Source organism: Helicobacter sp. TUL (assembly GCF_002287135.1).
Taxonomy (GTDB): Bacteria; Campylobacterota; Campylobacteria; order Campylobacterales; family Helicobacteraceae; genus Helicobacter_F.
In genome coordinates, this window is record NZ_NESU01000001.1 from 56,573 (window position 1) to 171,915 (window position 115,343).

The 115,343-nt window shown below is 38.5% G+C and carries 107 protein-coding genes and 1 pseudogene (2 of these 108 running past the window's edge); 46 read left to right on the forward strand and 62 right to left on the reverse strand.

Translation table 11 applies throughout. The features are described from left to right. The 10 genes from B9T66_RS00340 to der form a co-directional block, all read right to left on the reverse strand. Positions 1–190, reverse strand: the 5' end (the start) of a protein-coding gene (locus B9T66_RS00340; protein WP_095627005.1) for an SPOR domain-containing protein. It extends 773 nt beyond the left edge of the window; the window shows 190 of its 963 coding nt (coding positions 1–190); the start codon lies at positions 188–190; its stop codon lies off the left edge, out of view. Between the two features lie 26 nt (positions 191–216). Beyond that, entirely contained in the window at positions 217–759 is a 543-nt protein-coding gene (locus B9T66_RS00345) for a DUF1882 domain-containing protein (RefSeq protein ID WP_095627006.1), read from the reverse strand. A 36-nt stretch (positions 760–795) separates the two neighbouring features. Further along, entirely contained in the window at positions 796–2,043 is a 1,248-nt protein-coding gene (locus B9T66_RS00350; RefSeq protein WP_095627007.1) for a serine hydroxymethyltransferase, read from the reverse strand. A 9-nt stretch (positions 2,044–2,052) separates the two neighbouring features. Continuing rightward, positions 2,053–3,573: a lysine--tRNA ligase gene (gene lysS, locus B9T66_RS00355; RefSeq protein ID WP_095627008.1), complete on the reverse strand. Its 1,521-nt coding sequence runs from the start codon at positions 3,571–3,573 to the stop codon at positions 2,053–2,055. A gap of 71 nt (positions 3,574–3,644) precedes the next feature. Then, positions 3,645–4,238, reverse strand: a complete 594-nt coding sequence (locus tag B9T66_RS00360) for a CvpA family protein (RefSeq protein WP_095627009.1) — start codon at positions 4,236–4,238, stop codon at positions 3,645–3,647. 86 nt (positions 4,239–4,324) lie between these two features. Further along, on the reverse strand, positions 4,325–4,570 hold the full coding sequence (locus B9T66_RS00365) for an RNA recognition motif domain-containing protein (RefSeq protein WP_219350210.1): 246 nt from the start codon (positions 4,568–4,570) through the stop codon (positions 4,325–4,327). A 134-nt stretch (positions 4,571–4,704) separates the two neighbouring features. Then, positions 4,705–5,952, reverse strand: coding sequence for an ABC transporter permease (locus B9T66_RS00370; RefSeq protein WP_095627011.1), 1,248 nt, complete (start codon positions 5,950–5,952; stop codon positions 4,705–4,707). Continuing rightward, the gene (secA, locus tag B9T66_RS00375; RefSeq protein ID WP_095627012.1) at positions 5,952–8,501 is read right to left on the reverse strand and encodes a preprotein translocase subunit SecA; all 2,550 of its coding nucleotides are present in this window, start codon (positions 8,499–8,501) and stop codon (positions 5,952–5,954) included. Before secA ends, B9T66_RS00370 begins: the two co-directional genes overlap by 1 nt. 65 nt (positions 8,502–8,566) lie before the next feature. Next, a complete protein-coding gene (locus tag B9T66_RS00380; protein WP_095627013.1) occupies positions 8,567–9,496 on the reverse strand; it encodes a ribose-phosphate pyrophosphokinase in 930 nt (309 codons plus the stop codon). 47 nt (positions 9,497–9,543) lie between these two features. Then, entirely contained in the window at positions 9,544–10,995 is a 1,452-nt protein-coding gene (gene der / locus B9T66_RS00385; protein ID WP_095627014.1) for a ribosome biogenesis GTPase Der, read from the reverse strand. Between the two features lie 76 nt (positions 10,996–11,071). On the opposite strand from der, the gene B9T66_RS00390 reads away from it, so the two are divergent. Continuing rightward, positions 11,072–11,632: a hypothetical protein gene (locus tag B9T66_RS00390; protein WP_095627015.1), complete on the forward strand. Its 561-nt coding sequence runs from the start codon at positions 11,072–11,074 to the stop codon at positions 11,630–11,632. Positions 11,633–11,686: 54 nt separating this feature from the next. Here B9T66_RS00390 and flgE read toward each other — a convergent pair whose 3' ends face one another. Continuing rightward, positions 11,687–13,840, reverse strand: coding sequence for a flagellar hook protein FlgE (gene flgE, locus B9T66_RS00395; RefSeq protein ID WP_095627016.1), 2,154 nt, complete (start codon positions 13,838–13,840; stop codon positions 11,687–11,689). A 179-nt stretch (positions 13,841–14,019) separates the two neighbouring features. Between flgE and pyrH the strand changes: the two genes are divergently transcribed. From pyrH to guaB, 3 genes are all read left to right on the forward strand, one after another. After that, positions 14,020–14,730, forward strand: a complete 711-nt coding sequence (pyrH, locus tag B9T66_RS00400; protein ID WP_095627017.1) for a UMP kinase — start codon at positions 14,020–14,022, stop codon at positions 14,728–14,730. A 78-nt stretch (positions 14,731–14,808) separates the two neighbouring features. Continuing rightward, entirely contained in the window at positions 14,809–16,167 is a 1,359-nt protein-coding gene (gene gatA, locus B9T66_RS00405; RefSeq protein WP_095627018.1) for an Asp-tRNA(Asn)/Glu-tRNA(Gln) amidotransferase subunit GatA, read from the forward strand. 15 nt (positions 16,168–16,182) lie between these two features. Then, positions 16,183–17,628 carry an IMP dehydrogenase gene (guaB, locus tag B9T66_RS00410; RefSeq protein ID WP_095627019.1) on the forward strand — a complete coding sequence of 482 codons (1,446 nt, stop codon included), beginning with the start codon at positions 16,183–16,185 and terminating at the stop codon, positions 17,626–17,628. Between the two features lie 55 nt (positions 17,629–17,683). On the opposite strand, the gene B9T66_RS00415 is transcribed toward guaB, so the two are convergent. Beyond that, entirely contained in the window at positions 17,684–18,487 is an 804-nt protein-coding gene (locus B9T66_RS00415) for an aldo/keto reductase (RefSeq protein ID WP_095627020.1), read from the reverse strand. A gap of 151 nt (positions 18,488–18,638) precedes the next feature. Between B9T66_RS00415 and B9T66_RS00420 the strand changes: the two genes are divergently transcribed. Genes B9T66_RS00420 through B9T66_RS00430 form a run of 4 tightly spaced genes read left to right on the forward strand, consistent with a single transcriptional unit; the run spans position 18,639 to position 21,157 of the window. Beyond that, a complete protein-coding gene (locus B9T66_RS00420; protein ID WP_095627021.1) occupies positions 18,639–19,013 on the forward strand; it encodes a transcriptional initiation protein Tat in 375 nt (124 codons plus the stop codon). Next, positions 19,010–20,170 (forward strand): FAD-binding oxidoreductase, encoded by a 1,161-nt coding sequence (locus B9T66_RS00425; RefSeq protein WP_257874548.1) that lies wholly within the window; start codon positions 19,010–19,012, stop codon positions 20,168–20,170. The genes B9T66_RS00420 and B9T66_RS00425 overlap by 4 nt, the downstream gene beginning before the upstream one ends. Continuing rightward, a complete protein-coding gene (locus tag B9T66_RS09065) occupies positions 20,118–20,678 on the forward strand; it encodes a hypothetical protein (protein ID WP_257874549.1) in 561 nt (186 codons plus the stop codon). Before B9T66_RS00425 ends, B9T66_RS09065 begins: the two co-directional genes overlap by 53 nt. Continuing rightward, a complete protein-coding gene (locus B9T66_RS00430) occupies positions 20,675–21,157 on the forward strand; it encodes a c-type cytochrome (protein ID WP_095627022.1) in 483 nt (160 codons plus the stop codon). The genes B9T66_RS09065 and B9T66_RS00430 overlap by 4 nt, the downstream gene beginning before the upstream one ends. A 268-nt stretch (positions 21,158–21,425) precedes the next feature. Here B9T66_RS00430 and B9T66_RS00435 read toward each other — a convergent pair whose 3' ends face one another. The 5 genes from B9T66_RS00435 to B9T66_RS00455 all read right to left on the reverse strand — a co-directional run bounded on the left by B9T66_RS00435 (position 21,426) and on the right by B9T66_RS00455 (position 27,093). After that, positions 21,426–22,286: an HDOD domain-containing protein gene (locus tag B9T66_RS00435; protein ID WP_095627023.1), complete on the reverse strand. Its 861-nt coding sequence runs from the start codon at positions 22,284–22,286 to the stop codon at positions 21,426–21,428. Positions 22,287–22,445: 159 nt separating this feature from the next. Beyond that, positions 22,446–23,600 (reverse strand): ABC transporter permease, encoded by a 1,155-nt coding sequence (locus B9T66_RS00440; RefSeq protein WP_095627024.1) that lies wholly within the window; start codon positions 23,598–23,600, stop codon positions 22,446–22,448. Then, the gene (locus tag B9T66_RS00445; RefSeq protein WP_095627025.1) at positions 23,597–24,685 is read right to left on the reverse strand and encodes an ABC transporter permease; all 1,089 of its coding nucleotides are present in this window, start codon (positions 24,683–24,685) and stop codon (positions 23,597–23,599) included. The genes B9T66_RS00440 and B9T66_RS00445 overlap by 4 nt, the downstream gene beginning before the upstream one ends. Continuing rightward, complete coding sequence (locus B9T66_RS00450; protein ID WP_095627026.1) at positions 24,685–25,680, reverse strand: HlyD family secretion protein; 996 nt, start codon at positions 25,678–25,680, stop codon at positions 24,685–24,687. The genes B9T66_RS00445 and B9T66_RS00450 overlap by 1 nt, the downstream gene beginning before the upstream one ends. A 9-nt stretch (positions 25,681–25,689) precedes the next feature. Further along, positions 25,690–27,093 (reverse strand): TolC family protein, encoded by a 1,404-nt coding sequence (locus B9T66_RS00455; RefSeq protein WP_095627027.1) that lies wholly within the window; start codon positions 27,091–27,093, stop codon positions 25,690–25,692. Positions 27,094–27,212: 119 nt separating this feature from the next. On the opposite strand from B9T66_RS00455, the gene selA reads away from it, so the two are divergent. The 3 genes from selA to B9T66_RS00470 are packed head-to-tail and all read left to right on the forward strand — an operon-like array spanning position 27,213 to position 31,644. Then, positions 27,213–28,694 carry an L-seryl-tRNA(Sec) selenium transferase gene (gene selA / locus B9T66_RS00460; protein ID WP_095627028.1) on the forward strand — a complete coding sequence of 494 codons (1,482 nt, stop codon included), beginning with the start codon at positions 27,213–27,215 and terminating at the stop codon, positions 28,692–28,694. 9 nt (positions 28,695–28,703) lie between these two features. Beyond that, positions 28,704–30,584, forward strand: coding sequence for a selenocysteine-specific translation elongation factor (gene selB, locus B9T66_RS00465; protein ID WP_257874550.1), 1,881 nt, complete (start codon positions 28,704–28,706; stop codon positions 30,582–30,584). Between the two features lie 13 nt (positions 30,585–30,597). Further along, on the forward strand, positions 30,598–31,644 hold the full coding sequence (locus B9T66_RS00470; protein ID WP_095627029.1) for a hypothetical protein: 1,047 nt from the start codon (positions 30,598–30,600) through the stop codon (positions 31,642–31,644). Positions 31,645–31,649: 5 nt separating this feature from the next. Here B9T66_RS00470 and B9T66_RS00475 read toward each other — a convergent pair whose 3' ends face one another. From B9T66_RS00475 to metK, 7 genes are all read right to left on the reverse strand, one after another. Then, positions 31,650–32,459: a MetQ/NlpA family ABC transporter substrate-binding protein gene (locus B9T66_RS00475; RefSeq protein WP_095627030.1), complete on the reverse strand. Its 810-nt coding sequence runs from the start codon at positions 32,457–32,459 to the stop codon at positions 31,650–31,652. A 20-nt stretch (positions 32,460–32,479) separates the two neighbouring features. Next, entirely contained in the window at positions 32,480–33,283 is an 804-nt protein-coding gene (locus B9T66_RS00480; protein ID WP_095627031.1) for a MetQ/NlpA family ABC transporter substrate-binding protein, read from the reverse strand. 20 nt (positions 33,284–33,303) lie between these two features. Continuing rightward, positions 33,304–34,014, reverse strand: coding sequence for a methionine ABC transporter permease (locus B9T66_RS00485; protein ID WP_095627032.1), 711 nt, complete (start codon positions 34,012–34,014; stop codon positions 33,304–33,306). A gap of 8 nt (positions 34,015–34,022) precedes the next feature. Next, a complete protein-coding gene (locus B9T66_RS00490; RefSeq protein ID WP_180763301.1) occupies positions 34,023–35,039 on the reverse strand; it encodes a methionine ABC transporter ATP-binding protein in 1,017 nt (338 codons plus the stop codon). Between the two features lie 204 nt (positions 35,040–35,243). After that, positions 35,244–36,005: a TSUP family transporter gene (locus B9T66_RS00495; protein ID WP_095627033.1), complete on the reverse strand. Its 762-nt coding sequence runs from the start codon at positions 36,003–36,005 to the stop codon at positions 35,244–35,246. A 78-nt stretch (positions 36,006–36,083) separates the two neighbouring features. Continuing rightward, complete coding sequence (gene gltS, locus B9T66_RS00500) at positions 36,084–37,319, reverse strand: sodium/glutamate symporter (protein WP_180763302.1); 1,236 nt, start codon at positions 37,317–37,319, stop codon at positions 36,084–36,086. 781 nt (positions 37,320–38,100) lie between these two features. Continuing rightward, entirely contained in the window at positions 38,101–39,261 is a 1,161-nt protein-coding gene (gene metK, locus B9T66_RS00505) for a methionine adenosyltransferase (protein WP_095627034.1), read from the reverse strand. A gap of 232 nt (positions 39,262–39,493) precedes the next feature. Here metK and B9T66_RS00510 point away from each other — a divergent pair, with 232 nt between their 5' ends. Next, positions 39,494–41,425 carry a TonB-dependent receptor plug domain-containing protein gene (locus B9T66_RS00510; protein WP_095627035.1) on the forward strand — a complete coding sequence of 644 codons (1,932 nt, stop codon included), beginning with the start codon at positions 39,494–39,496 and terminating at the stop codon, positions 41,423–41,425. A 25-nt stretch (positions 41,426–41,450) separates the two neighbouring features. On the opposite strand, the gene trpB is transcribed toward B9T66_RS00510, so the two are convergent. Beyond that, the gene (trpB, locus tag B9T66_RS00515; RefSeq protein WP_095627036.1) at positions 41,451–42,653 is read right to left on the reverse strand and encodes a tryptophan synthase subunit beta; all 1,203 of its coding nucleotides are present in this window, start codon (positions 42,651–42,653) and stop codon (positions 41,451–41,453) included. A 179-nt stretch (positions 42,654–42,832) separates the two neighbouring features. Between trpB and B9T66_RS00520 the strand changes: the two genes are divergently transcribed. After that, positions 42,833–43,429, forward strand: coding sequence for a peroxiredoxin (locus B9T66_RS00520; protein WP_095627037.1), 597 nt, complete (start codon positions 42,833–42,835; stop codon positions 43,427–43,429). 156 nt (positions 43,430–43,585) lie between these two features. Then, positions 43,586–44,266, forward strand: coding sequence for an acid response regulator transcription factor ArsR (gene arsR / locus B9T66_RS00525; protein WP_095627038.1), 681 nt, complete (start codon positions 43,586–43,588; stop codon positions 44,264–44,266). A 16-nt stretch (positions 44,267–44,282) separates the two neighbouring features. On the opposite strand, the gene B9T66_RS00530 is transcribed toward arsR, so the two are convergent. From B9T66_RS00530 to tatB, 7 genes are read right to left on the reverse strand one after another with little or no spacing between them, the layout of a single operon-like run. Continuing rightward, positions 44,283–49,457: an autotransporter outer membrane beta-barrel domain-containing protein gene (locus B9T66_RS00530; protein ID WP_095627039.1), complete on the reverse strand. Its 5,175-nt coding sequence runs from the start codon at positions 49,455–49,457 to the stop codon at positions 44,283–44,285. Positions 49,458–49,514: 57 nt separating this feature from the next. Continuing rightward, positions 49,515–49,898 (reverse strand): hypothetical protein, encoded by a 384-nt coding sequence (locus tag B9T66_RS00535; RefSeq protein WP_095627040.1) that lies wholly within the window; start codon positions 49,896–49,898, stop codon positions 49,515–49,517. Further along, complete coding sequence (locus B9T66_RS00540; RefSeq protein WP_095627041.1) at positions 49,892–50,119, reverse strand: PP0621 family protein; 228 nt, start codon at positions 50,117–50,119, stop codon at positions 49,892–49,894. Before B9T66_RS00540 ends, B9T66_RS00535 begins: the two co-directional genes overlap by 7 nt. A gap of 3 nt (positions 50,120–50,122) precedes the next feature. Beyond that, positions 50,123–50,710 (reverse strand): 16S rRNA (guanine(527)-N(7))-methyltransferase RsmG, encoded by a 588-nt coding sequence (gene rsmG / locus B9T66_RS00545; protein ID WP_095627042.1) that lies wholly within the window; start codon positions 50,708–50,710, stop codon positions 50,123–50,125. 12 nt (positions 50,711–50,722) lie between these two features. After that, on the reverse strand, positions 50,723–51,796 hold the full coding sequence (gene queA / locus B9T66_RS00550; RefSeq protein ID WP_095627043.1) for a tRNA preQ1(34) S-adenosylmethionine ribosyltransferase-isomerase QueA: 1,074 nt from the start codon (positions 51,794–51,796) through the stop codon (positions 50,723–50,725). 5 nt (positions 51,797–51,801) lie between these two features. Beyond that, positions 51,802–52,587, reverse strand: coding sequence for a twin-arginine translocase subunit TatC (tatC, locus tag B9T66_RS00555; protein WP_095627044.1), 786 nt, complete (start codon positions 52,585–52,587; stop codon positions 51,802–51,804). 4 nt (positions 52,588–52,591) lie between these two features. Then, entirely contained in the window at positions 52,592–53,107 is a 516-nt protein-coding gene (tatB, locus tag B9T66_RS09310; protein ID WP_095627045.1) for a Sec-independent protein translocase protein TatB, read from the reverse strand. A gap of 139 nt (positions 53,108–53,246) precedes the next feature. On the opposite strand from tatB, the gene serS reads away from it, so the two are divergent. Together serS and B9T66_RS00570 are read left to right on the forward strand one after the other, a co-directional pair. Continuing rightward, positions 53,247–54,527: a serine--tRNA ligase gene (gene serS, locus B9T66_RS00565; RefSeq protein ID WP_095627046.1), complete on the forward strand. Its 1,281-nt coding sequence runs from the start codon at positions 53,247–53,249 to the stop codon at positions 54,525–54,527. 8 nt (positions 54,528–54,535) lie between these two features. After that, positions 54,536–56,962 carry a tetratricopeptide repeat protein gene (locus B9T66_RS00570; RefSeq protein WP_257874551.1) on the forward strand — a complete coding sequence of 809 codons (2,427 nt, stop codon included), beginning with the start codon at positions 54,536–54,538 and terminating at the stop codon, positions 56,960–56,962. On the opposite strand, the gene B9T66_RS00575 is transcribed toward B9T66_RS00570, so the two are convergent. Beyond that, positions 56,959–58,911, reverse strand: coding sequence for an Lnb N-terminal periplasmic domain-containing protein (locus B9T66_RS00575; protein WP_095627047.1), 1,953 nt, complete (start codon positions 58,909–58,911; stop codon positions 56,959–56,961). The two genes, B9T66_RS00570 and B9T66_RS00575, sit on opposite strands and share 4 nt — an antisense overlap. A gap of 115 nt (positions 58,912–59,026) precedes the next feature. Here B9T66_RS00575 and B9T66_RS00580 point away from each other — a divergent pair, with 115 nt between their 5' ends. Beyond that, positions 59,027–59,419, forward strand: a complete 393-nt coding sequence (locus tag B9T66_RS00580; protein ID WP_257874552.1) for an NAD(P)H-dependent oxidoreductase — start codon at positions 59,027–59,029, stop codon at positions 59,417–59,419. Positions 59,420–59,564: 145 nt separating this feature from the next. On the opposite strand, the gene B9T66_RS00585 is transcribed toward B9T66_RS00580, so the two are convergent. Further along, the gene (locus B9T66_RS00585) at positions 59,565–60,329 is read right to left on the reverse strand and encodes a pseudouridine synthase (RefSeq protein WP_095627048.1); all 765 of its coding nucleotides are present in this window, start codon (positions 60,327–60,329) and stop codon (positions 59,565–59,567) included. A 122-nt stretch (positions 60,330–60,451) separates the two neighbouring features. Here B9T66_RS00585 and B9T66_RS00590 point away from each other — a divergent pair, with 122 nt between their 5' ends. Further along, positions 60,452–60,664, forward strand: a complete 213-nt coding sequence (locus B9T66_RS00590) for a hypothetical protein (protein ID WP_095627049.1) — start codon at positions 60,452–60,454, stop codon at positions 60,662–60,664. Here B9T66_RS00590 and htpG read toward each other — a convergent pair. Further along, positions 60,639–62,507, reverse strand: coding sequence for a molecular chaperone HtpG (gene htpG, locus B9T66_RS00595; RefSeq protein WP_095627050.1), 1,869 nt, complete (start codon positions 62,505–62,507; stop codon positions 60,639–60,641). The genes B9T66_RS00590 and htpG overlap by 26 nt on opposite strands. A 114-nt stretch (positions 62,508–62,621) precedes the next feature. Next, positions 62,622–62,825, reverse strand: coding sequence for a hypothetical protein (locus B9T66_RS00600; protein ID WP_095627051.1), 204 nt, complete (start codon positions 62,823–62,825; stop codon positions 62,622–62,624). Positions 62,826–62,964: 139 nt separating this feature from the next. On the opposite strand from B9T66_RS00600, the gene B9T66_RS00605 reads away from it, so the two are divergent. Genes B9T66_RS00605 through B9T66_RS00615 form a run of 3 tightly spaced genes read left to right on the forward strand, consistent with a single transcriptional unit; the run spans position 62,965 to position 65,016 of the window. Then, positions 62,965–63,195, forward strand: a complete 231-nt coding sequence (locus tag B9T66_RS00605; RefSeq protein ID WP_244914790.1) for a helix-turn-helix domain-containing protein — start codon at positions 62,965–62,967, stop codon at positions 63,193–63,195. Between the two features lie 47 nt (positions 63,196–63,242). Next, a complete protein-coding gene (locus B9T66_RS00610) occupies positions 63,243–64,181 on the forward strand; it encodes an AAA family ATPase (RefSeq protein WP_095627052.1) in 939 nt (312 codons plus the stop codon). A gap of 19 nt (positions 64,182–64,200) precedes the next feature. After that, on the forward strand, positions 64,201–65,016 hold the full coding sequence (locus B9T66_RS00615; RefSeq protein ID WP_095627053.1) for a DUF58 domain-containing protein: 816 nt from the start codon (positions 64,201–64,203) through the stop codon (positions 65,014–65,016). 6 nt (positions 65,017–65,022) lie between these two features. On the opposite strand, the gene B9T66_RS00620 is transcribed toward B9T66_RS00615, so the two are convergent. The 9 genes from B9T66_RS00620 to B9T66_RS00660 all read right to left on the reverse strand — a co-directional run bounded on the left by B9T66_RS00620 (position 65,023) and on the right by B9T66_RS00660 (position 74,867). Beyond that, a complete protein-coding gene (locus tag B9T66_RS00620) occupies positions 65,023–66,351 on the reverse strand; it encodes a peptidase U32 family protein (RefSeq protein WP_095627054.1) in 1,329 nt (442 codons plus the stop codon). An 8-nt stretch (positions 66,352–66,359) separates the two neighbouring features. After that, the gene (locus tag B9T66_RS00625; protein WP_095627055.1) at positions 66,360–67,046 is read right to left on the reverse strand and encodes a chemotaxis protein; all 687 of its coding nucleotides are present in this window, start codon (positions 67,044–67,046) and stop codon (positions 66,360–66,362) included. Positions 67,047–67,418: 372 nt separating this feature from the next. Then, on the reverse strand, positions 67,419–67,694 hold the full coding sequence (locus tag B9T66_RS00630; RefSeq protein WP_095627056.1) for a DUF362 domain-containing protein: 276 nt from the start codon (positions 67,692–67,694) through the stop codon (positions 67,419–67,421). Between the two features lie 104 nt (positions 67,695–67,798). Beyond that, the gene (locus B9T66_RS00635; protein ID WP_095627057.1) at positions 67,799–68,299 is read right to left on the reverse strand and encodes a chemotaxis protein CheW; all 501 of its coding nucleotides are present in this window, start codon (positions 68,297–68,299) and stop codon (positions 67,799–67,801) included. Positions 68,300–68,303: 4 nt separating this feature from the next. Next, entirely contained in the window at positions 68,304–70,694 is a 2,391-nt protein-coding gene (locus B9T66_RS00640) for a chemotaxis protein CheW (RefSeq protein WP_095627058.1), read from the reverse strand. A 56-nt stretch (positions 70,695–70,750) separates the two neighbouring features. After that, positions 70,751–71,695, reverse strand: coding sequence for a chemotaxis protein CheV (locus B9T66_RS00645; protein ID WP_095627059.1), 945 nt, complete (start codon positions 71,693–71,695; stop codon positions 70,751–70,753). 16 nt (positions 71,696–71,711) lie between these two features. Continuing rightward, positions 71,712–72,455 (reverse strand): metallophosphoesterase, encoded by a 744-nt coding sequence (locus B9T66_RS00650; RefSeq protein WP_095627060.1) that lies wholly within the window; start codon positions 72,453–72,455, stop codon positions 71,712–71,714. A 1-nt stretch (position 72,456) separates the two neighbouring features. Beyond that, positions 72,457–73,482, reverse strand: a complete 1,026-nt coding sequence (argC, locus tag B9T66_RS00655) for an N-acetyl-gamma-glutamyl-phosphate reductase (protein WP_095627061.1) — start codon at positions 73,480–73,482, stop codon at positions 72,457–72,459. Continuing rightward, positions 73,479–74,867 carry a M20/M25/M40 family metallo-hydrolase gene (locus B9T66_RS00660; RefSeq protein ID WP_095627062.1) on the reverse strand — a complete coding sequence of 463 codons (1,389 nt, stop codon included), beginning with the start codon at positions 74,865–74,867 and terminating at the stop codon, positions 73,479–73,481. Before B9T66_RS00660 ends, argC begins: the two co-directional genes overlap by 4 nt. Positions 74,868–74,975: 108 nt before the next feature. Between B9T66_RS00660 and B9T66_RS00665 the strand changes: the two genes are divergently transcribed. The 12 genes from B9T66_RS00665 (at position 74,976) to B9T66_RS00720 (ending at position 89,304) form a co-directional block, all read left to right on the forward strand. Continuing rightward, positions 74,976–76,403 carry a mannose-1-phosphate guanylyltransferase/mannose-6-phosphate isomerase gene (locus B9T66_RS00665; RefSeq protein WP_095627063.1) on the forward strand — a complete coding sequence of 476 codons (1,428 nt, stop codon included), beginning with the start codon at positions 74,976–74,978 and terminating at the stop codon, positions 76,401–76,403. A gap of 71 nt (positions 76,404–76,474) precedes the next feature. Continuing rightward, complete coding sequence (locus B9T66_RS00670) at positions 76,475–78,700, forward strand: heavy metal translocating P-type ATPase (RefSeq protein ID WP_095627064.1); 2,226 nt, start codon at positions 76,475–76,477, stop codon at positions 78,698–78,700. Between the two features lie 25 nt (positions 78,701–78,725). Continuing rightward, on the forward strand, positions 78,726–78,923 hold the full coding sequence (locus B9T66_RS00675) for a copper ion binding protein (protein WP_095627065.1): 198 nt from the start codon (positions 78,726–78,728) through the stop codon (positions 78,921–78,923). Continuing rightward, entirely contained in the window at positions 78,924–80,642 is a 1,719-nt protein-coding gene (locus tag B9T66_RS00680) for an ABC transporter ATP-binding protein (protein ID WP_095627066.1), read from the forward strand. Positions 80,643–80,736: 94 nt separating this feature from the next. Next, complete coding sequence (locus tag B9T66_RS00685; protein ID WP_095627067.1) at positions 80,737–81,498, forward strand: fumarate reductase cytochrome b subunit; 762 nt, start codon at positions 80,737–80,739, stop codon at positions 81,496–81,498. An 11-nt stretch (positions 81,499–81,509) separates the two neighbouring features. Beyond that, on the forward strand, positions 81,510–83,492 hold the full coding sequence (locus tag B9T66_RS00690) for a fumarate reductase flavoprotein subunit (protein ID WP_095627068.1): 1,983 nt from the start codon (positions 81,510–81,512) through the stop codon (positions 83,490–83,492). After that, positions 83,492–84,223, forward strand: a complete 732-nt coding sequence (locus B9T66_RS00695) for a fumarate reductase iron-sulfur subunit (protein ID WP_095627069.1) — start codon at positions 83,492–83,494, stop codon at positions 84,221–84,223. Before B9T66_RS00690 ends, B9T66_RS00695 begins: the two co-directional genes overlap by 1 nt. A gap of 107 nt (positions 84,224–84,330) precedes the next feature. Then, the gene (locus B9T66_RS00700; RefSeq protein ID WP_180763293.1) at positions 84,331–85,485 is read left to right on the forward strand and encodes a sugar-transfer associated ATP-grasp domain-containing protein; all 1,155 of its coding nucleotides are present in this window, start codon (positions 84,331–84,333) and stop codon (positions 85,483–85,485) included. 65 nt (positions 85,486–85,550) lie between these two features. Continuing rightward, entirely contained in the window at positions 85,551–86,726 is a 1,176-nt protein-coding gene (gene hisC, locus B9T66_RS00705) for a histidinol-phosphate transaminase (RefSeq protein WP_095627071.1), read from the forward strand. A 172-nt stretch (positions 86,727–86,898) separates the two neighbouring features. After that, the gene (locus B9T66_RS00710; RefSeq protein ID WP_095627072.1) at positions 86,899–88,068 is read left to right on the forward strand and encodes a pyridoxal phosphate-dependent aminotransferase; all 1,170 of its coding nucleotides are present in this window, start codon (positions 86,899–86,901) and stop codon (positions 88,066–88,068) included. Between the two features lie 83 nt (positions 88,069–88,151). Beyond that, a complete protein-coding gene (locus tag B9T66_RS00715) occupies positions 88,152–88,802 on the forward strand; it encodes an HAD-IB family hydrolase (protein ID WP_095627073.1) in 651 nt (216 codons plus the stop codon). A 64-nt stretch (positions 88,803–88,866) separates the two neighbouring features. Beyond that, positions 88,867–89,304 (forward strand): ATP-grasp fold amidoligase family protein, encoded by a 438-nt coding sequence (locus tag B9T66_RS00720; RefSeq protein ID WP_257874554.1) that lies wholly within the window; start codon positions 88,867–88,869, stop codon positions 89,302–89,304. 207 nt (positions 89,305–89,511) lie between these two features. Here B9T66_RS00720 and B9T66_RS09075 read toward each other — a convergent pair whose 3' ends face one another. The 6 genes from B9T66_RS09075 to B9T66_RS00755 form a co-directional block, all read right to left on the reverse strand. Continuing rightward, complete coding sequence (locus B9T66_RS09075; protein ID WP_257874555.1) at positions 89,512–90,699, reverse strand: ATP-grasp fold amidoligase family protein; 1,188 nt, start codon at positions 90,697–90,699, stop codon at positions 89,512–89,514. 64 nt (positions 90,700–90,763) lie between these two features. Further along, the gene (locus B9T66_RS00735) at positions 90,764–92,110 is read right to left on the reverse strand and encodes an RNA polymerase factor sigma-54 (RefSeq protein WP_095627075.1); all 1,347 of its coding nucleotides are present in this window, start codon (positions 92,108–92,110) and stop codon (positions 90,764–90,766) included. Then, positions 92,107–92,829, reverse strand: coding sequence for an LPS export ABC transporter ATP-binding protein (lptB, locus tag B9T66_RS00740; RefSeq protein WP_095627076.1), 723 nt, complete (start codon positions 92,827–92,829; stop codon positions 92,107–92,109). Before lptB ends, B9T66_RS00735 begins: the two co-directional genes overlap by 4 nt. Continuing rightward, complete coding sequence (gene tsaE / locus B9T66_RS00745) at positions 92,801–93,238, reverse strand: tRNA (adenosine(37)-N6)-threonylcarbamoyltransferase complex ATPase subunit type 1 TsaE (protein WP_180763295.1); 438 nt, start codon at positions 93,236–93,238, stop codon at positions 92,801–92,803. Before tsaE ends, lptB begins: the two co-directional genes overlap by 29 nt. Positions 93,239–93,260: 22 nt before the next feature. Further along, positions 93,261–94,904 (reverse strand): DNA polymerase III subunit gamma/tau, encoded by a 1,644-nt coding sequence (locus B9T66_RS00750; protein WP_095627078.1) that lies wholly within the window; start codon positions 94,902–94,904, stop codon positions 93,261–93,263. Between the two features lie 18 nt (positions 94,905–94,922). Then, positions 94,923–95,576, reverse strand: coding sequence for a trimeric intracellular cation channel family protein (locus tag B9T66_RS00755; RefSeq protein ID WP_095627079.1), 654 nt, complete (start codon positions 95,574–95,576; stop codon positions 94,923–94,925). A gap of 138 nt (positions 95,577–95,714) precedes the next feature. On the opposite strand from B9T66_RS00755, the gene flgG reads away from it, so the two are divergent. Next, positions 95,715–96,503, forward strand: a complete 789-nt coding sequence (flgG, locus tag B9T66_RS00760; RefSeq protein WP_095627139.1) for a flagellar basal-body rod protein FlgG — start codon at positions 95,715–95,717, stop codon at positions 96,501–96,503. A 154-nt stretch (positions 96,504–96,657) separates the two neighbouring features. Here flgG and B9T66_RS00765 read toward each other — a convergent pair. From B9T66_RS00765 to B9T66_RS00780, 4 genes and pseudogenes are all read right to left on the reverse strand, one after another. After that, positions 96,658–97,091, reverse strand: a pseudogene (locus tag B9T66_RS00765) (globin domain-containing protein). 91 nt (positions 97,092–97,182) lie between these two features. Then, positions 97,183–97,623 (reverse strand): thioesterase, encoded by a 441-nt coding sequence (locus B9T66_RS00770; RefSeq protein ID WP_095627080.1) that lies wholly within the window; start codon positions 97,621–97,623, stop codon positions 97,183–97,185. A 10-nt stretch (positions 97,624–97,633) separates the two neighbouring features. Then, positions 97,634–98,584 (reverse strand): tRNA 5-methoxyuridine(34)/uridine 5-oxyacetic acid(34) synthase CmoB, encoded by a 951-nt coding sequence (cmoB, locus tag B9T66_RS00775; protein WP_095627081.1) that lies wholly within the window; start codon positions 98,582–98,584, stop codon positions 97,634–97,636. Further along, positions 98,581–99,627, reverse strand: a complete 1,047-nt coding sequence (locus tag B9T66_RS00780; protein WP_095627082.1) for a hypothetical protein — start codon at positions 99,625–99,627, stop codon at positions 98,581–98,583. Before B9T66_RS00780 ends, cmoB begins: the two co-directional genes overlap by 4 nt. Before the next feature lie 201 nt (positions 99,628–99,828). Here B9T66_RS00780 and rnc point away from each other — a divergent pair, with 201 nt between their 5' ends. Genes rnc through B9T66_RS00820 form a run of 8 tightly spaced genes read left to right on the forward strand, consistent with a single transcriptional unit; the run spans position 99,829 to position 107,353 of the window. Next, positions 99,829–100,518 (forward strand): ribonuclease III, encoded by a 690-nt coding sequence (gene rnc / locus B9T66_RS00785; RefSeq protein WP_095627083.1) that lies wholly within the window; start codon positions 99,829–99,831, stop codon positions 100,516–100,518. After that, complete coding sequence (gene aroC / locus B9T66_RS00790) at positions 100,515–101,609, forward strand: chorismate synthase (RefSeq protein WP_095627084.1); 1,095 nt, start codon at positions 100,515–100,517, stop codon at positions 101,607–101,609. Before rnc ends, aroC begins: the two co-directional genes overlap by 4 nt. A gap of 11 nt (positions 101,610–101,620) precedes the next feature. Beyond that, the gene (gltX, locus tag B9T66_RS00795; protein ID WP_095627085.1) at positions 101,621–103,033 is read left to right on the forward strand and encodes a glutamate--tRNA ligase; all 1,413 of its coding nucleotides are present in this window, start codon (positions 101,621–101,623) and stop codon (positions 103,031–103,033) included. Next, a complete protein-coding gene (rbfA, locus tag B9T66_RS00800; RefSeq protein WP_257874556.1) occupies positions 102,991–103,404 on the forward strand; it encodes a 30S ribosome-binding factor RbfA in 414 nt (137 codons plus the stop codon). The genes gltX and rbfA overlap by 43 nt, the downstream gene beginning before the upstream one ends. Further along, complete coding sequence (rimP, locus tag B9T66_RS00805; RefSeq protein WP_095627087.1) at positions 103,397–103,855, forward strand: ribosome maturation factor RimP; 459 nt, start codon at positions 103,397–103,399, stop codon at positions 103,853–103,855. The genes rbfA and rimP overlap by 8 nt, the downstream gene beginning before the upstream one ends. Next, positions 103,809–104,924, forward strand: a complete 1,116-nt coding sequence (gene ribD / locus B9T66_RS00810) for a bifunctional diaminohydroxyphosphoribosylaminopyrimidine deaminase/5-amino-6-(5-phosphoribosylamino)uracil reductase RibD (RefSeq protein ID WP_143429078.1) — start codon at positions 103,809–103,811, stop codon at positions 104,922–104,924. Before rimP ends, ribD begins: the two co-directional genes overlap by 47 nt. Beyond that, positions 104,906–105,646, forward strand: a complete 741-nt coding sequence (locus tag B9T66_RS00815; protein WP_095627089.1) for a tRNA1(Val) (adenine(37)-N6)-methyltransferase — start codon at positions 104,906–104,908, stop codon at positions 105,644–105,646. Before ribD ends, B9T66_RS00815 begins: the two co-directional genes overlap by 19 nt. 15 nt (positions 105,647–105,661) lie before the next feature. Further along, positions 105,662–107,353 (forward strand): cation:proton antiporter, encoded by a 1,692-nt coding sequence (locus B9T66_RS00820; protein WP_095627090.1) that lies wholly within the window; start codon positions 105,662–105,664, stop codon positions 107,351–107,353. Positions 107,354–107,431: 78 nt separating this feature from the next. On the opposite strand, the gene motB is transcribed toward B9T66_RS00820, so the two are convergent. Genes motB through B9T66_RS00840 form a run of 4 tightly spaced genes read right to left on the reverse strand, consistent with a single transcriptional unit; the run spans position 107,432 to position 110,400 of the window. Next, positions 107,432–108,184 carry a flagellar motor protein MotB gene (gene motB, locus B9T66_RS00825; RefSeq protein ID WP_095627091.1) on the reverse strand — a complete coding sequence of 251 codons (753 nt, stop codon included), beginning with the start codon at positions 108,182–108,184 and terminating at the stop codon, positions 107,432–107,434. An 8-nt stretch (positions 108,185–108,192) separates the two neighbouring features. Further along, positions 108,193–108,963 (reverse strand): flagellar motor stator protein MotA, encoded by a 771-nt coding sequence (gene motA / locus B9T66_RS00830; protein ID WP_095627092.1) that lies wholly within the window; start codon positions 108,961–108,963, stop codon positions 108,193–108,195. Between the two features lie 58 nt (positions 108,964–109,021). Continuing rightward, the gene (locus B9T66_RS00835) at positions 109,022–109,786 is read right to left on the reverse strand and encodes a HesA/MoeB/ThiF family protein (RefSeq protein WP_095627093.1); all 765 of its coding nucleotides are present in this window, start codon (positions 109,784–109,786) and stop codon (positions 109,022–109,024) included. Positions 109,787–109,788: 2 nt separating this feature from the next. Beyond that, positions 109,789–110,400 carry an MBL fold metallo-hydrolase gene (locus B9T66_RS00840; RefSeq protein ID WP_095627094.1) on the reverse strand — a complete coding sequence of 204 codons (612 nt, stop codon included), beginning with the start codon at positions 110,398–110,400 and terminating at the stop codon, positions 109,789–109,791. Positions 110,401–110,509: 109 nt separating this feature from the next. On the opposite strand from B9T66_RS00840, the gene B9T66_RS00845 reads away from it, so the two are divergent. From B9T66_RS00845 to B9T66_RS00860, 4 genes are read left to right on the forward strand one after another with little or no spacing between them, the layout of a single operon-like run. Continuing rightward, positions 110,510–111,664, forward strand: coding sequence for a BatD family protein (locus B9T66_RS00845; protein WP_095627095.1), 1,155 nt, complete (start codon positions 110,510–110,512; stop codon positions 111,662–111,664). Then, the gene (locus tag B9T66_RS00850) at positions 111,661–112,854 is read left to right on the forward strand and encodes an aminotransferase class I/II-fold pyridoxal phosphate-dependent enzyme (protein ID WP_095627096.1); all 1,194 of its coding nucleotides are present in this window, start codon (positions 111,661–111,663) and stop codon (positions 112,852–112,854) included. The genes B9T66_RS00845 and B9T66_RS00850 overlap by 4 nt, the downstream gene beginning before the upstream one ends. After that, the gene (locus B9T66_RS00855) at positions 112,851–113,474 is read left to right on the forward strand and encodes a pimeloyl-ACP methyl esterase BioG family protein (RefSeq protein ID WP_095627097.1); all 624 of its coding nucleotides are present in this window, start codon (positions 112,851–112,853) and stop codon (positions 113,472–113,474) included. Before B9T66_RS00850 ends, B9T66_RS00855 begins: the two co-directional genes overlap by 4 nt. Continuing rightward, positions 113,474–114,208: a methyltransferase domain-containing protein gene (locus B9T66_RS00860; RefSeq protein ID WP_095627098.1), complete on the forward strand. Its 735-nt coding sequence runs from the start codon at positions 113,474–113,476 to the stop codon at positions 114,206–114,208. Before B9T66_RS00855 ends, B9T66_RS00860 begins: the two co-directional genes overlap by 1 nt. A gap of 341 nt (positions 114,209–114,549) precedes the next feature. On the opposite strand, the gene B9T66_RS08805 is transcribed toward B9T66_RS00860, so the two are convergent. The 3 genes in view from B9T66_RS08805 to B9T66_RS09085 are tightly spaced (at most 53 nt apart) and all read right to left on the reverse strand, a layout consistent with a single transcriptional unit that may run on beyond the window. Beyond that, on the reverse strand, positions 114,550–114,735 hold the full coding sequence (locus B9T66_RS08805) for a hypothetical protein (RefSeq protein WP_180763296.1): 186 nt from the start codon (positions 114,733–114,735) through the stop codon (positions 114,550–114,552). A 53-nt stretch (positions 114,736–114,788) separates the two neighbouring features. After that, a complete protein-coding gene (locus B9T66_RS09080) occupies positions 114,789–114,911 on the reverse strand; it encodes a hypothetical protein (protein ID WP_257874557.1) in 123 nt (40 codons plus the stop codon). 33 nt (positions 114,912–114,944) lie between these two features. Then, on the reverse strand, positions 114,945–115,343 hold the 3' portion of the coding sequence (locus B9T66_RS09085) for a hypothetical protein (RefSeq protein WP_374220118.1). The gene runs 198 nt beyond the window's last position; 399 of the gene's 597 nt are visible here — the last part of the coding sequence; its start codon lies beyond the right edge, outside the window; the stop codon is at positions 114,945–114,947.

Sequence of the window (115,343 nt, forward strand, 5' to 3'; positions counted from 1 at the left end):
AACCATTTTCTTGGGCAATTTGCTTGGTTGATACCTTATCATCGCCACCACTCATAGCAATTGCAGAAACCAATAATATAATGAGCAACACGGCTGCTGCGACCACAAGGAGCATTATTTTTTTGCTACGATTTTGGTATTGCGCTCTATCATCAATCAAAATATCATTAAATTCTCTTTTATCTTCCATCATATCTCCTTTTATTCTCATGCATTCTACATATATTTAGACCAAGAAGCACCACGCTCCTTAGCAAAAACTCCATAAGGTAGCGCAAGAATATTGAAATTTTGTGGTAAATCATCGTTTGGAAACACACGCCACTCTACCGGACAAGTCTGCGAAAGCTTCATAGATAGCGTGCGCGCCAACCTCTTACCCTCTCCAAGCTCTGTATGTCCTTTATGCACATAAAGGTGTAAATGTCCGGGTGTTTTTGTCGTATAGGCAGTGAAATTAATAAAGCCTTCGTTGCGCAGAAGCAATTGTGCCTTATGATAGAATCTCTCGGCATTGCGTCCATTGTAATCAAAAACGATATTTTCGACCTTGTTATCTTTAAGAATCAAAGAATGTGCGATCGTAAGTTCTTTATTCCAATGCTTTCGTATGATTGTGGAGGTTAGCATAGAATCCACTCTCTGAAACTTATCATACAAAATCCTACCAGAATAGACAATTTTTTGTCCCATGCCGGCTTGTTTTTGGTAATAATGTGAGGTATCTATCTTAATAAGTTTTAAGTCCATTTCTGTCATTGTCTTTACCTCACCTCAATCATATCAGCACAAATTTTAAAAAATAGGCTTATCATAAATAATAAAATCCTTACTAAATTCTTTGATCTCTTCAAAAATCTTATGTTGCAACGCTGTATTAGAAATATCATCTAAGACATCGGCAATTTTTGATCCAATATAAGTAAATTCTTTTTCTTTCATACCTCTTGCTGTCAATGCGGGAGATCCTATACGCACACCACTCGTTACAAATGGAGATCGTTTCTCACCTGGAACGGTATTTTTATTCACGGTGATACCGGCATTACCCAACGCCAAATCCGCATCTTTACCGCTGAAATCCTTATCAAGAAAACTCATCAAAATAAGATGATTATCTGTCCCACCACTAACAAGCTTATAACCTCGCTCAACCAAAACTTGCGCTAAGGTTTTGATATTGAGTTTCACTTGTTTGGCATAATCTTTCCACTCAGGTTTTAGATTCTCTAAAAATCCAGCAGCCTTACCAGCAACAACATGCACTAACGGACCACCTTGCAATCCAGGGAATACCGCCTTATTAATTTTTTGGGCAAGTTCCTCATCGTTTGTCATAATCATACCGCCCCTAGGACCACGCAAAGTCTTGTGCGTAGTTGTCGTTACGATATGACAATAAGGAAATGGATTAGGATATTCTCCTGCTACAACCAATCCTGCCACATGCGCAATATCACCCATAAGCAGCGCCCCAACACTATCTGCTATCTCTCTAAGACGCTTAAAATCCAACTCTCTAGTGTATGCAGAAAATCCACACACAAGAATCTTTGGCTGCACGACCTTGGCATATTCTGCAACTTTGTCATAATTGATATACCCATCAAGCTCCACACCATAAAAAAAGCTTTGATAGAGCTGCCCACTCACGCTTACTTTGGCGCCATGTGTCAAATGCCCACCATGACTTAAATCCATACCCAAAATCTTATCGTATGGCTTAAGCAATGCAGCATATACAGCACCATTTGCTTGTGATCCAGAATGTGGTTGCACATTGACATATGCGCAACCAAAAAGCTTTTTGGCACGCTCAATAGCCAAATTTTCTATTTCATCAACAAATTCACATCCACCATAATAACGCTTCCCCGGATAGCCTTCAGCGTATTTATTTGTCAGGATACTTCCCATAGCTTCCATTACGCTTGGAAATGTAAAGTTTTCACTTGCAATCATCTCTAAATGTGTATTTTGACGCACTAATTCTTTATTGATAAGCGAAAATAGTTCTGAATCTTGCTCCAAATAATAACTCATTGTATTCTCCTAAGAATCTTTGGTATCTTCTAGTAGTATATCATAATTTACCTTAGAAGGTTTAAGTGCGGGAAATAAAATCACATCTTTAATGCTTCTTTGGTTAGTAAGTAGCATTACCAAACGATCTATTCCTATGCCTTCACCTGCTGTGGGGGGCATACCATAGCCCAATGCCCACACAAAATCCTCATCCATATATTGTGCTTCTTCATCGCCTGCATCTTTTTGGCGCACTTGTTCCTCAAAGCGTTCTTTTTGATCTAGTGGATCATTAAGCTCATTAAAGCCATTAGCAATCTCTTTACCGCCGATAAACAGCTCAAAACGCTCTGCTATATCGCTTTGTGTTTCACTTCTACGCGCTAATGGACTAAGTTCTATAGGATAATTTGTAATAAATGTTGGGTTAATGAGTTTTGGCTCCACAAATTCACTAAATGCCTCATCAAGAAGTTTGCCATAACTCAAATTAGATTCAAGTTTCACGCCATTTGTGCGCAAAAACGCCTCTAACTTTGCTTTATCATGCACAATCTCAGAATCTATACCACCAATTTGGCTAAGAGATTCTTTATAGCCAATATTTTGCCATTGACTAAAATCAATCTCATGCTCTCCCCAAGGAAGTTTAGGCGACAAATCTAACTTCTCAAACAAAAAGTTAAAGAGTTCTCTAGTAAGCACCATCAAATCTTCAAAAGTATGATACGCCCAATAAAACTCAATACTGCTAAATTCGGGGTTATGTGTCGCATCTATCCCTTCATTTCTAAAATTCCGATTTATCTCATAAATGGCTTCAAACCCACCAACAATAAGACGCTTAAGATATAATTCTGGCGCTATACGAAGATAACGCTCCACACCCAAGGCATTATGATGAGTAACAAAAGGCTTGGCGTTTGCTCCGCCAGGAATTGGGTGTAACATAGGTGTTTCTACTTCCAAAAAACCTTTAGAATCAAAAAAATCTCGAATACATGCAATAATCTTGCTACGCAAAATAAAAGCCTCGCGCACTTCTGCATTCACAATCAAATCTACATATCGCTGACGATAGCGTAACTCCACATCACTTAAGCCGTGAAACTTTTCTGGCAATGGCACGATTGCCTTACTCAAAATTTCAAACTCAAGCGCATGAATACTAAGTTCACCTGTTTTTGTTACAAAAGCAAAACCCGTAATACTAACGATATCCCCAACTTCAAGAATCTTTTTCACTTCCTCAAAGCGATCGCCTAATTCATTTTTGCTCACATATGCTTGCAAAGTCGCACTCTGATCTTGAATCTTGATAAAACACGCTTTGCCCATGAGACGCATAAAACGCACACGCCCTACGATTGTTTCTCTACTTTGTGAATCTTGGGCATTTGATTCTTGGTTATGGAGAAAATTATATTTTTGTAAAAATTCTTTGTTGGTAATGGTGCGTTTTGCGTTTGTTTTGTATGGATTGCTTCCCATTTCTCGCAAAAGCGAAGATTTTTTTAATCGTTGCTGGATATAAAAATTTGAAAACATCACTCCCCTTGTTGTGTTATTGTATTTTTTGTGAAATGTATTGTTACTATATTGACCAAATCCTTACAAAACTACTTTTGCAAGGTTTGTTGCAAAGCACCCATAGATTCTATAGTATCTAGGACTTTTGCACCTTGATCCATCTTGGTCATATCGCCCAATGTTTTTGTTGTTTCATTCACGATATCAAGATTCATAATTACCACAGCAAAGCTTTTCATAATAGGATACAAAAAACTCTCTTGCTCCATTTTTTGCGCAAAATTATGCACAAAGGAAATTTGTGTCACACCAAATGCTACAATCGCCACTAATACAAATGATTTACAGAATCCAAAGATAAGTCCCAAAGACCTATCAAGGCGTTCAATCACGGTATTATGCAAACGTCTTGTAATAATTTCACTAACAAAAATTGCCAAAAGCCACACCACACTAAGCACAATCACAAAAGCCAAAATCGCATTAATTTGTGGCGAAAAATTATAAACATGTGTCCCAAAAATTTCACCCGATTTTACATTAAAGCGCGCCGCCAAAAATATCCCAATTAGCAATCCAATAAAACTGCCAAAACTTCGCACAAAGCCTTGATAGATACTCTTTGCACTCAAAAGCACAACCAAAATAAGTAAACAAATATCAATATAACTTATGTGTTCCATAATCCAAATCCCCTAATTTACGCATCACAAGGATTTAAGCCTTTAAAGCCCTATAAAGATTCCCAAAATCAATCATATAAGATGCATTACACTCGCGGACGCGCTTCATTTACACGCAAAGTGCGACCTTCAAAGTCTTTGTTATCAAGGGCTTCAATAGCCTTTAGCGCTGCTTCATCTTCCATTTCTACAAACCCAAACCCCTTAGGTCTACCACTCTCTCTATCATTGATAAGCTTGACAGAAAAAACCTCACCAAATTGTGAAAAAAGCTCTTGCACACTTTGTTTAGTCGCTGAATACACCAAATTCCCTACATAAATTGTCTTCACTATAACTCCTTTTTTCCTGCACTTTAAAGTTGTCTCACCAAAAGGAGTTAATACTGCATTTAGTGCAACAAGCTAAAGAATAGGTTTTCACGATTGTATCCTTATAAGCTTAAGAGAAAACTGAAATTATAAAATTATTCATTTCTTAGCACACTTAGCGCCTCTACCTTTGAAGCTTTGTATGCAGGGTAATACGAAGAGAGACATACAATAATACTAGCTCCCAAAATTGTCAAAGTAAAATCCACAAAAGACAAATCTAAAGGCAATTTATTTGTCCCATACACATCTACAGGTAGCGAAATGATAGGAAATGTATCCAACACAAAAAGCGCGATAAAATTAAGCACCACACCAAAGATAATCCCACTTCCACCCACAAATAACCCTAGCCAAAAAAATGTCTGCTTAATCTCTTTTTTACTCACACCCAAAGACAACATAAGGGCAATTTCCTTGCGCCTTGTCATCACCACCATAAGCAATGAGCTAATAATATTAAGACTAGCCATCAAAATAATAAGCAAAAGCACAATAAAAAGTGCGCGTTTTTCTAATTCCATAGCGGAGAAAAAGTTACCATTTTGCTCCCACCAGCCCTCTACACCAACCCTTTGTGGAAAATGCTCCTGTAAAAATGCTTTTAAAACTTCAATATCTTGAAATGGATTTGTGCTAAAAATATGGATTCCATCATACAAGCCAGAATCTAGTTTTCTAATTTTTTGCAATGCGCCTAAATGCGTGTATGTATAGGCTTCATTATATGCCTTAAGCCCAGAATCAAACACTCCTGCAACATCAAATCTCTTACTTACTGGCGCCAATCCCAACGCGCTAGGTTCTACACGAGTAAAATAAAATCCCAATTTATCACCCACATCAACAAAATAGCGATTTTGAATCTCTTTGCCAACAAGCACCGCAAACTCTTGAGACTTAAAAGCCTCTAACGCCTTAGAATCTAATGTGCCATCTTGTTTGCTAAAAACCTTACGCACAACCTCATTTAGTTGTATTTCAGAATCTATATCCACGCCTATCATAACCGCAGCATTCATATCATTCCCAACGCGGCTTAGGGCATTGTATCGCAGATATGGACTAAAGATAAAATGCGGAAACTCTGCCTTTAGGCTTTGCAAGATTTCATCATCAACACCTTGATATGTGATTGAATACACACTCAAAGGATAATTCATCACAAAAAGCTTTCGCTCAAATTCCTTAGTCATACCATTCATAATCGCCATCGCCACACAAAGCACCATCACACCAATCCCAACACCAAGAAATGCCAAGATAGCGGTGATACTAATAAATGGTTGTGTTTTATCAAAACGCAAGTATTTTGGAAGCAAAAATAACACAAGTTTGTGCATTATGCTAAAAGCCCCTTTTTTGGTCCACTTTTGCCATGGCAGAGTTTATATTTTTTACCGCTCCCACAAGGGCAAGGATCATTGCGTGCAATTTTTGTTTGTTTTTTTGGCGTATCTGTATTATCTTTATTAAAACTTACATTTGCTTCTTCTAGTTCTTGTAGCACCTTATCAGCGAATTCTTCTACCTGATCTTGTGGCTTTAGGCGCACGATTTGCAAAGTTTTTGTTGTTTCAATTTTGAGATTTTCTACAAACTCCAAAAATAAGTTATAGCTTTCTTTTTTGTATTCTACAAGCGGATCTTTTTGATTATAACCGCGTAGCCCAATACCTGTTTTGAGGTTATCCATCACATACAAATGCTCACGCCACGCATTATCAAGCACTTGCAAATAAATGATACGCTCAATCTCATTGCGTTGGGCAGAATCTACAACCGACATTTTTTCCTCATACGCCTGACTTACTTCCTTAAGCAAAGCCTCATATAATTCCTCATATTCAAGATTCTCTAACCCCTTAGGCTCAAATCCCAAATCTTCTCGCACAACAGCTACAAGGCTACTCACATCAAAATCTACACCAGCTTCTTGTGGCAAAACCCCTGCTTTTTGCATAAGAAATGCAATTGTAGATTCACGATTTGTCTCTATTTTTTCGCGCATATCATATTGAGGATTTAACAAATCATCGCGTAATTTATAAATTGCTTTGCGTTGTTCATTTGCCACATCATCATATTCAAGCAAATGCTTACGAGATTCAAAATGCAAATTTTCCACCTTTTTTTGTGCGTTTTCTACTGAGCGCGTTACAAGGCTAGATTCTATGTGTTCGCCATCTTTAAGCCCCAAACGCTCCATAATGCCCTTAAGCTTATCGCTACCAAAAATGCGCAACAAAGAATCTTCAAGGCTAAGATAAAATTGACTAACTCCGGGATCTCCTTGCCGTCCAGCACGACCTCGCAACTGATTATCAATCCGCCTACTCTCATGCCGTTCTGTCCCAATAATATATAATCCGCCTAATTCACGCACCTCATCATCAATTTTAATATCCACACCTCGCCCTGCCATATTTGTGGCAATCGTAACCGCACCTTTTTTCCCAGCATCTTTGATAATTTCTGCTTCCTTGGCGTGTTGCTTGGCATTTAACACCGTGTGAGGGATTCTGCTTTTTTTAAGCAATTCATGAAGCAATTCACTGCGCTCAATACTCGCTGTTCCCACAAGCACGGGTTGACCTCGCTTGTATAGCTCTGTAATCTTAGCAATCACTGCCTCAAATTTTTCACGCTCACTTTTATAAATAAGATCATTTAAGTCTTTTCTTTGCACAGGGACATTGGTAGGGATAGACACAACATCAAGATTATAAATTTGCAAAAACTCGCTCGCTTCGGTTTGTGCCGTACCAGTCATACCTGCAAGCTTGTCATAAAGCCTAAAGTAATTTTGAAATGTAATATCAGCAAGTGTTTGGGATTCTTCTTTGATATCAACCTTTTCTTTTGCCTCGATAGCTTGGTGCAAGCCCTCGCTAAATCGCCTACCCTCACTAAGTCTGCCGGTAAACTCATCAACAATCACCACCTCACCATCACGCACAACATAATCTTTGTCTTTCATAAACAAATAGTTTGCTTTAAGAGCCTGATCAAGGTGATGAGAGAGAGCAGCATTTTCAATACTATAGAGATTATCAACACCAAAGAATTTTTCAGCATTCTTAATGCCCTCTTCTGTAAGCAAAATAACACGATTTTTTTCGTCTATATGAAAATCCTGCTCGTTTTGGAGTTTTTGTGCCACAGAATTGGCAAGTTGGTAGTTTTCCATTGTGCGATTAACAGGTGCAGAGATAATAAGTGGGGTGCGCGCCTCATCGATAAGGATAGAATCTACCTCATCAACAATGGCAAAAAAATGATGTTTTTGCACCTTTTGAGTAAGATCATATTTCATATTATCGCGAAGATAATCAAAGCCAAATTCATTATTTGTCCCATACACGATATTGGCACTATAACATACTATCTTTGTTTCATCATCGCGCAAATCTGAAGTGATAATCCCAACGCTTAAACCCAAAAAATTATACAAAGGCTCTAGCTCACCTCCATCGCGCTTAGCAAGATAATCATTGACTGTGATTACATGCACACTTTTGCCACTAAGCGCATTAAGACACGCGGCAAGTGTCGCTACGAGCGTTTTACCCTCGCCAGTTTTCATTTCAGCAATACGCCCATCATGGAGCGCCATACCACCGATAAGTTGCACATCAAAATGTCGCATACCAAGCACCCTTTTAGATGCCTCACGCGTAATTGCAAAACTTTCACACAATACAGAATCTATACTTTTGCCCTCTTGTTGCACCGCAATTTTTAGGGCTTCAAATTCCGCTTTTAATGCGCTATCATCAAGTTCGGCATAACGAGATTCTAGTGCATTAATCGCACGCACTTTTTCTTGATACACCTTAAGCATTTTTGTATTTCTTGAACCCAAAATCTTTTCAATAATCTTGCGTATCATAGCTTTATCCTTATTGCAATATCATCAAATAATAATTTCTATATGTAGCACGCACCAACAACGCATTAGATAAAAAGTGAATCTACACTTTCGTTATAGTGGATTCTGCGTATCACTTCGGCAAAAAGTGGCACAACGCTAAGCACTTTGATTTTTGTGCTTTTGTGTGCCAATGGAATAGAATTGGTTACCACGACCTCATCAAGCACACTTTTTTCTATGCGTTCAAATGCAGGACCACTAAGCACTGGATGTGTCCCAAGAGCGATCACACTCTTTGCGCCTCGTTGTTTAAGCACATCAGCAGCCTTACACATCGTCCCAGCAGTATCGATCATATCATCAATCAAAATGACATCTTTTCCATTCACATCACCGATGATATTCATCACTTCGCTTTGGTTAGCTTTTTCGCGTTTTTTATCAACAATCACCAAATCAAGTCCAAGCTTATTTGCAAAATATCTAGCCCTAGCAACGCCCCCAATATCAGGACTTGCTACGATAGGATCACTAAAATGCTTAGATTTAATATAATCACGAAATACCACAGAACCATATAAATTATCAACAGGAATATCAAAAAATCCCTGAATCTGCCCTGCGTGTAAATCCATAGTAATAAGGCGATCTATCCCAGCATTTTGAATAATATTAGCCACTAACTTTGCAGAAATAGGCACACGCGGTGCAGCCTTGCGATCTTGTCTTGCATAGCCAAAATATGGCACAACTGCATTAATCGTATTTGCCGCACTCCGCTTTAGTGCATCAGTCATAATCAAAAGCTCCATAAGATTATCGTTTGTAGGAGCACAAGTAGGTTGGATAATAAATACATCTTTGCCACGCACAGATTCACCAATTTGCACATTGATTTCTCCATCACTAAAACGCGTGATAGACGCACTAGAGAGTAAAATGTCTAAATACTTACTAATCTCACTACCAAACTCTGGATGTGCCGATCCACAAAAAATCTTATAACTCCTCATTGCCTACCTTTTATTCCTCTAAATTAAACCCTGCATTATAAAAAACTTTAGCTTAAATCTTGACCCTTTTTGTCCTTGGGACTTATAAGAATAGGCACGCCGCTAAAATCATAACACTCACGCAAGGAATTAACAAGATAACGTCTATAACTAAAATGCAAACTTTTTGGACGATTCATGACAAGAGAAATTTGAGGCGGACGCGTGTCAAACTGCGTGGCATAATAAATCTTTACAATCTTGCCATGATCGCTTGGAAGATGATGTTTTTTTGTAGCCTCAAGGATTAGGGCATTAAGTTCAGAAGTAGGAATACGGCGATTAAAATTCTCCCACACTGCTAGAATCTGCTTTTTTAGTGTCATGATATTACGCTTTGTGAGAGCGCTTACACACACCACCGGCGCATATTCTAAGAATCTAAATTTATAGCGCAATTCTTTTATCATAGCCTTATGCTCTGTGTGTGCCTTATCCCATTTATTAAGCACGATGATAACCCCAAGATTATGCTTAGGGACAAGTGCGCTAATTTTTTCATCAAGCTCGACAAAGCCCTCACTCGCATCAAGAACAAGGAGTGCAATATGAGATTTTTCCAAAGCCTTATTTGTCCTATCAAGCGCATATTTTTCAATACCCTCAATCTTACCTGCACGGCGGATTCCTGCGGTGTCGATAAATTCAAATATATGATTTTCAAACTCTGTGCGCTCATCAACTGGATCGATAGTTGTGCCAGCGACATCACTAACAATGCTACGCTCTATGCCCAAAAGTGCGTTAAGCAATGAGCTTTTGCCCACATTCACACGCCCAATAATCCCTACTTTGATAAGATTCTCATCAGATTGTGTATGGATAGAATCTGCATTAGAATCTAGAGATTGCGCAGATTGTGCCATTTCAGCAGAGTGCAAAAACTCCTCTAAACTCTCGTCATCGTCGGGATTATTTTGCACCAAATCCAACGCCGCACCAATAGATTCAAGCAAGATACTTAAACCACGATTATGACTTACAGAAATAAAAAATAACTCCTCCACGCCAAGCTTTTGGAATTCCCACGCACTTTCCTTGAGTTTGTCATTATCGATTTTATTTAACACCAAAAAGACACGCTTATGTTTTTGAATCTTGCGTAACACTTCTTTATCTTCATCATCGATTGCCCCACGCCCATCGACCATATACAATACCAAATCCGCACTAAGTCCTGCTTGTATGCTCGCACTAGAGACGCGTTTAAAAAGTTCAGCCTGTTTATAAGCATGTTTTTTTTGTTTTTTATCAGTAAGAGATTCTGCATTTTGCTTGGCATCAATACCGCCTGTATCAAGCAAAATACATGAAATGCCATTGATACGACACACGCCCTTTTTAATATCTCGTGTCGTCCCACTCACATCAGAAGTAATAGCGTCTAATTGATTGCACAGGCGGTTAAATAGCGAGCTTTTGCCCACATTTGGTTTGCCCAAAATCGCAATGGTTTTCATCATGCTCCCTTAAAGCAAAGAAAATTTAGGCGATATGTTACAGTAACTTTGATACAAAACATATTAAAGGTTGGTAATGAAAGGCATTCTAGGTATTTTATTTATCGTATGTGGTGCATGTGCAGATACATTTGTCCTCTCTCAAGAGCCACAAACACATAATCAAATCGGCTTTGTTGAGGGCAATTCCTATCCATTGCAAACGCAAGATTTTCGTCTAGGTGCATACAATGAGAATTTCGCACTTTATATCATTTCCCAAACACTACAAGATTTTATCGAGGGAAAAAATTTAGAATCTACAGACAAAATCCGCATCATTCGCACCAAAAATGGCTTTATTAGCACGCGATCAGATTCAAATTCTTACTACACTAGCAATAACAAAACAAACCTATATGCGCAAATCGCACCAAAAACATATGCCCTAAAAGCAGTCAAACCCGACATTTTAGTCATAGAAAACTTTTCAAAAGACATCATAGAAAATTCGTGTGTCCTCATACGCAGCAATGTCTTCATACGCAATGCAAGTCGTTCAGAAATTATTTTAGATTGGAATAAAAATTATGCGCGAGATTCACAAAATATCGTTTTTTCACTAGAATGCGACACGAATACGCAAGAAACACTATAGATTCAGCAAGAGTAAGAGATTTGGGGTTAGATTTATCCCAAATCTCTATGGAAATTATTGTTTAAGGTTTAGAAGTGTGTTTAGAATCTGATCGGAAGTTGTTACGGCTTTTGAGTTAGCTTGGAATCCTCTTTGCACAACAATAAGCTGTGTAAGACTGCGACTTAAATCCACGTTACTCATCTCTAGCTTACTTCCACTCACACCACCACGCCTACCAGTGTTTGCCGCTCCAACCATAGGTTCTCCAGAGTTTCCGGTGCGTGAAAAGACATTGCCACCTTCAGCCTGCAAACCTGCATTGTTAGCAAAGTTGGCAAGTGCAACTTGTGCTAGGGCTATGGATTTACCATTACTAAATGCTCCAAGCAATGATCCATTAGAATCAAAGCGTATATCCATCAAATCCCCTGCTTGATAACCATTTTGGTTAATAGCATATGTTTCAGATATTTTATCCACGCTTGTAAGACCGCCAAATGTTTGGTTTGCCCCAAACTTAAGCTCGATACGCTGAGGATTACTACCATTTTTAGGATCTATTTGCACAATAGGTGGATTCATACCAGCAAGACTTCCATCGCTGTTAAATGTCGCTCTACCGCCCTCAAAAATATTAGGACGCTCAGCAGTCCCACCGATAAATTGTGCAGGTTCAGGCACGATAGCTCTAAAACTCCATTCTGCATCACCTGTCTTCCAAAACTCAAAACGCAAATTATGCTTACTACCCAAACTATCTACCACATCAACACTCGTACTATGCGTGGTTTTGTTGATTTTTCCAGACGCGATGACAGGACCACCTTCAATAAACATTGAGGTATTTAAGGCTTTCATAGTATCTCTAAAGAGAATATTTGTTGTAATTTTTCCTGAAGAGTGCGCACTCACATAAATATTAAGATTTCGCACCTCACCATCTTCATCATTTTGATTTACCATTTCAAACATACCATATTTATTTACCGTTACACCAACACTCGCGGTGCTCTCGTGGTATTGTTTTTCAGGGTTTTTAATCATATTGGCATCATATTGAATCAATGCGCGTAAATCCTCTGTAGTGCGGAATTGTCCTGTTGTAGAATCTGCGTCATTTGATTTTGTGTAGCGATACCTAAATGCAGTGATATCTTCCTCTCCCTCTACAAAGTTTGCAAATGCTCCTGTCCCTCCGGTAGTAATACGAATATTTTTAACCTTTTCGCTTCCATCCATTTGGTTGCGGTTTTCTAATCGCAACATACCAGAATCTACATATGCCTCTACACCGGTTTTATCGCGATATGCGTTAATAGCATTTTGTGCAGCTACGACATTACTAATACCTGTGAGACCAGAATTGTTGCTAAAGGTTATAACCTCTCCATTAATTCCTATAGTGCTTACTTCATCTGTGCGTTCAATCTCATTGCGTATCACAGCGTTTTTATAGCTTATCCAAATACCTTGATTTTCTGTCAAGCCAAATGCATCACCATCACCATTAAATAGCACACCAAAATCTTCACCCACCTGTGCAAGACGCCCTCTAGAATCATACACCGGTGCTACGCCATCAGCAGCAGTTGCAACCGTAGAATCTAGTGCGGCTATATCCGCTACACTTTCTGTGTGTCGTCCGGCATTGAGATTAGCGCGCAATGTTACGCTTGTGGTTGATCGTGCAGGCATTACCATACCTGGATCTATTTGGATATTACGCACTGGACCGGTATTATCCACTCTAAAAAAGTCAAACTCACTCATTTGTGCGGTATTAGCGCTATCAAGCGTATCTCTCACCCAACCTTGCACCACATACCCACCTGTAGTTACAAGATTTCCATTGGCATCAAAAAGAAATTCTCCATTACGCGTATAATTATGTGTAGTGCCGCGATCAGGGCTTATAATAAAAAAGCCATCACCCTCAATAGCAATATCTGTCTTTACATCTGTATTTTGTGTATTACCTTGAGAAAAAACCTTTGTAGTTGCCTCCACGCCGACACCAAGACCAATTGAGTAGTCATTTTGTCCTCCCAACCCATTTTTATAGGGTGAAGTCGCAATCAGCTTAATTTGTGAAAGCATATCAACAAATGACGCCCTAGAGTATTTAAAACCTACGGTATTTACGTTCGCAATGTTGTTACTTTCCACATCCAATGCAACTTGATGGGCTTGCATACCACTCACACCAGACCACAGAGACCTTAGCATATGTATCCTTTGTGTTGAAAATTTTCATTTATGTTTTGGTTTAAAGCAAAAGTTATGCCAAAATACTCTGCTTAATTTGTAACCTAAACATAATTCTTCTTTACAGCTTGCTTTAAAGCAAGGTTATGTAAAATCCCACACAATTTTTACAAAATTTATGAATCTTATAAGGAGAGGCTATGCAGGTTAAGCGAGTGCTAATTAAATTTTCTGGTGAAGCATTGAGTGGCGCGAGTGGATTTGGAATTGATATAGGCATTTTAGAATACATAGCCAAAGAAATTAAGACGCTAAAAAACGCAGGATTTGAGATAGGGCTAGTGATTGGTGGGGGCAATATCATACGCGGAGTGAGTGCCGCACAAGGTGGTATCATTCGCCGCACAAGCGGAGATTATATGGGTATGCTTGCCACCGTGATTAATGCTGTGGCGGTGCAAGAAGCACTTGAATCTTTGGGCGTAGAAGTGCGTGTGCAAAGTGCTATTGAGATTCAAGAAGTGTGCGAGAGTTATATTCATCGTCGAGCGATTCGCCATTTACAAAAGGGTCGAGTTGTTATTTTTGCCGCAGGAACGGGAAATCCATTTTTTACAACCGATAGTGCAGCGACTTTGCGTGCTATAGAAATTGAAGCAGATGTCATCATCAAAGCAACAAAAGTTGATGGCGTATATGACAAAGATCCCAAGAAATATCCCGATGCCAAAATGCTAGAATCTGTAAGCTATGAAGAGGCATTGCGTGAGCATATCAAGGTGATGGATGATACTGCCATAGCCCTTGCGAGAGAAAATAAGTTACCAATTCTTATTTGTAATATGTTTAAAAGTGGAAACTTGCTAGAAATTTTACAACACAACAAAGGTGTGTATTCGATTGTAAAATAGTGTGATAGTGCGTTTTAAGCTTGGAATTTTTATAATTACAGGCAGAATTTCCCTAAATAATTTTGTTTCGAGGTCCTTATGCTAACACTAAAACAAGCGCTTAATCTCAAACCGCAAGAGATTACAGAACTAAAACAACGCATCAAACAAAAAGCCAAAGAAAATATGGAGCTAAACGCCTATATAGGCGAGATTGAAGATTCTAATGATGAGGGTGTGCCAATCCTCATTAAAGACAATATCAATGTAAAGCATTGGGAGATTACCTGTGCCTCTAAGATTCTAAGAAGTTATAAAGCTCCATACAACGCAAGTGTAATAGACAATCTTCACAAAAATCATATGTCGGCGTTTGGTCGTGCAAATATGGATGAATTTGCTATGGGAAGCACTACAGAATCTAGTTGTTATGGGCGCACAAAAAATCCGCGTGACACCTCAAGAGTGCCTGGTGGTAGCAGTGGTGGCTCTGCGGCAGCGGTAGCTGGTGGTTTGGCAGTGGCATCATTAGGAAGTGATACGGGTGGATCTATCAGACAGCCTGCGGGATTTTGTGGCTGTGTAGGTTTGAAACCTACATATGGAAGAGTTAGTCGATATGGGCTTGTAGCCTATAGCTCAAGCTTGGATCAAATTGGACCAATTACCCAAAATGTCGAAGATGCAAGCTTACTTCTTGATGCAATTAGTGGGTATGATAGCAAAGATTCTACATCGCTACAGCTCCCTTCTACAAACACTTTTGCTAACCTTGATAATAATATCCGCTATCGTGTGGGGGTCTTGCGTGAGTGGCTAAAATGCGCAGACACACAGACACAAGAGCGCTATGAACAAACTATCAAGCTTTTAGAATCTATGGGGCATACCATAGTCGAACAAAATATGCTAGAAACAAACTACCATATCTCTGCATATTATATTATTTGCACAGCCGAGGCTAGCTCTAACCTTGCGCGTTTTGATGGCGTGCGCTATGGCAATCGCGCTTCACATTGCAAAAACCTCGCTGATGTATATCTCAATACGCGCACACAAGGCTTTGGTGATGAAGTCAAGCGAAGAATTATGCTAGGAAACTTTGTGCTTAGTAGCGGATATTATGATGCCTATTACCTCAAAGCACAAAAAGTGCGTGAGCTTATCAAGGCACAATATGCAGAGTTGTTTATGTCGTGTGATGTGATTTTATCACCCATAGCACCAAGTGTTGCGCCTAAATTTGGTGCATCTGCCTCGCCTTTAGAAATGTATCTAAGCGATATTTACACAATTGGCGTGAATCTTGCGGGATTACCGGCGATTTGTGTGCCTTCAGATTCACTCTCAACCCTTAAAGGTTTGCCTATTGGTATGCAGTTTATTGGTAATCATTGCGAGGAACAAACAATCCTCAATATCGCCTATGGTTTAGAAAAAGAACTTGGTAACTCATAAATCTAAGGAGTTTTTATGAAAATCTTACAAAAAGCCCTCACATTCGAAGATGTTTTGCTCATTCCTGCATATTCGGAAGTTTTGCCCAAAGAAGTCAATCTCCAAACCAAGCTTACCAAAAATATCACACTCAATATTCCTCTTGTGTCCGCGGCTATGGATACGGTTACAGAATATCGTGCGGCTATCACTATGGCTCGACTTGGGGGGATTGGGATCATACACAAAAATATGGATATACAATCCCAAGTTGATCAAATCAAAAAAGTGAAAAAAAGCGAGAGTGGCGTTATTGTCGATCCTATCTATATCCTAGCTGATGCGACACTTGCCGAAGCAAAGGCTATCACAGATAATTATAAAATCTCTGGTGTGCCGGTGGTGGATCATTATGGCAAGCTCATTGGAATCTTGACAAATCGCGATGTAAGATTTGAGACAGATTTACAAAAAAAAGTGGGTGATGTCATGACAAAAACCCCACTTATCACCGCAGATGTGGGGACCACACTAGAACAAGCACGCGACATTATGCACAAAAACAGAATCGAAAAACTCCCTATAGTCGATAAAAACGAGATTCTCAAAGGGCTTATCACTATAAAAGATATCCAAAAACGCATCGAATATCCAAATTCTAATAAAGATGATTTTGGGCGATTGCGCGTAGGTGCAGCAGTTGGTGTGTTTGGCTTAGAACGCGCACAGGCGTTAGTAGAAGCTGGGGTTGATGTGCTTGTGTTAGATTCTGCACACGGACATTCAGCAAATGTCATACGCACACTAAAAGACATTAAAGCCAAGCTTAGCGTTGATGTCATCGTGGGGAATGTCGTAACACCTCAAGCAACGAGGGATCTCATAGAGGCTGGTGCTGATGCGGTAAAAGTGGGTATAGGACCTGGTAGCATTTGCACAACAAGGATTGTGGCAGGTGTGGGTATGCCCCAAATTTCAGCCATAGATCTTTGCGCACAAGCTGCAAAAAGCTATGATATTCCTATCATTGCCGATGGAGGTATTAAATATTCTGGTGATATTGCCAAAGCCTTGGCTGTTGGTGCTTCAAGCGTGATGATAGGCTCACTCCTTGCAGGGACAGAAGAATCACCTGGGGATTTGATGATCTATCAAGGGCGACAATATAAGAGTTATCGCGGTATGGGTAGTATCGGTGCGATGACACGCGGTAGCGCAGATAGATATTTCCAAGAAGGGACAGCGCAAGAAAAACTCGTGCCCGAAGGTATCGAAGGGCGTGTGCCATATCGTGGTAAGATTAGCGATGTTGTGCATCAGCTTACAGGTGGCTTAAGCTCGTGTATGGGTTACTTAGGAAGTAGAAGTATCACAGAGCTTTGGGAAAAAGCAGAATTTGTAGAGATCACTTCAGCAGGGCTTAGAGAATCTCATGTCCATGATGTCATCATCACACAAGAAGCACCAAATTACCATGGATAAAGCGTGAGATTCTAAGCAATCTCTGCTTTAAGCAGATCTTAGATTCTATTATTTACTAATATCCCCAACTAAATTGTGTCGTGTTTGTATCCAATGCCCTAAGGGTTTGCATATCCTCCACACTCAACGCAAAATCAAAAATTTCAAGATTCTCTTGCATATGCTTTAGATTACAAGCTTTTGGAATAGCTATAATGCCTTGTTGCACCAAAAACCTTAATGCTACCTGTGCGACACTTTTGTGATAGGTATGTGCAATGCGTATTAAACTAGGATTAGCAAAAAGCTCACCCTTGCCTGCTATAAAAGGACTCCAAGATTGCACAAGTGTGCCATAAGCTTTCATAGCTTGGAGCAAATGTGGCTGTTGGTAATATATATGCACTTCACATTGATTAATAGCTGGTGGTATCTCGCAAGTCTTTACAAACTCACTAAAAACACTTGGTATAAAATTTGACACACCTATGGCTTTAAGTTTGCCTTGCTTATAGGCACTTTCCATAGCATTATACATTGCCTTGGATTGTGCATAAGGTTCGTGAAGCAAAAGTAAATCTATATAATCTAAATTGAGAATCTTAAGAGCAGATTCTATACTTTTTATCGCATACGCGCCACTCATATTGCTAGATAATTTAGTAGTAACAAAAAACTCTTCACGCTTTAACCCATATGCCCTCATAGCGTCTCGTATCGCTGCGCCTACTTGCGATTGATTTCCATACATTTGAGCGGTATCAAATAGGCGATATCCACAATCTATCGCCATCATAAGTGTATGTGTGTTTGTCACTCCATAAGTCCCAAACCCAAGAAGTGGTATCATCAATCCATTATTAAGCGTCTCATACACCATAATATCTCACTCCTTATTTACAAAACTACATATATGTATACTATGTATTATGATTGTATTTTAATAAATCCTTAATATACTTTATATAATACTTATAAAGTTAAATATTATTTAACTTTTACTCTATATTTTTTACTTTTAAGGAGTTTTTATGGGAAATTTTTCTCGTAGGAAGTTTCTGAAAAGCACAGCATTAAGCGCCCTAAGCGTTTCTGCCCTCGGCGCAATCGAAATTCCAGAAACTCAACCTATCACACTCACATATTTTATACAAGATACACAAGTTGGTATCAATTCGCCATTTCAGGCAGACAAAACCTTATATATCAATGGCGACATTAGCGATATTTACGCAGAACTCAAACAAGCCTTTAGTGAAGGAGCGCTTGTAGGTAGTGTAAGTAGTGCAACAACCTTTTTTGTTCTTAGCACAATGGCGAAGGACTATGGTATGCGTGTCGCATATAAAACAAAATTTGATAATGCTTATGCATGGATTTTAGCACCAAAAGGAGTGAGGATATGATTTTACCAATCAATGTTAAGGAAAGCGACTTTAAGGCTGCAATAGCAAAATTTGAAGCAGTGCTTGGCAAAGAATGGGTTTTTAAAAGTGAGGAGGATCTTAATCTCTATAGAGATGCGTATAGTCCTCAATGGGATGATGAAGATGAACCAATTCCATCTTTGGCTCTAGCACCAAAAAATGTAGAAGAAGTGCAAGCAATTGTCAAAATTGCAAATGAATATAAGATTCCACTTTTTCCTATCTCTACAGGCAAAAATCTAGGTTATGGAAGCTGTGCGCCACAACAAAGAGGACAAGTGGTTGTGGATTTAAAAAGAATGAATAAAATCATCGAGGTTAATGATAAACGAAATTTCTGCATTGTCGAACCGGGTGTAAGTTATTTTGATTTATATGAATATGTTGAAAAAAATAACCTCAATGTGTTTTTAGATATTCCTGATCCAGGTTGGGGCTCACCTCTTGGAAATGCGCTTGATCATGGATGGGGATATAGCTATGGTATGTATAGAGATCATTTTGGCTCTCATTGTGGTATGGAAGTAGTTCTTGCAAATGGAGAAATTTTGCGCACAGGTATGGGCGCGCTCCCGGGATCTAAGACTTTTGCAGAAAACAAATATGGGTATGGTCCATATGTTGATGGGCTATTTTCGCAATCTAACTTTGGGATTGTTACAAAAATGGGCTTTTGGATGATGCCAAAACCAGAACATTATATGCTCCTTTCTATCAAAATGAAAAGGCGTGAAGACTTGATTCCAGCTGTTGAGATTCTAAATTATTTGGAAGATAGCTTTATTGTTGGTTGGCCACAATATTTTAGCCCACTCAATCCGCCATATGGCAAGCCTATGAATGCAGAGCTAAAAAGCTACTTAACCTCCAAAAATGGAAAAGCGGATCTAGATAAGATTCAAAACTATGCACTAAGAAATGGCATTCCATATTGGAATATTGATGTGTCTGTGTATGGTTGCAAAAGCGTGTGTGATGCAAACCTAAACTATATCAAAGAGCGTTTTAAGGTTATCGAGGGTGTAGATATTTCTATCGTGGAAGAATATGATTTACCTATGAATCTCGAACAAAAAAAAGAAAATGAAACACAAAGTAACGCTTGGGATTCCAAATATGGAGATTTTTTGGATTAGCACAAGAGGTGAAACATTTGATCCAAGTGATGGGCATGTATGGTTTTCGCCAATCATTCCTCGCGATGGAAATGAACTTTTAAAATGCCAAAATGTGTATATGGATCTATTTAGTGAGCTAAATGTGGAATCTCCAATCACACCATTTTCACACCCTAGAAGCTGGATGTATAGAGCATTTTGCTTTATGCTTGCTTTCCATAACTCACGCACAGATAGAGAATATAATCTCAAAGTGCGCCAAGCCTATAGAGCTATGGTAAAAGTAGCTGCCCAAAATGGATGGGGGGATTACAGAGCAGCACCAACATTCCAAGATGATGTGATGGGTGCATATTCGTTTAATAACCACGCATTAAGGCGTTTTCATGAGAATTTAAAAGATCATCTTGATCCAAATGGAATCTTAGCGCCTGGTCGTGGTGGAATCTGTCCAAAAAATCTACGAGATAATCGCTTTGCAAATAATAGACGCGATGAAGCAATTCTAAAAGGAGACAAACGATGAAAAAAGTATTGTTATTTATCTGTATCCTACTAATCATAGCCTTGGTTTATTACACATTCAACGCACAATCCAAGGATACTAATGTGCAATCTGCGCAGTCTCAAACACAAGATTGGCTTCCTAATGGAGAATATATGAGTGTCTATGAATATAGACCAAATAACCCAAGATCTCCGGCAGCTTTTTCAAGTATAGATAGCCAAACACTCAATGCCGAGCAACAAAAAGGTCAGCAAGTTTATGCGCGATGGTGTCAAGGATGTCATGGTGCAGGTATGCCCGGCACAAATGCATTGCGCATAGTCTATAAAGGTCTTGATATTCCTGAAGCTTTGGAAGAGCGAACAGATTTGAGTGCTGATGTAGTCAGCGCATTTGTCCGTTATGGCAAACATTCTATGCCATTTTTTCGCAAAACAGAGATAAGCGATGAAGAGCTAAAATATCTAGGAGCCTATCTAAGCAGAAACTATAAATAAATCTCATAATCTCATATCTACTTACTACAAAACTAGCGTATAAGAGATATGAGATATTTCTTCAAACACAATACGCAGCGTTGTGCGTGATATTACTTAGAATCTATATCTATAGATTCTAAACTTCTGTCTAAAAATTACAATACAACTATTCATAAAAACATGCTAGACATACAAGAAATTGCAAAACACAATCCTATGGCAAAACTTCAAGCCATACACCAACCCAATTTACAAACAAAAGCACAAAAATTACGCTACAAATCTCCTAGTCATCAAAAGGCTTATCGAGATTTACTCGCATATCCGGTGGCAATGTATCTATAAAATTATTGAGTGAAAATTTTATGCCCTGCTCATTAGCTTCTTGTATCAAATCTTGAGCCCTATGCATATTAAACACGCTTCCACCCTGATGTGGCTCAAACAAGCAATTTGTAATAGCTAAGGCATAAGCGCCTTTTTTCGCGCTATCGTGTGCGGAGTGTGGACTATTGATATAAGAAATACTTTCAATAAGTGCTTCATCAAATTTCCAGTGATTTAACAAAAACCCAAGAAATGATAAAGAATCTGTCCCACAAAATTCATCTTCAATCATACTTATATTGTGGAAATTATTTTCTTTTAGGGCTGCTAAAAATTCTTTATCCTTGCCAAGCACACGCAAAGAATTTGAAAACAAAATAATCCCTAAACGCAAAAGCATTGAACAAGGCACGAGCATTTGAGAAAGTTTCTTATCCTCACTAGAAAGCCAATCAGAAATAAAATTTGTCTCCTTGATACAATTTCCCAAAAACTCCTGTGTATCCAAACCATAAGGCGATACATCAACCTTAAAGGTGCTTTTTATGGAATTTGCAATCGCAACATTTTTGACATTATTGATACCAAGCAATGAAACAACTTGCTGAATCGTAGAAATCTCACGAGAAAATCCATAAAATGGTGAATTTGCCAAACGCAAAAGCTCTGCTGTGAGCAATGGATCTTGTTGTATGATTTTGACAACTTCTTGCATATTTACATCTGCCCCTGCAGAATCTATATAATCACGCAATTTAGTCACGGTAGCAGAAAGTGGCGGAAGATTGTCGATTGTTTTTAATAATACTTCATTATCCATTGTGATACCTTGTAAAATTTAAGTTTCATAAAGATTATATCGAAAAATCCTGTATAACCTTTAACGACACAAATGCCCAAAAACACTATATCAATTTGAGAACAAAGTATCGTATATTCAAAGAGAAGCTAATTCTATATCATTTGGACTTTAAAAAGCTTAAGAAGCGTCTTTTCTCTTGTAGGAAAGCACAAAAATACTCATTACCACACAAAAGATTCCAATACCTCCCAATGCCCACATATGTCCCACAACATCACTAAGGTTAGCACCCATTTGATTTAAGCTCACAAGTCCCCTAATTCCGTGATAAGCGGGTATCAAATATGATAATTCGCGTAAAAAATTTGGCAAAAGCTCACTAGGCCAAATAAACCCCATAATAAACACTAAAGGCATAGAAGAAATAAAAACAATTTGTGTTGGCAAACTCTCATCTTCCAAAAGCGCACCTAGCAGGACACCACAGGCGCTACAACACATAATAAAAATAATCCCAAAACACCAAAAATCTCCCATACTTGCATGAATATTTACCCCAAAAGTAACAAAAAGCACACCAAAGTAAAACAAAAACCATAAACAATATATGCTACTAAAAGCGAGGATTCTCACCAAAACAATCTTGCATATCTCGATATATCCTTTGTGATTCCAATACGCACCTTGCACACGCGTCAAATCTCTAGATTCTTTCGCAAGTCTATTTTGATATGCTGTGAGTATCGCACTGCCACCAATAAGCGTCTGATGTAAGATAAACACCAATACAGCCGCTAATGCGTAATTAATATAGCCTAAACTTGGATTGTATAATGGAATTGCTTCATAGCTTATGCTATCTGTGCTTAAGGCGTGTAGGTGATGAAGCTCATAGATTCTTTGGGAGAGTGAATCTATGGCATTGTGTATGCCCTCCACAATCGCACCATAAATAAGAAAATAAGAGGCATTGCCCATATAAGAAATGATAGTGCCCACACCCAAATACGCATTAGATTCAAAACCTTGTGGGATAAACAGCACACCATTAGCTTGAAATGTTTCTATTTGGGCTTGTGCCTCTGTAAGATTTGGGACTTCTGCTACAAGCTCAATTTGTGGAGTCGCACTCACCAAAAAAATCAAATCCCTTGAAAGCGTGCTTTTATCCTCATCAACAATAAGAAGTTTTTGTTTTGTAACAATATCATGCAAATAGGGCATAGGATACAAAAGTCCATAAACCATAGAACCCACGACTACAACCAATACCACAACTCTATTAGTAAAAATCGCTTTGTATTCACTCATAAGAGCGTATAAGAATCTCATGCTGCCCTCTTTTTATAATATATCAGACTACCCAATACAAAAAAGATGAGAAAATAACTCATCTCTCCTAGAATCTGCAATGCACCACCAAGACTTCCTCCATAATTTGCTTGTTGGATATATAGCTCCATAAAACTTGATATAGGCAAACATTTGCTCCAAAGCAATGCAAAAAGATTCATCGAATTTTGTGGATATGTAACCCCTGCAAATGCTAGTGATGGAGCCGTATATACAGCTACAACGCCAATAGTTTTTTTGATATCCCCTAAAAGTGATTGCAAAAACACCACCACGCCATTAATACCAAGCAATAAGATACCTAAGCCAATCACCAATAGCCCAAAACTTCCACGCACTTCATAACCAAGATTCTTAAGCAAAAGCAACATACATATTCCCCACCATACAAAAATCATCGTGTTGCCTACATAACGCACAAAAAGACTTTTAAATGAATGTGGTGTGCCTCGCAATAATTGTATCATTGCAACTGCACTAAGAATCTGCAACATACAAGGCAACAAGAGAGTAAGCAAAAACTGCGCGTAATTACTAGAAGCATTATATAGCGGAATAATTTGTGAAAAAATTGGCATAGCCTTGCTAAGGGCAAGTTGCAAGTCTTGATCTTTGATAAGATTTTGTGCCACGGACTGCTTAGCGTTAAGTGTGCCAACAATCTGTGCAAATGCGCTATTTAAAGACTTTCCTACAAGCACAAATTGCGCATTATAATATAGCGCAAGCTTAGCTCCACTACCAAGCATAATGTCTTTTTGAAAATCGTGCGGAATAACTACAAGTGCATAAATTTTTGCCGTGGCAAGATCTGATTTAGCTTCCAAGATTGAACCATATTCTTGTTTGACATACATTGTTGGGGAAGCATTGATTGTAAAATGCACATCAGCACTTGCGGTTGTGCGATCTAAATCTACTAGCCCAATAGGCAAATCTCTAGGCAATGATGCACTAAAAATTGCATACATAAACCACCCCAAAACAATAGGCAATACAAAATAGACCAAAAACAAGACAAAGCGTCTTGTAAGAAATTTCCAAAATTGCCGAATTTTTTTCATCAATGCGTTTGTGGTGGAAGTGTGATAATAGCACTCATACCTACAGCAAATTCAACATCATTTTGCAAAGGCACTGCTTGTATCTCAAAACTCCGCAAATCATAACCCTTAGAGCTAGAAGTTGCACGCCAAGTAGCAAAATCTCCCATTACCGAAACATACTGCACCTTGAAGCGTATTTCTTTTTGTAATGCGGGGATAAAGGCACTAAATTCTGAATTTTTTTGGAAGTCTTTAAGATATTCCTCTGAAACCGCCACGCGCAACCATACATCTTTTGTATCCACAAGCATTACAACAGGAAATCCCGTAGGACTTAACTCGCCCTCGGCAAGAAGGACATTAGAAACCTCTCCATCAGCTGGTGCATATGCTTGAATATCTTGAATATAAGCCTCTACTTCACTAAGTTGCCCTGCTGCTGCAATCTCTTTTTGCTTGGCTGCTTCCTTGGTTTCTTGGGTCGCACCATCAAGAGCAATTTTATATTGCTGATAAGCGGTGCTTTCATTATATTTGGCATTTTGGTATGCCGTATAGGCTTCATCACGCTTTTGAAGACTTGCCACACCTTTGTTATATAAATCATCTATGCGTTTATATGTGTTTTCTGTAAGCTCACGCATAGCCTTGGCACTATTATACATATCTTTTGCCGAGAGAATTGTTTCTATTCTAGCACCCTTATGGGCTTCTTGGGAAAGAGCTTTGGCTGCCTCATATCCTGCCTGTGCTTGGGTAAGTTTGGCTTGAAGTTCTGGAGATTCTATGGTAAAGATAAGATCGCCTTTTTTGACAAAATCTCCGCGTTTTACAAGGATAGATTCTATGCGTCCAGCAACCTTGGAGCTCACCTTGTATTCCCGCGCCTGAATCTGTCCTTGAAGTTGTTGGGGTTTTGGTGAATATGCTTTATAAAAATTGATAATAAGCCAAATAACAATGGATACAACAATACACGCACCCACAAATACCACTATATGCTGTTTTTTCATCACTCCTCCTTATTGTTGATATTCATAAAAAGTTTCTATCTCATCACTAAGCACAAGAAGCTTGGCAAGAGCCACTATGGCTTTGTATGCAATAGTTTTTTGCTCAATAAGTGCGCTTTGAAGCATATTTTGTGCATCAATAACTTGTGTGCTTGTCGCCATACCTTGTTTAAAGGCATTTTGTTGAAGTTTGAGGTTTTCTTCGGCAAGTTGTATAGAAGAATACAGATTCTTATATTCTTCTCTAGCATACACCGCCTCTTTGTATGTTCTTCTTACTAAGAGTGTCAAATCCTTGGTCGCTTGAGCCTTAAGGCTTTCTAGTTCAAGTTGTGCGAGTTTGGAGGCTTGGTATTTTTGGATACGCGCATTTGACGTAAGGATTGGCATACTTACGCCCACACCAACATACCATCTTGGCATAGCTTGGATAAGTAGTGAATCTTGTTTATCTGTCACAATATAACTTCCCATACCCACCACCTGTGGCAAGAATGCTCCACGAGCAATTTTTGTAGCTTGTGTGGCAGATTCTATTTTAAGATCCATAGATTGCAAAGCAGGATAGTTTGCGAGTGTTTTTTGCACATAATATTCTTCATCTTGCAGTGGCTTTTGTGAAAGTATAAGTTTTGAAGAAGGAGTAATGTTTTTATTATCTAGCGCAGTTTGTAAAGCAATATTGGCACTTATGGAAGCATTTTGTGCTTGATGAAGTTTGTTTTTGCTTTTGTCACTTGCTACTTGAGAGCTTAGAACTTCAATACGCGCAATCTGTCCGCTTTTTTGGAGATTTAGAGCATTTTGGTAATGAAGTTGTGTCGCTTCATAATCTTGTGCAAACACATCTTTAATCTCACGCGCAAGCACATCACCATAATACAAACTAATAAATTCCTCAAAAGTAGCAAGTTTTTTTAGCTCAAGGGCAAATTGTGCATCTTTTTTGGCAATCTCTGCTAATTGTATTCCTGCCATACGCACACCACCAGTATAAAGCGGATAGACAATATTTAAAGCACCAATCATCACATCGCGTTGCAAAAATGTAACAGGCTTACCAATCGCACTTAGCAGTGAATCTAGCTGTGGGATAGATGTAGAACCGATATTGGGTGAAATAAGCTGATGATTCATAGCATTATCAAAATACAAATACGCGCCACTAAATCTCACATCGGGCAAATAACTTAGCTTAGATCCTAGCGCAAGTTTTTGGGCTCTTTGCACATTATAATCTTGAGCTTTTAGCCCATCATTATTATGCACTACTATATCCCACGCGCTACGAACATCTATTGTCTCAAGTGTTTCATTATTAGAATCTGTATCTTGCGCAATATATAAACTTTGAGAATCTCCTAGAACATTGTGTATAATCCCTATCCATAAGAAAAATAGCATTATTCTCATACTACACCTTATTGCTATAGAATCTAGCTTGATTATAACGCCTTTATGCTTAGGTTTATTTGATAAGTGCGTGTAGGAATGTTATAATGCAGGACAAAATTTTTGCAAAGGTGTAAGTTATGCACACACAAGAACTCTTACAAGCACTCCCAAAAGTGGATACACTCCTTGCTCATAAGCAATTTGAGACATACAACACTACTATTATAAAATCCCTTATTCAACAACACATACATTCTCTACGCCAAGCCATATTACAAAATACGCTTATGACTACATATCCAGAGATTGCCTTACACATAGATTCACGCTCTACACACGCAGATTCTACACATACCACCTTAGCCACATACATCACACACACACTCTTGCAATCTATCACTCATGACTACCACAAACTCACCACACCCTCTCTTGTGCCTGTAGTCAATGCAAGTGGCGTGGTGCTTCAAACCAATTTAGGAAGAAGTGTCTTTGCGCCAAACCTTATGCAACAGATCTTGCCACTTCTTACGCGATACTCTAACCTTGAATACGACATCACTCAAGGAAAACGATCGAGTCGATACACACATGCCAATACGCTACTAAAAGCCCTATTTTCTCAAGAATATGATTATTTACTTGTCAATAATAATGCTGCGGCAGTGTTTCTTATTCTCAATACTTTTGCAAAAGATAAGGAAGTGATTATTTCACGCGGAGAACTTATAGAAATTGGTGGTGAATTCCGCATACCTGAAGTGATGAAATCCGCAGGTAGTGTGCTTGTAGAAGTGGGTGCGACAAACAAAACACATCTCTTAGACTATCAAACTCATATCACGCCACACACAGCTATGCTAATGAAAGCCCATAAAAGCAACTTTGCGCAAATTGGCTTTTGTCAAGAAGTGAGTATGCAAGAGCTTAGCACACTAGCGCACATACATAACCTCATTGATTATTATGATTTAGGAAGTGGTTGCGTGATGGACTTAGCCCTTGCTACCTCATTATCCCACACACAAAAAGAGCCGACTCTACACGAGATTTTCACCTCACCACCATCACTTTTAAGCTTTAGTGGGGATAAGCTTTTTGGTGCTTCACAAGTGGGAATTATTGCCGGTAAGCCACACCTCATCGCACAACTCAAACAAAATCATCTTTTACGCGCATTGCGAGTGGATAAACTTTGTATTAGTGTCTTACAAGCGACCTTACAAGCCTATTTACACAATGCTTTAGAATCTATCCCAACACTTGCTATGCTCACACTCACACCACAAGCACTACGCCAACGCGCCCTAGAGCTACTCCAAATGCTCCAAACCCACGCACTCTCGCATATACAAGCAACGATGGTTGAAGTAGATTCTGTAGCTGGAGGCGGGAGCTTGCCTGATAAAGTCTTTCAAAGTGTCGCAATTGCACTCACAAGTGATAAGATTCATGCAAGCGCTTTAGAATCTCGCTTACGAACAGAGTTTCATATCATCACAAGAATCCACAAACAACAAGTCCTTATTGATGTGCGAACGCTATTAGAGGGCGATACAAAACGCATATGCCAAGCACTAGAAACCATAGATCATTCCTTACAATCCCAAAAATCCTAGAGGCACACAATGGAGATGACACACGACACTAATGATATTATTGTAGGTTTAGCCGGACATATTGACCATGGTAAAACTTCTCTTATACGAGCTATTAATGGCTTTGATGGCGATAGATTACAAGAAGAAAAAGCACGAGGTATCACACTTGATCTAAGTTTTTCACATATCAACACCCCTATGCGTAATATCGCATTTATTGATGTCCCTGGTCACGAAAAGCTTGTAAAACAAATGATTGCTGGGGCTTATGGGATTGATGTATTGCTACTTGTTGTTGCAGCCGATGATGGGATCATGCCCCAAACTCGCGAACATTTAGCCATTGCTGATATGCTTGGTATCACACAATGTGTATGCGTGCTAAGCAAAGTTGATAAAGCCACCCCTACACTCATTAATCAACGCAAAGCAGAAATCACTAAGCTTTTTGGCACACATACTATAGCACTCATAGACACTCTGCCCTTTGCATTATTAGATTCACAAGGCAAGGAATTTGAACAAAATCCCTATATAGATCCACTGCTTTTCCTTCTCCAAACTCTGCCAAAGCCAAAAAAACGCGATTATGGTATGGTTGTGTATTATATCGATAGAGCCTTTAGTATCGCAGGAGCAGGATGTGTGGTAACAGGCACACTAATGAGTGGCGAAATTACCAAATCTCAAGAACTACATATCTGCGAACTCCAAAAACAAGTCCAAGTGCGTAATCTACAGATTCATGACACAGACTGCACACTTGCTACGCCCTCACATCGTGTCGCACTCAATCTCACACACACTAACCCAAACGAATTACAAAGGGGATTTTTACTCACGCAAAAAGGCTTTGTGCGTGGTGCAAATAGTATCGATGTGCAAATACATTGCTTTGAAGATAAGAATCTAAAACACAATACAAATTATGAACTCTATATAGGTGCTAAGCACTTACCTATTAAGCTTACCATTCTTGATAAAGATCTAGGTTTTTGCACGCTTAGCGCAAAAGAGCCTATTTTTGCACTTTTTATGCAGCCTTTTATTTTGCGTGAGGGCAATATAAGCGTGTGTGGTGGGTATGTGCTAAATCCTATCAATGACCCTATCAAGAAAAAAACCAAAGTCCCATTACTCCAAGCGCTTTTAGCCAAAGACTTTCCACAAGCCTTTAAGATTCTCTCGCGCATTCATAGGCATGGTTTTGGGGTGGTAAGCTCCACACAACGCTTTGGACTAAGCCACCAAGAAAGTAGTACTATCTTGCAAAACTTGCATGAATCTAAAGAAGTCTTTTTTGATTCTAAAGATCTTGTCGCCTATCCATTAAGCGAATTAGAGTGGCTAAAAAATGCGATTTTAGATATTTTTATCAAAAATAAACACGCCTTGCTATCCGCACAAAGTTTGCAGCTTAAATACAAATGGGCATCTCTTTCATTGTTACAAACTGCACTCATTGAACTCCTCGCACAAAAATTTATTCTCCAAAAAGATTCACTCTTTGTCGCAAAAAATAATGATATTGCGAATCTAGAAGAATTTTTAGAGCAAAAAATCTATGAGCTATTATCACAGCAAGAATTTGCACCTATTGCACCATATAATCTTTATGAGAATCTTGAGATTGATAGAAAACTTGGCGATAAGGTTTTAAAAAATCTCACCAAATCCCAAAAAGTCCTTCGTGTAGCACATAATCTTTTTATCACTACACAATCTATGAATAAACTTGTCGCAATAATGCGTGAGATTATCCACACACAAGGCTATATTGATATCACACTTTTTAAATCAAAACTGCCATTAAGTCGCAAATATCTTATCAATTATTTAGAATATCTTGATAATTTTGCAGACATTACCAAAGATGGCGATAAGCGAATCTTGCGTTTTACACCATAAAATTAGGAGCACAATGTATAGACTAGAATACCTTGCAAATTTTGCACGCAACAAAGAAGCGTGCGCTATTATCACAAACCAAGAATTTGGTATCACAAATCCCTTTAGCCTAGAAGATTCTAGACATACCAAAACCCTCCAAAAACGCATAGGGGAAATATTTGGGCGTGAATATGTGCAGTTTTTTGGTTGCACCAAAGAAGACTTTATCGCCCTTTTTTTAAAGCTTGGTGCTACAAAAAGTGCTTTAAGCGTAGGATTCTCACAAGCAGCATATCAAAGTTTTAACTTCTTTGAGAATCTCCAAAAGCTCATTATGCCAACGCCGCAATCTCTTTGCACACACAACGCGCAATATTATTTTATCCCCTATATCGATGAAGACATTCTACGTATTAATCCTATTTTAGAATATGCCAAGGCTCTAGATTCTATGGGGCGTGAGTATGTGTTGTTTGTGGAAATATCTGCGCTTTTGCAAGTAGGTGCGTGGGAGAGTATCACAAGCCTATCACACCCAAATATCGCGTTTGTAGTCAATGCAGAGCGCATAGGGCTTATGCCGCGGAGTGGTTGCATCATACACTCTATCCCACATCTCACACAACATATAGATTCACTCTTGCCAAATGGGTTTTTAGAATCTCTGCTATATGTGTGCAAACAACTACAAAATGATACGCATTTGTGGCAATACTGCACACAAAATTACAATGCCTTGCTTTTGGAAAATCTCCAAAATCTTTTGGGTGATCGCATAGGCGTTTTCACACCATTGCAAGAATGTTTTGGAAACTGCCTTGCTTTGAGAATCTCTGGAATAAAAGCCCGTGTCTTAGCGCAAAGCTTATTGCTAGAAGATATTGCCATCATTAATGGTATGGATTGTTTGCTAGGTAATTTTAAGCCATCGTTTGTATTGCGAGAGCTTGGCTATGAAGATGCGCATTGTCGAGAGCTTATAAGCATAAGTTTTATGAATCTAAGCCCAAGCGATCTCACACTCATAGCACAAAAAATTGCCAAAATTTGTGAGATTACCCAAGCTCTTGAGATTTAATCCCACTAAAATACTGGCACAAGCTCACCATTATAAGTTTGCTCGATAAATTCCTTAACTTTTGGGCTTTGAAGCACTTTTTTGAGTGTCAAAATATGAGGATTATCGACATTATTAGCCTTGACCACTAGCACATTGACATAAGGCGAACTTCTATCTTCAATAATCAGCGCATCTTTAGAGGTAAATCCCGCAGGAATTGCAAAATTACTATTAATAACCGCAGCATCATATTCTTTGATGATACGAGGCAAAAGCGCGGCTTCTACAGACACAATCTTTAAGCCCTTTGGATTGTCAATAATATCAGCTTCTGTGCTAGCAAGATTGCTAGGATCTTTTAGTGTAATAAGTCCTTTGTTGTGAAGCAAAATAAGGGCGCGTCCGCCATTTGTTGGATCGTTTGGTATGGCTATAGTGTTATTTTGCCCAAGATCTGCAATATCATGGATTTTTGTAGAATACAATCCCATAGGCTCAATATGAATATCTGCCACAGCCACCAAGTCGAGTTTTCGCTCTTTATTCATCACATACAAATAAGGCTTATGCTGAAAAAAGTTCGCGTCCAAACTCCCATCATTAAGACTAAGGTTTGGTGTTACATAATCTGAGAATTCCACAATATTAAGTCTAATGCCCTCTTTTTGCAAATCCTCTTTAATAACCTCTAGAATCTGTGCATGAGGCACTGGTGTAGCCCCAACCTTAAGCTCGACTATTTCTTTTTTGGTCTCATTTTGTGTGTTTTCACCACACCCACTAAAAAGCATAAATGCACTTGCCACACACGCTAAAATATAGTGTCTTTTCATAACTAGCTCCTTTTGTTAGATTATTGTTGCATACCTACAGGCAGTATTTCACCCTTGTATTTTTCTAGGATAAAATCTGCTACTTCCTTGCTTAAAAGCACTTCTTTAAGCTTGATAATACGATCATCATCTTGATTATCTTCTCTTGCAACAAGCACATTGACATATTCTGACTTCTCATTTTCATGAAAAAACGCTTCTTTTATACTCATACCAGCTTGCAATGCATAATTAGCATTTATCACCGCACCATCAAGTGTGGGCAACGCTCTTGGCAATGCTGCAGCCTCTATGGGTTGAAAACGCAGATTCTTAGGGTTTTGTACAATATCAGATTCTATAGTGCTAGCAAGATTGCTAGGATCTTTTAGTGTAATAACTCCAAAATCATGCAACAAAATAAGCGCACGCGCGAGATTAGAACTATCAGAAGGTAAGGCAATATCCGCACCATTTGGAATATCTTCAAGTTTTGTATATTTTTTGGAATAAAACCCAAGTGGCACGACATACACTGGTGCTAAAGATACAAGCTTAAAGCCTCTTTGGGCATTTTGTGCTTCCATATAGGGCTTATGTTGATACAAATTTGCATCTGTGCTTTTATCATCAAGGGCAACATCAGGCATTACATAATCAGTAAAAACCTGCACACGCATATCTACCCCTTGTTTTGCCAACAATGGCTTTGCAAATTCCAAAATCTCTGAAGCTGGCACAGGCGTAGCCCCAACAACAAGCGTCTGCTTACTCTGCTCTCCATTCCCACACGCACTGAAAAAAAGTGCGAAACTTAATGCCACAACACCCAATACATATTTCATCAAAACTCCTTATATAAAATTTAGCGGTGCTTTCGCAAGATTTTTACGATACCATCACCGCTACTTTGTATAACTTGCACAAGCACCATAGTAATAAGCACGGCATACAGCAAGATATCTTCCCTAAAAGAATTAAAGCCTAAGCGATATGCCAAATCCCCAAGTCCTCCACCGCCTACAATCCCAGCCATCGCAGAATAGCCTATAAGGCTTACGGAAGTAATGACAATTGCATTAACAAGCGCAGGTCTAGATTCACTAAGCATCATAGTAATAATAATCCATGTATTAGCGCCCATACTTTGCGTGGCTTCTATGAGATCTTTAGACACTTCTAAAAGCGCACCTTCAAAAAGCCTCGCGATAAAAGGAATGGCAGCGATACTTAAAGCAATAATGGCTGCTGATGATCCTGTGCTAATGCCAATGAGATGGCGAAAAATAGGCAATAATGCAATGATAAGCACCATAAATGGAAAAGAGCGAATCATATTGACTACCCAACCAAGCGTTTTATTTAATAAAGGCATAGGTTTAATAGAATCTGGACGCGTAAGGGTGAGTAAAATACCTAAAGGCAACCCAAAAATCACAGCAAAAACAATCGAAAATCCCACCATATAAATTGTTTCACACAAGCCTTTCATCAATAAAAACATAATGTCATTACCAAACAAAGAATGCAATATATCTTCAAAGATTCTATCCCCTGCACGCAAAAATTCTTTCATACCACACCTTATGTATTTTGTAAATCTTGATGTATGGCTTGTAATACCACACCTTGAGTTTGCAGCCATTCTATTGCTTGAGAAATTTCAGAATCTGCTCCCAAAAATTTCACGACCAAATGCCCCACTTCCTTGGCATTAAATTCATCAATAGAACCACTTAGAATATTTATATCTACGCCAAACTTTTTAATCGCTTGGGAAATGAGTGGATTTTTGGCATTTGATCCTGTAAAGACGATTCTATAGACATTATGAGAATCTGGCAAATGCGCTATGACCTCATGCTCATCTTGAGGCAAAAATGCAATAAGCTCTTTGGTAATGTCTTGTTTTGGATTAGCAAACACTTCCTCCACTCTGCCTCGCTCAACAATTTCGCCATCGCTAATCACACAAACCTTATTGCAAATTTGTTGCACAACTTCAATTTGATGTGTGATAAGCACAATAGTGAGGGAAAGTTTAGATTGCAATTCTTTAAGTAATGCAAGAATAGACTTTGTGGTTTTGGCATCAAGCGCACTTGTGGCTTCATCACAAAGTAAAATTTTTGGGTGATTGGCTAATGCCCTTGCAATGGCTACGCGCTGTTTTTGTCCTCCACTAAGCTGACTAGGATAAAAATGTGCTTTTTCTTTTAATCCCACAAGTTCTAATAATTCCATAACACGCGCTTTTATCTCGCTTTTACGCCATTTTGCAATCTCAAGAGCAAAGGCGACATTGCCAAATACATCTCTTGAGCTTAGCAGATTAAAATGTTGAAAAATCATACCAATTTTTTGGCGTTGCTTTTGGAGTTGGCTTTCTTTAAGACCCAACATATCCACCCCTCCAATATGCACACTCCCACTACTTGGCTCTTCAAGGCGATTAATAATGCGTATAAGTGTGCTTTTACCCGCACCAGAATACCCAATAATGCCCATAATATCGCCCTCTTGCACCTCTAAATCAATGCCTTTAAGCGCACAAAATCCGTTAGGATAGGTTTTGGTAATATGTTGTAGAGTAATAATGATACACCCCTTGCAAGAATCCATAATACAAATGAGAAATTTAAGGTTGGGATTGTAGCATAAAATTTAAAAACTTACGATACATCATTGCAATGCCTCTGTGTTCTTTACACTAATATCAAAACCTTAACTCTTACAAACCCTATAATAAACTTACAAGTTATATCCACAAACACAAAAGAGATTTTCTCTTACACGTAAAAATAATCACAAAAACTCCTTTATGAGAATCTGTGCGGACATAACAAGACATAGGCAAATCACCATAGGGCGAATAACCTTTATACCTGATTTTATGGCAAGTTTTGCTCCCAAACTCGCACCTATCATCTGTCCTATGCACATAATTGCCCCTAGCCCCCATAGCACATTCCCACCAATAATAAAAAGTAATGTCGAAACAAGATTAATAACAAACACGATCGAGCGAGAGTATGCAAGTGCCTTGCTTAACCCATATCCTGCAAGACCTACAAATATGGCTAACATAAAAGAGCCTATTCCCACTCCCAAAAGCCCACCATATGCACTCGCTATCGCACAAGAGATATAGGGCAAAAACGCGTGTGTAGTCTTTATGGTATCATCATCGCTTATATTTGGTGAAAATAAAAAATATATCCCCACAATAATCATTGCAAAGGGTAGGATTTTTGATAAAGATTCAAGCGGTATGACTTGCACCAAAGCCACTCCAATGGCAGAAAAAATCAATGCAATAATCATATATATGCGGCTTTGTCCCAAATCCATCAAACCACTTTTATAATAATGTGCTACACCTGTGAATGACCCAACACACGCCTGAAGTTTGTTTGTCGCCAAAGCCTGAATCGGATTTAATCCGCTAAGCAAAAGCAAGGGCATTGTTATCATTCCTGCTCCACCAGAGAGCGAACCTACAAATCCACCAAAGATAGAGCCGACAAACAACACGACATACCAAGATATTGCTAAATCACCAAACACTAGCTATCTCCAAAACCTCATCGCTTCTTGACACATTACACACCAACTTTATTGTATGTAATCTAGATTCTATATACATCAAGGTATGATAGAAAGTGAGCCTGTAATCACAACTGCATTGACAAGATCAATAAAAAATGCCCCACAAAGTGGCACGATAATAAATGCTATATGGCTTGGTCCATAATGTGAAGTCACTGCTTGCATATTCACCATAGCCGTGGGCATTGCTCCCAATCCAAAACCACAATGTCCAGCAGCAAGGACTGCTGCATCGTAATTTTTGCCACAAAATCTAAATGTAATAAACACAGCATATAACACCATTAATATAGTTTGTGCTGTAAGTATCACAACTAAAGGCAATGCGAGTGATAGCAGCTGCCAAAGATTGAGTGTCATCATCGCAAACGCAAGAAACAAAGAAAGCGAAACATTACCCAAAACAGAGACTTCTCTATCAAAAACTTGATGAATGTTTAATGCCTGTAAGGTATTGCGCAAAATCACTCCTGTAAAAAGACAATACACAAAAGCCGGAAGATTAAGTCCTGGGCTTATATCCCTTATACTCTCTTCCAACACTTTACCAACTAACAAACATATCGCAATTAATGCGAGGCTTTCTACAAAACTAATAGGCGTAATCAATCGCTCTTTCATCGGTGTTTCAAACCCATGCACATCATCATTATTGTGTTGTGCACCTGGAATCTTAAGATTATGCCGTTTGATAAGGAATCTTGCAACAGGACCGCCAATAAGCCCACCCATAACAAGCCCAAAAGTTGCACATGCCATAGCAACTCCTGTTGCGGCAGAGAAATTATAAGGTTGTGCTTCAAAAACTTTAGCCCATGTGGCACCCGTTCCATGCCCACCACTCATCGTGATAGAACCACCAAGCATACCAAGCAATGGATTCTCACCCATAGCATAGGATATGCCAACCCCAACGAGATTCTGTAACACAAGCACACCCGCAATCAACACAAGAAATATGCCAAGCATTTTTCCACCCTTTTTTAATGCAGAAAAGTCCGCACTAAGCCCAATTGATGAGAAAAAAGCAAGCATTAAAGGCTCTGATAAAGAAGAATCAAATGTAAATTCAAGCTGCAATGTTTTATAAATCACAAGGATTATAACCGCACTAATAATGCCACCCACAACAGGTTCTGGTATATTATAATCTTGTAATATTTTTACACGCTCAATAATAAAGCGACCAAGCAACAAAACAGCTACCATACTCACAAGCGTAAAATAAAAGTTAAAACTTATGCCACTCAAACTCACATCTTGTGTGTGAATATAGGCTTGTGTGTTTTTATTGTCTGTAATGAGATAATAATCAGCCACCTTGCCAAGCACCTTTAACTTTGTGTCTGTGGGTAACACGCTTTCAAGTTTGCATTGCTCATTTGGCACACTATAGAGTGTTGCATTATTGGTATTAACACGATATGTATCGCGCCATAAAGCCACTTTTTCTAGCTTTATATCATTAGGCACACATATAGTGTTATCTTGCGCTTGTAACGCATAAATAGGAAATAACCCACTTATAATAAAACAAAGATAAAAAATATATCTCATTTAAAGCCTCCTTGTCTACATCTTTGTCATCTACACTATAAAACGCATCTAAGCTATATTTTTAAAGCTCACTGCTAAAGATGAGGCAGATACATCACTTGATAATAACACGATTCTAATAACTGCGTATATAATCCACATCGCCATATACACAACAATGCAATTTAGTAAAGCAAATGAGTATACAACGCATACATAGCCTATATACTTAGCAAATTGCTAACACACAACCTAAAATTTACCAAGCTCCTTGCCACACACATAATGCTAATCCATATCACATAGACAAATACAATGCTTAAATCAAGATTTTTATCCGTAACAAAACCTAGCACTGCAAAAATTTCAATATTAAAACATAAGGCTACAAGGCTTTAACTATGGAAGCATCATAAATCATCTTATAGCAAAGTTACAAGCTAATTTATTGGATTGTTTGGTTGTCGTGTGTATAGCCACAAACACTCAATGTGAGTGTTTGTGAATCTTGGAGAAGTTATTTAAGACCACAAAAATCTTTAATCGCCTCAACTTTGTCGGTTTTTTCCCAACTAAACTCTGGCAACTCTCGTCCAAAATGTCCATAAGCTGCTGTTTTTTGGTAGATTGGGCGTAAGAGGTCAAGAGATTCAATAATGCCCTTTGGTGTCAAACGGAATACATGTTTCACACATTCAGTAAGTTTTGAATCTTCTACTTTACCTGTGCCTTGTGTATCAACCAAAATCGATACTGGCTCTACCACACCAATAGCGTATGCTACTTGCACCACTGCTTTATCACACACACCACTTGCTACAAGGTTTTTGGCGACATAACGCGCAGCATAGGCTGCACTTCTATCCACTTTGCTTGGATCTTTACCACTAAAAGCACCACCTCCATGCGGACAGCTACCACCATATGTATCCACGATGATTTTACGCCCTGTCAAACCTGCATCGCCTTGTGGTCCTCCGATAACAAATTTTCCTGTAGGATTCACAAAATAACGAATATTATCACTTAAATATTTTGCAGGAATCACCTTTTGAACAATCTCTTCAATCACAGCATCTCGCAAATGTGTTTGTTGTGTCTCTGGGCTATGTTGCGTAGAAATCACAATCGTATCAATAGCCACTGGCACACCATCTTCATAGCGCACTGTTACTTGAGACTTACCATCTGGTCGCAAAAATGGCAAACTTCCATCTTTTCTCTTAGCAGCTAATCCCTCTGTAAGTCTATGAGAAAGCCAAATAGGCAAAGGCATAAGCGTATCAGTCTCTCTACATGCATAACCAAACATAAGCCCTTGATCCCCTGCACCAATCTCACCATCAGCTCTATCCACACCTTGGTTAATATCTGGGCTTTGCTCACCGATACCATTAAGCACCGCGGCAGATCGATAGTCAAAACCATACAACGCATCTGTGTAGCCAATCTCTTTTACAACTTTACGCGCAATTTCTTGCATAGGAGCATATACGCTTGTTTTAAGCTCTCCTGCAATCACACAAAAACCATTGCTTACTAGTGTTTCACAGGCAACACGAGCATTTTTATCGCGCTCAATGATGTAGTCTAAAACTGCATCACTAATTTGGTCTGCCATTTTGTCTGGGTGTCCTTCAGTTACAGATTCTGAAGTGAAAAGAAACGATTTTTTCATTGTCCATATCCTTTGAAAGTAAAAAAATTTGGGTAGTGCAATGATAGCAAAAAAATGAAAATATGTATTGTGTTTTTAGTTTTTTGCAATGTATAACAATACAATTTGCTTGTTAAATAATGTAACAAGCAAAAATATCTTTTCTTATTTGTGCTCCTTTTTAAGAATCTAGGTATTACTTTTGGCTACAATGCGACTTACAATCAGTGTGCTGCTTATGTAGGGAGGGGTAATGCGTAAGATTCTCATATATAATCTTTGTGGTATGTCATATCTCTGCACTCAAGAGCTTCATACCAAAACAACCCTCCAATCAGTCCTATATACAAAAACGCTCCCAAATACAACCACCACAAGTTTAGAGCAATCAGAAATGCTAACAAACAACATAGCCAAATCACTTACATATGTATCTGGATTCTCTATGACGCGCAAGGGTGGCGGTGGCAGTGAAGTATATTATCGATCACAAGGAGGCTCAAGGCTTCCTATACTCATAAATGGTGGCATACTCAATGGTGGCTGTGGTGGGAGAATGGATACAACACTCACCTATTTATTCTCCCAAAATTATGACACACTCACAATTCTCAAAGGACCACAAGATGTGCGTTATGGTGCACTTATAGCTGGTGGGTTGCTTTTTGATAGAGAAAGTGTGCGATTAGAATCTAATACCTTTAGGGCAAATGCCAATATGCTATATGGGAGCTTTAACCACAAAGATTTTAATGCCTCGGCACTTGTGGGTGGCAAATATGGATCATTAGGCATTATTGCATCAGATTATAGCTCCAATGACTATAAAGCAGCCAACGCAAAAACAATCCATTCAGCATATAATAGACAATCAGTTAGTCTCATAGGCACACTTACACCTACAAAAGATACACTTATTGAACTCTCTGCTGATGTAAGCAATGGAGAAGCTGCCTATGCGGATAGGGGTATGGATGGCAGAAGCTTTGATCGCAAGTCTTTTATGCTCAAATTTCAACAAAAAATCTCACCAAGCATTCCTTTGCTAGACATACGCGCATGGCACAATAGTATAGATCATAGTATGGATAATTTTACCTTGCGCCCAAATAGCACGCAAAACTTCAGTATCAATAACCCAAAACGCACTGCAAATGGCGCAAAAATTGAACTTACTCTTAAGCCCACTGATATTCTTAAGCTCTATGTAGGATCAATGTATAACCACGATGAACATGATCTACGCCAAGTGAGTGGATTACCCAATGCCCAAATTGCCAATCAAACACTTGCAAATACACCTTTTGCGCCAAATTTTAGATTCCAAAATCTCGGTATGTTTGTGCAAGGCGAAGTATTAGGGGATTTTCATTATGGCATATTCTTTGGAATGCGTTATGATGCCCTACACACATCACAATTTGCTACAAACACACAAAAGCTCGAAAATCTCTTTAGCGGATTTGGGCGTTATGAATATTATCTGCCACATACTACATTTTTTGCAGGTATTGGGGTGGCACAGCGTGGGGCGGATTTTTGGGAAAAATCAAAAATCAATGGTATGAATCTCGCGCCAGAAACAAATACACAGCTTGATTTTGGTGTGCTATATTACACACATAATGCCTCTATTAGTGCGCTTGGATTTTATTCTCAAATGTGGGATTATATACTCTTGTATTATGGTGCAAACACAAGTGCATTAAATACCAATGCTAGAATGTTAGGTGGGGAGCTAGAAGCACGATATAAATTTTTTGATATGCTTTCTGTGTATGGATCACTTTCTTACACATATGCGCAAGATCTCAATGCACACGCGCCCCTACCACAAATCGCTCCACTTACTGCCCAAGTGGGTATGACATTGCAAAAAGGTGGGTGGTTTGTGCGCGCGGATATGTATAGCAATGCCGCACAACACCGCTATAGAATAGATTATGGTAATGTCGTAGGCAAAGATCTAGGCGCAAGTGCAGGGTTTTATACCCTCAATGCCTATGGTGGCTACACATACAAAAAACTCTCGTTTCTTTTTGGTGTAGAAAATCTCACAAACACACTCTATGCGTATCATCTCTCACGCAATAGCGTAGCAATCAATATGCTTGATAATCCTGTAAATACGCGTGTTTATGAGCCGGGTAGAAATTTTTGGCTCAAGATTCAGGCATATTTTTAAAGATACAATCTAAATGTATCTTTTCTCACTCGCCATAGCCATATTTTTCTACCACAAAATCGATATCCTTATCCCCTCTACCACTAAGATTCACAAGAATTTTTTTACCCTTTAATTCTGGTGCAATCTTTAGCGCATAGGCTAGAGCATGACTAGATTCAATAGCAGGGATAATGCCCTCTTTTTTACTCAACGCAAAAAACGCACTAATGGCTTCCTTATCACTAATAGCTGCAATCTTTGTGCGTCCGATACTATGCAAATACGCGTGTTCTGGTCCCACACTTGGGTAATCAAGCCCACTTGCCACACTATATACCGGCGCTGGTTCTCCTTGAGAATCTTTAAGCATTATGCTATTAAATCCGTGCATCACACCCTCACTTCCATAGCTTAGACTTGCTGCATGCTCTCCAAGCGCACTGCCACGCCCTAGTGGCTCCACACCCACAAGATCTATGGTATCATCAATAAAACCACTAAAAATTCCCATAGCATTGCTTCCGCCACCCACACACGCACACACAATATCTGGTAACTCCCCTGTCATCTCCAAAAATTGCTCTTTAGATTCAATACCCACAATCGCTTGAAAATCACGCACCATTTTAGGAAATGGGTGAGGACCTACCACAGAACCAATGGCATACATCGTGTTTTTTGGATCACTCAAATATGCTTCAAAGGCTGAATCTACAGCTTCTTTAAGTGTTTTGGCTCCACGACTTACACTCACAACCTTAGCCCCCAAAATCTTCATACGCACGACATTTGGGTGTTCTTTTGCTATATCCACCTCACCCATATGAATCTCACACTCTAGCCCAAAATACGCTGCAGCAGTAGCCAAAGCCACGCCATGTTGCCCTGCTCCAGTTTCTGCTATAAGCTTCTTTTTGCCCATAAATTTTGCCAAAAGTGCCTCGCCCATACAATGATTAAGCTTGTGAGCGCCGGTGTGATTTAAATCCTCTCGCTTGAGATAGATTCCCGCACCGCCATATTCTTTGGTTAGATTATGTGCAAAATAAATTGGTGTAGGACGCCCTTGAAAGTGTTTGCGAATCTTGCGAAGCTCTGCGATAAAATCGCTATTTTGCGCGATAAGATTGTAGGCTTGATTAATCTCTTCCATAGCCTTAGCAATAGGCTCTGGCACAAAGCTTCCACCAAATTTGCCAAAAAATCCATTTTCATTAGGAAATTGCTTGAGATAAGATTGTGTCATACATTCCTCCTTAATAGAATCTTAAAGCTAATAATGTCCGAACTATAGCACCCAAACCTTAAGAGATGTATTATCTTTAGATAAAATTTCTTAAAAATTTAGTTTCTTGTTACCTATTTGCATTACAATCCCACTTATGATAATAATTTGTTATCAAAAATTTTTATTAAGGAGACTACATGTTAGTTACAAAACAAGCCCCAGACTTCACAGCAGAAGCAATCAAAGCCGATGGCACATTTGATGATAACTTCAATCTTTATAGCAACATTGGTAAAAATGGTGCTGTTATTTTCTTTTGGCCAAAAGACTTTACATTCGTATGCCCTAGCGAAATTATCGCTTTTGATCACAGAGTAAAAGATTTTGCAGAAAGAGGATTTAGCGTTATTGGTGTGTCTATTGACTCTAAAGAAGTGCATTTTGCATGGAGAAACACTCCAGTAAAAGAAGGTGGTATCGGTGCGGTAACATTCCCAATGGTTTCTGATATCACAAAACAAATTTCTCGCGATTATGATGTGCTTTTTGGTGGTGCGGTAGCATTACGCGGAAGCTTCCTTATCGACAGAAACAAAGTTGTTCGCCACGCAGTTATCAACGATCTTCCACTTGGTAGAAATGTTGATGAAATGCTTAGAATGTGTGATGCATTACTTCACTTTGAACAACACGGCGAAGTATGCCCTGCTGGTTGGAACAAAGGCGATAAAGGTATGGTAGCCAATGCTAAAGGTGTAGCAGAATACCTAAGCCAAAACGCTGACAAACTATAATCCTCCTTGCGCCTCTTTGACTTCCAAAGGGGTGCATATAAAGTTACTTTTTAGACTTCCGCTTCTGTAAATACATATAGAAATCCCATTTTTTACCTTGCAATAATTCCGCTTAGAGTATAATAGCGCATTTACACATTGTATTAGGAGTGTGCTATGTTAGAAGTTTTGATGATTGAAGATGATGTAGAACTTGCAGAAATTTTGAGCGATTATCTCAAAAAACACGATATGAATGTAACAAACTATGATGAACCATATACAGGAATGAGTGCTGTTAATGCCAAGCATTTTGATATTTTGCTCCTAGATCTTACATTGCCAAATCTCGATGGGCTAGAAGTTTGTAAGCGCGTTGCCAAGCAAAAAAATATCCCCATTATCATTTCTTCGGCAAGAAGTGATGTCGATGATAAAGTCAAAGCCCTAGAATATGGTGCAGATGACTATTTGCCAAAGCCTTATGATCCAAAGGAGCTTGTGGCGCGGATTCACTCACTTTTGCGTCGTTACAACAAAAAAAATCCAAAAGAACAAAACAAAGAAAAAGATTCAGTATTTAAGATTGACAAGCACAGCCGACAAGTCTTTTTCAAAGATAAAAAACTCGATCTCACGCGCGCAGAGTATGAGATTCTCACACTTTTAATTAGTAAGCGTGGTCATGTATTTTCGCGTGAAGCAATCGCTATAGAATCTGAATCTATCAATCCAGAAAGCTCCAATAAAAGTATTGATGTTATCATAGGCAGACTACGATCCAAAATAGAAGAAAACCCCAAAAACCCACAATACATTATCTCTGTGCGAGGCGTGGGCTATAAACTAGAGGCATAAAAAAATAATTTATGCCTTATTGCTCATATGTATTGACATATTGTTGCTCATAAAAGTTTGGGTAACTCTGCGGGGTGCGGCGGTTTGGATTTGCGCCAAAGTTATAGCGGAATCCCGCGGATATAACATAGCTAAGGTTATATGAGCCAAAGAAACTCTTATCAATTTCAAAATACACTCTTGAATTTTGAGAAAGTCGCATATCTAGCCCTGCGCTTAACAACAAACGAAAATCTGGGCTAATCGTGTGTGTGCGTGAAGCAGTGGTTTGGATATTATCATCTATAGTAACTTGACCTCGATTTGCAAAATCTTGGACAAAACTTGCCCCTACCCGCCAAAATCCTCCTCTGCTACCAACCCTAAAGTTTGACAACACATCAGCACCCACACGCCCAATCAACGCAAAAGACGCTTTAGAATCTACATTAAGCGTTACGAGAGGATTAGCAAAGCTTAGCTGTTGAGCACCGATATATCCGGCTATGACTTCAGCTTGAGGTTGCAAAAAGAAACCACGCATATTTTTAAATCCAAACCTTTTGCCATACTCCGCACTTACATACGCCGAATTAACACCGCTACTATCTTTGCCACCAAAGCTTAGTGTCGATGTGTTGTAGGTATTTTGTGAATAGATATATTTTCCTACGATATCAAAATAACTATTGTTTGCAAAAAGTGCCGAGCGATAAAAGCCCAACGCAAAGCTACTAGATTGCAAGTTTAAGCCATAGTTATTTCCCCACGCATTCATAAAACTTCCCACTACGCCCCAATACACGCGTGTATCGCCATTATCTGTGCGTTTATCAAAGCCTCCTTGCACGCCAGTATTATTTGCAGTGTAGCCATTTGTGCCAGACATTGCACCTTTGATAACTTTCACCCAAGCACCACTCGCATCATTAGCACCCCTAAGCTCTCCCATACGCTTTGCCATATTGTTTGTTTCGGTATAGAGATTAAAATATGGTGTTAGCAAAGCGCCCTCAAGAGGATTAATCACCTCACTTTGGAGTATTGCATCATCGATACTTTCTATATGAATTGATTGGATATACCATTGTTTGCCCCAATAAGTTTGATTCTGAGTAAGTGAAGGGTTGTTGCCAAAATCGCTTGCGTTAAGTTGTGTATTACCTTCTGTGGCTAAAGTCGTGCGGAAGATTCCAAGCCCCAAATATTGCTCTGTAGCCCTAAAAGCAGTATCGGATACAGATAGATTCGGTCCTGTGGCAGTAGTTGTAGGAGCTGTAGAATCTATCACACTTGCTACATAGATTTTCTCTCCACCTGTATATTCATAAGGCTGTGCTGTGCTAGCACTTTGGATAAGTTGGATTCTGTTTTCGCTACCTTGCATAGCTTGTGTGAGAATCACGCGGATTTCATCGGCTTTATCATTGCCACTTGCAGAGAGATTCAGTCCCAAGCGAAATACCCCATTATTTGAAGAAAAGAATGAATTATAGGTAGTAGCAGTGCCATTATTCATCATAGAGGGTGCGATAGTGAGTGTTTTTTTGGCAAACCCTAACCCCAAATCGCGCGTAACAAGATCATAATAATCATAAGAAGTTGTGCCACCATTTGTAGTATTGCAGGTTGTAGAGCCATTATGACAGCGTCCTTGCCAATCATATGTAGCAAGATCCACAATTGCTAAGGCATTGTTATGTGTGCCACTGCGGATATTTGCACTTGTGAGAAGTGAGAAATCATTGGAGAGCACAAGCGAATCTATCGTGCTAGATTCGGTAACAAACCAATGCCCACCTGATCTATTTGCATTGCCCACAAATCGCACTTGATTAGCTGATGTAGAATCTGTGCCAATCGTGGTATTACTCAATGTCCCAGCAATGCTTGTAAGTCCGTCTAAGCCTACGATTTTGCTATATAATGTATCTCCATTGGCGGCAATTGTGCCATTTGTCACGCGCTTAGAGTTTGCAAAATCTAGTTTGGTTACAATCAGTGCATTATCACTAGAGAGTGAAAAATCATATACCGAACTTGAATTGCCTCCAGAAATCACTACCGAAGAGCCACTAGCAAATTTCGCATTTTTGGTAATATCACCTCCTAGTGTGCCTTGCATAAGTGTGCCTTGTGTAAATTCAGGAAGTGTGCTAGTAGGAGTATTGACACCAATATTAATAGATTCTGTGTCTTGCTTATTGCCTCCAGTAGCACCATTGATCGTGGAAGCATCTTTGGTGATGTTGGCATAAATACTCGTGCCACCATCAAAACTAAAGCTTCCTAATGAAGTAGTGCTAGTTGTGCCAGTAGTCGTGTTTGTTACAATCTTATCTATGAGCGCTTGGGTGAAAACTCCGGCATTATAAAAATTATATTGTGAATCTATCGTGCCTCCAGAGATTGTAAGGTTTTGGCTAAAAGAATCTGCGCCGATAAATGTAATGCGTTTTTTAGAGCTCCCAGCGATATTGCCTACAAATTGTGAATATTTCGCACTCCCAGATTCTATGACAGATACGCGATTGCCACTTGCATCAACATAGGTATTTTCTACAAGATTACCGCTTGTGTTAAACACCGCATCAATCCCAAAAGATTCATCGCTCAAATCCCCTGTAATATTGGTATCTCTAAAGCCAATGGTAGCACCTTTGTTGCTTGTCTGATCTACATAAAAGTTAATTCCATTGGCAATAAGCGCATTTTGGAGCGTAGAAACATTATTTAAAGTAATTGTCTTATCATTAGTCCCATCTCCATTGGTGTCAAAACTTGCAGTATAATTACTTTGGTCAGCTTTTTTACTCAAATCTAGCCAACCACCAATATTGCTAAAAATATAGGTGCTATCATTGGTTCCCTCAACGATAAATCCATTATGGAATCTTGTATAATTTTGTCCATTTGCCACATCTCCACCAAAATCTAACACCACATCTTTTTTTGTAGTCCCATAGAGATGATTATCAAAAAAACTCTGTGGCAAAGCATTATTTGCATACGAGACATCAAGTGTTCCGTTATAAGCAACATCTATATTGCTACGCACCCAACTATTACCAGCAAGTGCGATCGTGGCAGATCCATATTTCGTGGTATTTTGGAGATCTACCTCACCAAAATCTACAAAGGTGTATTTGACATTATTGTATTGTGCTTGTGAGAGATTAGCACCACTACCAATCGCCCCACTCCCCACAAAGACAAAATGCGTATTTTGTGTATTAGCAGTAATGACATTCGTATTTAGGCTTGTTGTAGCCGTGAGACTATTGACATTATAATTTGCTAAGCCATTACTTGCATTATTAAAGGTGCTAAGGAGATCATTTATGGCATTTTTGGCTTGGAGTGTTGCTTGAGAGGCGATATTTGCACCATAACCATTAAAAATATATGTAAAATTTGCTCCTGTGGCTGTAGCAAGAGGTGTAGCACGAGTGGTAATAGTCGTGGTAGTTTGTGGAGTTATATTGGTATTAAAAGCTAAGATAGAGCCTTTAAAGTCCTTGATAGAATCTAAGCTCAAAGTTCCAGCGCTTGTGCCATTGGCATTGTTAAAGATAATCTGTGAATCTGCGCTACCGCCTTTGATAGTAGTAGTGCTTGAGCTAAAATCATGCGTCCCAGCGCCATTAAATACGATATTTACCTTTGCACTATCACCAAGAGTTACATTGCCGCTTAGCTTAGAGGTTTGTGTAGCTATAGATTCAAAATATGAGGCGAGATTAGAATCTGTGCTATTCCAGCTACCAGCACTACTGCTAAATACTGCATTAAGCGTGTTTTGGTTGGTTGTGGTAGGAGTGCCTGTGGAATTAGAATCACTCATCGTTAAGTTTGTAACACTTGTGCCAGCAAGGGTAAAATTGATTTTGGAAGTTGCAGGGTTTGCGGTGGCATTTGATGTCGTGGTAGAAAAAATTGAACCATTTAGATTCCCAGCATTGAGAAATAAGACTTTATTTGTGGTAGATGTCGTAGGATCTGCTGATCCGATAAATTGAAAACTATCTTGTGGTGTAGTTGTAGTGCCAAAACGATGTGAAGAAGCACCGATGAAAGTAACTTGTGCACTATCATTAATACCAATAGTTCCTGCACCATTTGCACCATTAGCAATTGTGCCACCTAGATAACTAGAATTACTAATAATGCTACTAAGCGCTTGGGTTGTCCTATCGCTTAGCGTGACATTTTGGCTATTATTAGCAAAGATAAGATTAAGCTTTGAGTTAGTGTCATTACCATAAAGAATATTACCAGCAATCGAGCTTCCCACAGAATCTAGCGCAAGTTTTGAAGTTGTAGTGAGGTTACCAAAAGAAAGGGATTTTGTGCCAAGATTTGAGAGGCGCAATGTCGTATTACCACTACCGATACGAAACTCCACAGAATCTTTTTCAATCGCATTAGATCCATTAAAGGTTAGTGTTTGTGCAAGGGTATTTGCTGTGCCGTTGTTCTGCTCTGTGCCAGTTGTATCCCAATACCCACCGCTAAAATCAATCTTTGTGCCTTTGAATTGTGAATCTCTCACAGCAGTGCCGAAGTTTTCACCATATACAGGAGTGCCAAACACGATATCATGACTATAGTAGCGCTGCAAGATATTATCATTGACATCAGTGCCACGCAACACAAATAAAGAATTATTACTTACAGGCGCACAACCTGTTGTATCAGTCTTGCAGGGTCCCTGTGTATTACCATCATAACCGATGATAGAAAGAAGCACTTTCCCATAGCTTGAAGTTGGATTAAAATATAATCCACGCACGATTAAGCCATTATCATCGGTGTATTGGGTATTCAACAACACATAAGTGCTTGTAGCTGTAGTTGTGCTACCGCCACGGAAATGAAGTCCTAATGCATTGTATTTTCTTGTGTTATTTGTAAAATCTAAAAAGATATATCTATGTCCACTTGAGCCAATAATCCAAATATCATTAATATTGTTAGTATTTACTTGCGTGTTGTCCTTGGTAAAGTAAATATTTTCACCACTAAAGCGAAATCCAACGCCCACGCCTACTGGATTATTATTGTTTTGATTATCCCACACATAGGCTGGTGTGCTTCCCTGTTGTTCTTTAAATTCACTCCACTCTGTGCTTTGGAATTTTGTAGCATCAAAATCATACGCCACAAGCATACTACTTAATGCGATACTTACCAAAAGCCTCTTTGTTCCCATAGAATCCCTTCTTATAATAAACTTCTATGAGTAAAGCAATACATATTCCCTTTTGTATTAAACCTCAAGCCACGAAGCAAAAATCACACCATCGATGCCTTTGTGCGCCATTGACACAATCTGCTCTTTGTGCGTAATGACACCAAGCACCTTAGAATCTAATACATATGTTTCAGCAATCTCTTGATATGGCTTAGGATCATCATCTACAATACAATACATGGGCTTCAAACTCGCACACAAGACAAAATCTAGCACATCATCTACTCTCACTGCACACGCAATCCCACAACGCACACAATGCCCCAAAAGCGCAAAATCCCTATCTTGCTTTGCATAAAACCACACAATTTCCTCATTTTTACTCTTGGCAATATCTTCAAGATTCTGAATGTAGCGAAACTTTGGAGCCTCTAGGTTGGGGTAGCCAAAAATTAGCATTTTGTAGCCTTTGTCTTACACGCTTTAGAACAAAAAAACTTCTCACCTTGTATAATGCCCTCTTTTTGAGAGACAAACACGCCACACACACAACATTCTTGCATAGTCTCACTTGGCAAATCCTTGTGGCGTGATCTTGGCATACTAGATTTTAGACTTGGACGCAAAAACACAAACCACACCACGGCAAAAAGTGCCACAACAATAATCAAAAATTTCATCGCTTACCCCTTTTTGTAAAAATAGATTCTCTCATTTCTGCTAAAACATTCTTCCACGCTCATATATGATAATTCTTTTTTGAAATTCGATCCCTTAAACAATAAATAATGCCCATTGTGGCTTAAAAATTTTCTCCCATAATGCATAATCTCTTCTACACTCATTACCGCCCTTGAAGTGATAAGGTCGATATTATTTACCTCTGCGATAGGAATTTCTTGGATACGCGCAGCAAACACACGAGTATTGCTAAGCGTGAGTTGGGCGATTATATATTGCAAAAATGCAAAACGCTTCACTCTTGGTTCTGTGAGTGTAAATCGCACATTTGGCAACGCTATAGCAAGCACAATCGCCGGAAAGCCACCACCGCTCCCTATATCAAGGCAACTTGAAAACTCATCGACAAAACGCAAAGGATACAAAGAATCTATAATATTTTCTTTGAGTGAATCTAGCGTGCTAGCGCCACTAAGATTATGAATCTTATTCCATTCTAAAAGTTCTCTCGCATACATTTCTAGTTTAGCTGCCACCTCATCGTGCAATGTAATCCCTATGGATTTGCAATACTCTAACACATCATTCATCGCCTACCTCCATTAGAGTATCAACATACCATCGCCATAGGAAAAAAACTTATACTTATGTGCTATGGCGCATGTATAGATTCGTATCATCTCCTCACGACTGACAAATGCACTCACAAGCATTAATAAGGTGCTTTTTGGGAAATGAAAATTTGTCAGAAGTGCATCAACACGCTTAGGCGTATTACCGGGGTGCAAAAATAAATCACACAAGCCTTGAGTCTCTCTCACACGCCAAAAATACTCCACTGCACGAGCAGCTGTCGTGCCTATACACAAGAGTTTAGAATCTCCTAGAATCTTTTCACGCGCTTTTGGCGTGATAGCATAAGATTCTGTATGCATAATGTGAGTGCGTATGTCTTGTGCCTCGACATTGGCAAATGTCCCAGCACCCACATGCAATGTAATATAACATACATCATACAGAGCTTTAAGATAGGAAAAATCCTCATCACTAAAATGCAAACTTGCTGTAGGAGCGGCTACAGCACCCTCATTTTTTGCAAATGCACTTTGATAATCTATACTATCTTGTAGCGTATCTTGGCGCTTCATATATGGCGGTAGTGGCATATGTCCAAATGCTTCAAGCATTGCATAAAGATCGGTGAGATGTAGGGGTGCATTACGCGTATCATCATAAAACGACACCACGCGCAACCCATTATCCAAAACCTCTAGCACACGCATACTAAAGTTAGTTGGACAATGATTGTGATCACAGATTCTAAACTCTGTGCCACGCTTTACTCGCCCTCGTATTTGCACCAAAAAACTAGGAGTAGAATCTACACTATAGGCTTTGTGAAACAAAATCTCTCGTATACTCTCGCCCCCTTGTTTATAGCCATATAACCGCGCTCTTAGCACTTTTGTATCATTGCACACAAGCGTATAATCCCTTGGGACAATATCGCTAAAATCCCTAAAATGACAATGCCTAATCTCCCCACTATTGCGATAATACACAAGCAATTTCCCATCACGACGTGGAGAAGTTGGGTGCATAGCGATAAGCTCTTGAGGGAGAGTATAATCATAGCTCAAGAGGCTAAAATCACTTGGTAATAAATGTTCTTGCATGGAGCTTAGGTATTTTGGGCTGAAGGTGAAATATTAGATTCATCGGTGTTTGGGGCATCATCATCTATGTCTTTTGGCGCAGGATTAACAAAACGCGCGATGATAATTGAAAGGCCATAAAGCCCTATAAGAGGAATTGCCAAAAACACTTGTGAAAGCACATCTGGAGGCGTGATAATCGCAGCGATGACAAAAATAATAACCACAGCGTATTTAAAGAAATTTTTGAGACTTGCATCGGTGATAAGTCCTACTTTGGCTAAAAAATAGCTAAGCACAGGCAATTCAAATGCGATACCAAAACCTATAACAAGGCGCGTAAAAAACATAACATAATTTTCTGCACTCAAGCTTCCCTCAAATTTATCACTCCCAAACAACAAGACATTTTCAATCACAACAGGCAACACAATGTAATACGCAAAAAATACACCACTCAAAAACATCACACTCGCAAAAGCCACAAATGGTAAAACGATTTTTTTCTCGTGCTTATATAAACCCGGCGCGATAAAAAGCCAAAATTGCCAAAAAATCACAGGCATAGAAATGACAAGCGCGGCAAAAAACGCGACTTTTAACGCAACAAAAATATTTTCTAAAATTGTAAGAGCGGCTAAATGTGCCTTAATAGATTCATTTTCTAAAGCACTATTAATAGGTGCGGCAACCCAATCAAAAATCACACCCCAAAAATTAAAGCATATCCCAAAGCTAAGAATAAGCACCACGACAGAGATAATAAGTCGTTTGCGTAAGTCCTGCAAATGAGGTTTTAGATCTTCAAACATTACTCTAAGCTCCTTTAGGCGAATCCATAGATTCACTTGTATGTGTAGATTGTGTGGTTTGCGGAGAATCTAAGGCAACACAATCTGATGTAGATGTTATAGAATCTTGTGTGCTATGGGTTATCCCGATGTCTGCATCAAGCTGTGCGCTTTGAAAATTAAGGGATTCTAGGGCGCGAGATTCTGCACTTTTTTGCGGATGTGTGGGAATAGGTGCATTTGTGGGATTATTAAGCGAGAGATTGCTAAGCTCTTTGAAGTCCTTTGTGATAGTATCAACTTCACTCTTTGTGGCATTGAGATTCTCTTCAAAAAGTTTTTTATACCCAAGGGCTTCTTTTTTTAGTTCGCTGATTTGGACTTCTTTATCAAATGTATCTTTGGCTTCATTGATAGTTTTTTTGATAGCACGGAAAAATTTTGTGACATCTACTATCGCTTGAGGCAATTTATCTGGTCCCAAAAAAATCACCGCTACTACCAAAACTACCAAAATTTCAAAAATACCCACACCAAACATCACATAACCTTCCAAAAAATTATAGGCATAGTGGGGATTGTAATATAAAAAACTTTAATTTTCACTTCATAGCACTTGTATAAAGGGAATAACAAATGCTTTGCCTACAAGAAAATTAGGATTGTATAGAGGGAAGAATATGATTGATATAAAGGCAATTTTTACTGATTTTCAATCTGTGCAAGAAAAACTTGCTATCAAAAAAGTGAGCGCGCAGACTTTGACACAACTCCACGATCTAGCCAACGCACATAAAAAATGCAAACAAGATTTAGAGGAACTTCAAGCCTACCAAAACAAAACTTCTAAACTTTTTGGGCAATATAGAGCGCAAGGCAAAAATACCGATGAACTAAAAGTCCAACTAGATGCCAACAAACAAAAACTAGCACAAACCCAAGCTACACTCTCTGATATAGAATCTGCACTCCAAACACTCGCACACACAATCCCTAATATTCCAGATTCTAAAACACCAAAAGGAGAAGATGAGCGCGACAACATAGAACTTGCCAAGATTCTCACGCCTAGAGTCTTTGACTTCACGCCAAAGGAGCATTGGGAACTTGCTCAAGAAAATGGTTGGATTGACTTTGAAGCAGGAGTTAAGCTTGCCAAAAGTCGCTTTAGTGTCCTACGTGGTATGGGCGCTAAGCTCAATCGTGCGCTTATTAATTTTATGCTAGATTATAATCAACAAGCAGGATTTGAAATGGTAAGCACACCATTACTCACTAATGCACATTGCCTCTTTGGCACGGGACAGCTACCAAAATTTGAGGAAGATATGTTTAAGGTCAAAACCCAAATTGAAGAATTAGATTCACAAGAAAGTAAAATGCATGAACTCTACCTCATCTCAACATCTGAAATCACACTCACCAATCTCTATAATGACTGCATTATTCCTAAAGATTCATTGCCTATTATGCTTACTGCTTATACGCCATGTTTTCGCAAAGAAGCTGGAAGTGCGGGGCGCGATACAAGGGGTATGATTCGCCAACACCAATTTGATAAAGTCGAGCTTGTCGCTATCACACACCCAGAGCAAAGCGATACAATGCAAGAAAAAATGATACAAACTGCTAGTGGAATCTTAGAAGCGCTAGAACTTCCTCATCGCCTCGTGCAACTTTGTGGTGGTGATCTTGGATTTAGTGCAAGTAACACCGTGGATATCGAAGTGTGGCTACCTGGGCAAAATTGCTACCGCGAGATTAGCTCTATCTCCAATACAAGAGATTTTCAAGCGCGTAGAGCAAAAATCCGCTATAAAGATGAGAAAAAAAATACACTCGTGCATACACTCAATGGCTCTGCACTTGCTGTGGGGCGCACACTTATTGCCATTATGGAAAATTTCCAAAACCAAGATGGAAGTATTACAATCCCAAAAGTTTTGCAAAAATATCTCTAAGGTAGGCTATGGCGGCACAAGAAGTAGATCTTAATGATCCAAACACACAAGAAACAAGCGAGCAAGATTCTGCAAATAACCAAGAACAAAAGAGTGGTATCAAGCAAAAAATCGCTACTCTCTTAGCGCCAATCTTGCAAAAAATACCTCTTAATGCCATAAATATTCAAGCAATAAAAAGCAATAAAAAGCTTCTCTTTGCACTCATTGGTGCAGGGATTAGCATACTTTTACTTATCATTGGACTTGTGTTGTTTGCCCTTAGAGGCGACAAAGAGGAGGATTTGCCACCACCACCCCAACCAAAACCTACCAAAATATCTCAAGCACCACAAGTAAAACAACTCTCACAAAAAAATAGCATTGATGCTAGTGAGCTAGGGCAGATGATTAAAAAAGCAAATCTACTCTATGAACAAGGCGATAAACTAGAAGCGCTAGATTTGTTTGAACAAATTGCTATTTTCTCACAATCTCTTGCAGGATATAATCTTGGTGTGATTAAACTCAAAGAAAAAGAATACCAACAAGCCCTACAATCCTTTGATATGGCGATTGCATCAGGTGAAGATGTAGCAGTGAGTGCCATTAATGCTGCATATGCGGCTCATAAATTGGGCAAAGAAGAGTTGGTGGAGTATTATGTGGGCATTAGCTCCTCACATCTTCTTGAAGCCAATAAACAATCTTTTTACTCACTTTTATATAGCCTTGTTGATATCTATAAGGGTTTTTATTTTGAATCGCTCTCTTCATTATTAAACCCAAATTCCCAAAGCTATCAAACACACAACAATAAACTTGCTGCGCGTGTTTTCTTGCTGTTTAATGATGATTATAATGCCCTTGCGACACTCAAAAAAACACCTACCAAACAGGATAATCTCGCTATCGCACAACTCCATGCGCGTTTGGGCGAATACAAACAAGCACGACAATATCTCTATGAATATCTAAGCACATTTGCTAAAGATCCATATGCGCTTATGTCCCTCCAACTCATTGAACTCAAGCTAGGTAATTTCAAAGAAAGCGTTAGTATTCTCAATCGTATGATGCGTCAAGATGAAAAAAATCCAGATCTTAGCCTCTATCCTATACGCGTTAAACTCAAAGATGAACTTTTTGACATCAACAAAGCACAAGAGAGTTTTTGGAATCGTAGGTTTGAGCATGAGCAAATTTTGGGATATAAGATTGTGTATTATTATGCACCCTTTAGAGTCTTTGATGCCAAACAAAGTCTTGAGATGATTCAAGAAGGTGGCATACAAGCAAAAATAAATAACATAGAACTTGCACAAAGTGCGCTAGGTGAAGGTGGCGGGATTGCTAAAGTTAATCAAATTATCACACTAGCACTTAGAGAAGCATATCAAAACAACATACGAAAGGCTAGGGATTATATGATCCAAGCCCTTGCAATCTACCCAAATCACGCAATTTTGCATTACAATATGGGGGTGATTTATGCCCAAATGGGAGATTATGATAATGCCTATACACATTTTTTGCGCGCCTATCATTTAGACACTAATGATGTGCTTTCAGGCTTATTTGCAGTCATATCCGGAAGACTCACCTATCGCAATGTCGATAGAATCCTAAGCTCTATTAGCACGGATTTTTCAGATATTAGCTTTGAGTCTGATGAACAAAAAATATTTTTGCTTTCATTTTTACGCTACCTCAATAATGTCCCTATTGAGGATTTTTTGTGGATAGGAGATACTAAAAAGCCTATCTATTATGCACTAAAAAGTGCCTATGGTATCGCCAAGCAAAACCCAAAACTCGTTATGGAAGGGTTTGAAACGCTTAAGAAGTTATATCCAAAAGATGTCGTGGCAAATGTCATGTATGAACTTGCGCGATTTTATAAACGCGACCTTAAAGAAGTGGCATTAGAACTTAATGAACTCTATTACAAAAAAGACTTAGATATGGGAAGTATTTATTTTGGAGCTTCACTCGCACGCGAATTGTATATTTATGTATCATTTATCACAGGGACTTTGCTAACTATCGAACCAGAATTAGAAAATAAACTGCTTAGTGCTAATGAAAATAATGCCGGAATCTTGCAGGTTTTAGGACTGCTTAATATTTATAGTGGGCATTTTGAAAAAGCCTTTGTGTATTACAATACCCTTATTGATGACCTCAAAGAAGATGATCCCCAAACGCGATTTTTGGGAGCAGTAGCCGCTTTGGGTGCAGGAAGACACGAAAACGCCGTAGCATTACTACAAATCTCCAAGATAGAATCTGCGACAAACTTAGAATCTAAATTTGCGCTAGGCTTACTCTATCAAGAAGTCAAAAACTTTAAAGCTGCGCGTGATCATTATGAGCAAGTAAGTAGTAGCGATTTTGTATCAGAATATTTTGATTTTGAGATTGATACCAATCCGCTACTAAAAGACTATAACTAAAAATAGATTCTCACACCACTTTGGATTCCATAGCGAGAAATGTAGGGCTGTGGGAGCATATTAGATTCTAATGTCAAAAAAAGTCCAAGATTTGCCTTGAGATTTATAGAAGCTGTCGCACTTACATAATGCCCAAAAGTATGTATATCATAGCCCTTTAGTTTGTATTCAAGGGCGAGTTTTGGCGCTCCATCATTGCCTAGCACGATACCAAAGGCATTAGCTAATAAAAAATCTGCGGTATTAGAAGCATTAAAATATAATGTAGGTTCTAAAAGATAATAGACATAACTATAATCCCCTATGCGCGTAGAAAAACCACCACCAAACGCAAGGTAATACCGCAAGTTATTGTATAAAAATTGACGAGAAAATCCAGATTCTAAGCGGTAAGAAAATGGCGTAAAAAATTTACTCATCATACCAAATGATGCGAGAGAAAAAATCGTTGCTTGATGAATATGTGCATAACCCTTATGCTCTGAATCTATGCCACTAAAACCCAAGATTCTCAAAACTTCAATCTGCGCACCTGTGAGATACCCTCTATCATTATCGGTAATGTCGTGATACGCAAGGCGAAAATCTAAACCTAAGCCTTGTTGTGTGAGGTTTTGAGAATCTGTATTGACAAAATACATAGGACTCACACGCAACCCACGATTCCCCATAAGTGGCGAACTAGGCACAGGAATATCTACCGCCTCACTAGCGCCCAGTCTTGATCGCACAGAAGCACTATCATGCACAATTTGGGTATATTCCTCTTTATCTAGCTTATCTTTGGCATACCAATACTCACTCATTTCAATACTAGATTCTAAGATATATTGTTTCTGATCTAAGGTAAGTGTAGAATCACTTGCGATAGCACTTGGAGCAAGTTTGCCCTTGGCAACCTGCTTTGCTTTTCTCACATCACCAAAACTCATTACCTTTTCATACGCAAGTAGTTTAGAACGCCGACTGGGACGATATGTTTGTTTTGTGATAAGCCCTGCATCACGCATAACAAAAAGCGTTTCAGGGGGATTAACTTGGTAGATAAATTTTTTGCGTAATTCAAGGCTTGGGCGCGCCACCTCTAAAAGCCACAAAATATTATACGAACAATTCTCATCAAAAAAATAATACCACGACCACGCATCGCCAAGCTCCCAAATATGACGATACATTTGCACCACTTCATCATAGCTAAGGTTTAAATCAAATTCCCATATATCACGATTTTCAAAATCACGATATTCTTTGATTTTTTCATAATAAGGCAGGATAGAAAATCGCCCATCATACATTCCAAGTAATCCCTTAAACGCGAAACTAAAACCATTTTCGACATTGGGATCTGCCGATGCTTGGTAGTTAATCGCAAAAGAAAGTAAGCGAGAATTAAATCCAGAGTTTAAAAGCAAAAATGTATGCCCAAACATCGAAGCAGGAGAATTAATATGTGCAGAGGGAAAAATAATAGTTGCACTCTTTGGATTCACATATGCAAACATTGCTTTAAAATCTTGGCATTCAAGATTTGGTAAATCCTCAAAATGCAGCAGTGAATCTAAATAAAAAAATCTTGCTCTAAAACGACAAATCCCGTGATAATCTTCCTTGCTCGCTGATCGGCGTGGCAAAGAAGTAACCGCAGCATCAAGAAGCATATTAGCCTTTGAAACGCGATTAGCAAAATCCTCTGGCACCACCACAGAATCTATGGGTGCATAAAAAGCTTGTATAGTCGCGATAAGCTCGGCTTTGGGGTCTTTTTTGCCATCTTTGGCATAAAAAAACTCTGGTGAATCTATCTCACTCTCTCGCCCATTAAAATGTAGCAAATCTCTCCATTGTTTTTGATTATAAAGCTCCAACTCCAATGCCTTTTGTATTGCTTCATCTTTTGAAAGCCCAAACGCATACACCACACACAATATAAATATAACACCATACCGCATTTATACTCTTTGTTTGTAATTTACATCATATTATAGCTTAAAGCCTTTATTAACAAAAATTAACATATCACTTTTATAATATCACCTTTATTTCACGTATCCAAGGAGCTTACTTATGAAAACGCTAATATTATTCGCCCACACTTTTTGGGAAAATTCTAAAGTCAATAAGGCGCTTTTAGAATCTGTGCAAGGATTACCAAATCTCACAATAGAAAACCTCACTCTCACCTGTCCTAACGCCACAATCGATGTAAATGCGCAAAAATCTCTTCTCAAAGACGCAGATACCATTATTTTCCAATTTCCACTTTTTTGGTTTAGCACACCAAGTTTGCTTAAAGAATGGCAAGATAGAGTTTTGACAGGTATTTTGTATGGCGATGACCCAAAAATGCTAAATGGTAAAACTTTTGGGATTGTAACAACAGCAGGTGGTGCAGAATCTAGCTATGATGGACATCATGGAGCTACAATAAAAGGATATTTTTGTGCCAATTTATCATAGCTTTAGCTATTTGGGAGTGAAGCCTAAAGAAGCATTTTGTATCTTTAGTGCTAATGCCTCTAATCTCCCTATCGATAAATACAAAGCCTATCTAGGCGTATGATACTTTGTGTAAGCTCTGCTGTTAGCAGAGTTTGGGCTTATGTTATTGTGTATTTTCTAAAAATGCACGGAGTTTTTTGTATTCATCTTTTGTAAAATATCGCCATTTACCGCAAGGCAGTCTATTGAGATTGCAAAACCCAAAACCCACACGCTTTAAATCTAAAATTTCATACCCAAATTGTGCAAAAAATCGTCGTAATTCGCGGTTTTTCCCTTCCTCCAAAACCACACGCACGCGTGGCAAGGCACTATCACGCAAAATTTCAAAATCCAAAAATGGCGCAAGTGTGAGAGAGCGAATCGTATTAAGCGTATGTGCGCCTTTGGTATTTGTGATTTCAAAATTTTTACCTTCTTCAAGCATTGTCCGCACACAATCTAAAAGCTTTGGCGTAAGTGGGGCAGAGAGTTTAAGATTATAAGTGCGCGCAAGAGGAGCCATACTAAGGCTATGCACAACTTGCTTATTATCACTCAAAATAAGTAAGCCTTCACTCGCATAATCTAAGCGCCCAACATAGCTAAACCCCCTAAACTTTGAATCTAAACTATCATAAATAACTTTTCGCCCCCTATCATCGCTTTTACTTACCAATTCACCTTTGGGTTTGTGATAAATAATGGCGGTATATTTTTGATTTGGATACAAACGCTTACCATCAATAAATACTTTATCGTGTTGCCCAAGCACACTCTGTAATGTAGCTCGTGTGTGATTGAGCTTCACGCGTCCAGATTCTATAAGTTTATCAGCCTCACGACGCGAAAATTTTGAATTATGAGCAATGTATTGATTGAGGCGCACGGCATTCCTTTGTAATAAATTCTAGCAATTGTAACAAAATTCCTATTAATTCCCTTACGCTCATTATCTTGACATTGCACAAAACAATCCATAATGCCACACAATCACCCAAAGGAGAGGTTATGCAATATAAGCTTATGATGTTTGGATTTTCGGCATTATGTGTAGATTTACAAGAAGTCTTGGAGCGTCTTAAAAATTACCCACCCGAGCGGATAGAGCGTGAAGGAAGCGATCAGTGCTATCTCATAGATTTGCAAAATGGCACATCATATGAAATAGCCCTAGATTCACACAAGCACTATGCTATTATTGGTCTAACCACTCCAGCATAAGCGTATTGAGCTGTTTGCTAAACTCACTTCCTTGATCGAGGCTACCTCCTTCGGCAATAAGCGCACTACCAAAGAGTAGGTTAGCAACCTTGGCAATTTTACTTTCATCATTTGAAGCTTTAAGTTTTTGAAAAATCTCGTGATTGACATTAATCTCAACATTTGGCTTATTTTGGGGAGCTTGTTGCCCCATTTGTGCAAAAAGTTGCGCCAACATAGGATTATCATCTTGTTTGATAAGACTTATAGGAGCTTGTTGCATAAGATTTGTGAGGCTTACTTCACCAATCTTTTCACCCAAAGCCTCTTTAAAACCTTTGAGGATAGATTCAAATTCCTTTTTCACCTCATCGCTCACGCCCTCATCACCAATCTCACTAAGCGCATCTTTTGCGTTGATATTTTTAAGAGGTGTCTTGTCATATTCTCCAATCATAGGTATTACCATACCATCAATCTCATCACTCAAAAGCAACACTTCAAAGCCTTTGTTGTTGAATTTCTCCAAAAGTGGCGAATTTTTGAGAATCTCTTTGTGTTCGCCCAAAACATAATAAATGCTTTTTTGTTCTTTTGGCATAGATTCTTTATACGCTTTGAGTGAAATAAATTCACGATTTTGGCTATCACAACGCAAAAGCTCAAGCAATTTTTCTTTGTTTTCATAATCGTTATACAACCCTTCTTTTAGCACTTTGCCAAATTGCGCATAAAACCCTTTATACAGATTCTCATCTTTTGTCATCGCAGTAATTTCAGAGAGAATCTTTTTGGTCGAGGCGGATTTGATATTTGCAAGAATCTTATTTTGCTGCAAAATCTCACGGCTAACATTTAGCGGCAAATCGCTACTATCAATCACCCCTCGCACAAATCGCAAATATGGAGGCAAAAGCTCTTTGTCATCATCTGTGATAAATACGCGCTTAACATAAAGTTTCACGCCACTTTGATAATCCACGCGATAGAGGTCAAAAGGTGCAGTTTTTGGGAAATAAAACAATGTTGTGTATTCAAGATTGCCCTCTACTTTGGTATGAATCCAGCGCAATGGATCTGCATTATCGTGTGCAAAAGATTTATAAAAATCCTTATAATCTTGTTCTTTTAATTCAGATTTTGGCAATGTCCATAGGGCTTTTGCAGAGTTAATTTGTTCTTGTTTTTGCTCTTTTTTTTCTTTTTTCTCTTCGCCCTCTCCTTCACTCACAATGTCTATGTAATGCAAATAAATCGGAAAAGCAATATGTTCAGAATATTTATTGATAATATTTTGAATCTCCCACCTAGAGGCAAAATGTTTTTCTTCTTTTTTGAGATATAAAGTGATTTGTGTGCCAAAATTTTCTTGCACACATTCACCTATCTCATATTCACCTTTGCCTTCACTCACCCACGCATACGCCTTATCTTCTCCTGCTTTTTTGCTCTGCACCACTACACGATCTGCTACCATAAATGCCGAATAAAATCCCACACCAAATTGACCTATCAAAGCAGAATCTTTTTTCTTATCGCCAGAGAGTTGGGAGAGAAAACTCTTGGTGCCAGATTTTGCAATCACCCCAAGATGTTCTTTGAGATCAGATTCATTCATACCAATACCATTATCTTGGATTGTGATCGTGCCTTTTTTCTCATCAAAAGATATATCAATACGCGGATTAAATGCAAGATTTTTAAATGCTTCATCAGTGAGTGTGAGATAAGAAAGCTTATCAAGCGCATCAGAAGCATTACTTACCAATTCACGCAAAAAGATCTCTTTATTAGAATACAAAGAATGTATCATCAAATCTAAAAGCTGTGTAATCTCAGTTTGAAAAGAATGTTTTGTAGCCATACAATACTCCTTAAAAAAATTTCGGTGGCATTGTATCCAAAAAAAGTAAAAATATTCTAACTCTTATAGTTTTATACTAAAAAAAGTTTATAGTATATATATAAAGTTTCTTTATTAGTTATTATAAGATTTAGATTCCAATTCGTGCTGTTGGCGAAATTCATATGTTTGAGCCAAGATTTGTAAATGTTTATTTTTTAATTCCAAAACAATATTTTTTAGCTTCGCAATATCTTGTTTTTCTAACTGCAAAAGTGCTTGTGTGTTAATTTTAAGGTTAGACATCATATCTAATGCATTTGTATTTTTGGATTCCATAAAAACCTTTCCCTGTGGTAATTTTAATGATGAAAATATAGCATTATTTTTATTATAAATTACTTAATTTATACTCTTTAGAGTATTTATAAATAATAATTTATACTCTTTAGAGTATTTTTTAAGTTTTTTATGGAATATGTTTTGCTACATAGGGCGTATGGATAAACGAACATTTAAAACATTACTAGCGCGCGCAAACCTTAGCAAAAAAGAATTTGCCCAAATGGTAGGGATTAGCCCACAAAGCGTTAATAACTGGGGTTGTAGCAAAGAATTTCCCTATTGGGTTCAAAGTTATTTGCAAAACTATATAGAAGTGCTTGAGTATAGGGCGCTCAAAGAGCGTTTGAAAGAAGTTATAATTTAGGCAGCACATGCTACAATGCGAGATGTGATGCGATAAAAGGGGCTTAGATGACATATACACACAAGATTCTTCAGCTAAAAGAGCAGCTTAATGCCTGTATATTGGGACAAGAAAAACTTATTGATATGGTGCTTATAGGTGTTTTTGCACAAGGACATATACTCTTAGAGAGTGTCCCAGGACTTGCCAAAACCACTCTTGCTAAAACTCTTGCTAAATCACTGCAACTTAATTTTAAACGAATCCAATTCACGCCAGATTTGCTTCCTAGCGACATTTTGGGAGCACAGGTGTATAATCCCAAAGAAAATGACTTGCAAACGCGCTTTGGTCCAATATTTACTAATATCTTGCTTGCAGATGAGATTAATAGAGCACCCGCAAAAGTCCAATCTGCCCTCCTAGAAGCTATGCAAGAGCGTCAAGTAACCATAGGGGAAGATTCCTATCTGCTCCAAAATCCTTTTATAGTTATCGCTACTTCCAATCCCATAGAATCTGAAGGAGTCTATGCACTCCCTGAAGCACAACTTGATCGCTTTATGCTTACAATTCCTCTAAGCTATCCTGATAGCGCAAGTGAGGTGCAAATATTGCAAAACAAACATCACAATAAAGAGATTCTACCAATTCTTGATGCCTATGAATTAGAATCTATCAAACAAGCAATACAAGCAATGTATTGTGATGAAAGTCTATATGCCTACATAGTCGCCCTTAGCAACGCTACACGCCAAAATATTCTCATAGAAAATGTCCAAGCATTACGATTAGGCGTTTCGCCACGTGCAAGCTTAGATCTAAGTCTTGCGGCAAAAACCTATGCATTTTTGCACGATAAAGACTATGTAAGTCCTAGCGATGTGCTAGAGGTGCTACCTTTTGTTTTTACACACAGAATCTTGCCTAGTTTTGAAGCACTTGCTATGGGAATAGATTCACAAAAAATCCTAGATTCCATTATCGCGCGTGTGCCAATCCCCTAAGAGAATCTAGTAAAGTCATATGCTACGCTTTAGTAAAAAACTCCCTTTTGTCAATCTCCAAAACACATACACGCACAATCTCATAGCGCAAAATGGCGATTTTCTTGAATTGGGTGAATATCTATATGGACAAGATGCGAGATTGCTTGCTCCAAAAGCATGTCTTAAATATCACAAACCAATGATAAAAATCTTTCAACAAGAAACCCTTTCGTATTTACATATTTTTTTGCTTCCAAGTCAAAGTTTATTGCTATACACACCTACAAAACTCTCTGCAATCGTGCAACTAAGCACGCTCTTAGTCCATAGCGCACAAAAATTTGGCTTAAAACCAATCTTGCATTATCTTCACTCACATTCACCACAAATCTACACAACACCCGCACATATATATACGATGCTACATACACTCCAAGATATGACATTGTTAGCCAAAGATCAACTCAATCATAGCACAGAAATTTTTCATCACATCATCGCACACAAACACAAAAAAGGCTTAGGTGTCATAATAGGAGATTTTTATAAGCTAGAAACCGCGCATATTCCAAAAATTTCTCTCAAAAATTATTTTGCATTGTATGCGCTCTGTGTGCGAACCAAGCAAGAATGGGAGCCAGATTTTCTAAAATTGGGGCAGACATATCAATTTTGTGATATACAAACACAAGAAGTATGCGAAGATACAATCTCTCTTGCACAATACAAAACGCGCTTAGCACACTTTGATACAAAACTCCGTGCGTATTTTTCGCGTATGGGAGCAAAACTCGCGTATGTTAATCCACAAGATTCACTCTTAAGCCAATTACAAAAAATCTTTTATACCTAAATCTTATTACAACTCTTGACGCAAAAAGCTAAGCGCTGGCAAAGGCAATGGCAACAAGAAAGGATTTGTATTGCCACTATGGATAGAATCTAACTCTTTGCCATTTTCTAAAACAATCTTAAAAAATCGCATATAATATCTGCCATCACGCTCAAAAATCTCGCCTAACTCATTTTTACCACATACAATTTCTGAATCTAGCGGCGCAACAATCTCTAATGCCATATTTGGCACAATGGTATGTTTGCAAAGTGCCACCTTACCATTCTCATCTACTTGTGCATTGACTTGGTAGCTTCCCTCGCTTATGGCGCTTTGGTGGTTTTGTGTATCAAGACGTTGATGTGGGCGATGCACAAGATACCCATCGCTAAACCCTCGATTTTTCAATGTGTGCAATTCAAATTGATACCAATCCTCATCAAATCTATCATTATAATAATCATCAAGTGCTTTGCGATATGTGCGTGCAGTGATAGCAGCATAATATGCGGACTTGGTGCGTCCCTCGATTTTGAGTGCGTCAATAGCTCCAGAATCCAAAATTTCTCTTAAATGACTTGCAAGATTTAAATCCTTAGAGTTAAAAATATGCGTGCCCACACCTTCTTCTTCTTGAAGTCTCATTAACACATCATTATCAGGATTTTTGACATAAAATTCATGTCCATCAAATCGCACAAGCTCATCGCTTTCAAGGTTTCTTACATAATATTCATAATCAAAGCGGCAATCATTAGCGCAACTTCCACGATTAGGCACTCTGCCATTTTGCAACGCAGAAATCAAACAGCGTCCAGAAAAAGCAAAGCACATAGAACCATGCACAAAAATCTCTAATTCCAAATCCGGTAAAGCCTTTTTTATTTCTATCGCATCTTTTAGGCTTAATTCACGCGCCGCAACAATGCGCTTTACACCCATTTCATAAAAAACCTGCGCGTCCAAAACATTTAGCACATTGGCTTGAGTGGAAAGGTGGATAGGGATTTGAGGCGCTATGGCTTTGGAGAGCTTAAGCACACCCGGAGCTGCTATGATAAATGCATCAGGCTGTAATTCCGCCATTTTAGCAATATGTGATTCCAAAAGCTTAAGTTGGGCGTTAAAAGGAAAACCATTGATTGTTACATAGATTTTTTTACCTAAGGCATGTGTATATTTTACTGCTTCCGCAAAAGTTTCAAAATCAAATTCCTTGCCAGATCTTGAACGCAACGAAAAATGACTAACACCACCATACACGACATCTGCACCATACGCAAGAGCAATTTTTAATTTCTGAAAATTCCCTGCCGGAGACAGGAGTTCGCATTTTTTTTGAGAATCTAACATGGGAAAATCTATTTATTGCCAAATGAAGCAATCAATGCTTCAATGTCATCATCACTTGCGATATCATCTTTATTATCACCCGAAATATACACAGCAGAACTCACACGCTTGCTATCATCAATTTTCCCTTCAAAAAGAGAATTCATGTATTGCGCAAGAGCACGCATCACATTAATCACACGCTCAATTTTTTGACGATGAATGTCTTGATATTGCATAATGTCCATAGCCTGCATAGACGCATCACTCACATCATCACAACAACTTATAATTTCTTTGATCGCATTCTTGTTGTTAAGTATTTCTTCCATAGTTTTTGCAAAAGTCTGCACATGAGGAAAACTTTCACAAAGTTTGCCAAAAAGCTCTTCTTGAGATTCTAGAAATTTCTTAACTTGCTTGAGTTTTTTTGTGGCGTTATCAGCCGCAGATCCCATAATTTCAAGCTGATCAAAAATCTGTGTAGCCTTAACTTCAGAATCTTTGGTAACATCATCAAGCTGGTGGACAACCTTATGATCCTCTGTAGGTGGTGGAGGTGGCCATTTTTTATCTGCCTCCACACGATAATTTTCTACATCAATACCTGATGTTTCACTTGTGGTAGATTCTTGTGGTGTGGCTTCTTTATCTTGTATAGCAATTTCATCAAGATTATCACTATTCATAAGCATATTGAGTTCTTCTTGTGTCATACACACACCTTCAGCATAAGTTTTATATTTTTGAGATTATAATGTATTTTCTTTTATGCTTTTGTTAAAAATGATAAATTTATCAATATATCAACAAGCATTACATTTTTGTCTCTTTGCTTTCTTAAAATCATATCGCAACTTATAATCTAGCAGCATTGATACTGACTTACAAATGCAGACAAAAGGCATTATACTGCCATAACATCTGCTTTCATTACATAAAAACGATAAAACTCTTTAATATTTTTTCACAGAATCTTACAAGTGATACAAATTTATTTTGTGATGTATTGAAAAAATGAAGTTTATAAGTATAGATAAAGGAGGGTTTTGAGATGCCCAAAACCCTACAGAAGTAATTTCTATAAATTACACACAAGGATGTGTGCCATCTCTCATATCTGCGCCAATGTTATCTCTGTTTGTTGAACCAAGCTCACTCCATACGATACAACCATCAGTAGGGCATGCACTTGCACAAGCAGGTTGCTCATTGTGTCCCACACATTCTACGCATTTATTAGAATATACATAATAAATGCCTTCACCTGTTGGGTTATCATCATCATCTACGATTGCTCCCACTGGACATTCATCAATACAAGATCCACAAGCGATACAAATATCAGTTATTTTAACAGCCATCTTTTTCTCCCTTACATGTATTATTTTGGTGTAACCAAAATCAAAGTATAAAAATATTCATCTTAAAATAAACTAAATAATAAGAAAGTTAAATATTATTTAATCTAAAAAGCTTTTTTCAAGAGATTTTCAACTCGCAAGATTGTAATAAGCCTATCTTCACGCTTACCAATACCTTGCATGAAATTCTCACCTTCTCCAATAGTCTCTGGCACAGGATCTATATCGCTTTGATTAATTCGCACCGCCTCATTAAGCTTGTCTATCACAAACCCTGCAACTTCATCTTTATATGTCACCACAAGATAGCGTGTATCTTGATCTTGCTTGATAGCTGACAATCCAAATTTTAGACGCAAGTTTATAAGTGGAAATACCCCACCGCGCAAGTTAAACACACCCATAACATAATTTGGAGTCCCCGGCACTCTCGTGTATTCCATAGGCTTAATGATTTCTTTAACATTAAGGATAGGCACTGCAAATTCCTCACTCCCTACCATAAAGCTTATAGCTTGGAGTGTATCATCATAAAATGTATTATCCTCGCCCTGCGTTTTTTTCTTTTGTTGTTTTTCAAATACTTCTTTTAATTCTTCATTCATAATCTTACTCCCCATCCGTTACAAGATTAATATTTCGCTTCACCACATTCACAAGATATTCAGGTGTATATGGCTTTGTGATATATTCGGTCATACCAGATTCTACACCGCGCATTCGGTCAGTCTTGCTACTTCTACTTGTCACTGCGATAAGTGGCAAGTTTCTAAATTTATTATATTTACGAACCTCTGAAGCAAATGTATAACCATCCATTTTTGGCATCTCAATATCCACGAGCACTGCATCAAGTTGCTTATCACCATTTTTAACAATATCCAAAGCTTCCAAACCATTTGAAGCCTCAAGCACTGTGACACCCAATGTTTTGAGACATTTTTTCATAATAGCACGATCGGTGCTACTATCATCAATAGCAAGGACAACATAATCACTTGGTGAGTTTTTAGCTTTTTGTGCCCCTACTTCATCAAGCAATTTATTAATGCTCACTTTCACACTCTTAGCCATTGTCATCATACCAGCAACATCAACAATCAATGTGATCTTACCATCGCCACGCACCGTAGCTCCTGTAATGCCCTCGATACCTTTTAGGTAATACCCAAGAGATTTGATCACCACTTCCTCTTGTCCTACGAGATAATCCACAATCACACCAATCTTTTGATCAGCTAATCCAATAATAACCACATAGACATCACTCATCGCTTCAAGCACAGAATCTACTTTAAAAATATCTGCCAATCGGACAAGTGAGAGAACCTCATCACGGAGTCGCAACACACTCTTACCATCAACGGTGTAAATCTCATCTTGGCTAATGCGCACTGTTTCAATCACCGATGAAAGTGGGATAGCATAGTATTCTTCTTGCACACCAACAAGCAATGCTTGCATAATTGCTAGTGTCAAAGGAATTTTTAATTTCTGTGTTGTCCCCACGCCTTTTTCAGATTCTATTTCAATAATACCGCTAAGCTTTTCTATATTGGTTTTTACCACGTCCATTCCCACACCGCGTCCAGAGACATTGGTAATAGTTTTGGCAGTAGAAAATCCTGGTTTAAAAATGATTCCAAATGCCTCTTTATCCGACATAGAATCCGCTTCTCTTTCGCTAATCAAACCTTTTTCAATAGCTTTTTGTTTCAACATCTGTGCATCAAGACCCTTACCATCATCGGTTACTTCAATCACAATATGGTTGCCTTCATTGTAAGCCTTAAGTTGCACGGTTCCCACAGCAGGCTTGCCTAATGCCTCTCTATCCTCTGGAGATTCAATACCATGATCACAAGAGTTTCTAATGATATGCACCAATGGATCGCCAATCTCTTCCACAATAGACTTATCTACCTCTGTTTCCTCACCTGTGATGATGAGATCAATATTCTTATTAAGCTCTCTAGAAAGATCGCGCACCATACGCGGAAACTTATTAAATACCTTACCTACTGGCTGCATTCTTGTTTTCATAACTGCAAGTTGCAAATCTGTAGTAACAGAAGATATAGAGGACACGACCTGATTAAGCTCTTCAAGGAATTTTTCACCATCATAGCGTTCCTCTACATCGCCATAGATTCGAATAAGTCTATTTTTACCTAACACCAATTCTCCGATGAGATTCATCAAGTGATCCAAGCGACGCACATCAACGCGAACGGTTTGTTCAACATTGGTTGCTGGAGCACTACCATCCTCTTTTTTTGCTGCTTTTGGAGCTGCTTGTGGAGCGGGTTTTGGTGTCTGTGGAGCAGCTGCCTTTGGAGCCTCTTGAGGTGCACTTGGTGCTTGCACTTTAGGTGCTACTCCCTGATTTTTGAGTTCCTCTCGACGCGCTTTATCAGCTTCTTGTCGTTTTTTCAAAAGTCTCTCAATCTCTGCTTCTACTTGCTCACTACTCATTGATGAATAATCCAAATCCGGTTCATCAGAAAGTGGATTCTCTGATGCTTGCGCACTTGGTGCTTGTGGTGCTTGATCAGCTGGTTTAGAATCTTGCTTACTTGCTTCTTGTACTGGAGCTTCTTGCTCACCACCATCCCCTGAAACCTCTTGAAGTCGCTTAACAATGTCTGTGATATCAATACCACTATTTGCGTCTGTCCCATTGTCTCTAATCGCAGTTAAAAGCGCTTTCATAAGATCCACAGATTGCAACACGACATCCATCACATCAGGAGTGATTTTTAATTCTGCACGACGCGCTTTATTGAGCACATCTTCCATATGGTGAGTTAGGCTTGTCAAAATATCAAAATTTAAAAATGAACTTGAGCCTTTGATTGTGTGTGCTACACGGAAGATTCTGTTGAGAAGATCTAAATCCTCAGGATTACTCTCCAATTCCACCAAATCCTGATCGAGTTGCTCGACCATCTCGAAAGCTTCTATAAGAAAGTCTTCCATTATTTCTTGCATATCATCCATTACCAAAACCTCACTTTCAAAAATTAAACTTTTCCCATTCTAACAAAAAAAATTTTTTATTTTGATAAAATCCGCGATATTTCATCATAAAATAATCCGGCATCAAATTTTACCAAATACGCCTCCGCCCCAATTTCTTTTCCTTTTTCCTCGCTAAGTTTATCACAAATAGAAGAATTAAAGATAATCGGAATATTTTTAAAACGATCATCGTTTTTAATTTGTGCAGCAAAATGAAACCCATCCATTTTTGGCATTTCCACATCTGAAACGATAATCTTTAAATGCTCACCAAGCTTGTCGTGATATTGCCCATAAAGCTGCTCTAATTTCTCTATGCCATCCTCACCATTCACGGCTTCAACAATATCAAATCCAGCATCTTTAAGCGAGGTTCGCAAAAGCTTACGCGCTATGAGGCTATCATCTAAGATTAAAGCCGTGCCACTAAATTTTGGCACCTCTCTTTGACTACCATCTTCATTGATCATCGCTTTCATCGGATCATAAAAGTTACAATCATCTAAAATCCCTTCCAAGTCAAGAATAAGCAATGTCCTGCCGTCTTCTATGCGCGTTGTTCCTGTGATTTTTCCACGCTGATTATCATTACTCACACTAAATGCTGCACCTTCAATATCTTTCCAATTAATGCGGCGGATTCTTTTTGCTTCGTGGATAATAAAACCAATTTTAATGTTATTAAACTTCGCTATAACTACTTTTTTATGCACGCGCGATGGGTCTGTCTGCACACACATCCATTTACCCAAATCCACTAACGGCAGAATCTCTCCGCGCAAATCAAATGTCCCAACGACATAATCAGGTGCAGCAGGAAGATCAAAGATGTGATCAGGGAATTCTACTACCCCATCAACTTTAGAGACATTAATTCCATACACACCCTCATAATGTTCGCCATTATGCATTTCATAGATTCTAAAATCTACCAATTCCATTTCGTTTGTTGCAAGATGTAAGAGATTTTTCTTAGCCATTTCTACTCCAAAAACATTAGCGATCTATTATTGTGGATTCTAACTCAAAAATTCTTCTATCAATATAAAATGAAGGCAAGCACACATACAAAATATTCTCTTCTTTTGTATTGACATAGGTGCTATGCCCCAAATGAAAATGCCCCTCGATAATGACTTGAGGCATCACATCGCGCTTACAAAAATATTTCTTATAGGCCTCTACTCGTCGCACACAAAATGCTTCATATTCTCCATAAAATCCACGAATATGCTTAGAATCTATGCTTTTTTGGAGAGTGCGATACACATAGCCATGTGAGAGCCAATCCACACACCGCAACGCCCATAACCCAAAGCATGAATTTAGCACATTGATATACAACTTATATCGGATATTTAAAAACAAATCGCCATGCGCCAAACTCACTATCATACCTTTATAAGTCGCCATAAGTGGTTGGTGCTTGCGCGGCACAAATATCACTTTGGGCAAAATCTGCGCTAATGCTTGTAGTCCAAAATCGTGATTACCCTCTAGCCAATAGACACAACTACGCTCACTAAGTCTTTGTATGCACTCAAGTAAGGCTTTGTTAGATTCTATGCTTGTTGCAAGATTTCCTACAAGCATTTGGGCAATATCACCCATAAGCAATACCTGTGAATTTTGCAAAGCATTCAGACATTCCAAGAGCTCTGTATCGCCATTTTTCCAATGTGAATCTGCAATGCACACCACATCATCATGAAGCACAATAGGCTTTATGTCGCTTTTCATCTCACCATCCCACTTGTGGTATGCCAGATTCTGGTGCAAAACCACACATTATATTTGCATTCACTACCGCTTGAGAACTCGCTCCACGCATAAGATTATCAATCGCACTATTGACATATAATGCACGACCTCGTTTGAGAGCATACACATCACACATATTACTCCCACGCACATTGCTTACACGCACACTTTCAGAACAGATTCTCACAAACGGCGAATCTTTGTAGGTTTGCTTCAAAATTTCTAAGGGCTCTATATCTATATATTCCTCTTTGAGCGTTGCAAAAACACTCACAAGCATACCGCGCGTAAAGGGACATAAATGTGGAATAAAATTCACCTGCACACGTTGCATACCAAAACGCTCACATTTTTCCTCAATCTCTATTTGATGGCGATGTGCAAGGGGCGCATAACTAAACATATTTTCATTGATATTGGGATAATGCGTATCATCTGTGAGTTTTTTACCCGCACCACTCACGCCACTTTTTGCATCAACAAAAATCTCACCCTCAATGTAAGCCAAAAATGGCAATAATGCCAAAAGTGTTGCGGTGGGATAACAACCCGGATTTGCCACCAAAGAAGCTTTAGCAATTTCATTATGCGCATATTCTGGTAGCCCATATACAGCATGTGTAAGCCCCTCTATATCGATATGCGGGCAATACACCTCCTCATAATGCTTAGCACTCAAACGATAATCCGCGCTCAAATCCACTATTTTTATCCTTTGAGAATCTCCCTCATAAGCCCTTAGTGCCTTGACAAACTCCATAGCGCTTTTGTGTGGCAAAGCCAAAAATACGACATCACATTGCGCGCATACATCTTGCACACAAGCCTTAGAAACCTCTAAATCTAAAACATTATAAAATTCTTTATGCACCTCGCTTAATGCCATACCACCTTGAGTGTTTGCTACATAGGTTAATCTAAAATAAGGGTGCTTATAAAGAATTTTTACCAAATCCGCCCCTGTGTAGCCACTCACGCCAACAATCCCTGCACGCAATGTTTTCATACTCTCGCTCCTAATGCTTGTAATGTCCCTTGCAAAATCGCCACAAAAGCCCGCAAGCTTTCAAGATTCAATCGCTCCTTTGTGCTATGAGGAAACTCGATAGTTGGACCAATGGAAAGAATCTTTGTGGCATTTGGCTTTTGTAGCTCTCGCAATCTCTGTCCCAAAATCCCGCATTCTAATCCCGCATGAATCTGTGTGATATGGGGCGTAATCCCATTTGCCTCATATAGCCCTAAAAGTATAGCCAAAAGCGCATCATCATCGCTAATACTGCGTTGCCACGCACTATAAAAATCACTATATGCCACACCAAACCCAAATACACCTAAAAGCGCGTGAATACGGCGTTGCATACGCACTAATTTGGTATCATCATTCGCACGAGCAAAAAGCTCAAATGTGAGCACTCCATCTTGCAAATGCACGCACGAGAGATTTAGTGAATCTACCACACTTTTGGTGCTAGATTCTATCTCATACACTCCGCTGTGCAATGCAATGATAGGCAATAGAATCTCTTTGCTCTCATAGACTTTATGTGTTTGTTGGATAGAAATGCCTAAAGACTCCAAGTGCTCTGTAGATTCTATGCGTGTGATAGAAAAATGCGCATTTTCATAAGCACACAAATCTTTATCTCCATATACCACGCATTCCACACCCACAGGGATAGAGTTTCGCTTCTCTCCTGCACGCAATGCAAGAATCTGCACTGGTTTATCCATAAGAAAATGCGCAAATTCCACGATGGCATTAGGGATATTTTTGTGTATATCCACGCCACTATGCCCACCCACAAAGCCATGTGATCGTATCACAAACATCTCATCAAAAGTTTTCATACAAGGGTTTAGATGAAGCGTTGCATTTATATCCACACCACCTGCACACCCTAGCACAATCTCATGAATATCTTCAGAATCTAAATTTAATAGCACATCAGATTCTATAAGCATATGAAGATTTTTTGCTCCTAGCATACCTACTTCTTCATTATTAGTGATGAGAACCTCAAAATTACTCATTTTCTCACCAAGAGCCAACATACACGCCAAAGCAATGCCATTATCTGCGCCCAAACTCGAATCTTTTGCACGGAGATATGGCACCCCTTGTATGTCCTCCTCATAAGTTTGTATAGCTAGATTCTGTGCTGCATAACCCACGCACACCATATCATAATGTCCCTGCAAACAACACACTGGCTTTGTGCTTTGAGAATCTACTTTTTTTGCATAGATGTTATATGCCTCATCACTACTGACTATAAATCCGAGGTTTTCTAAAGTCTTTGTGAGATACAAAAAAAGCTCTTGGGTATGAAAGCTCCCATGAGGAATGGCACAGATTTGTGAAAAATACGCCAACACTTTTTGATACATCATCTCCCCTTAAGGCGTTTTATCGCTAAGTTTGCTATAATTTTTGCCATTATAACTTAACTTCAAGCAATATTGAGTATCTCAATATCGGTTATCTAAGGAGACTTTATGACAATTAGCATACTTTGTGGTGGATCTGGCACGAGGCTTTGGCCACTTTCACGAGAACTACTTCCCAAACAATTCGCACCAATCCTTCCAAACACCCAAAAAGATGCAACAGATTCACTAAACACGCTTTTTGCACACACACTAAAGCGCAATCAGATTCTTACAAAAACCCATAATGCCACCTTTGGTGTCATCACAAATGACAAACACTTTTTTTTAGCCAAAGATATTGCACAAGAAGTTGGCATATCTATAGATTCTTATATCTTAGAATCTCTTGCCAAAAATACTGCTCCTGCCCTTTGTTTTGCTGCACTACAAGCCACAGAAAAACAAGAAGATGAGATCATTCTTGCCTTGCCAAGCGATCACCTCATCAAAGATGAAGATCAATATCTTGCATGCATACACAAAGCCCTAGATTTGGCGCAAAAAGGCTTTCTTGTAACATTTGGGATTACACCCACTACACCACACACAGGCTATGGCTATATCAAGGCACAAAATGGTATCGTAGAACAATTTGTCGAAAAACCTGATCTTGCTACAGCACAAAAATATCTGCAAAGTGGTAAATATTTTTGGAATAGTGGTATGTTTTGTTTTCGTGCTGATGTGTTTTTGCGTGAATTACAAGCCCACGAACCAAAACTCCTTGAATCTTGCACAAAAGCCTATATCCAAAGCAAACACACTGCACCAAATGCACACACAATCCGCCTAGAGCCTAAAGTATGCGAGGATATACAAGAAATTAGCATAGATTATGCACTTATGGAAAAAAGCACAAAAGTAGCTTGCGTGGAAGGGACTTTTGTATGGAATGATGTGGGAGGATTTGAAGCACTAAAACAAGAGTGGCAAAGCGATGAAAAAGGCAATGCAACAAAAGGAGCGTATGTCCAATTAGATTCAGCAAATAATTTTATCCTTTCTGACAAACTCGTAGCAACTATTGGTATAGATAATCTCGCAGTAGTCAATAGTGGAGATTGTTTGCTTATTGCCCCACTAAACCAAACACAACGCATTAAAGAACTTATCCCAATCCTCAAAACAACATATCCAGAATCCACACAGATTCACAACACCGCCCACAGACCTTGGGGGACTTATAGTGTGCTTTTAGAATCTCATACATATAAAATCAAGCAAATTATTGTTAAACCAAAACATAGGCTAAGCTTACAAAAACACTTCCACAGAAACGAACATTGGATTGTAGTAAGTGGTAGCGCACTCGTGCAAATTGGAGATAAAGAAGTATTTTTAAAAGCCAATGAATCTACATATATTCCTATGGGTGCTTCACATAGGCTAGAAAATCCGGGTAAAATCCCTCTAGTGCTTATAGAAGTGCAAATGGGTGAATATCTAGGTGAAGATGATATTGTGCGTTTAGAAGATGATTATAAGCGCTCTTAAAGAGAGTGTAAATCTTTATTGCATATTGTCATATAGAATTTTATCTAATATCTAAAGCATAAAGGTATGTGATGAAAGAAGCACATTTTTATATTGATGGCATGAGTTGTTCAGCGTGTAGTAGCGGTATTGAGCGCGCACTTTCACGCAAACCCTATTGCAAAGATATACAAGTTAATCTCATTAGCCAACAAGCACAAATTACCTATGATGAAACCCAAATAAGCTTAGAAGAGATTTTTGCCTTTATTGCCAAGCTTGGCTACACACCTAGTATGCTCCCAAACCATAACACGCAAGATTCTCCACAAGGCATATTTGCGCGTTTTAATGCTCTAGATTCTGCGCTATTGCCACCTAAAAGGCGCCTTATTTTTGCTGGTATTTTTACACTCATCACCCTTGTATTTGCCCTAAATGCAATGTTTGGATTTCTGAACCCGCATTTTCTTATTTCTATAAAGGCAGATTCTCTCATTATGCTTGTTAGCACACTTGTTGTTATGCATATGGGGCGAAACTTTTATTTCAAAGGCTTTAAAGCCCTCATCGCAAGAAATCCCACTATGGATTCACTCATCGCACTTGGCACAAGTGCAGCGTTTTTGTATAGTCTCAAAGGTATGATTGATATTTTTAGCTTAGGGATTCACGCACATTTATATTTTGAAAGCGTAAGTGTGATTTTGTGCTTTGTAATGATTGGAAAATATATCGAAAACACCTCCAAAGATGAGGCTAAAAAGAGTGCAAATTTTTTACTTGAAATCAACCAAAAAAAGATTCTTAAACGCGCGCGCAATGATGAATGGATAGAAGTCTTGGCACAAGAGGTGCAAAAAGATGATGTGATTAAAATCCTACCTAGCGATGTCGTGGTTGTAGATGGGTTTGTGTTGGAAGGGCAAAGCAGCGTTGATGAAAGTAGCATTAATGGTGAAAGTATCCCTGTGCTGAAAAAAGCTGGAGATTCACTCTCTTCTGGCTCTATCAATCTTGATGGCGCACTGATCATACAAGCCACGCAAGTAGGCGCACAAACAATCCTAAGCCAAATCTTTACACTCATTAATAATGCCACACAATCTAAAGCTCCAATTGGAATTTTAGCCGATAAAATTGCTGGAGTCTTTGTGCCATTTGTGATATGTATCGCGCTTGTGGCTGGGATATTTTGGTGGATTATGCGTGATTTTAGTTTCGGACTTGATATATGTATTGCTACGCTTGTGATTTCTTGTCCTTGTGCGCTTGGGTTGGCTACACCTATGGCATTTTTACATGCCAAAGCAAAGGCTCATAAAATGGGGGTATTTTTTAAAACTGCAAGTTGCCTAGAATCTCTTAGTAAAATCACGCATATCGTTTTTGATAAAACCGGCACACTCTCTGAAGGGCTAGAAGTTTTTGATATCCAAACTCACATAGATAGACAAGAATTTCTCTCGCTTGTATATAGTTTAGAATCTAATAGCACACATATCATCGCTCAAGCGCTTATCGCGTATGCCAAAACCCACAATGCCACATATAAAGTGGTGCAAGAATTTAGCTCTGCAACTGGATTTGGGATACAGGGCAAAATAGACAATAACACCTATCTTTTGGGCAATCTCGAATATATCCAACAACACATACCAAATCTCCACAATCCATACCAAAACCACCAACAATCTGCCAAACTCGCTGTATATCTAGCAGATTCACATAATATTATTGGAGTGTTGTATTTGCGCGATTTACTACGCCAAGACATTATCCCCACACTAGATTCATTACGCACACAAAACCTTCATATCACTATGCTAAGCGGTGATACCAAACAAAGCGCCCTACAAAGTGCAAAGATTCTAGGCATTAAGGAAGTTATAGCGCAAGCAAAACCCAAAGATAAGCTAGATTTTATCACACACACCAAAGCACAAAACCCAAATGCACAGATTCTTATGATTGGTGATGGGGTCAATGATGCTGCTGCACTCAAAAGCGCAGATGTTAGTATGGCATATGCAAGTGGCAATGATGTAGCGCAAAATTGTGCTGATATTATTATCTACAATCGCAATGCAAAGGCAATTCTGAACGCCTACAACCTAAGCAAAGCGACAATTGCAAACATAAAAGGAAATTTATTTTGGGCTTTTGGGTATAATATCATCTTTATTCCCATTGCATGTGGGGCATTAGGGGGATTTGGAATATTCTTAGATCCGATGTTTTGTGCATTAGCTATGAGTCTTAGCTCTATAAGTGTTGTGCTCAATGCCTCAAGGTTGCGAAGATTCTCAATTCTCTAAGATTTTATATGAAAGGAATATAGTTATGGAAATCACATTAAGCGTAAATGGCATGAAGTGTCAAGGTTGTGTCGATAAGCTTGAAAAGTTTGTAGGCGAATTAGAAGGCATAGAACGCATACAAGTAGATTTACCTGCTAAAAGCGTGAAAGTAGAATTTAATGCTCCTGCTACAAAAGAACAAATTTGTGAAGCTATCTTAGATGCTGGGTTTGAGCTATAAGTGAAAACTCTTATTCAATTTTTTAGACGCTTTTTGCCCTATATCAAAGGGCACTATGCTTCATTTTTGATCGCTGTTGGCGCATCGTTATTAGCAGCACTCTGCACGGCAGGGGCGACTTATATGATTGAGCCATTGCTAGGCACACTTATGGGAAAAGTGCCAAAAGATACGCCATTTTTTAGCTTTGAGGATATGGCAAAAAATAATCTTCTTGCCATTGCTATGCCACTTTTAATTATCCTCATTTATTTTGGTAAAGCTGGTGGCACCTATGTCCAATCGTATTTTATGAATTTTATAGGGCAAGATATTGTCCGCCAAGTGCGCGATAAAATGCTTACACATATGCTAAGCCTTGAGCTAAACTTTTTTAATAAAATGCGTGGTGGGGAGCTTATGTCTCGTATCACAAATGATATTGGCATTATTCGTATGGCAGTGTCCAACTATATTACTGATTTTATTCGAGAATTTAGCACGATAATTGGGCTTATTTTTATTGTCTTTTATCAAAGCCCAAAACTTGCCATTATAGGGCTTATTGTCATTCCTCTAGCAATCATACCAATAAATATCATTATCCGAAAAATGAAAAAATATGCACGTTCCTTGCAAGAAAAAAACGCAGACATTACTTCCAAACTTACAGAAATTTTTAACAATATCGAAATTATCAAAGCAAGTAATGGTGAAGCTCTTGAGGCAGAACATTTCAAAGAACAAAACAAGCAATTTCTTAAAATCAGTATGAAATCTGTGCGTGTCGGAGAACTTACCTCTCCACTTATGGAATTCCTTGGGGCAGTGGCACTAGCTGCAATCATCTATATAGCGACGATAGAAATTCACGCTGGGAATCTTAGCGCCGAAGAGTTTGGGTCATTTGCCGCTGCACTTTTTATGATTTTTACTCCATTTAAAAAGCTTGTCAATCTTTGGGGTAATATGCAAAATGCCATTGTTGCAAGCGATAGAATCTTTGAGATTCTTAACAAAACTTCAAACATTACAGATGGCACACATATCCTCCATAAGCCAATAGATTCTATAAAAATCAAAAATGCGACTTTTTCCTATGAGCAAACACACGCTTTGCGCGGTGTTAGCTTAGATTTTAAACGCAATGAAATTATTGCCTTGGTAGGCAAAAGTGGCAGTGGTAAAAGCACATTAGTAAATCTCATATTACGCCTTTATGAATGCGATAGCGGGGAGATTCTCATCAATGATAAAAATATCAAAGATTACACACAAAAGAGTTTGAGAGAAAATATTGCCATTGTGACGCAGAGAATCTTTATTTTTAATGATACGATTGCCAAAAATGTCGCTTATGGTATGGAAGTGGATGAAAATCGCGTAATAGAAGCTCTAAAGAATGCGCAAATGTATGAATATGTCCAAGCTATGCCTCAAGGGATTCACACGATATTAGATGAATTTGGCACAAATTTAAGTGGTGGTCAGCGCCAACGCATAGCCATAGCTAGGGCAATGTATAAAAATCCCGATGTATTCATACTTGATGAAGTAACAAGTGCGCTAGATTCACAAACCGAAGATTTGATTAAAGAAGCTATTCATCTCATTCGCAAGGATAAAATTATTATTCTTATTGCTCACAGACCAAGCACGATTGAACTTGCCAACAAAGTCGTAGAAATTAGTGAAGGAAAAGTAACAAAAATACACGAGCAAGAAAAAACTTTCTTATAACATTTTGGCTTCTTAATCTTTTTAAAAGTATTTTGTCCTAAAATCAAAACATATTCACTTAATGAGGAATATAACATAATGCTAAGGAGAAAATATGCAAGAAGAGAAAGTGATTGAGAGTTACACAGGCGTAACTTCAGAACGCAAGCATAGTAAGATTCCAGCAAAACTGGATTTTTACCAAAGTGCTACAGGCTTGTTTTTGGCGTTATTTATGATAGCGCATATGTTTTTTGTTTCAAGCATTTTGCTTGGCAAAGAAGCGATGTATGCCGTAACCAAATTTTTTGAGGCAGATTTTTTATTTGAGGGTGGCAACACAATCATCGTTAGTATCGTAGCTGCAATTGTTATCATTGCATTTGTTACACACGCATTTTTGGCAGTCCGAAAATTCCCTATTAACTATAAACAACTTTTGTCTTTCAAGGTGCATAAAAACCTTATGAAACACGGAGACACAAGCTATTGGGGCTTGCAAGTTCTTACAGGCTTTGCACTCTTTTTCTTAGGGAGCATTCACCTCTACATCATGCTTACCAAACCAGAAACCATTGGTCCAAGCACTTCATCATATCGCTTTGTGCAAGATCATTTTTGGCTTTTATATTTAGTGCTTCTTATTGCAGTAGAAGTTCATGGCTCTGTAGGTCTGTATAGACTTTGTATTAAATGGGGTTGGTTTGAAGGACTTGGTATCAAAACACTTCGTGCTATCAAAATGGGTATGACAATTTTCTTCCTTGCACTTGGTATATGCACATATATTGCGTATGTATCCATTGGTTTAGAATTAGATCCACAAAAGAGCATACAAGATTACAAAGCGCAAGATGTGCGAGATTTTGGTAAATAAAAGGAGAGCAGATGAAAATAACATATTGTGATGCACTTGTAATAGGTGGTGGATTGGCTGGACTTAGAGCGTCAATTGCGGCAAAACAAAAAGGCTTAAATACCATAGTTTTATCCCTCGTGCCTGTAAAAAGATCGCACTCTGCAGCAGCACAAGGCGGTATGCAAGCTAGTCTTGGAAATTCAAAAATGAGTGATGGAGATAATGAAGATTTGCATTTTGCTGACACAGTAAAGGGAAGCGATTGGGGTTGCGATCAAAATGTGGCAAGAATGTTTGTAACCACTGCACCAAAAGCCATTAGAGAACTAGCATCTTGGGGTGTGCCTTGGACAAGAATTAAAAAAGGCGATAGAACAGCTATTATCAATGCACAAAAAACTACCATTACCGAAGAAGAATTTAGACACGGCTATATCCATTCACGCGACTTTGGTGGCACAAAAAAATGGCGAACTTGCTACACTGCCGATGCTACTGGGCATACAATGCTTTATGCTGTGGCAAATGAAGCATACAAAAATGGTGTAGAGATTCAAGATAGAAAAGAAGCATTAAGCCTTATCCACAAAGATGGAAGATGCTATGGTGCTATCGTGCGCGACCTTGTGAGTGGTGAATTAAGTGCATATGTTTCTAAAGGCACACTTATCGCCACTGGTGGCTATGGCAGAATCTACAAAAACACGACCAATGCCGTAATCTGTGAGGGAACAGGTTTGGCGATTGCTATGGAAACAGGTGTTGCAAAACTCGGAAATATGGAAGCGGTGCAATTTCACCCAACTCCACTTTTCCCATCTGGAATCTTGCTCACCGAAGGTTGTCGCGGTGATGGCGGAATCTTGCGCGATGTAGATGGGTATCGCTTTATGCCTGATTATGAACCTGAGAAAAAAGAATTAGCAAGCCGTGATGTGGTTTCACGCAGAATGATTCAAAGAATTCGCGAGGGTAAAGGTGTTAAATCCCCATATGGAGAGCATTTGTGGCTTGATATTTCTATTCTAGGACGCGAACATATTGAACGCAATCTCCGTGATGTCCAAGATATTTGTAAGGTATTTGCTGGTATCGATCCTGCTGATGAGGGAAGAAAAGGTTGGGCGCCTGTGAAGCCTATGCAACACTACTCAATGGGTGGGATTCGGACAAATTACCAAGGACACACATATCTACAAGGACTTTTTGCTGCTGGTGAATCTGCGTGTTGGGATTTGCACGGCTTTAACCGCTTAGGTGGAAACTCTGTAAGTGAAGCGGTGGTGAGCGGTATGATTATTGGTGATTACTTTGCTCAATTCTGTGAAAGCGCACAAACAGACATTTCTACAAATGTTGTAGAAACTTTTCTTAATAAGCAACAAAGCTATCTTGAAAGTCTTCTTAATAATTCTGGTAATGAAGATGTATATGTCATCAAAAACCAAATGAAAGAAATTATGGAAGAAGATGTAGGAATTTTCCGCGAAGGCAAAGGCTTACAAGATGCAGTAACACGACTAGAAGAACTCTATAAACGCAGCAAAAATATCCAAGTCAAAAACAAAAAGCTTCACGATAATCCAGAACTTGAAGATGCCTATCGTGTGCCAAGAATGCTAAAAATAGCACTTTGTGTGGCGCTTGGAGCATTACAAAGAACAGAATCTAGAGGCGCACATAGCCGCGAAGACTATCCAAAACGAGATGACCTCAATTGGCTTAAACGCACACTTGCAAGTTGGGAAGATCCAAACCAAACACTACCAACCATTACCTATGAAGATTTGGATATTATGAAAATGGAACTTGCACCTGGATTCCGCGGATATGGGGCTAAAGACAATATGATAGAAAACCCTCTCTCTGCACAAAGACAAGCACAAATAGATGCTATCACGCAAGAGATTCAAAGCAAAGGTGGTGATAGATACGCTATCCAAGAAGCACTAATGCCTTTTGAGCTACAAAGCAAATTTAAGGCAAGAAACCAACGATTAGGAGATAAATAATGAGCACACAAGCAAGAACCTTAACCATTAAAGCATTAAAGTTTGATCCACAAAGTGCTGTTTCTAAGCCACATTTTCGAGAATATAAACTTCAAGAAACAGATTCTATGACTATTTTTATCGCGCTCAATCTCATTCGCGAACACCAAGATCCGGATTTGAGTTTTGACTTTGTGTGTCGTGCAGGGATTTGTGGAAGCTGTGGTATGATGATCAATGGACGTCCGCGCCTTGCGTGTCGCACACTCACAAAAGATCTACCTGAAGTCATCACACTTATGCCTCTACCGGCGTTTAAACTCATTAAAGATTTGAGTGTTAATACCGGTGAGTGGTTTGAGGGAATGACAAAACGCGTAGAAAGCTGGATACATTCTCAAAAAGAAGTAGATATCTCTGCATTAGAAGAGCGTGTAGAGCCTGAAGTCGCACAAGAAGTCTTTGAGCTTGATCGCTGTATTGAATGCGGTTGCTGCATAGCAGGTTGTGCAACAAAAGTAATGCGTGAAGATTTCTTGGGAGCTGCTGGTATGAATCGCGTCGTGCGATTTATGATTGACCCACACGATGAGCGCAGCGATGAAGACTACTATGAACTCGTGGGAAATGACAATGGTGTCTTTGGCTGTATGAGTCTTATTGCTTGTCATGATGTCTGCCCAAAAGAACTTCCATTACAAAGCAAAATAGCTTATCTCCGACGAAAAATGGTAGCCGTAGGAATGAAATAACCCCCTCACTTCTCTTGTGGCACACACAAGAGAAGTACATCCAATACTTTTGATTTTTCAAAAAATATCGTATAATGTCGCAATCTTTATCAAAAAAGGATTTTGTTATGTTCCAAGGACTCAAATCCCAAGTTAAATCTTATGCAAAACGCATGATATATTCATATCGCCAAGCACAATCATTAAAATATTTCTTTGATAAAACCACTCAATATATGGCTATCCACAAAACTTTAAAACCATTGCCTTTGGAGCACAAAGAAGCTGTATTGGATTATTGGAGCAAATTTATAAATATGGGGGGGGGTAATACACAAAGGCTTAAACTCACTCTGGACTGGCACACAATCATCTATAATGTTAATCAATCGCATCCATTAGATGTCCGTTATTTAGATAATCCATTTTACTATCTCAACATACTTCCATACTTTAATCCTCAAAATTATGCCTCAACTTTTGCCGACAAAAACTATTACGACACGCTTTTCCCACATCACCACAAACCAAAAAGCATTATAAAAAATATCCGAGGCAATTTCTATCAACCACACAATAATAATCCTAATGTGCTTATCCCAATAGACAAAAATTCTGCTATACAGCTTATGAAATCTTATGAAAAGGTAGTAGTAAAACCTACTGAATCTGATACAACAGGATCAGGTAAAAATGTGCAAATTCTTTATACTCAACAAGATGAAGCACTGATCACACAAACCTTACAAGACTACAAGAATGATTATATTGTGCAAGAGTTTATACAACAACATTCCTATCTTAGCAATCTCAATGAAAGTTCAGTTAATACCTTTAGAATTATGACTCTTCTATACAAGGGTAAGATTCATACACTCCCCAGTAGTCTTCTTGTGGGAGATACACGTCCGACATCTAATGGCGGATTTTTTCGAATTGGCATTGATCAATCTGGTAATTTACGGAACTTTATTATCAGGGGCAAGGGAGAAGCAATATCATCCCTGCCTAATGTTAAAGGGGATTTTGATGTACAAATTCCACACTTTTCGGATGTCATAGATATGGCTAAGTCTATGCATATGTGTATTCCACATATTGGACTTGTTGGTTGGGATTTTAGTCTTGATAAAGTTGGTAATCCCATTTTTATAGAACTTAATCCCATGTATCCTGGGTCTGAAATTATAGAGCTTTGTAATACTCCATTATTTGGTGATTTGAGCGATGAAATTTTTGCAGAAGTCACTAAAAAAGATCAAATTTTGAAAACTGTGTTATAATTCTCTAGACAGAATGTCGGAGTTAAAAAACTTGGAATTGTATCATTGCATTAAGGAATTTAAATATGATAAAGTCTTATAAATCTCAAACAACAAGTGGTAATCATGCTTCAATACAGGAATACAACAATTCTAACTTTCATGAGGATTTACAAAAACAAGATTCTAAGAATACATTACTACCCTCTAATCATTACGTTCAAACTCTTAAACCATATATTCCCACTTCACATAAAGTTTGGGAACAGCCACATAAAGAAAAGATTTTAAAACTTGATTGGAATGAATCCACGCTACCACCATCACCTTTAGTTACACAAGCCTTACAAGAGTATCTAAACACAGGTGTCTTGCAGTGGTATCCTGACACAAAAAATACAGAACTCTACACACTTCTCGCCCAATATGTCGGTGTCGATTCAGACCAAATCGAGGTCTTTGGTGGTTCAGATTGTGCACATGAATATATCCTTCAGGTCTTTTTAGATACGAATACAAAGGTTCTAATAGTCTCCCCTACATATGATAATTTCCGAGCTAGAGCGCAAGGCATTGGAATTAACACATATTTTTTCCCTCTCTCATCAGATTTTAGTTTAAACTTTGAAGCCTTAAATGAAGCTATCATAAACTATACTCCACAGATGGTCTATGTTTGCAATCCAAACAATCCTACAGGCACGGCCTATTGTAGCACTCAATTACAAAACCTAATCCAAGCCCATCCTTACACGATATTTCTTATTGACGAAGCATACTATGAATTTTGTGGCCAAACTTTGTCCCATCTCACAACCACGTATAAAAACCTTATTATTACAAGAACATTTTCTAAAGCATTTGGTTTAGCAAGTTTTCGTGTTGGCTATTGCATAAGTCATGCGCAAAATATAGCTTTGATTAACAAATTACGCAATCCCAAAAGTCTCTCTGCATTTGCACAAATAGCAGCTACATATGCCCTTAAAGACGAACAATACATGTGGGCATATGTAGAAGAAATAAAAAACGCTAGAGAGTGGTTTAATACACAACTTGATGATCTCGATATTAAAACTTACCCTTCATCGGCAAATTTTATACTCATTTCTCACATAGAGGATCTCTACAGGCTTTTGGAGCAACATCAAATCTTTATACGAGACTATCGTCATATTATTCCTAATCACTTTCGAATCACTATTGGCACACGCACTCAAATGGAAAAAGTCATTGAAGTATTAAGGGGGGGGGGGCAATAACAAAACCATCTATGTAATATTTCTACTATTTATCCACGCATCAAACTTCCCATTTTGTACTATTTTTACCTCCAAAATCTTATTAGTGTTATGTCTGCTTTATTTATATCACACACATTCTACAACTTCCATACCCAGTCACATATTTAGAAACCCATACTAAGGAGATTTTATGCAATTCACTAAAGAACAGAGAATTATTGCAGAACAAATTAAAACATTAAAACATGCTGCTGGTAGTCATAGTCCAAGTATCTTAACACTTACACAGCAAATACCAAACCTGAATATCGATATTGATGCATGTTTTTTATCCAATCCATATGCTACAGATCTTTTTATGGATTACATGAAGCACGATCTAATTAGTACACAATCAATCAGAAATGTATTGGAGTTTTACCCATCACAAAATGGTGTAATTGCTGAAATCTTAGCACAACGCTTAGGCATTGATAAAGAATGTTTATTTATAGGAAATGGGGCTATAGAAGTTATCCAAGCGATTTTACATAATTTTGTGCAACACAAAATCATAGTCAACATCCCTACATTTTCGTCCTACTATGAATTTAGCAATGCCAAAACCGAAGTGGTATTCTACCAATTAGAAAAAGATAAAAACTTTATGCTAGATGTATCATCCTATATTGAATTCGTAAGGACTCAAAAACCACAAAGTGTCGTTATTATCAATCCTAATAATCCAAATGGTGGCTACATACCTTATGAAGATCTCCGAACAATTATTGCAAATCTACCAGAAGTAGAGAACATTATTATTGATGAAAGTTTTCTACACTTTGCCTTTGAAGATGATGAGTATAAGTTCATTTCATACAAGACACTTTTTTCAGAATTTCCTAATGTAATTTTAATAAAAAGCATGTCAAAAGATTTTGGTATAGCTGGTATTCGTGCAGGATATGGGGTTATGGCGAAAGACAAGGTTTCCAAGCTTCTAAATAATGGCTACTTATGGAACTCAAATGGACTTAGTGAATATTTCTTCAGACTCTACGCACAAGACATATTTACAAACAAATACGAAAGTGTTAGAAAGCTCTATATTCAGCAAACACAAGATTTTTTTATGCGTCTTTCTGAAATCCCTCAACTTAAGATTTATCCAAGCAAAGCAAATTTTGCTCTCATAGAAATCTTAGATTGGAAAGAAGATTTAGACTTTGTAATGACGATGCTTATCAAATATGGAATCTATATACGCACATGTAGTGATAAAGTGGGACTTGATGAATCATTTATACGTCTAGCTTCAAGAAGCAAAAGCGAAAATGATCAAATCATACAGGCGCTAACTGATGTTTTTTCGCTTGCTTAAATAGAAAAAATTATCATATCTTCGCTATACTAATCCGCAGAGAGTATCTTTAACTACTTATCTAAGTATCATAGGAAATAAAAATGCAAAAAATATTAGCTATTTTTGATTTTTGTGAGACACTAGTTTCTATTCAAAGTCTTTTGCCATATTTAGAAATGGTTGGTAAGGAAAATCCTCACTACAATGGGAGAATATTACGCTTGCAGCAAAGAATATTACCACGCCTTCACAGATACACAAAAATTCCTTTATTTGATTTCAAAGCTCCTCGCTATCCTCAATTAAAAGGAATGGATATATTGCACGCTCGAGAGCTAGCAAAAGAATATGTGCAAAAAGAGCTTATATATAAAACCAACGAAAAGGTGTTGGAACGATTACGATTTCATCAAGAAAATGGGCATACTATCATCATAGTTTCCGGAGGGCTAGAAATATACATCACAGAATTTGCCAAGCTTTTTGGCATAGAAAATGTGGTAGCGATTAGCCTACAAGAACAAAATGGAATTTTAAATGGTGAAATAGATGGGATTCATACCATGGAGTATCGCAAGCTTTATAAGCTTACACAAATGTTTGATATGAGTATGTTTGACCTCCAAAATTCCTATGCATACAGCGACTGCCCTAGTGATATACCATTGCTTTCTTTTGTAGGAAATGGTGTAGCTATAGAATGCGGAAAAGATATACAATGGGCAAAGATCATGGGATATAAGATTTTATAATAAGTTTTTCCACTACAAAAATATCGAACCTAAGGTTTTTGCCGAAGAACTTTTGGGAGAGAGTGTGCAGATTCCACAAACTCAAGACTTAGATTCACAAAAGATTGAAAATGGTAATTTTCATACATTGTTGCAAAACTTCAAAGTGCCTGATGATTATAAGTTTCATTGTTTTGGAGATGAAATATTTGTGCAAGTAGATACGGATAGATTTATAAATCACACAAGAACAATTTTTGATGCTCAGTGGCAGAAAATGCCTTTCACATACTTATACCCACTTTATACACCAAAAATTGACAAGCCAAAAAATTTTCTACTTTTAAAAGAAATAGCTCGGAAACTTTGTGGAGATTTTGCAATGATGCGTGTAGACACATACTGCATAAATCATAAAGTTTATATTGGTGAGTTGACTTTTACGCCAGAGGGTGGGACTGGTAAATTTACTCCAAATGAATGGGATGCAAAGTTAGGAAGTTTGTGGCATATGAAAAACTGATTTGTGAATTACTTTAGACAATAGCTATGTGCTAGAGCAGCAACTTTACATTGGAGAACTTACAATGACACCAAGTGGTGGTTGTTTGCCTATTAGACCATATAAGTATGATGCAATTTTGGGAAATTTTTGGAGCGGTATTTGATAACACATCAGAATCTGAATTTAACAAATATTGACAAATAAATATCATGTTATAGCCCCGAGTTAGTTTTTCATATGCCACAAACTTCCTAACTTTGCATCCCATTCATTTGGAATACATCGCTCTGTGCCTCCACCATGGGTCAATGTAATTTCACCAACAATAATTTTTTGCGGTTTGTAAAAAGGTCTATAATATAAATCAATACGCACATAATCAAATGCCTTAGACAATATGAAAGATATATTTTCTAGATATTCCAAATCATTAGGCTTTGGTGGAATAGGGCGATTTGTATTGTCATATAAAAAACCAAAAGGAGCAAGTTTCCATTCTTTATTCAAAATGGTACGCTTATGGTTTGTGAATCTATTAGCGGTGAGTTGGACATAATACTCTCGCAATCCCTGAAAACAATGAAACTTATAATCATCAGGCACTTTGAAGTTTTGTAACGATGTATGAAAATTACCATTTTCAATCTTTTGTGAATCTAAGTCTTGAGTTTGTGGAATCTGCACACTCTCTCCCAAAAGTTCTTCGGCAAAAACCTTAGGTTCGATATTTTTGTAATGCCACTCTCTAAAAAGAGTATAGAAATTTGTGTTAAGGTGCTTGGTGAGTTTTTCCATAGCTTCCCTAAATGCCTTAGAATCTCTCAAAAATGCTTCTTTATTCGGAACAATAACTACCCCACCTCCATCATGGTTCGTCTTAAGCACAAAAGAATTAGGCAATTCATCAAAGTTAATATCTTCTACACTTTTATAAATGCCATAGAGCTTTGGTAAAAATGGGCAAACATTGGTATCAAAAAGAAGCTGTGTAAGAGTATCGATGGGTGCAAATAATGGCGAAGAAGATTTAGGATCCAAAAATGTCGGAGAATCTGCAAGAGTCTGAAATTTTTCTTTAAGCTCCTTAGATTGATTAGCTTTAGACATGCACGCTGCTTCACTCTCCAAATCAAGATTTGCAAGTTTTGCGGCAATATAAATTCTTGCCTTAAGTTTATCAGCAAGTGCAGTATAAAGAGGATTTCTATCATAGAGGATTCTGTGCACAATTTTTTCGTTAAATGTTTGTGGATTCTTAAAATCTGGTGTATAGCCAAAGATTTTTTTATGTCTGCGTATGAAATATGCTTCATCATCAAGCTTGGATTCTATATAGGCATTATACTTTTTACGCATAGGCAAAATATAGTGTTTATATATAGGATTTTCACGCACAAAAGACTTAAATGACATTATGTCTCCTTAATTTATTCTACAAGATTCTTTGTATTATCGCACATATTTACTAAAGCCTGACTTACACACTCATTTCATATAATTTCTTGCGCTCACTAGAACTTGCGATATTGAGTTGTTGTCTATATTTAGTGATCGTTCGGCGCACCATTTTGATACCAAACTTCTCTTCAACACTTTTTAGAATCTTCACATCACTTAAAGGTTTTTTCTTATTTTCATTTTTGACAAGATCAAGGATAAAATCTTTAATCGAAGCATTGGAAGTTTCTCCATCTACGGCCGCAGTAAAAAAACTCTTGATAGGGAAGATTCCCCGATCGCATTCTAAGTATTTGTTGGCGATAGCGCGAGAGATTGTGCTAGGTGCATAGCCCAAATCTTGGGCAATATCTTTAAGCTTCATTGGGCGTATTTCTCCACCCATAAAAAAATCATATTGATTTTCGCGCAACGCCAAAGCGATTTTTAAAATCGTAGCCTTGCGCATATCTAGCGCATCGACAAGATCTTTTGCTTCTTTAAGTTTATCGCGGATAAAACTTTGGGCTTGTTTTTGCGCATCGCTTTGGGATTTTGTCTGCTTGCTTGATGTGTCTTGATGTTCGATAATGATTTTAGGATAATACATATCATTCACACGCACTTCAAGCTCATAAGTATGTTGCAATGAATCTTCCTTTAGGCGCTCAAAAATAAAAATATCTGGTATCACCTCTGGAATCTTCACACCAAAATCACAAGTTGGTGGATTTCTAAAACGTTTTATAGTGCGCATTACCTCATCATAATATGGATTGTTTTTATGTATTGCGTGGTTTTGGAGATTGTTAATAATCTCTAATCCCAAAGTAAAGGCTTCATCATTTAAATCACTCTCTTGCAGCTGAAAATGCAAAGATTCTCTCATATCTTTTGCACCCACACCACAAGGCTCAAGATACACAAATCGCCCTCGCACACGCTCAAATTCCTCCACGCTCACGCCCACTTCCTCTGCAAGTTCTGCCACATCACAATCCAAATATCCTTCATCATTGATATTTTCAATGATACTATAAGCGATGTTTTGAGAAGTTTGACTTGGGAAAAGGCGTGGTGTTATTTGTGTAAGCAAACTCTCATATAAATCCTGCGTGGTAGTGCTTAGAGATTCTATCTTGTCTGTAATAGAGTTTTTTTGCGATTGGGATTTAGAGGTAGCCTTAGATTTTTGTGGCAGGGATTGTGTGCGTTGGCTTTGAATCTGCACATAAGGATTTTCTTGGGCAAACTCTTGCACAATTTCTTCTATACTATCAGCTCCACTTTGTAAGATAGGTAGCCAATTTTTTAGCGTTGCCGAGAGCTTTGGTTTTATAGCGACATTGGTGCGTAATCTCCCTCCTAAACCCGATCTTGCACTCATGCTTTAAAATTCTCTCCCAAATAATATTTACGCACAAGGGCATTTTGATAAATCTCTTGTGCATTACCGCTCGCCAAAAGTGCGCCACTTTTGATAACATAACTTCTATGACAAACCGATAGCGTCTCACGCACATTATGATCTGTGATAAGCACACCTATATCAAGCTCAATAAGCTTTAAAATAATATTTTGGATATCTACCACTGCTTTGGGATCCACTCCAGCAAATGGCTCATCAAGCAAGACAAATTTAGGATTTTTTACCAATGCTCTTGCGATTTCTACACGCCGACGCTCCCCACCGCTCAAGCTCACACCCTTTCTTGCGCGGATTGGCTCGATGTTAAATTCTTCTAGCATTTTTTCTATGCGAATCTTGCGCTCTTTGACACTTTTTATACTCGCCTCTGCCGCCAAAAGAAGATTTTCCTCTACACTTAAATCTTTAAAAATACTTGATTCTTGCGGAAGATAGCCAATACCCATATTAGATCGCGCGTGCAATGGAAGCTTTGTGATATCAGATCCATTTAAATACACTGCCCCAGAGGTTGGGTGCAAAAGTCCGCATATCATATAAAAAGTCGTGGTTTTTCCAGCACCATTTGGTCCCAAAAGTCCCACAACTTCCTTACTATTGACTTCCAAAGAAACATCATTAACAATTTTTGTTTTTTTGATTTGCTTACTAAGATTGTGTGCTTGTAATGTATTCATCGCTGATTATATACTCCCTTTCTCCAGAATCTAAAGGCACAATATCCACACGCACAATTGCAAAACCACATTTTTGCAAAAGATCTTTGATACCCGTATCAGCCCATTCGATAAAATGTATACCCTCACGCTCAAAAAGTTCAATAAATCCAAGTTCTAAGAGGTGATTATATTCTTTTTGATAAAAATCATAATGAAATACATCATCATAATCTTGTGAAAGACTAAAGGTGGGCGAAGTCACATCATCTCTGCCACCCCTAAAACGCACAAAATTTCTCACAAGTGTCGTCTTGCCACTCCCCAAATCACCATTAAGCAAAAAAAAGACTCGCTTGTGTCCTTTTGTGCGTGAATCTAAATAGCCACAAAGTGGCTCCAAACCTTCCTCTCCTAGTGTAAATGTCATCATTCCTCCTTGTGCGTGATATTTAGGATTTAAAATAATCTTTAATCCCCAAATGCTCCTCCAAGCTTGCTACAATCTCTTTATTGTGCTCTATAAACTCTCTATCTTGAGCTTTTTGGCTGTTTGGAGTGCTTTGGCTTGTAGGCATATCTTGATTTCCTTGCGTGTCTGTATGCATCACAATATCTTGATTTACCTCATTTTCTTGTGCCTTAGTAGCTTGTGGTTGTGTGAGTTGTAGTTGTGATTTTTGCACGCTAATTTTAGTATGTGCACCAAAAACTTGCGCTACAAATGCCTTTATAATCTCAAAATGTCGCGTAAGTCTCTCTTTATCCTCACCCTCCGCACTTGAATGCCAAGTAAGCGTGTCATTTTCAAAACTCACAAATTTCACACACCGCGCAAAACACTCACCTAACTCATAATTTCTGTCATATAGCTTTTGTGTAAGGATTTCAAAAGGGCTTTGAATCTTTGGAATAGGTGCTTGTGTGGGATTTTGTGCTAGATTCTGTGTGGATTGGCTCTGTAGTTGATTTTGTATCGGTTGGCTTGGCAAAACATTTGCTGTAGTATGTGTAGCATTTGGAGTTGAAGCACCAAAAATTTGATGTTCCAAATCCACAATCATCGCATCAATTTCTTTTATTTTTAGGGCTTCTTGCATTTTGAGCAAAGTTAGCAAAAGCACAAAACTTCCATCGGTATTGTGTGCAAGCAAGATTTTAGAATCTGTTAGGATTCTAAAAAATCTATCCAAAAGCAAGGGCGGATAGGCTTTATCATTTGCCAAAAGCTTGTCTTTAAGGAAAAGTATCATTTCATCTATGATCATCTCACTTTCGTATTCTTGCAATACCTCTATACTTGCTTGAATGTCGCTAAGGTTGTTTGCCAAAAGATTGCCAAAAAGCTCACTAAAAATCTGTGGATCAACGATGCCTAACATATCCGTAACGCCACTTGTATCAATATCATTTTTACAAAAAATAATCGCTTGATCAAGAAGTGTTAATGTATCTCGCAAACTTCCAGATCCACTACGCGCGATAATTTCTAATGCTTGTGTGTCATATCGCACTTGTTCTTTATCCAAAATATGGGCAATATGCTCCACCACAAGCCGTTGTGGGATTTGTTTAAACCTAAAATGCTGTGTCCTGCTTAAAATCGTGGGTGGGAGTTTGAGCGGATCTGTCGTAGCCAAAATAAATTTTACATATTCAGGTGGTTCTTCAAGCGTTTTTAATAATGCGTTAAATGCCTCGCGTGTAAGCATATGCACTTCATCAATGATAAAAATCTTGTATCGTCCAAATGCTGGGCGATATTTAGTCTGCTCGATAAGATCACGAATATCATCAATCTTGCGACTAGAAGCCGCGTCCATTTCAATAATATCCAAATGCCTACCCTCTAATGCAGCCTTGCAATTTTGACATTCACCGCAGGGCTTTGAAGTAGGTCCTTTATCGCATTGCAAAGAGCGCGAAAAGATTCTAGCTGAACTCGTTTTCCCACTGCCACGCAAACCACTAAAAAGATAGGCGTGTGAGATATGTTTAGAATCTAGCGCAAGAGAAAGCGTTTGAGAAACCGCGTGCTGTCCTATGAGATCCTCAAAGGTAGTGGGGCGATATTTCAAAGCAAGAGCTAATGACATTGCGATTCCTTTTGTTTCTTATTTATGTGATTTATGTGTATCTTCATAGGAAAATGTGGGGAGATTTAGCTTATAACCAATCGCAAACAAGCGCAAAAGTGTGCCAAATACAAGCGTGATAAGCACTGCAAGCAATGAATCTACTCCAACACCCACCACAAGCACATAATATAAAGTCGCTGCAATCATACTCACCCCAGCATATAATTCTTTTTGAAACACAAGCGGAATGCGATTGCAAAAAATATCGCGCAAAATTCCGCCAAAAATCCCTGTAATACACGCTGCACTCACAGCGATAATAAAACCATGACCATTTTTCATCGCTACTTGCGCACCAATAATGCTAAATACCACCAATCCCAACGCATCAAGGCTTAAAAAAACTTTTTCAAATCGCACAAGCTTTTTGGGAATAAGTGTCGTAAGAATCGCACTTACACAGATAATAATCACATATGATGGATTCTCTACCCATGTAAGCGGATAAGTCCCAAGTAATACATCGCGGATAGAACCTCCACCAATAGCAGTAACAAGTGCGATAAACATCACGCCAAAAAGATCCATTTTATGCCTACCTGCCGCCAAAGCACCCGTTATTGCCTCAACAATAATCCCAACAACAAAGAGTATATGCAATAATGTAGTATCGCTGATAGGATAGGACATTTTTTCGTGCCTTTTGGTTGTAAATCTATGGCGAGGATTATAATGTATTTTCTCTTACAAGATATTAAAGGAATTACTTTTGCTTCTAGATTCTATATTTATGTCGTGCAAGACACAACAAACAACAAAGGATTGCCTATGATGAGGTCTCTTTATACCGCTACCACAGGTATGCTAGGACAGCAATTACAAATCGATACAACTTCTAATAATATCGCCAATGTCAATACCATAGGCTTTAAAAAACAACGCGCAGAATTTGCGGATTTGTTTTATCAAGTGCTCCAATATGCTGGGACTTCCACAAGTGAAACAACCATTTCTCCTACAGGTATAGAAGTGGGCATTGGTGTGCGTCCTATTTCGGTGCAAAAGATGTTTTCTCAAGGACACCCAAAAGAAACAGAAAACAACCTAGATATAGCAATCACAGGTAATGGGTTTTTTCAAATCCAACTCCCTGATGGCAATATCGCCTATACACGCGCTGGAAGCTTCAAGCTTGATAGCGAAGGCAATATCGTAACGCCTGAAGGCTATCAACTCATTCCAAACATTACAATCCCCGAAAATACCACACAAATCAACATAGGCACAGATGGCACGGTGAGTGTGCTAGAAGGCAATCAAACAGAAGTCAATGTATTAGGACAAATTGAGATTGTAAATTTTGTCAATCCTGCTGGATTACACGCGCTTGGTGATAATTTGCTTATCAATACCAATGCCTCAGGAGAACCTATCGCAGGCGTGCCGGGCATAGATGGCTTTGGACAACTACGACAAGGCTTTATAGAATTGAGTAATGTCAAACTTGTAGAGGAAATGACAGATCTTATCACAGGTCAAAGAGCTTATGAGGCAAATTCTAAGACAATCCAAACAGCAGATGCTATGCTACAAACCGTCAATGGATTAAAACGCTAAGCGTAGCACAAAACCTTATAAGTAATTGATACTTACATAAACTCCACACAATCAAAGATTCTAGCTTTTGATTGTGTCCATACAACACCCTATCCTCACAAAACCTAAAAACCACATACGCTATGAATGTATGTGGCGTGTAAGGCATAATGCCTTATGTATTTTGATATATCTTTGCTTCTATATTGATGTAAAAATCTGCAATCGCTCCATAAGCTTTGCCCCACGCTTCTATAACCTCATCACTAGCCGCATCTTGTAAGACTTCTTTGATAGCAATAAGTAGGCATTCTCCAACCAATGGATAATGCTCTGGCAATACATGCAATCCCACATGTATCTTACCAATCGACTCTACAGAGGGACGAATCTTTTCAAGATTATCAATATTCTTTGCGGCATTCAAGATAGCCATTGCCAAGGCTTTTGGTTGTTGTCCGCTTTTTTGTTTCTCCATATCAAACATACCCTTTACTTCCGGATAACGACTAAAAAGCTCCCTATAAATACCTTGGTGATATCTTCTCCATATTCTTTCAAGAGTGGCACTGTGCTTTTTACAATTTCTTTTGTATGAGTTTCTAACATAAAATTCCTTTCCTAACTTAAAATTTCGCAGAATTCTATGAGACAAAAATAAACCAAAAAATAATATTTGCTTGATAAATAGATGACAATGTTATAGCTTATCCAACGCGATACTAAATGGCGCTTTATCAAACACAGCGATATGAAATAGTGAATCAAAAATTTTAATATCAAGCAAAAATCCCTCGACTTTTACCTCGCATTTTTTGGTATCCATTTGCGTTGCAACCGCCTTAAAAAGCACTTCGTGTCCTAATTCAATAGGGGAGAGAAACTTCACATCTGCAGCAATCATAATGCTATGACGCTTATTAATGGCTGCCATTGCCGCATATGAAGCGGCATTAAATATATATCCTGCGTGTATAAGGCTATTGTGTGCTTCTTTATCCATTACCATATACTCTTCTGGCACAAACTGCACATTTGCCACTCCCCTTGTAAGCAATACGATCTCGCCACAAGTATGTAGCTTCGTGCAGATATTAAGCGTATCGTTTTCTAAGGGGAGTTGGTCTTCTTGCTCATCCATACAAAGCTCCTTATGTTTTTATCAATCTAAAATATCCACGCAATGGTGGCGGATAACCCTCGATTGTTAGCCCACTCTGAGAATCTAAAAAATCCTCCAAACTTAGAGTATCAATCCAAGGAGTTTTGCGCTGTTCTTGTGTGGTGGTTTGTTGCATACCAAGTATTTCAAAGCTTCCAAACCCCGCACGCTCACACCAACCCTTTAATGCCTCTAAGCTTGGGATAAAATATACATTACTCATTTTAGCATAGGATTTCTTAGGGCATAGGCATAATTCTTTATCAGATTCTATCAAGAGGCAATCCAAAAACAGCTCCCCGCCTCTTTTTAGTCCAAAACTTAGATTTTTAAGTGTCGCGATAGGATCGCTACGATGATACAACACACCAAGACACATAATGCAATCAAACTTTTGCTCATACGCAATACTAAAATCACGCAAATCCTCAATCCCCAAAGGATAAAAGTGTATGTCTGTTTTGGCAAGGTGATTAAGAAAATTAAATTGTGCAGCATACACAGCGCTTGGATCAAAACCATAGAGTGCCTTAGGTTTAAAGCGCAACATCTCAAACAAATAATACCCATTATTGCAGCCCATATCAAGCACTTCTTTATCGGTAAGATTCAGATATGGCGCAAGGAGATTAAATTTCATAAAACTTTGCCACTCCGTATCGATAAAAAGCGTATCAATCCGAAATGGTCCCTTACGCCATGGCTTGAGTGCTAGGGCAGTTTGTGTCAGAATCTCACGCTCTTTTGGTGTAAGCATTGCATTGGGTGTGAGCGTAACACCATGGCTTGGTATATCTGTAGGTGGTAACTCGAGGCTAAAAGACACATCAAGACTTGTGAGATTTGCTAAGGCTTTGGCAAAGTTAGAAGAATCTTTGCGCGTAAAAAAGTGTTGGCATTTTTGCTCTAAGGCATATGCTAAATCTTGTTTTACGCTCATAGTATGCCATCAAAAAGTGTTGGTTGGTGTGTTTGCTCGTGTGTGCGCAAAATCTCAAGAAGCTTGGCATCATCAATCCCTAAAATCAGCATAAAATTATAATGTTTATGACGGATAGCAAGGGAAAGCTCGGCAGTATTTTTATACACAAGAAATTCCTTGGTGCTATCTTTAGATTCAGGGATATCAAACTCGCTAGATTCTGGGATTGCATACAAACGCTTACCCCACTTAGCATATGTATCAAAATAATGCATAAAATCTTGAAAATATGCTCTATCCATTTGGGCTATGACAACTTTTTGGGTTTGTCCAAATTCACGCAAACGCCCCTTGTGATCGATGAAATTTGGCTTTAAAACATCAAGGCTTTCAAATTTGGCTAAATTATATTCTATGCCATAGGTTTGACAAAAAGCGCACACAACACTTAGCGTATCTACAAAAAGATATGGAAGCTGCAAAAGATATTCTCTCCCCTCACAGAGCAAACGCACATCAAAAAGTGTGTAAGCAAGAAGCTCAAAAGGTGGGTTTAGTGGTTTTAGCAATGTAATAAGATTACTAGAGAGAAGTAAAACATCTTGATTATTTGTGATGATATAGCGGATTTTTGGGTGCAAAGATTCTAGGAGGGTTTGGAAATCTCCTTGTGTCATATATACAGATTTATCGGTGATAATCTTTTGACTTAGCGCATATTCGATGGCATTCATACTAACCATTTGGATATTCCAAGTAAGCATTTTATAATAAATGAGATTTTTTATCGCTTCATGGATATTTAGCACTTCAATCCATGCTATTTCTTGCCATAATGGCTCACTCCACCGCTCATCTTCTCGCACATTCACATCTTGGGCATACATGATACCATATGCCCCTTGTGCGATAGCTTGAGGAATATCGTGAGGATTTAATGCGACAAAAAGCCACCCACGCTCAATATTTTCTACCTTAGTGCTTATATTTTCAAACGCACTAATGCTTGGCGTATTTTGCATGAATCCTCTTGCTATACTCACTACTTCTGAAAGTCGCATACCCTACCCTTTTGTTAATACAAAATTTTTTGTTTTACTCTATACAAAATATATACCTTTTGTTAGTATTTACGCACTCTTACACGACAAATAAAACCATAATTTCGGATTCTAAGAGATTTTCTCAAACCACATTTTATTTTTTTATATCATTTTTGCTACAATAGCAGACTTTAAAGTTAGCAAAGGCAACAAAAAATTATGAACAAATCCCATAGTGCGTTTAATGAATTAGAGCAAAAAATCCAATACCATTTCAAAGATCAAAAACTCCTTGCTCAAGCCCTCACACATCGCAGTTACAAAAAACAAACCCATAATGAACGATTAGAATTTTTGGGCGATGCAGTGCTTGATTTAGTTGTGGGAGAGTATTTGTTTAAAAAATTCCCCAATCTTAGCGAGGGTGATCTCTCTAAACTCCGCGCCTGTATTGTCAATGAACAAGGCTTTAACAAACTTGCCCTAGCCCTTGATTTAGGCAAATATATTTTTATCTCATCAAGTGAAGAGCACAACAATGGACGATCTAAGCCCTCGATTCTTTCTAATACTTTTGAGGCACTCATAGGCGCAGTGTATTTAGAATCTGGCATACAAGAAGCATCGCGTATCACACACGCACTTTTAGAATCTAACTACCATACAATCGATTTTGGACTTTCAAGTGACTTTAAAACCTCTCTCCAAGAACTCACACAAGCGCGATTTTCTCAAATCCCACGCTATGAGCTTATCACAGAAAGCGGTCCTGATCACCAAAAATCTTTTACAATGGCGGTATTTATTAATGACAAAGAATATGCTCGTTGCACAGGGAATTCCAAAAAAAATGCGCAACAAAAATGCGCCCAAATTGCCTATGAAATTTTACAAAAAGAGTGTGTATGAATACATTTGGTAATAGACTACGCATTAGCACATTTGGAGAATCTCACGGCAGAGGCATAGGGTGTGTGATAGATGGAATCCCTGCAGGATTAGCAATTGATGAAGCATTTATGCGAGAAGAAATGTGTTTGCGACAAGGTGGGAGGACGCTCTATGCCACGCAACGCAAAGAACCAGATGAAATAGAAATCTTAAGCGGTGTGTTTGAGGGCAAAAGCACAGGTGCGCCTATTGCGCTTTTTATCCCAAACCTTGCCAATAAAAGCAAGGATTATGACAATATTAAAGATATTTTTCGTCCAGCCCACGCGGATTTTACATATTTCCATAAGTATGGCATACGCGATTATAGAGGTGGTGGCAGAAGTTCGGCTCGTGAAAGTGCAGCTAGAGTGGCTAGTGGCGCAATTGCAAAACTTCTACTCAAAGAATTTGGCATTGTGGTAGGCGGTGGCATTATCGGTATTGGTGGCATAGAATCTATGCGCACAGACTTTAGTCTGCTAGAATGCCAAAAGGCGTTAGATTCTGAAATTTTTGCCCTAGATACAACACTAGAATCTTCACAAAAACAAGCCATCTTAGAAGCCAAAAACGCACACGATAGTGTAGGTGGTGTGGCACTTATCAAAGCATTTGGTGTGCCTGTAGGATTAGGAGAACCACTGTATGATAAGCTAGATTCACACATAGGCGCACAAATGCTTGGCTTAAATGGCGTCAAAGCTGTAGAAATCGGCGAAGGGTGCAATGCTTCCAAACTCAAAGGCTCACAAAATAATGATTGTATGGATAATAAAGGCTTTATAAGTAATCATAGCGGTGGCATACTTGGTGGCATAAGCAATGGTGAAGAGATCATCATAAAAGTGCATTTTAAACCCACCCCAAGTATTTTTATCCCTCAAGATACACAAGATATATATGGTAATGTCGTGCGATCTCAAATCAAAGGACGCCACGATCCTTGTATCGCGGTGCGTGGGAGTATAGTCGCACAAGCACAACTTGCTATAATCCTTGCTGATATGCTCCTTGCCAACGCCACTAGCACAATGGCAAATTTACACAAACTCTATACTAGAATCTAAAAGGAATATTAATGGCACGAAAAATCGTTACGCGTTTTGCACCTTCTCCAACAGGCTATTTACACATAGGGGGCTTACGCACAGCACTTTTTAATTATCTCTATGCCAAAAGATATAATGGCGAATTTTTACTCCGTATCGAAGATACAGATATGGCGCGCAATTCCCAACAAGCAACACAAGCAATTATCCAATCATTTGAGTGGGTGGGATTAAGCCACGATAGAGAGATTTTTTACCAAAGCAAACGCTTTGATATATACGCAAAATATATTCAAAAACTCCTAGATGAGGACAAAGCGTATTATTGCTATATGAGCAAAGAGGAGTTAGACGCCAAGCGAGAAGAAGCACAAGCGCAAGGCAAGGTATGGAAATATGATAATCGCTATCGTGATTTTAAAGGCACACCACCAGAGGGAATTACACCTGTAGTGCGGATTAAAGCACCATTGGAGGGCACAATAGAATTTCATGATGGCGTAAAGGGTGTCATAAGTGTGCATGCCAAAGAGCTTGATGACTTTGTTATCGCTAGAGCCGATGGCACTCCTACATATAATTTTGTGGTGGCAATTGATGATGCACTTATGGGGGTTAGTGATGTTATACGCGGTGATGATCACATAAGCAACACGCCTAAGCAAATTATTGTATATCAGGCTTTGGGCTTTGAGATTCCAAAGTTTTTTCATGTGCCTATGATTTTAAGCCCAGAGGGGAAAAAACTTAGCAAACGCGATGGTGCTATGGGGGTTATGGATTATCAAAAAATGGGCTATCTCCCAGAAGCGTTGCTCAATTTTCTTGTGCGACTTGGGTGGAGCTATGGCGATGAAGAGATTTTTTCACTCTCAAGGCTTTTAGAAATCTTTGATCCCTACACACTAAATACCGCCCCTTCAAGCTATAATCAAGAAAAACTCTTATGGCTTAATCAACACTACATCAAGCAAACGCCAAATGCCAAACTTGTAGAACTCCTAAAAGATTTTGGTGTGCAAAGTTTGGAAACATATGAGGGTATCAATGCAACACCACAAGCCCTAGATTCACTTTTTGGGGAACTCAAAGATCGAAGTAAAACACTAGTAGAATTTGCCACCCAATACAATGAAATCCTCCAAGCACCTACTACCTATGATCCTAAATTGCTAAAAAAATTAGATTCACAAGGCAAAGAGATTATGCAAAAACTCTGTGCTTTTCTCCCTACGCTTTGTGCAGATAGTCCCAGCGATATAGAATCTGCCTTGCATACTTTTGGCGATACGCACCAACTCAAAATTGGGCAGATTATGCCACTTTTGCGATTAGGTATTTTGGGCAAAGGTGGTGGTATCGCTATGGGAGTGGCGATTTTTGTCTTAGGGGTGCAAGAATGCACAAAGCGTTTGCACGCCTTATTAGATTCACATCAGTAGGTGTCTGTATGGATAAGACTATCAAAATTCAAAAAACCCAAGCACTTTTACAAGAGGTGCTAACCACAGCGCTTAGCGAATTACATGATCCCTTGCTCCACTCATTAAGTGTTACCAAGGTGCTTTGCTCCAAAGGCAAATATCACGCAAAAGTTTTTATAGAATCTAGTGGATTGGACAAAGATCAACAAAATAAGATTCTTACGCACCTCAACAGAGCAAAATCTATCTTGCGTGAATATGTCCTAAGTGCGACAGGTTGGTTTAAATGCCCTGATTTTAGCTTTGTATTTGATGATGAACTCAATACAAGCAAAAGCCTTGATGCACTCTTTGAACAAATCAAAAACCAAAGGAGTGGTAATGATTGAATCTTCCCTAGAAGCCCAAATTGCTAAACTTGCACAATCTATGGGTTTTGTGCTATATGATATTGCGTGGGTTAAAGAAAATGAGCAAAATATCTTGCGCGTTTCACTCACCAAGCCCTATGATGATTCCAAAGCCTTGCGTCCACATATCACACTTGATGAATGCGCACTTTTTAGCACTGCACTCTCTCCACTTCTTGATGTTGCCCTTAAACAATCTCAAGCCTATCATTTAGAAGTTAGCTCACCGGGATTAGAGCGCACACTCAAAAAACCACAACATTTCGCCCTAAGTATAGGCGAGGAAGTATGCGTAACCCTCAAAGACAAGAGTGTGATTGAAGGGATTTTATGTGCGTGTGATGAAGAAAGTATCAGCTTAGAAAACGCACCAAATATTCCCCTTGCTGAAATCAAAAAAGTCAAAACTCTTTTTAGATTCAATGCTTGATACTCTATTGCTACAATGCGCTATCAACAAAGCGTGGGAATACCAAACCCTAGCATTACCAAACCCTAGCGTGGGTGCATTGCTGTATGCGCCACAATACGGAATCATAAGCCTCCAAGCACATCAAAAAGCAGGAGCGCCGCACGCAGAAGTTTTGGCTTTTGCCTATGGCGCACGCAAGCTTTTTGCACACCAAGGAAAACTAGACCTCATTACACATTTAGATTCACTTCTTAGCCTACCATTGACACAACAAAGTGAGGCGCTCCATACATTCCTTATCCAAAATGCGCAAGGCTTGTTTCAAGACTGCACGCTATATGTAACCCTAGAGCCTTGCACACATTTTGGCAAAACACCACCTTGTGTCGAACTTACCAAGGCTATGCGTCCAAAACGCGTTGTTATAGGCACTAGCGATCCACATACACAAGCAAGTGGTGGCACAAAAACCCTGCAACAAGCCGGTATAGAAGTCGTGCGCGGAATCTGTGAAGAAGCAGCACAAGCCTTGCTATATCCTTTTGTATGTTGGCAACATAATGGATATTTTAGGCTTTTTAAACTTGCTATGCGTATAAATGGCGATTACACAAGCGGACAAATTTCACAAAAAGCCACGCAAATTTTTACACATAACCAACGCTCTGTAAGTGATACAATTATTGTCTCTGGAGAAACCTTTCGCACTGATATGCCGCGTCTAGATTCACGCTTTGCTACACCGCCATATGATTCCACACATACGCCAAATGTCGAGATTCTAACGCGATCTACACTTACACCAACAATTAATCCACATTTTACTTCACGCCCTGCAAAAATCTGCCATAGTCCAGATTCACTAGACACACACAAAGGTTTTTGTATCATTGAGGGTGGTTTTGGGCTACTAGCTACCCTGCAACAAGATATAGATATGGTGCTTTTACATATCGCGCCAAATTTCTATCCAAATGCCTTACCACACGCTTCATCAAATGCAACACACGATACATTATATACTTTACATCTTTTACACACTACTTCACACACAGGGGATATTAGTCTATGGTTCAAAAACCCTTAGCCATTTATCAATTTAGTGATGGATATTGTTACAACACCGATAGTCTTATCCTTGCGCATTTCGCCAAAGACTTTCTCAAGCCTCATAATCGAGTCCTAGACATTGGTGCAGGAAGTGGTATCATCGGACTTTTGTGTGCGCGAGAAATGCCACTTAACTTAGAAATGGTTGAGCTAGATTCAAAAACTTGCGCACTCGCACAAATCAACGCACGCAACACAGATTTTGCCAAAGAAGCCATTATCCACAACAAAAACATTTTTGATTTCCAAGCCCAAGGACTCTTTGATGTCATTATCTCAAATCCGCCATTTTATAATGCCAATATCATAAAAAGCCCAAATGCACGAAAAAATATTGCGCGCGTGCAAGATTCTATGCCACTTGATAAACTCACCAAATATATCAAGCGTTTGCTAAAACCAAGAGGAAATTTACTTATGTGTTATGACGCGCGTGAATCTTATAATTTCTTATTTGCCCTAAGGAATGCAGGATTTTTTTTACAAAATATGCAGTTTGTCTATCCTTTAAGTCATAAATCTGCTACACTTTTACTTATTCAAGCAAAAATTGATTACAAAGGTGATGTGAATGTCTTGCCACCACTTTTTACACATAATTCCCCAAATCAGCAAGACAACACCAAAGAATTACAAGCCATCTATCAATGGGCAAAAACCTTTAGTATCAAAGTGCATAGTCACGATGTTTGCATATAAAATCAAAGGAAAATTATGGATTTAGTTACCACCATTACTCTTGCACTTGCACTAAGTGTAGTATTTGGCATTGTTTTTAGTAAGCTCAAAATCCCTGTCCTTCTTGGCTATATTGTTACAGGGGTAGTTGTTTCGCATTTTGTGCGCCTAAACTCGGAAGACACGGGGCATTTGCGAGAAATTGCAGAATATGGAATTGTCTTTTTGATGTTTCTTATTGGTGTTGAGTTTAGCTTTAATAAAATGCGTCAAATGAAGCAAGAAGTTGTGTTTTTTGGGAGTATGCAGCTTGTGCTTAGTATGGCGTTGTTTTTTGTAGGCAATTATTATTTCTTTGGTTTTGGACTTCATACCTCGCTTATCATAGCAAGTGCGCTTAGTCTCTCATCGACTGCAATTGTTCTTAAATATCTCAAAGATTCACGACAAATAGAAACAGGATATGGAAAAAGTTCTGTGGGAATCTTGATTATGCAAGATATTGCCGTCATTCCTATCTTGCTAATGATTGCGATGATGAGCAACAAAGATCTTGTGCTTTCTGAAATGTTGCTAAATACCTTTATTTCTATTGCGATTTTGCTCTTTGTGCTATTTTTTCCCGGTAAATATCTTGCAAAAAAAATCTTACGCTTCACAGCTGGTATGAATACCGATGAAATCTTTGTCGCCGCGGTGCTACTCATCGTGCTAGGCTCTTCACTTATTAGTAGCCATTCAGGATTTTCAGCCTCACTTGGAGCATTTTTGGCAGGTATGGTTATCTCAAACACTCCATATCGCTATCAGGTGGAATCTGTATTGGTAAATTTCCGCGATATTTTACTTGGTGTGTTTTTTATCACTATTGGTATGCAAGTAAAGCTAGATTTTTTAATGCATTATTTTTTCCCAATCGCTATCCTCATTGTTTGCACAATGCTTGGTAAAACGCTTGTTGTGTATGCTTTTTTGCGCTTTTTTTGTGGCGATAGAATAGCCCTAAAAACTGCCCTTTCTCTCTCACAAATTGGGGAATTCTCCTTTGCTGTATTTCTTATTGCAAGCTCTCACCAAGTCCTTAATCTCAAGCCAGAAGGTGGATTTATACAATACATTTTGCCACAAGGCTTCCTTGAGAGTATCACACCAGAAGAAATTTACCAATTCCTTACGCTTATGGTGATTTTTTCAATGGTTGCCACACCATTTATTCTAGAAAAACTAGAAAATCTTACAAATTTCACTCTCACAAAACTTCATATCCTCACAGAACCTACCCAACAAGATTTGCCATCTACCACGACAGATTTACGCAATCACTACATTGTATGCGGTTATGGAAATGTAGGTCAAGAAATAGTCAAAAAACTTCAAGAATATGGCAAGGAATATGTTGCTATAGACAACAATCCTACAAATGTGCGTAGTGGATTGGATAAGGGCGATAATGTGATTTTTGCAAATCTCTTATATGGCAATATTTTCCACCAAATAGGACTCCAAGAATGTGCAGGAGTCATAATCGCAATAGATTCTGTATATGAAACGCGTAGTATTTATGACAAGATTCGAACTCTTGCTCCAGCTTGTAAGATTTTTACTCGTATGAATGCACAGGGCAAAAAAGATGGTATTGATTGGCTAGATTTTAGTGCAGTGATTGATGAGCCATCAGAAATTGCAAATATGATCGTGCGCGTTGCTATCGCCCAAGAGGAGCAATAATCCAAACAGATTCAATGTATGTGATTATTCATAGAGGATTTAAGTGTTATGCCTATAGCAAACCAACAAGATTTAATCTTATTGGTTTTGTTTTTCTAGCAGTGATTGAATCTTTGAAGCGTTATTCTTGCTTACAAAGAAAAATATCTCCACGCGATTATTTCTAGCGCGATTTTGTGGCGTGTCATTTGGCACGATAGGATCATAAGGTCCATATCCAGAGATCGAGATTCTATGTGGTTGTATGCCTTTTTGGACAAGTTCATTCATAACATTAATAGCTCTAGCACTTGATAGCGCATATTGATCTTTGTAGGGTGATCCCACAGGCAGTGGGCTATCATCAGTATAACCACGCACATCTAAATGCACATATTCCGGATATGCCTTGATGATTGTTACAAGTCTCTCAAGGTAAGTAAAATTATCACTATTAGTAATCTCTGCTACACCTGCTTCAAAGAGAATTTGCGAAGGCAAACGCAAAAATGTCCCAGAATCTATCTGCTCTAACACACCGCCGATATCAGCTTGTATATCCGATGGTATGCTTGGTTCAGAGATAGGACCAGAAGAGGGCGAGCTTTCATCGGCATCATTTCCTTGATAATTTCCAGAATCTTGATCTACAGGTGAAGGTAGAGGCATAGTGATAGGATAATCAAAAATGATGATAAAGGCTTCCTTAAGTGCTTTTGCCTTTTCGGGACTTGTAGAAGAAATCGCCCACAATGCAATAAAAAGCGCAAGCAAAAGGGAGAGAAAATCCGCATATGGCACCGCCCACTTTTCACCAGCCGCACACTCAGGACACTTTTTCTTTTTTGCCATGTTACTTCCTATTCAAATTGTGAAATTTTTGGCTCACCGGGCTTAATGAATCCTAAGAGTTTTTCCTCTAAATTTCTAGGGTTATCACCATTGGCGATACTCACTACACCCTCTACGATCAAAGTTTTCTCTTGCACGATATCTTTGCTTTTTGCCATAATCTTATGTCCCCAAGGACCAAAGAGCGCATAAGCCCCAAAAATCCCTGTAACCGTCGCGGTAAAAGCTCCAGAAATCCCTGCCGCCATTGCCTTAGGATCATCAAGGAGTTGGAGCGCGAGCATAAGCCCCATAACCGCACCCACAAGCCCAAATGTAGGACAAGTTTCACCCATCGTAATCCAATAATGCGCACAACCATGATAATATTCTTCTAGCACCTCGATTTGAATCTCCATATCCTCACGCACAGCATGTGCATCGCGTCCATCGATAATCATACCAAGTGCCTTGCGCAAAAAATCATCTTCTATCTGCGCTGCCTTACCCTCCAAAGAAAGCACCCCGTCTTTACGAGCCATTGTAGAAAGCTCAACAAGCTGCCGAATCGTTTCGTTGAGATTTACCCCTGAATTCAAAAATGCTAATTTTAATTCCTTATAAGCACCCTTGATATACGAGCCGTGTGTGGCTGTCATTGCCGAAAATGCCGCTGTTGGGATCACAATCATTACCGAACTTAAGTGAATCACATGCAGTGGATTCCCACCTTCCAAAATATCCCCAATAGAGATACTTGTAACCGCCAAAACCATACCCATAATCGTCGTTAAATCCATGTCAAGCCCTTAGGAAGTTTATGCTTTTTAAGCAAAAAGCATTCTCAAATTACAAGACTTAAGCGTTTTTGGAACAAACTGGGCAAGAAGGGTTTTTAGATCTTATGAGTTTTTTGAAATACAATGTTTGCGTATCAAACACCCCAAGGCAATCAACAAGCAAGGTAGTATGCAAGGTTGGCGTATCTTTGTGCAAGAAATATTTCAAAGCCTCACCTGCTTGCATAGAGCCTAAAATTCCGGTGCTAAATCCACAAACACCACCTTGAAAGCTTCTGCGTAATTCTTGAGGGGGCAGTGCCTCAAAGATACACGAAAAACACGCACTACTAGGAATGTGTGTCATAATCTGCCCTTGATATTGATAATATCCTGCGATACTAAATGGCTTATTTGCCACCACACACGCTTGATTAACCAAAAATGTCGTATGAAGATTATTTGTCGCATCGATAATAAAATCATAATTTTGGATAATTTTTAGGGCATTACGCACATCAAGTGCCTCAAAATAACCCTCGATAGTAATCTCTGGATTCATTTTTTGGAGCTTTGCTTGTGCGGATCGCACTTTTGGGCGATTAAGAAAGGAGGTTTCATACAACACTTGATGTTGCAAATCACCAATATCAATCGTATCAAAATCGATTAAGCCTATTCTCCCCACTCCTGCTGCACTTAAATATGTGCTAGCAATTGAACCAATAGCGCCAACGCCCACAATAAGCACACTAGCGTCTAAAAGCTTTAATTGTCCTTCCTCACCAACATTTGGGAGGTTAATAGCGCGTAAATATCGTTGTTTATGAGATTGACTAAGCATAATCACACCCTAGAAATCCAAAATTTTACATTTGCTTGCTCATCACAAGCCATAGTCCCCTCTCCATGACCAGGATATACAGGCATTGTAGCCAATTCTTGCATAGATTCAAAACGCAAGAGAGATTCACGCATATCATCAGGATTAGAATACGCAAAATCACTCCTACCAATACTGCGATAAAAAATAAAATCTCCGCTAAAAATATGCCCTTGTATTTCTATCATACAGCACCCTGGCGTATGTCCGGGAAAATGATGAAAGTGTATTTCTATGCCCTCAAGACTAAGCGTTTGCTTGGATTTATACGCTTCAATGAGAAATGTTGGGTTGCTTGGAGTAAGTCCCAAATCAAACACATCACTTTGCAACAAAAACGCATCAAGGGTATGGCAAATGAGTGGGATACCCTCAAAATGTCGCTGAAGAGAGGCATTATCCCATATATGATCAAAATGTCCGTGTGTATTCAAAATAGCCAATGGCTTAGGACAATGTGCAATCACCCACTCACTAGCATTTTCACCGGGATCTATAATAAGCTGTCCCTGTGGAATATCCACGATATAACAATGCGTTTGGTATGCTCCAAAAGATTGTTGCAAAATCTGCAAGCTAGCTCCTTATGTAATCTAAAACCTATCTGCATAAAATCCGTATGTCTTAAAACAAAATTTTGCTAGAATCTAAAAAATGAAAATTTTATACTATTTTAGGTGCAAAGTGCTACAAAAATTCTTATTTTTCTCTCTAAGTATTACGTTATTACAAGGTTTAGACAAGATTCTTATAGATTCTGCAATCTCCACGCCAAAAGCCTTTGCACACGAACAAGTCCTATATACAATCTCTATCAAAATCCACCAAGATATTTTTGATAAGATTCACTCTTTGGACATTGCGCGTTTGTATCTCCCAAATATAAAATCCATAGAAATGGAACGCATAGAAGGTGTGCATGAGGGCGAGTATATCCTCTATCAAATGCGTTATTGTCTCTACCCAACGCAATCTGGTATCTTTACCATAGAGCCTTTAGCGGTGCAAGTAGGGTTTTTGGATAGCACCGATGATGAAAGCACGCACGATGTGTTTTTATCACCAAAATCACCACAAACAACCACGCAAACTTTTTTGAGTGCCACACATCAGCTAGAAGTTATGCCTCTAACTCTAGATTCACAAGATAATCTCTATACAAAAACACCACTTTATGGAGTAAGTCGCCTCATCACCCACGCACTCACGCATAATGTAGGTGCTGGAGAGCCGCTTGAGTTTGACATCGCCCTAGAAAGCTATGGTGATATTTTTGATTTAGATTTTGTGCTTGATATTCCTAATGTCAGTATCTATGCCTCTCCTGCTACCATTAGCTCCAAGCAAGATTCAGATAAATACCTCCATACACTTAGCAAACATTTCACCCTCATCGCACAAGAAACCTATGAGATTCCATCATTTGGGTATAGCTATGTGCAAAATACAAAAGTCTATCCTATCGCTAGCACACCATATGCAATTCATATCCAAGATAGCCCAATCCCCACATACACCAAAAAAGATTCTCTATCGTGGTGGTGGCTTTGGATTGTGCTTTGTGGAATCTCGTGCATAAGTATATGGCTATGGTGGAAACGCTACCGCACAACACACAAGCTCTATGTCCTAATAGCCAATGCGCATTCTTACAAAGCACTACTACAAGAAATCCTCACGCATTTGCCACACACATACGCACCTTTTGCCACAATGCTAGAAGCCTATCTTTATAGCCAAACAACTTCTAGATTCTCTACAGATTTTTATGACAAAAAGCTATTATACGCTCTTGCTAAAGAATTTTATGCCACACATAACCCTAAGGAAGCACTATGAATCCACACACACAACATTTAGATTCGCTCTCTCCATTTACAAAAGCCCTACAAAACCTTGCGACCCAAAACAATACGCGCAGTTTGCAGTCATACGCACATCAAGGTATTTTTGTGCGCGATACTCACAACCAACTGCTTATCAATCTCGCCTCCAACGACTATCTAGGTTTGCAAACGCTTTGGCAAGATACAATCGCGACATTTCTCCAAAATGCTAGTAAAGATATTGCGTATCTTAGCGCTAGTTCTTCACGCCTTTTAAGCGGAGATTTTCCCATTTTTTCGCAGTTAGAATCCTATATCGCAAATCTTTATGGCAAAGATTGCTTACTTTTTAATAGTGGGTATCACGCCAATGTCGGCATGATTCAGTCTTTAGCCAAACTCGGTAAGGTGCTTTTTGTGCTTGATGAGTATGTGCATGCTAGTGTGTTTGATGGCATTTCTCTTGCTCGTGCGCATTTCAAGCGATTTGCTCACAATGACATACAAGCCCTCCAAAAGCTTGTAGCACGCTATCACAATGACTATGATATGCTTATTATTGTAGCCGAGGGCTTGTATTCTATGGACGGGGATTTTGCGCCATTACACGAACTTGTGCGCATAAAAAAATGCTATAAAAATGTCTATATATATCTTGATGAAGCCCATAGCATAGGCGTATGTGGCGATGATGGATTAGGCAAGGCAAAAGAACTACATCTAAGTCAAGAGATAGATTTTTTGATTCTCACATTTGGCAAGGCGATAAGCTCTGTTGGAGCGTGTGTTGTGTGTCATACTCAAATCAAACAATATTGCATAAACACCGCACGAAGCCTCATCTACTCAACCGCCCTACCGCCAATAAATGTCGCCTTTAGTTTGCAAGTCTTTACTGCTTTGGAGCAATTAGCACCATACAGGACGCACTTACGCGCCCTTAGCACAGAATTAATATCCAATCTCAACACACAACGCTATAAAGTATTAGGACAAGCACATATCCTTGGTATCGTTGTGGGTAGCAATGAACGCGCATTAGCATTAGCCGCACATCTACGCAAATATGGAATCTTTGCTCCAGCAATCCGCTATCCTAGTGTCCCAAAAGATACTGCAAGAGTGCGAATCTGCCTTAATGCCGCACTGCAATTCTCACATATCCACCAACTTTTAGAATCTCTCCATAAGGCAGAAATATGAAAATACATTTTTTTAATGATGCTCCACATACACCTTTTATACTTTTTTGTAGTGGCTTTGGTATCTTGCCACAAGCCTTTAACCCCAAAAAACCTCTTGCAATGGTATATGATTATCGCGATTTTAGCAACGCTGATGAGATTTGCGCACTTGCCCAAAACGTACATACACTCATCGCGTGGTCTATGGGCGTGGCTTTTGCATCGCGGATTTTATACATGCCCACATATGCTCCCACAAAAGCTATAGCTATCAATGGCACACCACTTGGCATAGATACACAATATGGCATACACCCCAAACTTTTTAAGCGGACAATCCAACATTTTGATAGAAAATCATTTATACAAGGGTGCTTTGGTGAATCTAACAATGATAGTTATCTATCGCCCACGCATATACTCCAAGAAGAATTACAATCCTTAGAATCTTTTTGCGCACACACACCACTAGCCCACCAATCCAAATGGCACGAAGCATACATTAGCCAAAAAGATATGATTTTTAGCCCCACCGCACAGAATCTCGCGTGGGAAACTTATGCCAAAACGCACCCAAGCTTTAGTATACACACACTCACAAGCCCACATTTTGTCTTTGAAACTCTGGAAATCTTATAATGTCTCTTGTCGCTAAACGCTTTTTACATCACGCTCACACTTACACACAACACGCTATCGTGCAACACAAAATGGCACTAACACTCACGCGCATTCTCCAAACTCACCGCCCAAAACTCCAAAATATTTTTGAATTTGGTTGTGGCGTAGGAAACTACACAAGCCTTTTGGCATATCTCTATCCACACGCACATTTTGTGTGCAACGACATCAATGACTACACACAATATTGCAACAAAGAATTTTTGTGCTTTGATATGGAGCATATCGATGAGATTCTCTCTCCACGCACATTTGATCTCATCACAGCCAATGCCGCTATACAATGGCTCAACCAACAAAAATGTCTGCAAACACTACCAAAGTTTTTACGCAAAAATGGAGTTTTGCTTTTTTCAAGCTTTGGTGTGCAAAATTTTTGGCAGATAAAGCAATTATGCGGAGTTGGATTGCAATACCTAAGCCTAGAGACATACCAAGAGATTCTAAGCCAAAACTTTGAAATTCTGCACCTCTCTAGCTTTCAGCACACATTATGCTTTGAATCTCCATTAGAAGTCTTTAGACATCTGCACTATAGTGGTGTCAATAGCCTACAAAAAGGGTTTTTTCTAAGCAAAGAACTCTTATGTGCTTATGAAAAAACATTTTCAAACGCGCTGACATATGATTGCATATTTGTATGTGCAAAACGCAAAGACACAATATTGCACAAACACCACCATATCACATAACACGCTATCGTTTGTATCGCCAAATATTTTTCTATTCATCTAGTTTATACACTGCATCTAAAAAGCATAGCATATGAAGCATCAGCTATATCCGCATAATCTCTAAATCTCTTTATCATTTCTTGATTTGTCAGCACGCCATTCTCCTTTAACCCATTTTCCTTTAATAAAACTACCATTTTCTTTATTAAAATAAAAAATATTTTCCTTTGAAGTAAAATCTATATCTCTTTCAATACTCCAATAGAATCCTCTACCTTCATCACCTCTTAGCCATAAGCCATATTCTATATACCTAAAAACTCTATAATATGAGATTATATGTTTTTAATTTAACGAATCTATAAAATACATTTAGCAAAACGATATTCGTATATTCTATTGTTTATCATTGTGAGGTCGGTGATTTCTTCAGATTCTACGCCATAGCCATTCGAAAGTTTCCTACCACGCTTAAAATTTTCTTGTTGAATTTCATCAAAAAATTTTGGTTCAGCCACATAAAAACCACTCTCTTTTTCTGCCAAACTTTTAAACTCATAATACTGCGGATCAAAATATTTAAACGAGCAACCACTAACTAAAAAACATTATCGCCAAGATTCCAAAGATTACATATATCATTCTCATACGCACTTCCTAGATTCAAAGAATCTCTTTGCTTGTGTGAATAAAAATCAAATTGCCATAGCCAATTCAGCATTGTCTCTAAGCTTTTTGATTTGTTGTTTATTTGTCATTGCTTATCTCCTTGATATTGAAAAAATTTCCTTTTTATAATGTATGTGCAACCTATACTATCCTCGAACCACGTAAGATTATAACTAGCCATAGATTCTCGCTTTAAATGATAGCGTCTTGTATACCAAGCACCATGGACATTAATTTTAGTTAAATTTTGAGGTGCAAATCCATTTTTATTGGCAAATAAATTAACATAACCATAAATTCTTCTTGTTTTCTTTTCTGCTGGGGAAACTCGATATTCTACAATATCTTTTATATAATTATCGCTTCTTTCATCTAATTTTGCAGCCTCCCTATTCAACTCCTCCCAATCTAGTGTATCTAAACTCGTATCAAAGTAACTTAGAATCTTATTATACTTCTCCTCATTATTAGGTAATTCATTAAG

Coding starts and splice junctions, on each gene's coding strand:
- B9T66_RS00345 (WP_095627006.1), bottom strand. CDS start 759: ATGACAGAAATGGACTTAAAACTTATTAAGATAGATACCTCACATTAT.
- B9T66_RS00350 (WP_095627007.1), bottom strand. CDS start 2,043: ATGAGTTATTATTTGGAGCAAGATTCAGAACTATTTTCGCTTATCAAT.
- lysS (WP_095627008.1), bottom strand. CDS start 3,573: ATGTTTTCAAATTTTTATATCCAGCAACGATTAAAAAAATCTTCGCTT.
- B9T66_RS00360 (WP_095627009.1), bottom strand. CDS start 4,238: ATGGAACACATAAGTTATATTGATATTTGTTTACTTATTTTGGTTGTG.
- B9T66_RS00370 (WP_095627011.1), bottom strand. CDS start 5,952: ATGCACAAACTTGTGTTATTTTTGCTTCCAAAATACTTGCGTTTTGAT.
- secA (WP_095627012.1), bottom strand. CDS start 8,501: ATGATACGCAAGATTATTGAAAAGATTTTGGGTTCAAGAAATACAAAA.
- B9T66_RS00380 (WP_095627013.1), bottom strand. CDS start 9,496: ATGAGGAGTTATAAGATTTTTTGTGGATCGGCACATCCAGAGTTTGGT.
- der (WP_095627014.1), bottom strand. CDS start 10,995: ATGAAAACCATTGCGATTTTGGGCAAACCAAATGTGGGCAAAAGCTCG.
- B9T66_RS00390 (WP_095627015.1), top strand. CDS start 11,072: ATGAAAGGCATTCTAGGTATTTTATTTATCGTATGTGGTGCATGTGCA.
- flgE (WP_095627016.1), bottom strand. CDS start 13,840: ATGCTAAGGTCTCTGTGGTCTGGTGTGAGTGGTATGCAAGCCCATCAA.
- pyrH (WP_095627017.1), top strand. CDS start 14,020: ATGCAGGTTAAGCGAGTGCTAATTAAATTTTCTGGTGAAGCATTGAGT.
- gatA (WP_095627018.1), top strand. CDS start 14,809: ATGCTAACACTAAAACAAGCGCTTAATCTCAAACCGCAAGAGATTACA.
- guaB (WP_095627019.1), top strand. CDS start 16,183: ATGAAAATCTTACAAAAAGCCCTCACATTCGAAGATGTTTTGCTCATT.
- B9T66_RS00415 (WP_095627020.1), bottom strand. CDS start 18,487: ATGGTGTATGAGACGCTTAATAATGGATTGATGATACCACTTCTTGGG.
- B9T66_RS00420 (WP_095627021.1), top strand. CDS start 18,639: ATGGGAAATTTTTCTCGTAGGAAGTTTCTGAAAAGCACAGCATTAAGC.
- B9T66_RS00425 (WP_257874548.1), top strand. CDS start 19,010: ATGATTTTACCAATCAATGTTAAGGAAAGCGACTTTAAGGCTGCAATA.
- B9T66_RS09065 (WP_257874549.1), top strand. CDS start 20,118: ATGAAACACAAAGTAACGCTTGGGATTCCAAATATGGAGATTTTTTGG.
- B9T66_RS00430 (WP_095627022.1), top strand. CDS start 20,675: ATGAAAAAAGTATTGTTATTTATCTGTATCCTACTAATCATAGCCTTG.
- B9T66_RS00435 (WP_095627023.1), bottom strand. CDS start 22,286: ATGGATAATGAAGTATTATTAAAAACAATCGACAATCTTCCGCCACTT.
- B9T66_RS00440 (WP_095627024.1), bottom strand. CDS start 23,600: ATGAGATTCTTATACGCTCTTATGAGTGAATACAAAGCGATTTTTACT.
- B9T66_RS00445 (WP_095627025.1), bottom strand. CDS start 24,685: ATGAAAAAAATTCGGCAATTTTGGAAATTTCTTACAAGACGCTTTGTC.
- B9T66_RS00450 (WP_095627026.1), bottom strand. CDS start 25,680: ATGAAAAAACAGCATATAGTGGTATTTGTGGGTGCGTGTATTGTTGTA.
- B9T66_RS00455 (WP_095627027.1), bottom strand. CDS start 27,093: ATGAGAATAATGCTATTTTTCTTATGGATAGGGATTATACACAATGTT.
- selA (WP_095627028.1), top strand. CDS start 27,213: ATGCACACACAAGAACTCTTACAAGCACTCCCAAAAGTGGATACACTC.
- selB (WP_257874550.1), top strand. CDS start 28,704: ATGGAGATGACACACGACACTAATGATATTATTGTAGGTTTAGCCGGA.
- B9T66_RS00470 (WP_095627029.1), top strand. CDS start 30,598: ATGTATAGACTAGAATACCTTGCAAATTTTGCACGCAACAAAGAAGCG.
- B9T66_RS00475 (WP_095627030.1), bottom strand. CDS start 32,459: ATGAAAAGACACTATATTTTAGCGTGTGTGGCAAGTGCATTTATGCTT.
- B9T66_RS00480 (WP_095627031.1), bottom strand. CDS start 33,283: ATGAAATATGTATTGGGTGTTGTGGCATTAAGTTTCGCACTTTTTTTC.
- B9T66_RS00485 (WP_095627032.1), bottom strand. CDS start 34,014: ATGAAAGAATTTTTGCGTGCAGGGGATAGAATCTTTGAAGATATATTG.
- metK (WP_095627034.1), bottom strand. CDS start 39,261: ATGAAAAAATCGTTTCTTTTCACTTCAGAATCTGTAACTGAAGGACAC.
- B9T66_RS00510 (WP_095627035.1), top strand. CDS start 39,494: ATGCGTAAGATTCTCATATATAATCTTTGTGGTATGTCATATCTCTGC.
- trpB (WP_095627036.1), bottom strand. CDS start 42,653: ATGACACAATCTTATCTCAAGCAATTTCCTAATGAAAATGGATTTTTT.
- B9T66_RS00520 (WP_095627037.1), top strand. CDS start 42,833: ATGTTAGTTACAAAACAAGCCCCAGACTTCACAGCAGAAGCAATCAAA.
- arsR (WP_095627038.1), top strand. CDS start 43,586: ATGTTAGAAGTTTTGATGATTGAAGATGATGTAGAACTTGCAGAAATT.
- B9T66_RS00530 (WP_095627039.1), bottom strand. CDS start 49,457: ATGGGAACAAAGAGGCTTTTGGTAAGTATCGCATTAAGTAGTATGCTT.
- B9T66_RS00535 (WP_095627040.1), bottom strand. CDS start 49,898: ATGCTAATTTTTGGCTACCCCAACCTAGAGGCTCCAAAGTTTCGCTAC.
- B9T66_RS00540 (WP_095627041.1), bottom strand. CDS start 50,119: ATGAAATTTTTGATTATTGTTGTGGCACTTTTTGCCGTGGTGTGGTTT.
- rsmG (WP_095627042.1), bottom strand. CDS start 50,710: ATGAATGATGTGTTAGAGTATTGCAAATCCATAGGGATTACATTGCAC.
- queA (WP_095627043.1), bottom strand. CDS start 51,796: ATGCAAGAACATTTATTACCAAGTGATTTTAGCCTCTTGAGCTATGAT.
- tatC (WP_095627044.1), bottom strand. CDS start 52,587: ATGTTTGAAGATCTAAAACCTCATTTGCAGGACTTACGCAAACGACTT.
- tatB (WP_095627045.1), bottom strand. CDS start 53,107: ATGTTTGGTGTGGGTATTTTTGAAATTTTGGTAGTTTTGGTAGTAGCG.
- serS (WP_095627046.1), top strand. CDS start 53,247: ATGATTGATATAAAGGCAATTTTTACTGATTTTCAATCTGTGCAAGAA.
- B9T66_RS00570 (WP_257874551.1), top strand. CDS start 54,536: ATGGCGGCACAAGAAGTAGATCTTAATGATCCAAACACACAAGAAACA.
- B9T66_RS00575 (WP_095627047.1), bottom strand. CDS start 58,911: ATGCGGTATGGTGTTATATTTATATTGTGTGTGGTGTATGCGTTTGGG.
- B9T66_RS00580 (WP_257874552.1), top strand. CDS start 59,027: ATGAAAACGCTAATATTATTCGCCCACACTTTTTGGGAAAATTCTAAA.
- B9T66_RS00590 (WP_095627049.1), top strand. CDS start 60,452: ATGCAATATAAGCTTATGATGTTTGGATTTTCGGCATTATGTGTAGAT.
- htpG (WP_095627050.1), bottom strand. CDS start 62,507: ATGGCTACAAAACATTCTTTTCAAACTGAGATTACACAGCTTTTAGAT.
- B9T66_RS00600 (WP_095627051.1), bottom strand. CDS start 62,825: ATGGAATCCAAAAATACAAATGCATTAGATATGATGTCTAACCTTAAA.
- B9T66_RS00605 (WP_244914790.1), top strand. CDS start 62,965: ATGTTTTGCTACATAGGGCGTATGGATAAACGAACATTTAAAACATTA.
- B9T66_RS00610 (WP_095627052.1), top strand. CDS start 63,243: ATGACATATACACACAAGATTCTTCAGCTAAAAGAGCAGCTTAATGCC.
- B9T66_RS00615 (WP_095627053.1), top strand. CDS start 64,201: ATGCTACGCTTTAGTAAAAAACTCCCTTTTGTCAATCTCCAAAACACA.
- B9T66_RS00620 (WP_095627054.1), bottom strand. CDS start 66,351: ATGTTAGATTCTCAAAAAAAATGCGAACTCCTGTCTCCGGCAGGGAAT.
- B9T66_RS00625 (WP_095627055.1), bottom strand. CDS start 67,046: ATGACACAAGAAGAACTCAATATGCTTATGAATAGTGATAATCTTGAT.
- B9T66_RS00630 (WP_095627056.1), bottom strand. CDS start 67,694: ATGGCTGTTAAAATAACTGATATTTGTATCGCTTGTGGATCTTGTATT.
- B9T66_RS00635 (WP_095627057.1), bottom strand. CDS start 68,299: ATGAATGAAGAATTAAAAGAAGTATTTGAAAAACAACAAAAGAAAAAA.
- B9T66_RS00640 (WP_095627058.1), bottom strand. CDS start 70,694: ATGGATGATATGCAAGAAATAATGGAAGACTTTCTTATAGAAGCTTTC.
- B9T66_RS00645 (WP_095627059.1), bottom strand. CDS start 71,695: ATGGCTAAGAAAAATCTCTTACATCTTGCAACAAACGAAATGGAATTG.
- B9T66_RS00650 (WP_095627060.1), bottom strand. CDS start 72,455: ATGAAAAGCGACATAAAGCCTATTGTGCTTCATGATGATGTGGTGTGC.
- argC (WP_095627061.1), bottom strand. CDS start 73,482: ATGAAAACATTGCGTGCAGGGATTGTTGGCGTGAGTGGCTACACAGGG.
- B9T66_RS00660 (WP_095627062.1), bottom strand. CDS start 74,867: ATGTATCAAAAAGTGTTGGCGTATTTTTCACAAATCTGTGCCATTCCT.
- B9T66_RS00665 (WP_095627063.1), top strand. CDS start 74,976: ATGACAATTAGCATACTTTGTGGTGGATCTGGCACGAGGCTTTGGCCA.
- B9T66_RS00670 (WP_095627064.1), top strand. CDS start 76,475: ATGAAAGAAGCACATTTTTATATTGATGGCATGAGTTGTTCAGCGTGT.
- B9T66_RS00675 (WP_095627065.1), top strand. CDS start 78,726: ATGGAAATCACATTAAGCGTAAATGGCATGAAGTGTCAAGGTTGTGTC.
- B9T66_RS00685 (WP_095627067.1), top strand. CDS start 80,737: ATGCAAGAAGAGAAAGTGATTGAGAGTTACACAGGCGTAACTTCAGAA.
- B9T66_RS00690 (WP_095627068.1), top strand. CDS start 81,510: ATGAAAATAACATATTGTGATGCACTTGTAATAGGTGGTGGATTGGCT.
- B9T66_RS00695 (WP_095627069.1), top strand. CDS start 83,492: ATGAGCACACAAGCAAGAACCTTAACCATTAAAGCATTAAAGTTTGAT.
- B9T66_RS00700 (WP_180763293.1), top strand. CDS start 84,331: ATGTTCCAAGGACTCAAATCCCAAGTTAAATCTTATGCAAAACGCATG.
- hisC (WP_095627071.1), top strand. CDS start 85,551: ATGATAAAGTCTTATAAATCTCAAACAACAAGTGGTAATCATGCTTCA.
- B9T66_RS00710 (WP_095627072.1), top strand. CDS start 86,899: ATGCAATTCACTAAAGAACAGAGAATTATTGCAGAACAAATTAAAACA.
- B9T66_RS00715 (WP_095627073.1), top strand. CDS start 88,152: ATGCAAAAAATATTAGCTATTTTTGATTTTTGTGAGACACTAGTTTCT.
- B9T66_RS09075 (WP_257874555.1), bottom strand. CDS start 90,699: ATGTCATTTAAGTCTTTTGTGCGTGAAAATCCTATATATAAACACTAT.
- B9T66_RS00735 (WP_095627075.1), bottom strand. CDS start 92,110: ATGAGTGCAAGATCGGGTTTAGGAGGGAGATTACGCACCAATGTCGCT.
- lptB (WP_095627076.1), bottom strand. CDS start 92,829: ATGAATACATTACAAGCACACAATCTTAGTAAGCAAATCAAAAAAACA.
- tsaE (WP_180763295.1), bottom strand. CDS start 93,238: ATGACATTTACACTAGGAGAGGAAGGTTTGGAGCCACTTTGTGGCTAT.
- B9T66_RS00750 (WP_095627078.1), bottom strand. CDS start 94,904: ATGTCATTAGCTCTTGCTTTGAAATATCGCCCCACTACCTTTGAGGAT.
- B9T66_RS00755 (WP_095627079.1), bottom strand. CDS start 95,576: ATGTCCTATCCTATCAGCGATACTACATTATTGCATATACTCTTTGTT.
- flgG (WP_095627139.1), top strand. CDS start 95,715: ATGATGAGGTCTCTTTATACCGCTACCACAGGTATGCTAGGACAGCAA.
- B9T66_RS00770 (WP_095627080.1), bottom strand. CDS start 97,623: ATGGATGAGCAAGAAGACCAACTCCCCTTAGAAAACGATACGCTTAAT.
- cmoB (WP_095627081.1), bottom strand. CDS start 98,584: ATGAGCGTAAAACAAGATTTAGCATATGCCTTAGAGCAAAAATGCCAA.
- B9T66_RS00780 (WP_095627082.1), bottom strand. CDS start 99,627: ATGCGACTTTCAGAAGTAGTGAGTATAGCAAGAGGATTCATGCAAAAT.
- rnc (WP_095627083.1), top strand. CDS start 99,829: ATGAACAAATCCCATAGTGCGTTTAATGAATTAGAGCAAAAAATCCAA.
- aroC (WP_095627084.1), top strand. CDS start 100,515: ATGAATACATTTGGTAATAGACTACGCATTAGCACATTTGGAGAATCT.
- gltX (WP_095627085.1), top strand. CDS start 101,621: ATGGCACGAAAAATCGTTACGCGTTTTGCACCTTCTCCAACAGGCTAT.
- rbfA (WP_257874556.1), top strand. CDS start 102,991: ATGCACAAAGCGTTTGCACGCCTTATTAGATTCACATCAGTAGGTGTC.
- rimP (WP_095627087.1), top strand. CDS start 103,397: ATGATTGAATCTTCCCTAGAAGCCCAAATTGCTAAACTTGCACAATCT.
- B9T66_RS00815 (WP_095627089.1), top strand. CDS start 104,906: ATGGTTCAAAAACCCTTAGCCATTTATCAATTTAGTGATGGATATTGT.
- B9T66_RS00820 (WP_095627090.1), top strand. CDS start 105,662: ATGGATTTAGTTACCACCATTACTCTTGCACTTGCACTAAGTGTAGTA.
- motB (WP_095627091.1), bottom strand. CDS start 108,184: ATGGCAAAAAAGAAAAAGTGTCCTGAGTGTGCGGCTGGTGAAAAGTGG.
- motA (WP_095627092.1), bottom strand. CDS start 108,963: ATGGATTTAACGACGATTATGGGTATGGTTTTGGCGGTTACAAGTATC.
- B9T66_RS00835 (WP_095627093.1), bottom strand. CDS start 109,786: ATGCTTAGTCAATCTCATAAACAACGATATTTACGCGCTATTAACCTC.
- B9T66_RS00850 (WP_095627096.1), top strand. CDS start 111,661: ATGAATCCACACACACAACATTTAGATTCGCTCTCTCCATTTACAAAA.
- B9T66_RS00855 (WP_095627097.1), top strand. CDS start 112,851: ATGAAAATACATTTTTTTAATGATGCTCCACATACACCTTTTATACTT.
- B9T66_RS00860 (WP_095627098.1), top strand. CDS start 113,474: ATGTCTCTTGTCGCTAAACGCTTTTTACATCACGCTCACACTTACACA.
- B9T66_RS09080 (WP_257874557.1), bottom strand. CDS start 114,911: ATGCTGAATTGGCTATGGCAATTTGATTTTTATTCACACAAGCAAAGA.